Source organism: Bacillus sp. JJ675, from assembly GCF_036963165.1.
Taxonomy (GTDB): Bacteria; Bacillota; Bacilli; order Bacillales; family Bacillaceae; genus Bacillus; species Bacillus glycinifermentans.
In genome coordinates this window covers 1-82,165 of sequence record NZ_JBALMR010000008.1, presented here as the reverse complement: position 1 = coordinate 82,165, position 82,165 = coordinate 1, and the positions used below count along the sequence as shown (strand labels likewise).

The 82,165-nt window shown below is 47.5% G+C and carries 90 protein-coding genes, 1 tRNA gene, 4 pseudogenes, 3 riboswitches and 1 other annotated feature; of the genes and pseudogenes, 62 read left to right on the top strand and 33 right to left on the bottom strand.

Annotated elements, in window-relative coordinates:
• The 3 genes from V7126_RS02080 to V7126_RS02070 all read right to left on the bottom strand — a co-directional run.
• Positions 1 to 832: homocysteine S-methyltransferase family protein (locus tag V7126_RS02080; protein ID WP_335496283.1), on the bottom strand; the 832-nt coding region annotated here is incomplete at its 3' end.
• Entirely contained in the window at positions 816 to 2,654 is a 1,839-nt protein-coding gene (locus tag V7126_RS02075) for a bifunctional homocysteine S-methyltransferase/methylenetetrahydrofolate reductase (protein WP_335496281.1), read from the bottom strand. The genes V7126_RS02080 and V7126_RS02075, both read right to left, overlap by 17 nt.
• Positions 2,655 to 2,728: 74 nt before the next feature.
• Positions 2,729 to 2,842, bottom strand: a riboswitch (SAM riboswitch).
• Positions 2,843 to 2,933: 91 nt separating this feature from the next.
• Entirely contained in the window at positions 2,934 to 3,425 is a 492-nt protein-coding gene (locus tag V7126_RS02070; protein ID WP_046131254.1) for a YajQ family cyclic di-GMP-binding protein, read from the bottom strand.
• A 141-nt stretch (positions 3,426 to 3,566) separates the two neighbouring features.
• Between V7126_RS02070 and V7126_RS02065 the strand changes: the two are divergent.
• Both V7126_RS02065 and V7126_RS02055 read left to right on the top strand, forming a co-directional pair.
• A pseudogene (locus tag V7126_RS02065) lies at positions 3,567 to 4,435 on the top strand (CvfB family protein).
• Positions 4,436 to 4,752: 317 nt separating this feature from the next.
• Positions 4,753 to 4,956, top strand: a complete 204-nt coding sequence (locus V7126_RS02055; RefSeq protein WP_046131251.1) for a spore germination protein — start codon at positions 4,753 to 4,755, stop codon at positions 4,954 to 4,956.
• Between the two features lie 62 nt (positions 4,957 to 5,018).
• Here V7126_RS02055 and V7126_RS02050 read toward each other — a convergent pair whose 3' ends face one another.
• Complete coding sequence (locus V7126_RS02050) at positions 5,019 to 5,879, bottom strand: DegV family protein (RefSeq protein ID WP_046131250.1); 861 nt, start codon at positions 5,877 to 5,879, stop codon at positions 5,019 to 5,021.
• Between the two features lie 175 nt (positions 5,880 to 6,054).
• On the opposite strand from V7126_RS02050, the gene V7126_RS02045 reads away from it, so the two are divergent.
• Complete coding sequence (locus V7126_RS02045) at positions 6,055 to 6,897, top strand: YitT family protein (RefSeq protein ID WP_175076171.1); 843 nt, start codon at positions 6,055 to 6,057, stop codon at positions 6,895 to 6,897.
• A 13-nt stretch (positions 6,898 to 6,910) separates the two neighbouring features.
• Positions 6,911 to 7,363 (top strand): BsuPI-related putative proteinase inhibitor, encoded by a 453-nt coding sequence (locus V7126_RS02040; protein WP_046131248.1) that lies wholly within the window; start codon positions 6,911 to 6,913, stop codon positions 7,361 to 7,363.
• 71 nt (positions 7,364 to 7,434) lie between these two features.
• Here the strand turns inward: V7126_RS02040 and guaC are convergent.
• From guaC to V7126_RS02020, 4 genes and pseudogenes are all read right to left on the bottom strand, one after another.
• Positions 7,435 to 8,381: pseudogene (gene guaC, locus V7126_RS02035) on the bottom strand (GMP reductase).
• Between the two features lie 158 nt (positions 8,382 to 8,539).
• Positions 8,540 to 8,737, bottom strand: coding sequence for a DUF3813 domain-containing protein (locus V7126_RS02030; protein ID WP_175076170.1), 198 nt, complete (start codon positions 8,735 to 8,737; stop codon positions 8,540 to 8,542).
• A 1-nt stretch (position 8,738) separates the two neighbouring features.
• Positions 8,739 to 8,879 (bottom strand): hypothetical protein, encoded by a 141-nt coding sequence (locus V7126_RS02025; protein WP_335496272.1) that lies wholly within the window; start codon positions 8,877 to 8,879, stop codon positions 8,739 to 8,741.
• Between the two features lie 99 nt (positions 8,880 to 8,978).
• Entirely contained in the window at positions 8,979 to 9,791 is an 813-nt protein-coding gene (locus V7126_RS02020) for a Cof-type HAD-IIB family hydrolase (RefSeq protein ID WP_046131245.1), read from the bottom strand.
• 123 nt (positions 9,792 to 9,914) lie between these two features.
• On the opposite strand from V7126_RS02020, the gene V7126_RS02015 reads away from it, so the two are divergent.
• From V7126_RS02015 to V7126_RS01970, 10 genes are all read left to right on the top strand, one after another.
• A complete protein-coding gene (locus tag V7126_RS02015; protein ID WP_046131244.1) occupies positions 9,915 to 10,682 on the top strand; it encodes a prolyl oligopeptidase family serine peptidase in 768 nt (255 codons plus the stop codon).
• 66 nt (positions 10,683 to 10,748) lie between these two features.
• A complete protein-coding gene (locus V7126_RS02010) occupies positions 10,749 to 11,057 on the top strand; it encodes a metal-sulfur cluster assembly factor (RefSeq protein WP_046131243.1) in 309 nt (102 codons plus the stop codon).
• A 528-nt stretch (positions 11,058 to 11,585) separates the two neighbouring features.
• Positions 11,586 to 12,623: an N-acetyl-gamma-glutamyl-phosphate reductase gene (gene argC / locus V7126_RS02005; protein ID WP_335496267.1), complete on the top strand. Its 1,038-nt coding sequence runs from the start codon at positions 11,586 to 11,588 to the stop codon at positions 12,621 to 12,623.
• 18 nt (positions 12,624 to 12,641) lie between these two features.
• The gene (argJ, locus tag V7126_RS02000) at positions 12,642 to 13,862 is read left to right on the top strand and encodes a bifunctional ornithine acetyltransferase/N-acetylglutamate synthase (protein WP_335496264.1); all 1,221 of its coding nucleotides are present in this window, start codon (positions 12,642 to 12,644) and stop codon (positions 13,860 to 13,862) included.
• 11 nt (positions 13,863 to 13,873) lie between these two features.
• Positions 13,874 to 14,647: an acetylglutamate kinase gene (argB, locus tag V7126_RS01995; RefSeq protein WP_335496261.1), complete on the top strand. Its 774-nt coding sequence runs from the start codon at positions 13,874 to 13,876 to the stop codon at positions 14,645 to 14,647.
• The gene (locus tag V7126_RS01990; protein ID WP_335496258.1) at positions 14,648 to 15,805 is read left to right on the top strand and encodes an acetylornithine transaminase; all 1,158 of its coding nucleotides are present in this window, start codon (positions 14,648 to 14,650) and stop codon (positions 15,803 to 15,805) included. It begins immediately after the preceding gene.
• A gap of 68 nt (positions 15,806 to 15,873) precedes the next feature.
• Positions 15,874 to 16,935: a carbamoyl phosphate synthase small subunit gene (locus tag V7126_RS01985; protein ID WP_335496254.1), complete on the top strand. Its 1,062-nt coding sequence runs from the start codon at positions 15,874 to 15,876 to the stop codon at positions 16,933 to 16,935.
• The gene (locus V7126_RS01980) at positions 16,928 to 20,026 is read left to right on the top strand and encodes a carbamoyl phosphate synthase large subunit (protein ID WP_335496251.1); all 3,099 of its coding nucleotides are present in this window, start codon (positions 16,928 to 16,930) and stop codon (positions 20,024 to 20,026) included. The genes V7126_RS01985 and V7126_RS01980 overlap by 8 nt, the downstream gene beginning before the upstream one ends.
• On the top strand, positions 20,014 to 20,952 hold the full coding sequence (argF, locus tag V7126_RS01975) for an ornithine carbamoyltransferase (RefSeq protein ID WP_335496248.1): 939 nt from the start codon (positions 20,014 to 20,016) through the stop codon (positions 20,950 to 20,952). The genes V7126_RS01980 and argF overlap by 13 nt, the downstream gene beginning before the upstream one ends.
• Before the next feature lie 103 nt (positions 20,953 to 21,055).
• Positions 21,056 to 21,235 (top strand): YjzC family protein, encoded by a 180-nt coding sequence (locus V7126_RS01970; protein ID WP_335496245.1) that lies wholly within the window; start codon positions 21,056 to 21,058, stop codon positions 21,233 to 21,235.
• A gap of 33 nt (positions 21,236 to 21,268) precedes the next feature.
• On the opposite strand, the gene V7126_RS01965 is transcribed toward V7126_RS01970, so the two are convergent.
• Positions 21,269 to 21,454 (bottom strand): YjzD family protein, encoded by a 186-nt coding sequence (locus tag V7126_RS01965; RefSeq protein ID WP_046131233.1) that lies wholly within the window; start codon positions 21,452 to 21,454, stop codon positions 21,269 to 21,271.
• Between the two features lie 236 nt (positions 21,455 to 21,690).
• Here V7126_RS01965 and V7126_RS01960 point away from each other — a divergent pair, with 236 nt between their 5' ends.
• From V7126_RS01960 to V7126_RS01945, 4 genes are all read left to right on the top strand, one after another.
• A complete protein-coding gene (locus tag V7126_RS01960) occupies positions 21,691 to 22,425 on the top strand; it encodes a hypothetical protein (RefSeq protein WP_046131232.1) in 735 nt (244 codons plus the stop codon).
• A gap of 93 nt (positions 22,426 to 22,518) precedes the next feature.
• A complete protein-coding gene (locus V7126_RS01955) occupies positions 22,519 to 23,094 on the top strand; it encodes a hypothetical protein (protein WP_335496242.1) in 576 nt (191 codons plus the stop codon).
• 87 nt (positions 23,095 to 23,181) lie between these two features.
• Positions 23,182 to 24,141, top strand: coding sequence for a BMP family ABC transporter substrate-binding protein (locus tag V7126_RS01950; RefSeq protein WP_046131230.1), 960 nt, complete (start codon positions 23,182 to 23,184; stop codon positions 24,139 to 24,141).
• Between the two features lie 5 nt (positions 24,142 to 24,146).
• Positions 24,147 to 24,335 carry a ComZ family protein gene (locus V7126_RS01945; protein ID WP_046131321.1) on the top strand — a complete coding sequence of 63 codons (189 nt, stop codon included), beginning with the start codon at positions 24,147 to 24,149 and terminating at the stop codon, positions 24,333 to 24,335.
• Positions 24,336 to 24,379: 44 nt separating this feature from the next.
• Here the strand turns inward: V7126_RS01945 and V7126_RS01940 are convergent, their stop codons facing one another.
• Positions 24,380 to 24,637 carry a hypothetical protein gene (locus V7126_RS01940; protein ID WP_046131229.1) on the bottom strand — a complete coding sequence of 86 codons (258 nt, stop codon included), beginning with the start codon at positions 24,635 to 24,637 and terminating at the stop codon, positions 24,380 to 24,382.
• A gap of 167 nt (positions 24,638 to 24,804) precedes the next feature.
• On the opposite strand from V7126_RS01940, the gene V7126_RS01935 reads away from it, so the two are divergent.
• From V7126_RS01935 to V7126_RS01895, 9 genes are all read left to right on the top strand, one after another.
• On the top strand, positions 24,805 to 25,743 hold the full coding sequence (locus tag V7126_RS01935) for a beta-ketoacyl-ACP synthase III (protein ID WP_046131228.1): 939 nt from the start codon (positions 24,805 to 24,807) through the stop codon (positions 25,741 to 25,743).
• Positions 25,744 to 25,764: 21 nt separating this feature from the next.
• Positions 25,765 to 27,003 (top strand): beta-ketoacyl-ACP synthase II, encoded by a 1,239-nt coding sequence (fabF, locus tag V7126_RS01930; protein ID WP_046131227.1) that lies wholly within the window; start codon positions 25,765 to 25,767, stop codon positions 27,001 to 27,003.
• An 85-nt stretch (positions 27,004 to 27,088) separates the two neighbouring features.
• Positions 27,089 to 27,877 carry a DUF2268 domain-containing protein gene (locus tag V7126_RS01925; protein ID WP_046131226.1) on the top strand — a complete coding sequence of 263 codons (789 nt, stop codon included), beginning with the start codon at positions 27,089 to 27,091 and terminating at the stop codon, positions 27,875 to 27,877.
• A gap of 180 nt (positions 27,878 to 28,057) precedes the next feature.
• A complete protein-coding gene (locus V7126_RS01920; protein ID WP_046131225.1) occupies positions 28,058 to 29,032 on the top strand; it encodes an ABC transporter ATP-binding protein in 975 nt (324 codons plus the stop codon).
• Positions 29,033 to 29,036: 4 nt separating this feature from the next.
• Positions 29,037 to 30,059 carry an ABC transporter ATP-binding protein gene (locus V7126_RS01915; RefSeq protein ID WP_046131224.1) on the top strand — a complete coding sequence of 341 codons (1,023 nt, stop codon included), beginning with the start codon at positions 29,037 to 29,039 and terminating at the stop codon, positions 30,057 to 30,059.
• Between the two features lie 109 nt (positions 30,060 to 30,168).
• Complete coding sequence (locus tag V7126_RS01910; protein ID WP_046131223.1) at positions 30,169 to 31,815, top strand: peptide-binding protein; 1,647 nt, start codon at positions 30,169 to 30,171, stop codon at positions 31,813 to 31,815.
• An 84-nt stretch (positions 31,816 to 31,899) separates the two neighbouring features.
• Positions 31,900 to 32,850, top strand: coding sequence for an ABC transporter permease (locus V7126_RS01905; RefSeq protein WP_046131222.1), 951 nt, complete (start codon positions 31,900 to 31,902; stop codon positions 32,848 to 32,850).
• An 18-nt stretch (positions 32,851 to 32,868) separates the two neighbouring features.
• Positions 32,869 to 33,783 (top strand): oligopeptide ABC transporter permease, encoded by a 915-nt coding sequence (gene opp4C / locus V7126_RS01900; protein WP_046131221.1) that lies wholly within the window; start codon positions 32,869 to 32,871, stop codon positions 33,781 to 33,783.
• 128 nt (positions 33,784 to 33,911) lie between these two features.
• Entirely contained in the window at positions 33,912 to 34,664 is a 753-nt protein-coding gene (locus V7126_RS01895) for a YjbA family protein (RefSeq protein ID WP_046131220.1), read from the top strand.
• A gap of 133 nt (positions 34,665 to 34,797) precedes the next feature.
• Here the strand turns inward: V7126_RS01895 and trpS are convergent, their stop codons facing one another.
• The gene (gene trpS / locus V7126_RS01890) at positions 34,798 to 35,787 is read right to left on the bottom strand and encodes a tryptophan--tRNA ligase (RefSeq protein ID WP_046131219.1); all 990 of its coding nucleotides are present in this window, start codon (positions 35,785 to 35,787) and stop codon (positions 34,798 to 34,800) included.
• Positions 35,788 to 35,836: 49 nt separating this feature from the next.
• Positions 35,837 to 36,059 (bottom strand) — a binding site (T-box leader).
• 459 nt (positions 36,060 to 36,518) lie between these two features.
• Between trpS and V7126_RS01885 the strand changes: the two genes are divergently transcribed.
• From V7126_RS01885 to spxA, 7 genes are all read left to right on the top strand, one after another.
• Positions 36,519 to 38,147, top strand: coding sequence for a peptide ABC transporter substrate-binding protein (locus V7126_RS01885; RefSeq protein ID WP_046131218.1), 1,629 nt, complete (start codon positions 36,519 to 36,521; stop codon positions 38,145 to 38,147).
• Positions 38,148 to 38,248: 101 nt separating this feature from the next.
• Positions 38,249 to 39,184 carry an ABC transporter permease gene (locus V7126_RS01880; RefSeq protein WP_046131217.1) on the top strand — a complete coding sequence of 312 codons (936 nt, stop codon included), beginning with the start codon at positions 38,249 to 38,251 and terminating at the stop codon, positions 39,182 to 39,184.
• Positions 39,185 to 39,188: 4 nt separating this feature from the next.
• On the top strand, positions 39,189 to 40,106 hold the full coding sequence (locus tag V7126_RS01875) for an ABC transporter permease (protein ID WP_046131216.1): 918 nt from the start codon (positions 39,189 to 39,191) through the stop codon (positions 40,104 to 40,106).
• A 13-nt stretch (positions 40,107 to 40,119) separates the two neighbouring features.
• The gene (locus tag V7126_RS01870; protein ID WP_438823782.1) at positions 40,120 to 41,187 is read left to right on the top strand and encodes an ABC transporter ATP-binding protein; all 1,068 of its coding nucleotides are present in this window, start codon (positions 40,120 to 40,122) and stop codon (positions 41,185 to 41,187) included.
• Between the two features lies 1 nt (position 41,188).
• Positions 41,189 to 42,112 (top strand): ABC transporter ATP-binding protein, encoded by a 924-nt coding sequence (locus tag V7126_RS01865; RefSeq protein WP_335496229.1) that lies wholly within the window; start codon positions 41,189 to 41,191, stop codon positions 42,110 to 42,112.
• A gap of 192 nt (positions 42,113 to 42,304) precedes the next feature.
• Positions 42,305 to 42,883: a GNAT family N-acetyltransferase gene (locus V7126_RS01860; RefSeq protein WP_175076157.1), complete on the top strand. Its 579-nt coding sequence runs from the start codon at positions 42,305 to 42,307 to the stop codon at positions 42,881 to 42,883.
• Positions 42,884 to 43,059: 176 nt separating this feature from the next.
• Positions 43,060 to 43,455 (top strand): transcriptional regulator SpxA, encoded by a 396-nt coding sequence (gene spxA, locus V7126_RS01855; protein WP_046131212.1) that lies wholly within the window; start codon positions 43,060 to 43,062, stop codon positions 43,453 to 43,455.
• Between the two features lie 49 nt (positions 43,456 to 43,504).
• On the opposite strand, the gene V7126_RS01850 is transcribed toward spxA, so the two are convergent.
• Entirely contained in the window at positions 43,505 to 44,167 is a 663-nt protein-coding gene (locus tag V7126_RS01850) for a TerC family protein (protein WP_175076156.1), read from the bottom strand.
• A gap of 151 nt (positions 44,168 to 44,318) precedes the next feature.
• Between V7126_RS01850 and V7126_RS01845 the strand changes: the two are divergent.
• The 4 genes and pseudogenes from V7126_RS01845 (at position 44,319) to pepF (ending at position 48,362) form a co-directional block, all read left to right on the top strand.
• A pseudogene (locus V7126_RS01845) lies at positions 44,319 to 44,444 on the top strand (hypothetical protein).
• Complete coding sequence (gene mecA, locus V7126_RS01840; protein ID WP_175076155.1) at positions 44,426 to 45,064, top strand: adaptor protein MecA; 639 nt, start codon at positions 44,426 to 44,428, stop codon at positions 45,062 to 45,064. Before V7126_RS01845 ends, mecA begins: the two are co-directional and overlap by 19 nt.
• A 119-nt stretch (positions 45,065 to 45,183) precedes the next feature.
• Positions 45,184 to 46,332 carry a competence protein CoiA gene (locus V7126_RS01835; protein WP_175076154.1) on the top strand — a complete coding sequence of 383 codons (1,149 nt, stop codon included), beginning with the start codon at positions 45,184 to 45,186 and terminating at the stop codon, positions 46,330 to 46,332.
• 212 nt (positions 46,333 to 46,544) lie between these two features.
• Positions 46,545 to 48,362: an oligoendopeptidase F gene (gene pepF, locus V7126_RS01830; protein WP_335496332.1), complete on the top strand. Its 1,818-nt coding sequence runs from the start codon at positions 46,545 to 46,547 to the stop codon at positions 48,360 to 48,362.
• 51 nt (positions 48,363 to 48,413) lie between these two features.
• Here the strand turns inward: pepF and V7126_RS01825 are convergent, their stop codons facing one another.
• From V7126_RS01825 to V7126_RS01805, 5 genes are all read right to left on the bottom strand, one after another.
• Positions 48,414 to 48,581 carry a hypothetical protein gene (locus V7126_RS01825; RefSeq protein ID WP_175076152.1) on the bottom strand — a complete coding sequence of 56 codons (168 nt, stop codon included), beginning with the start codon at positions 48,579 to 48,581 and terminating at the stop codon, positions 48,414 to 48,416.
• 407 nt (positions 48,582 to 48,988) lie between these two features.
• Positions 48,989 to 49,822, bottom strand: coding sequence for a ClpXP adapter SpxH family protein (locus V7126_RS01820; RefSeq protein ID WP_373688028.1), 834 nt, complete (start codon positions 49,820 to 49,822; stop codon positions 48,989 to 48,991).
• A gap of 56 nt (positions 49,823 to 49,878) precedes the next feature.
• Positions 49,879 to 50,277 (bottom strand): thiol management oxidoreductase, encoded by a 399-nt coding sequence (locus V7126_RS01815; protein WP_046131205.1) that lies wholly within the window; start codon positions 50,275 to 50,277, stop codon positions 49,879 to 49,881.
• 283 nt (positions 50,278 to 50,560) lie between these two features.
• Positions 50,561 to 51,226, bottom strand: coding sequence for a lytic transglycosylase domain-containing protein (locus V7126_RS01810; RefSeq protein ID WP_335496224.1), 666 nt, complete (start codon positions 51,224 to 51,226; stop codon positions 50,561 to 50,563).
• Positions 51,227 to 51,238: 12 nt separating this feature from the next.
• The gene (locus tag V7126_RS01805; RefSeq protein ID WP_175076194.1) at positions 51,239 to 51,811 is read right to left on the bottom strand and encodes a CYTH domain-containing protein; all 573 of its coding nucleotides are present in this window, start codon (positions 51,809 to 51,811) and stop codon (positions 51,239 to 51,241) included.
• Positions 51,812 to 51,940: 129 nt separating this feature from the next.
• Here V7126_RS01805 and V7126_RS01800 point away from each other — a divergent pair, with 129 nt between their 5' ends.
• From V7126_RS01800 to V7126_RS01785, 4 genes are read left to right on the top strand one after another with little or no spacing between them, the layout of a single operon-like run.
• A complete protein-coding gene (locus tag V7126_RS01800) occupies positions 51,941 to 52,306 on the top strand; it encodes a hypothetical protein (RefSeq protein WP_175076149.1) in 366 nt (121 codons plus the stop codon).
• Between the two features lie 31 nt (positions 52,307 to 52,337).
• On the top strand, positions 52,338 to 52,973 hold the full coding sequence (locus tag V7126_RS01795) for a GTP pyrophosphokinase (RefSeq protein ID WP_175076148.1): 636 nt from the start codon (positions 52,338 to 52,340) through the stop codon (positions 52,971 to 52,973).
• Between the two features lie 17 nt (positions 52,974 to 52,990).
• The gene (locus tag V7126_RS01790; protein ID WP_175076147.1) at positions 52,991 to 53,791 is read left to right on the top strand and encodes an NAD kinase; all 801 of its coding nucleotides are present in this window, start codon (positions 52,991 to 52,993) and stop codon (positions 53,789 to 53,791) included.
• Positions 53,792 to 53,851: 60 nt separating this feature from the next.
• On the top strand, positions 53,852 to 54,694 hold the full coding sequence (locus tag V7126_RS01785) for an RluA family pseudouridine synthase (RefSeq protein WP_438823785.1): 843 nt from the start codon (positions 53,852 to 53,854) through the stop codon (positions 54,692 to 54,694).
• Positions 54,695 to 54,710: 16 nt separating this feature from the next.
• Here V7126_RS01785 and prpE read toward each other — a convergent pair whose 3' ends face one another.
• Entirely contained in the window at positions 54,711 to 55,451 is a 741-nt protein-coding gene (gene prpE / locus V7126_RS01780) for a bis(5'-nucleosyl)-tetraphosphatase PrpE (RefSeq protein ID WP_335496217.1), read from the bottom strand.
• A 298-nt stretch (positions 55,452 to 55,749) separates the two neighbouring features.
• On the opposite strand from prpE, the gene V7126_RS01775 reads away from it, so the two are divergent.
• The 10 genes from V7126_RS01775 to V7126_RS01730 all read left to right on the top strand — a co-directional run bounded on the left by V7126_RS01775 (position 55,750) and on the right by V7126_RS01730 (position 64,575).
• Entirely contained in the window at positions 55,750 to 57,594 is a 1,845-nt protein-coding gene (locus tag V7126_RS01775) for a monovalent cation:proton antiporter family protein (RefSeq protein ID WP_335496214.1), read from the top strand.
• Positions 57,595 to 57,650: 56 nt separating this feature from the next.
• A riboswitch (TPP riboswitch) is annotated at positions 57,651 to 57,759 on the top strand.
• 89 nt (positions 57,760 to 57,848) lie between these two features.
• Positions 57,849 to 58,547 (top strand): thiaminase II, encoded by a 699-nt coding sequence (tenA, locus tag V7126_RS01770; RefSeq protein ID WP_335496212.1) that lies wholly within the window; start codon positions 57,849 to 57,851, stop codon positions 58,545 to 58,547.
• Positions 58,525 to 59,142, top strand: a complete 618-nt coding sequence (tenI, locus tag V7126_RS01765) for a thiazole tautomerase TenI (protein ID WP_335496209.1) — start codon at positions 58,525 to 58,527, stop codon at positions 59,140 to 59,142. Before tenA ends, tenI begins: the two co-directional genes overlap by 23 nt.
• On the top strand, positions 59,126 to 60,238 hold the full coding sequence (gene thiO, locus V7126_RS01760) for a glycine oxidase ThiO (RefSeq protein WP_335496207.1): 1,113 nt from the start codon (positions 59,126 to 59,128) through the stop codon (positions 60,236 to 60,238). The genes tenI and thiO overlap by 17 nt, the downstream gene beginning before the upstream one ends.
• Positions 60,235 to 60,438 (top strand): sulfur carrier protein ThiS, encoded by a 204-nt coding sequence (thiS, locus tag V7126_RS01755; protein ID WP_046131193.1) that lies wholly within the window; start codon positions 60,235 to 60,237, stop codon positions 60,436 to 60,438. Before thiO ends, thiS begins: the two co-directional genes overlap by 4 nt.
• 3 nt (positions 60,439 to 60,441) lie before the next feature.
• A complete protein-coding gene (locus V7126_RS01750) occupies positions 60,442 to 61,209 on the top strand; it encodes a thiazole synthase (RefSeq protein WP_335496202.1) in 768 nt (255 codons plus the stop codon).
• Positions 61,206 to 62,216 (top strand): thiazole biosynthesis adenylyltransferase ThiF, encoded by a 1,011-nt coding sequence (locus tag V7126_RS01745; protein ID WP_335496199.1) that lies wholly within the window; start codon positions 61,206 to 61,208, stop codon positions 62,214 to 62,216. Before V7126_RS01750 ends, V7126_RS01745 begins: the two co-directional genes overlap by 4 nt.
• A 26-nt stretch (positions 62,217 to 62,242) precedes the next feature.
• Positions 62,243 to 63,055: a bifunctional hydroxymethylpyrimidine kinase/phosphomethylpyrimidine kinase gene (gene thiD / locus V7126_RS01740; RefSeq protein WP_335496196.1), complete on the top strand. Its 813-nt coding sequence runs from the start codon at positions 62,243 to 62,245 to the stop codon at positions 63,053 to 63,055.
• A 157-nt stretch (positions 63,056 to 63,212) separates the two neighbouring features.
• Positions 63,213 to 63,989 carry an enoyl-ACP reductase FabI gene (fabI, locus tag V7126_RS01735; RefSeq protein ID WP_175076138.1) on the top strand — a complete coding sequence of 259 codons (777 nt, stop codon included), beginning with the start codon at positions 63,213 to 63,215 and terminating at the stop codon, positions 63,987 to 63,989.
• 106 nt (positions 63,990 to 64,095) lie between these two features.
• Positions 64,096 to 64,575, top strand: coding sequence for a CotO family spore coat protein (locus tag V7126_RS01730; protein WP_335496193.1), 480 nt, complete (start codon positions 64,096 to 64,098; stop codon positions 64,573 to 64,575).
• 32 nt (positions 64,576 to 64,607) lie between these two features.
• On the opposite strand, the gene V7126_RS01725 is transcribed toward V7126_RS01730, so the two are convergent.
• The 5 genes from V7126_RS01725 to V7126_RS01705 all read right to left on the bottom strand — a co-directional run bounded on the left by V7126_RS01725 (position 64,608) and on the right by V7126_RS01705 (position 67,199).
• A complete protein-coding gene (locus V7126_RS01725; protein ID WP_335496190.1) occupies positions 64,608 to 65,060 on the bottom strand; it encodes a CotY/CotZ family spore coat protein in 453 nt (150 codons plus the stop codon).
• Between the two features lie 160 nt (positions 65,061 to 65,220).
• Complete coding sequence (locus tag V7126_RS01720) at positions 65,221 to 65,703, bottom strand: CotY/CotZ family spore coat protein (RefSeq protein ID WP_335496187.1); 483 nt, start codon at positions 65,701 to 65,703, stop codon at positions 65,221 to 65,223.
• A 131-nt stretch (positions 65,704 to 65,834) separates the two neighbouring features.
• Positions 65,835 to 66,341, bottom strand: coding sequence for a spore coat protein (locus V7126_RS01715; RefSeq protein ID WP_335496184.1), 507 nt, complete (start codon positions 66,339 to 66,341; stop codon positions 65,835 to 65,837).
• Between the two features lie 67 nt (positions 66,342 to 66,408).
• Positions 66,409 to 66,765 (bottom strand): spore coat protein, encoded by a 357-nt coding sequence (locus V7126_RS01710; protein ID WP_335496181.1) that lies wholly within the window; start codon positions 66,763 to 66,765, stop codon positions 66,409 to 66,411.
• 47 nt (positions 66,766 to 66,812) lie between these two features.
• Positions 66,813 to 67,199 carry a spore coat protein gene (locus V7126_RS01705; RefSeq protein WP_335496178.1) on the bottom strand — a complete coding sequence of 129 codons (387 nt, stop codon included), beginning with the start codon at positions 67,197 to 67,199 and terminating at the stop codon, positions 66,813 to 66,815.
• Positions 67,200 to 67,373: 174 nt separating this feature from the next.
• On the opposite strand from V7126_RS01705, the gene V7126_RS01700 reads away from it, so the two are divergent.
• From V7126_RS01700 to V7126_RS01685, 4 genes are all read left to right on the top strand, one after another.
• Complete coding sequence (locus tag V7126_RS01700) at positions 67,374 to 67,727, top strand: DUF1360 domain-containing protein (RefSeq protein WP_048355697.1); 354 nt, start codon at positions 67,374 to 67,376, stop codon at positions 67,725 to 67,727.
• A gap of 294 nt (positions 67,728 to 68,021) precedes the next feature.
• On the top strand, positions 68,022 to 68,231 hold the full coding sequence (locus V7126_RS01695) for a hypothetical protein (protein ID WP_438823781.1): 210 nt from the start codon (positions 68,022 to 68,024) through the stop codon (positions 68,229 to 68,231).
• A gap of 82 nt (positions 68,232 to 68,313) precedes the next feature.
• Positions 68,314 to 68,463: a YjcZ family sporulation protein gene (locus tag V7126_RS01690; RefSeq protein ID WP_335496174.1), complete on the top strand. Its 150-nt coding sequence runs from the start codon at positions 68,314 to 68,316 to the stop codon at positions 68,461 to 68,463.
• Positions 68,464 to 68,595: 132 nt separating this feature from the next.
• Positions 68,596 to 68,853: a stage VI sporulation protein F gene (locus V7126_RS01685; protein WP_335496171.1), complete on the top strand. Its 258-nt coding sequence runs from the start codon at positions 68,596 to 68,598 to the stop codon at positions 68,851 to 68,853.
• A 38-nt stretch (positions 68,854 to 68,891) separates the two neighbouring features.
• On the opposite strand, the gene V7126_RS01680 is transcribed toward V7126_RS01685, so the two are convergent.
• A complete protein-coding gene (locus V7126_RS01680) occupies positions 68,892 to 71,171 on the bottom strand; it encodes an ATP-dependent helicase (RefSeq protein ID WP_335496168.1) in 2,280 nt (759 codons plus the stop codon).
• Between the two features lie 117 nt (positions 71,172 to 71,288).
• Between V7126_RS01680 and V7126_RS01675 the strand changes: the two genes are divergently transcribed.
• Positions 71,289 to 71,546, top strand: a complete 258-nt coding sequence (locus tag V7126_RS01675; RefSeq protein ID WP_175076132.1) for a hypothetical protein — start codon at positions 71,289 to 71,291, stop codon at positions 71,544 to 71,546.
• 49 nt (positions 71,547 to 71,595) lie between these two features.
• Here V7126_RS01675 and V7126_RS01670 read toward each other — a convergent pair whose 3' ends face one another.
• The 9 genes from V7126_RS01670 to V7126_RS01630 all read right to left on the bottom strand — a co-directional run bounded on the left by V7126_RS01670 (position 71,596) and on the right by V7126_RS01630 (position 77,510).
• On the bottom strand, positions 71,596 to 72,183 hold the full coding sequence (locus V7126_RS01670; protein WP_175076131.1) for a DedA family protein: 588 nt from the start codon (positions 72,181 to 72,183) through the stop codon (positions 71,596 to 71,598).
• Positions 72,184 to 72,277: 94 nt separating this feature from the next.
• A complete protein-coding gene (gene galE, locus V7126_RS01665) occupies positions 72,278 to 73,264 on the bottom strand; it encodes a UDP-glucose 4-epimerase GalE (protein WP_175076130.1) in 987 nt (328 codons plus the stop codon).
• The gene (gene galU / locus V7126_RS01660; RefSeq protein WP_175076193.1) at positions 73,261 to 74,157 is read right to left on the bottom strand and encodes a UTP--glucose-1-phosphate uridylyltransferase GalU; all 897 of its coding nucleotides are present in this window, start codon (positions 74,155 to 74,157) and stop codon (positions 73,261 to 73,263) included. Before galU ends, galE begins: the two co-directional genes overlap by 4 nt.
• A gap of 22 nt (positions 74,158 to 74,179) precedes the next feature.
• Positions 74,180 to 74,572 carry a GtrA family protein gene (locus V7126_RS01655; RefSeq protein WP_335496165.1) on the bottom strand — a complete coding sequence of 131 codons (393 nt, stop codon included), beginning with the start codon at positions 74,570 to 74,572 and terminating at the stop codon, positions 74,180 to 74,182.
• Between the two features lie 200 nt (positions 74,573 to 74,772).
• On the bottom strand, positions 74,773 to 75,201 hold the full coding sequence (locus tag V7126_RS01650) for a GNAT family N-acetyltransferase (protein WP_175076128.1): 429 nt from the start codon (positions 75,199 to 75,201) through the stop codon (positions 74,773 to 74,775).
• A gap of 9 nt (positions 75,202 to 75,210) precedes the next feature.
• Positions 75,211 to 75,720: a YjcG family protein gene (locus V7126_RS01645; RefSeq protein ID WP_046131173.1), complete on the bottom strand. Its 510-nt coding sequence runs from the start codon at positions 75,718 to 75,720 to the stop codon at positions 75,211 to 75,213.
• Between the two features lie 65 nt (positions 75,721 to 75,785).
• Positions 75,786 to 76,508, bottom strand: a complete 723-nt coding sequence (locus tag V7126_RS01640; RefSeq protein ID WP_175076127.1) for an esterase family protein — start codon at positions 76,506 to 76,508, stop codon at positions 75,786 to 75,788.
• A gap of 104 nt (positions 76,509 to 76,612) precedes the next feature.
• Positions 76,613 to 77,065, bottom strand: a complete 453-nt coding sequence (locus V7126_RS01635; protein ID WP_175076126.1) for a helix-hairpin-helix domain-containing protein — start codon at positions 77,063 to 77,065, stop codon at positions 76,613 to 76,615.
• Between the two features lie 13 nt (positions 77,066 to 77,078).
• The gene (locus V7126_RS01630) at positions 77,079 to 77,510 is read right to left on the bottom strand and encodes a hypothetical protein (protein WP_175076125.1); all 432 of its coding nucleotides are present in this window, start codon (positions 77,508 to 77,510) and stop codon (positions 77,079 to 77,081) included.
• 163 nt (positions 77,511 to 77,673) lie between these two features.
• Positions 77,674 to 77,791, top strand: a riboswitch (SAM riboswitch).
• A gap of 64 nt (positions 77,792 to 77,855) precedes the next feature.
• Here V7126_RS01630 and V7126_RS01625 point away from each other — a divergent pair.
• The 5 genes and pseudogenes from V7126_RS01625 (at position 77,856) to V7126_RS01595 (ending at position 81,931) form a co-directional block, all read left to right on the top strand.
• Complete coding sequence (locus V7126_RS01625; RefSeq protein ID WP_175076124.1) at positions 77,856 to 78,974, top strand: methionine biosynthesis PLP-dependent protein; 1,119 nt, start codon at positions 77,856 to 77,858, stop codon at positions 78,972 to 78,974.
• The gene (gene metC / locus V7126_RS01620; protein WP_175076123.1) at positions 78,971 to 80,149 is read left to right on the top strand and encodes a cystathionine beta-lyase; all 1,179 of its coding nucleotides are present in this window, start codon (positions 78,971 to 78,973) and stop codon (positions 80,147 to 80,149) included. Before V7126_RS01625 ends, metC begins: the two co-directional genes overlap by 4 nt.
• Positions 80,150 to 80,582: 433 nt before the next feature.
• Positions 80,583 to 80,655: transfer RNA gene (locus V7126_RS01610), tRNA-Val, on the top strand.
• Between the two features lie 339 nt (positions 80,656 to 80,994).
• The gene (locus tag V7126_RS01600) at positions 80,995 to 81,345 is read left to right on the top strand and encodes a DUF3888 domain-containing protein (RefSeq protein WP_046131168.1); all 351 of its coding nucleotides are present in this window, start codon (positions 80,995 to 80,997) and stop codon (positions 81,343 to 81,345) included.
• A gap of 275 nt (positions 81,346 to 81,620) precedes the next feature.
• A pseudogene (locus tag V7126_RS01595) lies at positions 81,621 to 81,931 on the top strand (putative quinol monooxygenase).
• Positions 81,932 to 82,165 lie beyond the last annotated feature (234 nt).

The window sequence follows — 82,165 nt, the reverse complement described above, 5'->3', positions numbered from 1 at the left end:
CTGCGAAAGCCCTGATTTTTTTCGCCAGTGACTGCGGTGATTCATGATACTGCCCTTCTTCATCGGGCAGGCCGGCATTTGGATAGCAGCTGACTGCCGTCCCGGCAAGGGAGGAGAGGGTCCGGATATGGTCTGTCATAAATTCGGGCCCTGTCGCGCAGTTTAAGCCGACGCTGATCGGCTTCATGTGTTCCAGGGAGATATAAAATGATTCGATATCCTGACCGGCGAGCGTCGTGCCCATCGGCTCGATCGTTCCCGATACCATGAGGGGAAGGGTTTTTTTTGTCTTTTCAAACGCTTGCCTGATGCCGATGAACCCGGCTTTTACGTTCAGCATATCCTGACTCGTTTCAAGGAGCAGAAGGTCGGCGCCGCCCGTGATCAGCGCTCCCGCCTGTTCCTCATAATTGGCGACAAGCTCATCGAACGTCGTGCCGCCGGTAACGGACAGGGTTTTCGTCGTCGGACCCATTGCCCCGGCGACAAACCTTGGCCATTCAGGCGTTGTATATTTTTGAACGGCCGCTTTTGCGAGCCTGACGGACGCCGCATTGATATCAAAAGCGAGATGTCCAAGGCCGTATTCATCAAGAACGAGCCTTGTCGCACCGAATGTATTCGTCTCAATGATATCGGCTTTAGCCGCCAAATAAGCTTCATGAATTCCTTGGATGATGTGCGGCGCTGTCACACTCAAATATTCATTGCATCCTTCATAGGCTTCACCGCCGAAATCGGCGGGTGATAAGTTTGCATTTTGAATCATCGTTCCCATCGCACCGTCAAGAACGAGGATTTTTTTCTTCAGCTGGTCAGTGATGATAGACATTTGTCGTCTCCTTTTCTTTCTGGTGAATGTACGCCGTAAGCTCTGCGGTTAAATCGGACCTCAAGAACGGCGTGATCAGATAAATGCCGTTGAACAAATCAGATGCGGCGTCAAGCAGCGAGCGGGCGATGGCGAGCCCTTCCTCAGCCTGTTTTTGTTTGTCGCTGCCGGCAAGCGCCATCTTTTCGCGGATCGCATCCGACAGTTTGATGCCTGGAATTTCGTTGTGAATAAACTCGGCATTCCGGCTGCTTGTCAGCGGCATGATCCCGATGTAAATCGGGGTTTTGAGATGCTTTGTTTCCTCATGGATCTTGATGAGCTGTTCTTCGGAATAGACGGGTTGGGAAATAAAATAGTCCGCGCCGCAGTCGATCTTTTTCTCAATCCGTCTGACCGCTTTGTCAATATGTCTCACGTTCGGGTTGAAGGCGGCCGCGACGGAGAAGTTTGTTTTCTTGCCGAGCGGCTTTCCCGAGTAGGACAAGCCTTCATTAAATTGTTTGATCAGGCTGATCAAGTCGAATGACGTCAGATCGTAAACAGAAGTCGCTCCAGGGAAATCGCCGATTTTCGAAGGGTCTCCGGTAATCGCCAAAACGTCGGAAAGCCCGAGCGTATCAAGCCCCATTAAATGGGACTGCAGGCCGATCAGGTTGCGGTCCCTGCATGTAATATGGACGAGCGGCCTCATGTCAAGCCTCTCTTTTAAAAGCGCGCCGCAGGCCACATTGCTGATTCTCGGCGTGGCGAGCGAGTTGTCCGCTAACGTGAGTGCATCGATTCCGGCTGACTTTAACTCTTTTGCTGCCCGCAAAAACTTTTCAAAGTTTAATTGTTTAGGAGGGTCCAATTCGACGATAATGGAGCGCTTCTCTTTCGCAAGCTCGTCTAAAGCGGGCTCCGTTCTTTCGTGCTGAACTGCTGCCGCTGCTTTCTCCCTGACTTTGACCCGTTTTTCGGTGACGGGCGGGAGGCCTTTGACAGCTTCAGCCATCGCTCTGATGTGGTTCGGCGTCGTTCCGCAGCAGCCGCCGATGATGCGCGCGCCCTGATTGCGAAACTCAACCGCGCTGTTTCTGAAATATTCATCATCCGTTTCATAGACGAGACGCCCTTCAACAAGAGATGGAAGGCTGCTGTTCGGATAGACGGAAAGGTAAGCGTCCTTCAAGAGAGGCACCTCCTCGAGCGCTTTGATCATGTGATAGGGGCCGAGGCGGCAATTGATGCCGACCACATCGGCTCCGAGTCCCGCAAGAAGCGTCAAGCCCTCTGAAAGCGGGGTCCCGTCCTGAAGAACGCCTTCTTCATGCATCGATACGTTTACGATGATCGGAAGGTTCGTTTCTTTTCTGGCAATCTTCAATACTTCGCGTGCTTCCTCTAAGTCGTAATACGTTTCCAGAAGGAGTCCGTCCGGTTCCTCATTCAACAGAAGGTAAAGATGTTCGCGAAAGCTTCTTTTGATGTCATCGAGCGAATACGCGCTTTTATTGAACGTCCGGATGCCGCCGAGCGTTGCGAGAACATAGGCGGAGCCGGCCGCTGAACGGGCGAGGCGGACGGCTTTTTCGTTGATTTGCTTCGTCTCGTCTTCAAGGCCGTATCTGGACAGCTTGATGAAATTTGCACCGTAGGTGTTTGTTTGAATGATGTCGGCGCCTGCCTTGACATATGCTTCATGAATGCGTCTCACTTCATCCGGCTTTGAGACGTTCAGCTCTTCGAAGCAGCGGTCGATCCCGTATGAATAAAGAAGCGTTCCCATTGCGCCGTCGGCTATTAACGTTCTGCTTTTTATATCCTCCAATAAACCCATCGTTTTCCCCCTTGAAATAGTAATAAATAAAAAAAGCCTTCCAAGAAGAAGACTTTTCGTATGCATTCACCTTCTTCTTATCTTCCAAGCAGTCTGCTTGCTGGATTTAGCACCTTGGTCATGAAACAATCATTACACCGGTTGCTGAGGCTTCATCGGGCCAGTCCCTCTGCCTCTCTTGATAAGAACAGCTATTCAATTGTCGGCTGATGCCGCCAAAAAGCGGCTTTTACTCAATTTACCGAAAATCGGGGGAATAATCAACAGTAAATTGAGAATTTATCGAAAATTTATAAATTGAACATCAATCGGAAGATCCGCTTCCCTTACCAAGGCGATGATTTGCTGGAGATCGTCTTTGTTTTTCCCGGTCACCCTGATTTGGTCATCCTGCACTTGCGATTTGACTTTAAGGCCCGATTTTTTGATCAGGGTATTGATTTTCTTTGCGTTTTCTTTGTCGATGCCCTGAACGAGCTTGCCGCGCTGTCTGACCGTTCCGCCTGACGCGTTTTCCAGCTTGGAATACTCGATGTTTTTCGTTGGGACGTTCCGCTTGATCAGCTTGCTGACGAGAACGTCTTTCAGCTGGTTCATTTTGAATTCGTCGTCTGACACGAGCACAAGCTCTTCCCCGTCGAGCGTGATGCTACTTTTCGAACCTTTGAAATCATAGCGGTTGCCGATCTCTTTCAAAGCGGTTTGGATTGCGTTTTGAACTTCGGGAAGTTCCACCTTTGAAACGATGTCAAATGAGCTTTCTTTAGCCATAAGAAAAAAACCTCCATCCATTTTACTTATGAGTCAATTATAGTAGAATAAGGTGAAACTTCCAATATCGAACGGTTTCGTCTGGCCGTTATCTGGCAATAATTTGAACATTGGAGGAATACGAAAAAGCGAAACAGGCGAGTGAGAAAGGAAGAGCAAGTATGAAACCGGGACAGCAATTAACGTTGAAAATAGATCACAAAGCAGATTACGGATATTTTTTGACCGATGGAGAAACGGTCATCCTTTTGCACAACAGTGAAATCACCGAAGATATTGAAGAGAGGGAAGAGGTCGATGTCTTCATATATGTCGACCATGAAGGCCGTCCGGCGGCTACGATGAGAAAGCCGCTGATCAGCGCTGATCAATACGGCTGGGTCGAAGTCGTTGATGCGGTCGATGACATGGGGGTTTTCGTCGATGTCGGGCTGACGAAGGATGCACTGGTGGCAACCGAACATCTGCCGCCTTATTCATCCGTCTGGCCGCAGAAAGGAGACAGGCTCTATTGTATGCTGAAAATCACGAGCCACGGGAGAATGTTTGCCAAACCGGCTCCGGAAGACAGGATGAGCGAGCTGTTTACCGAGGCGTCCCAGGGCCTGATGAATAAAGAGCTGACAGGGACGATCTACCGCTTGATCGCTTCAGGCTCGTTTATGATTTCCGACGGCGGCATCAGAGGCTTCATTCACTCCTCCGAGAGAAAACAAGAGCCGCGGCTGGGAGAAAGGCTCACGGCAAGGGTGATTAAAGTCAAGGATGACGGCTCTGTCAATTTGTCGCTTTTGCCGAGAAAGCAGGATGCCATGTCCGTTGACGCCGAAGAAATTTTGACGTATATGAGGTCGAGAAACGGGGCGATGCCGTTTTGGGATAAAAGCGACCCGGAAGATATTAAAGAACGGTTTAACATGAGTAAAGCAGCGTTTAAAAGAGCGCTCGGCCATCTGATGAAACAGGATAAAATCTATCAGGAAGACGGCTGGACATACGAAAAAAAATAGCAGCTGCAGGCGGCGATTCTTTAGGAAACGCCGCCTGCTCTTTATAAATGATTCGGTTTTTTTGATCCCTGATGTTTTCCGGCTTGCCTGTTCTTTCGGCGAGCCGGTTTTTTTGCTGGTTGCCGGCGTTGTGATCAACCGGTTTTTTGTCATCATCTTTTGTCACGTGCAGCACCTCCCGTCATTAGATTGCTCACTGAAATGTAAACTATGTGCGCTATTTTTTCTATGTTTTTGCCGGAGAGTTTATACCTTGAGGAAAAAACGGCATACATATATGAATAATAGAAAAATGCAATAGGAAAGGGAGAAGTGGTATGGGGTTCCCCATTGCAGTTTTTATTCAAAGTGTTTCAGGCGGGGTTGTGAATTTTGGCGGGGCGATTAAAATCAGCCCGATCAATACGTCAAAAACCGTTCAAGGGGCTGGAAGCGGGAATACCGGGCTTACGGCTTCGAACACAGGAGTTTCAGGTGCGGACTCCTTTGATGAAGATGTGCTTGATCAAAATATCGTATAAGGCAGCGGATGGCTCCTTGTCAAAGACAGGAGCCATCGGCCTGTGTCCAAATTCCTGAACATTCACCTTTTTTCTTTTCCCGAAAAAAAGACCGCCACTGTGCCAGGGCCCGCATGCGCGCCGATGGCCGATCCGATCATATGAACTACGATGTCTTTCGGGTGAAACTCGGCTTCGATGAGCCGCTTGATTTCGCCGGCCGTTTCTTCGGCATCCCCGTGGCTGATCCCGATCGTCTGGCTGCTTAGATCACGTCCTCTTTCTTTCATAAGCTCGATCATCCGTTTCAAAAGCTTCTTTTTACCCCTGATTTTTTCTAAAGGGACAAGCTTTCCTCCTTCGACATCAAGCAGCGGTTTGATATTGAGCAATCCCCCGACGAACGCGGATGCTTTGCTGATTCTGCCGCCCCTTGCCAAATAGGTCAAATCGTCGACGGTAAAAATATGTTCAAGATGGTCGCAAAAGTCCTTTACAGACGTTTCGATTTCTTGTATTGTATTGCCGTTAGTTGCGAGTTCAAGCGCATGTTTTACGGCGAGGCCATAGCCCAATGAAGCGCATTTTGAATCGATGATCCGCAAATCAAAATCAGGAAATTCCTCCTTGACCTCGTTTGCTGCCATTACGGCAGTCTGGTATGTGCCGGAAAGCTCAGAGGAAAAAGCGATATATAAAGCGGGCTGATTCTTTTTCGCAAGATTTGTGAACGCGTCTTTCATAAGCTGGAAAGACGGCTGGGAGGTTTTAGGCGCTTTCCCATTGCGCATCGCCTCATATACAACAAGAGGCTGAATCGTTACGAGATCGTCATACTCTTTGTCGTCAAGAAGCACGCGCAAAGGAATGAAAGTGACGCCGTTGTCATCGTAAAAAGATTTCGGCAAATCCGCCGCACTGTCGGCTATCAGATGGACGGTCATATATAACCCCTTCTTTCATCGTAATGGTTTTTAGGTTAACAAGGCGCACGTCGCCGCCGCGGAAGCTGATCCGCTTTTCCAAAATCAACTATATCATATAATTTCATTTTGGCGTTTTCAAAATATGGATTTAAGGGTAAACCAATTATATAGAATTAGCGGAGGAACTGAAAAAATGGTAATAGCTGAAGCAAAGAAATTGTTCATTGTCATCATAGGCGCCTTACTAAACGCGATCGGCCTGAATTTATTTTTAATTCCCGCCGATGTGTACGCAAGCGGTTTTACGGGTGTTGCGCAGCTTTTATCAAGCGCGCTTGACCAGTACAGCCCCATCTATTTTTCAACCGGAACGCTCTTGTTTATTTTAAATATCCCCGTCGGTATATTAGGATGGATGAAAGTCGGGCGTTCATTCACGATTTACAGCGTATTAAGCGTGGCGCTGACGACGGTTTTTCTCGGGATGCTGCCTGATGAGGGCCTGTCAAACGATATTTTGCTGAACGCTGTTTTCGGCGGGGTGATCTCAGCGGTCGGAATCGGCCTGACGCTGAAATACGGAGCTTCAACGGGCGGTCTTGATATCATCGCGATGGTTCTGGCGAAATGGAAAGATAAGCCTGTCGGCACATATTTCTTTATTTTAAACGGGGCCATCATTTTGACGGCAGGATTATTGCAGGGTTGGGAGAAAGCTTTATATACGCTCGTTACGCTTTATGTAACGACGCGGGTGATCGATGCGATTCACACACGACATGCCAAACTTACCGTCATGATCGTCACGAAGAAAGCGGAAGAGATCAAAGAAGCCATCTACGGAAAAATGGTGCGCGGGATTACGACCGTTCCGGCCAAAGGCGCTTTTACGAATGAACAAAAAGAGATGATGATCATCGTCATTACCAGGTATGAATTATACGACTTGGAAAAAATCATCAAAGAAGTGGATCCAAAGGCTTTTGCAAATGTTGTGCAAACAACCTCTGTTTTAGGGTTTTTCCGAAAAGATTAGAAAGGGTGAATGAATGCGGGTTGTATTGTTGACTGTGCTATTACTCATCGTCGGAGGATGCGGGCAAAACGCGGGGAGCGGCCCCGCCAAGGAGGTATCAGGGGAAATGAGCAACGGAAGTGTTGTACTGACGGTTGAACCTGTGCAAAAACAGGACGGAATCGAATTTCGCATGTCGGTTGTAAACCATTCGGATGAAGCGGTAGCATTTGAATTTAGCAGCGGACAGAAGTTTGAGCTTATCGTAAGCGACAAGGAAGGAAATGAACGATACCGCTATTCAAAAGGAAAAATGTTCACCCAGGCTTTCCAAACGATGACATTGAACCCGAAAGAGACGTACGATTTCACGGATGTTTGGAAGGAAGTACCCGAGCCTGGCGTATACGATGTGAATGTCACGTTTTTGGGGAGAGCGGAACAGCTTGCCGTGCTGAGGGCAGGCACATCGTTTGAAGTAAAGTAAGAATCCAGGCTTACGAGCATTGTGCTGCTACGAATAAAAACAGAGGCATCCGAAGATGGATGCCTCTGTTTTTAATATTTATCGCCATTAAAAATGGAATTTTTGACGATGACATAGTCGACATTGCGGATTGCATCAAGCTTGTTTCCTCCGGCATAAGAAATGGAGGATTGAAGGTCCTGTTCCATTTCGGTCAGCGTATCCTTGATGGAGCCTTTATGCTCCACATACATTTTCTTGCCTTCTACGTTTTTTCGTTCGCCTTTTTGATATTCTGAAGCTGATCCAAAGTACTCTTTGTAGAGCTTTCCGTCTTTTTCAACCGTTGCTCCAGGAGATTCCTCGTGTCCGGTAAATCTGATTGATTTCGCAATATCCCCGTGAGTGCGGATTCCGCCGTCGGCGATGATCGGCTTGCTTGCAGCTTTGGCGCACCACGCAATGCGGCCAATTGCCATCCGCCCGTTCCAAATCCGGTTTTGATTTTTGTAATGCAGACTTTTCCGGGGCCGATGCCGACTTTTGTAGCGTCAGCTCCGGCGTTTTCCAGTTCCCTTACCGCCTCAGGCGTTCCGACGTTTCCGGCGATGACGAAACTTTTCGGCAAATGCGTTTTAATATGCTGAATCATGCTGATGACGGCGTTGGAATGTCCGTGTGCGATGTCGATTGTGATGTATTCAGGTTCTGCCTGTTCCTTGGACAGCTTTTGTACAAATTCGTATTCTTCCTCCTTGACCCCCACGCTGATGGAAGCAAATAAACCGCGGGACTTCATGTCTTTTATAAAGTTGAAACGTTTTTCGGGCTCGAAACGGTGCATCACATAAAAGTAACCGTTTTCAGCCAGCCAAATCGCCAGCTCCTCATCGATAATCGTCTGCATGTTGGCAGGTACCGCAGGCAGTTTAAACGTCCTTCCGCCCAACTGAACGGTTGTATCGCATTCAGAACGGCTATTGACGATGCATTTTGCAGGAATTAATTGAATATCTTCGTAATCAAACACGTTATCCATGATATACACTCCTAAAAACGAATATTTATTTATTAATAACATTAAATGTTCGCCTTTAATAATGTACTCCCTTTTGTTTCGAATGTCAAACGTTTTATGTAGAGTTTTTACAAATGACAAAAGGAGCCGTGTCGATGAGACAGGCTCCTTGTTGATGATTAGGACAATCGGTCAAGCCGATCCTGAAGGTCGTGAAGTTGGCTGCGCTCAGCGTCGGTTGAGTTGGCATATGCGGAGGAAATCGCGTTTTTCGCCCTTTCAACCGCCCTTGTCCGCTCGCCCGATTCAGCGCCGTATGCTGCTGTTTCGGCTTCATGGACGGCATGCTTTGCCATTTGAAACAATTCGTTTCTCATTTTACAGCCCTCCGCATTCTGCCGGGCCGTTGCGCTTTTCCGCCTCTTCAAATGTGGATCGGTAAGGGAACCTCGCCGCATGCTGCTTAATCGCGTCTTTGCCTTGCTGAATAAACCGTTTCGATTTGCTACGTTTACCCATCCTGACTGCCCCCTTGAAACGAGTTGGACGGTCTCTTTAGACCGCCTTCCCATAGTATTGCCGAGGGAAAACTGCGTTTATGAATGGCAAATAATAAAATTATAAAGAGAAATAATCCTTTAAAAAGACCGCGATTCCGTCTTCTTCATTCGATTTGGCGACATGGTCGGCAACGCTTTTGACGCCTGCGATTCCGTTGCCCATCGCGACGCCGCAGCCCGCAAATTCGAGCATTTCCAAATCGTTGTCTTCATCTCCGAAAGCGATGACCCGCTCCTGCGGAATGCCGTAGTATTCCGTTATCTTTTGCAGGCCGACCGCTTTGTTGATGCCGCTTTTGATTAATTCGATCACATGCCACGGGGCGGCCCACCTTCTATGGTCGACCATTTCGGCATGAACATCGGATAAATAGGAGCGGATCGCAGGTACATCCTCTTCCTTGGCGTGGATCAAGACGCTTGTAACGTCCGCGCCGAGATTTTTTCTTAAATCGCCGACCGTAATATTCGGGTTGCCCATTGTGAATACGTCGATCAGTTTCTCATCATGGTAATGAAAATAAACATCGTCCATGATTTCGGCGAGGATATTGTGGACGTTGTAAGATTCGCTGACCTCGATGATCTGTTTGACAACATCTAGATCAAGCGACGTATGGAATCTTCCCCAGCTTTCATCCTTCGGGTGATGGACAAACGCGCCGTTGAAGTTCACGATCGGCGTATCGAGTCCAAGCTCCTCATAGTAGATCGCGCTTGCCCTGAACGGCCTCCCTGTCGAAATGCATACGTAATGCCCGTCCTCCCGGAGCTTGCGGATGACGCTGCTCGAGCTTTCAGAGATGGTCTTGTCGTCTTTTAATAATGTTCCGTCTAAGTCCAATGCAATTAAATATGGTTTCGTTTCCATAAATGCTCCTTTTAAGCGTAAATTTAAAAGTTCTGACTTATTTATAGTGTATCTTTTTACCTTCTTTATTGTCTACATGTTAAACTGATGATGATGGATATCCTAAAGGAGGAAGAAACAGTCGTGATTATTGTCGATAAACGGAATATTTCAGGAATCCCTTTTTTGCATATTGTAAAAGAGGAGAATAAGGATAAAGCTCTTCCTCTGGTTTTTTTTATACACGGTTTTACAAGCGCAAAGGAACATAATCTGCACTTCGCATATCTTCTTGCCGAAAAGGGGATTCGGGCTGTATTGCCTGAAGCTGCATATCATGGGGACAGGGAAAAAGAGCTCTCCCGGGAGGAGCTGTCCGCGCGATTTTGGGCCATTGTCACCAATGAAATTAAAGAACTCGATATCCTGAAAGAGCATTTTCATCAGGAAAACCTGATTGACAGCGGGCGGATAGGCGTGGCTGGAACGTCAATGGGCGGCATCGTGACGCTGGGAGCCCTTACCCAATACGACTGGATAACCGCCGCCGTCAGTCTGATGGGCTGTCCCTCATATGTTGAGCTTTTTGACGAACAGCTCGCATTGATAAAGAAAAAGCAGCTTGAAGTTCCTGTCACAGAAGAGCAGATCGCACAGCAGCGAGAGGAATTGAAACAGTTTGATCTCTCGCTGCAGCCGGAAAAGCTGAACACAAGACCGCTTCTCTTTTGGCACGGCAAGCTGGACAGCGTTGTGCCGTTTGCACCGGCCCGCCGGTTTTACGAATCGGTCATGCCTCAGTATGAAAAACGGCCGGATCTGCTTCAGTTCATTGCGGACGAACGCGCCGGCCACAAAGTTTCACGGGAAGGTCTTTTGAGGACGGTTGAATGGTTTGATACCCATCTTTAAAAAAGCACTTTCGTTTCAGAAAATACAAAAAGTGCAATATACTGATGAAAAAAGGAGTGAAGTAGTGTGGATGAAGCATTGAAAGAAAACATCATGGGCGCTCTTGAGCAGGTGGTTGACCCGGAGCTTGGCATTGATATCGTTAATCTCGGCCTTGTCTATGATGTTGAGATGGATGAAAACGGAAAAACAGACATTACGATGACACTGACTTCCATGGGCTGCCCGCTTGCCCCGATTATCGTCGATCAGGTCAAAACAGCGCTGGCCGATATCCCGGAAGTGAAGGAAGTAGACGTCAACATCGTCTGGAATCCGCCATGGACGCGGGACAAAATGTCAAGATACGCGAAAATCGCGCTCGGAATACAGTAAGGACGAAAAGGGCCTGTTCATTTATGAGCAGGCTCTTTTTTAAAAAAGGAGAGCTGATTCTTGCTGTCAAAAGTTGCGCCTTTTTTGATGTTCCAGGAAAATGCGGAAGAAGCGAGAAACCGTGGAATCGTGCTATGGAGCGAATGAACCGGGTGAAAAGCGTCATTTCAGTAAAAGGGAAGGAGTTCATATGCATGGACAGCAATGTTAAACACGATTTTGCGTCTTCCCATTCGCTCTCAATATTGATACAGAGGAAGGAACCTGTCAGAGATTAGCAAAAAGGCTGACATCCGCTTGCGGTTTCAGCAAAAAAATTTGGCTTGATCACCCAACGGTTCGGCGTTTCATGAAAGCTGAACCTCCCGTTTTAAGATATACCTGAAAGCCCGCATCCACTGCGGGCTTTTTTGTATGAAAAAATCGATGCGCCAAATTGTGAAAAAATATTAAATATACAATTGAATTAATTTTTATTCATGTTATAATGTTAAATAATTTCACAAAGACCAAGAAGGTGAATATGTTTTGAAAATAGGAATTATAGGTGCTACGGGCTATGGTGGAGCCGAGATTACACGAATCCTCAGGTCTCACCCTTATACAGATGAATGCATACTTTATTCATCGAGCGATGAAGGAACGCCGTACCATCAGTCGTATCCGCACCTTGTCAAGCTGGCCGATCAGACGCTTAAACCGATCGATATTGAACAGATTGCAAGCGAGACAGATTTTTTATTTATGGCGGCGCCTCCGGGAGTTTCCAGCCGGCTGACGCCTCAGCTTGACGCGTACGATTTGCCGGTAATCGATCTTTCGGGCGATCTCAGGCTCAAACATCAGGCTGTTTATGAAAGCTGGTATAAAAGGGATGCCGCTCCCGGGCATATTCTCGAAAAGGCGGTATACGGGCTGAGTGAGCTTAACCGGGAGAAGATCAAAACGGCAAAGCACATTGCCAATCCCGGCTGCTTCCCGACCGCGGTTCTTCTAGGCTTGGCCCCGCTTATCAAAAACGGGCTTGTGAACGAATCGTTCGTCATTGCCGATGCAAAGACCGGCGTTTCCGGAGCCGGCAGAAAAGCTTCCATGGGGACGCATTTTTCAGAGATCAATGACAATTTTAAAATATACAAGGTGAATGAACATCAGCATACACCGGAAATCGAGCAGGCCGTCAGGGAATGGGACCCCGCTTTTCAGCCGATCACGTTCAGCACGCATTTAGTGCCGATGACAAGGGGAATCATGGCGACCATCTATTTAGAGCTGAAGGAAAGCATGACAGGTCAACAGCTGCAGCAGGTTTTTTCTGATTTTTACCAAGATTCTTATTTTGTAAGAGTGAGAGAATCAGGTGAATTTCCGGCGACAAAAGAAGTGTACGGTAGCAATTTCTGCGATATCGGTGTCGCCGCTGACGAACGGACGGACAGGGTGACGATCGTATCGGTGATCGATAATTTAATGAAGGGGGCCGCTGGGCAGGCCGTGCAAAACTTTAACATCATGAACGGCTGGAGCGAGAAGGCTGGACTTGATTTTACGCCAATTTATCCATAAGACAGGAGAGAATGAACCATGATTCAGGTGAGTGAAGACAGCATCAAAAAAATAGACGGAAGCATCGATTCGCCGAAGGGCTATCAGGCAAAAGGCATTCACTGCGGACTCCGCTATTCCAAAAAGGATTTGGGGATGATCATCAGCGCAGTGCCGGCGGTGAGCGCCGCCGTTTATACACAAAGCCGTTTTCAGGCCGCGCCGATCAAGGTGACGCAGGACAGTCTCAAAAACGGGGCAACGCTGCAAGCGGTGATCGTCAACAGCGCAAATGCCAATGCGTGCACAGGGGAGCAGGGGCTTTTGGATGCCTATGAGATGCGCCAAAAGTGCGCGGACATCCTCGGCATCGAGCCGGAACTTGTCGCCGTTTCGTCTACAGGCGTCATCGGCGAGGCTCTCGATATGAAAAAGATTCGCGAAGGCATCAGCCTCCTTGATCAAACAACACCTTCGGAAGGCGATTTCGAGGAAGCGATTTTGACGACCGATACCGTTACAAAACAAACGTGCTATGAACTGATGATCGGGGATCAAAAAATCATGATCGGCGGCGCGGCCAAAGGGTCCGGGATGATCCACCCGAATATGGCGACGATGCTCGGCTTCGTCACGACGGATGCGCGCGTTGAGGAGGGCGCGCTTCAAAAAGCTTTAAGAGACATTACGGATGTATCATTCAACCAAATTACGGTCGACGGCGATACATCGACAAACGACATGGTTCTCGTCATGGCGAACGGCTGTGCAGGAAACGAATGCCTTCATGAAGGGCATAAGGAATGGCCGGTTTTTAAAAAGGGCTTGGAGTCCGTATGCAGAGATCTCGCCAAACAGATCGCAAAGGACGGGGAAGGGGCGACAAAATTAATCGAAGTCCAGGTAAAGGGAGCGAAAAGCAATCGCGATGCACAGATCATCGCAAAAAAAATCGTCGGGTCCAACCTTGTCAAAACGGCGGTGTACGGTACGGATGCCAACTGGGGCAGAATCATCGCCGCTATCGGAGACAGCGCGGCATCTGTCACACCGGAAAAGGTCGAAATCCATCTTGGCGGCCAGTGCCTTTTTAAAAACAATGAACCGCAGCCGTTTTCCGAAGCGCTTGCCAAAGAATACCTGCAGAAAAGCGAAGTGCAAATCGATGTTCAAATGAATCAAGGAATAGGCACGGGAACGGCCTGGGGATGCGACTTGACTTATGAATACGTCAAAATCAATGCGAGCTATCGTACGTAAAGGGGAAAGCAATGAACAAAACAATCGTTTTTAAATGCGGCGGAAGCGTCATCCGCGAACTGTCCGATGAATTTTTTCAGAATGTAAAAAAGCTGGTCGAAGAGGGCTGGAAAATCGCCGTCGTCCACGGCGGGGGACCTGAGATTACGAATATGCTGAAGAAATTGAAGATCGAAACAGAGTTTGTGAACGGACAGCGGAAAACGACAAAACAGGTTTTGGAAATCGCAGAGATGGTGCTCTCAGGCTCGATCAACAAGTTTTTTGTGTCAGAGCTTGCAAGGCACGGTCTGCCAGCCGTCGGCGTTTCAGGAAAAGACGGAGGCTTGCTCCTGGCCGATTATATAAATGAAAAAGAATACGGTCAGGTCGGCTGCATTAAAAAGGTAAACGGCCGGATCGTCGAAGCGCTCATGGAAAAAGGATTCATTCCGGTGATCGCGCCGCTGTCGATGACGGAAAACTGCGAGACGCTGAACGTAAACGCCGATTTGGCTGCATCGGCTGTCGCGGGGGCTCTGCGCGCCGATAAATTGATGTTTGTCACAGATGTCAAAGGGATTATGAAAGACGGCAGCATGCTTTCATCCGTCACGCCGGAGGAGGTCGAGCGCTTCATTGCCGTCGGCGTGATTTCCGGTGGGATGATCCCGAAGGTGAACTCCGCTGTAGCGGCACTCACGGATGCGGTGGATGAGGTCATGATCGTCAGCGGAAAGGGTTCTTTTCTTACAAAAGATGCATTCGTCGGTACAAAAATCATAAAGGAGAAGGAGGCCGTATAAGTGAGCCATTTATTCCAAACGTACAGCCGCTGGAATATTCATATCAAAAAAGCGAAAGGCACGCTTGCCGTAGATGAAAGCGGCAAAACCTATCTCGATTTCGTCCAGGGAATCGCCGTCTGCAATCTCGGACACTGTCCGGATCAGGTGACGGCTGCTGTAAAAAAACAACTCGATAACCTGTGGCATGTTTCGAATTTGTTCCAAAACGGGCTTCAGGAAAAAGTCGCCGAAAAGCTCGCGGCAAACAGCACAGGCGATCTCGTGTTTTTCTGCAACAGCGGGGCGGAAGCAAACGAAGCAGCGATCAAACTGGCCCGCAAACATACGCAAAAAACGAAAATCATCACGTTTCAGCACTCGTTTCACGGCAGGACGTTCGCCGGAATGGCGGCGACCGGACAAGAAAAGATTAAGCAAGGTTTCGGTCCGATGCTGTCCGGTTTTTACTATCTTCCGTATAATGCCCCGGACGCCTTGAAAACGATGGAAGACGAAGAAGGCATCGCAGCGGTCATGCTTGAGACGGTCCAGGGCGAGGGCGGCGTCATTCCTGGAAGCAGCGAATTTTTACAGGAAGTGCAGGCTTTCTGCCGGAAAAAACAGGCTCTTCTCATCGTTGACGAGGTTCAGACAGGGATCGGCCGGACGGGAAAAGCTTTCGGCTATGAGCATGAAGGGCTCACAGCGGATATCATCACCGTTGCAAAAGGTCTCGGCAGCGGCTTTCCGGCCGGGGCGGTCATAGGGAAAAAAGAGCTTTCCTCAGCATTTTCGCCGGGTTCTCACGGCTCGACGTTCGGCGGAAACATGCTGGCCATGGCCGCCGCAAATGCAACCTTGGACATTATTTTTGAGAAAAGCTTTCTTGATGAAGTCAGCGAAAAGGGCGAATATTTGCAGAAAGAATTGGAAAGCTTGCTTCAATTCCCGCTGGTAAAAGAAATCAGGGGAAAAGGGCTGATCGCAGGCATTGAATTGAAAGACCCTGTTCAGCCGCTGATTGAAGATCTTCAAAAGGAAGGATTGCTCGTCCTTCCGGCAGGTCCGAACGTCATCAGGCTGCTTCCGCCGTTAACGGTCACAGTACAAGAAATCACAGAGGCGGTGCAGAAACTGAACAATGTCTTGGCACGGCATACAGCGGTAGCGCAATAAATTTTTTTCGCTATGTAAGTATAAAAATTCATATAAATTATTATTTATTCATCAAAGGTGGGCAGAAGATGGAAGGATATTTAGTTCTTGAAGATGGAACCTCTTTCAGCGGAGATTTAGACGGCCCTTGCGGCATGAGCGGCGAAGTCGTGTTTTTCACGGGAATGACCGGCTACCAGGAGGTGCTGACAGATCCTTCGTACAAAGGGCAGATCATTGTCTTTACGTATCCGCTGATCGGCAACTACGGCATTAATGAGAGCGACTTTGAAAGCAAAAAGCCGCAAGTGCGGGGTGTTGTCGTCTATGAAGCGTGCGAGCATTTTTCTCACCATCAGGCGACGAAAAGCCTGCGCGATTATTTGAAAAAATGGGACGTCCCGCTGTTCTCTCATGTCGATACGAGAGCGCTCGTCAAACATATCAGGGCAAAAGGCACGCTGAATGCGACACTGACCGTTCAAAAAGACAGCCTGCCGGCTGCGGGCGAGGAAAATGTCGCCGCACAGGTCGCCGGACAAAATGAAACAGGCACATTCGGAGACGGTTCGACCCATATCGCGCTGATCGATTTCGGCTATAAAAAATCGATCGCACTGTCGCTTATAAAACGGGGCTGCAAAGTCACGCTCGTTCCGTATCAGGAGATGGATCAAATCTTTAAGCTGAACCCGGATGGAATCGTCCTGTCAAACGGACCCGGTGATCCGAAAGCGATCGCTCCGTACATGGATGCGCTTCGGGACATCATCAAAGCCTATCCGACACTCGGCATATGCCTTGGACACCAGCTGATCGCCCTCGCATTTGGAAGCGACACCTACAAGCTTCCGTTCGGCCACAGGGGAGCCAATCATCCGGTCGCCGACAGGAAAACCGGCCGCGTCTTCATGACGAGTCAGAATCACAGTTATGTCGTTGATGAAGCAACGATCAACACAAAGGAATGCTCGGTCAGGTTTTATCACGTAAACGACGGTTCTGTCGAAGGGATCGTGCACAATACACTGCCCGTCATGTCTGTTCAGTTTCATCCGGAAGCCCATCCCGGCCCGGCTGAAAGCGAGTGGATTTTCAACGAATATATAGAGAATTTGAACAAAGCAAGGAGAGAGTTCGCCCATGCCTAAAGATCACAGCATAAAAAGCATACTCGTTATCGGGTCGGGGCCAATCATCATCGGCCAGGCCGCAGAGTTTGACTACTCAGGAACACAAGGCTGCATGGCGCTGAAAAGCGAGGGGTTCCGCGTCATCCTCGTCAACAACAACCCGGCGACGATCATGACGGATGAATCATTCGCAGATGAAATTTATTTTGAACCGCTGACTGTCGAAAGCCTGACCCAGATTATCAAACGCGAACAACCGGACGGACTGCTTGCGAACCTGGGCGGACAGACGGCATTAAACTTAGCGGTCGAGCTTGAAAAAGCCGGCATCCTCAAAAAATATAAGGTGAAGCTGCTCGGAACATCCGTGGAAACGATCGAAAAAGGCGAAGACAGGGAAAAGTTCCGCGCGCTCATGAAAGAGCTCAATGAACCGGTTCCGGATTCCGAGATCGTCGACAACAAAGGCGACGCACTTCGCTTTGCACAGTCCATCGGCTTTCCGATCATCGTTCGTCCGGCTTATACGCTGGGCGGCAAAGGAGGGGGGATCGCAAAGACAGAGGAGGAATTCATGCCTTTGATCGAAAGCGCCCTTCTCGCAAGTCCGATTCATCAATGTCTTGTCGAAAAAAGCATTGCCGGTTTTAAAGAAATCGAATACGAAGTGATGCGCGACAAGAGCAATACATGCATTACCGTCTGCAACATGGAAAACATCGACCCTGTCGGCATTCATACCGGGGATTCGATCGTTGTCGCCCCGTCGCAGACATTAACGGACGCGGATTACCAAATGCTGCGCTCTGCGAGCTTAAAGATCATTTCCGCGCTTGATGTCGTCGGAGGCTGCAACATTCAATTCGCCTTGGACCCGAACAGCAAAAACTATTACGTCATCGAAGTCAACCCGAGGGTCAGCCGTTCTTCCGCCCTTGCTTCAAAAGCGACGGGCTACCCGATCGCAAAAATGGCCGCTAAACTCGCTGTCGGCTATACGCTTGACGAGCTGAAAAATCCGCTGACAGATTCGACATATGCGAGCTTTGAACCGGCGCTTGACTATGTCGTCGTGAAGTTCCCGCGCTGGCCGTTTGACAAATTTAAAAACGCCGACCGCAAGCTCGGTACGAAAATGAAGGCGACTGGGGAAGTCATGGCGATCGACCGCAACCTTGAAGCGGCTCTGCAAAAAGCCGTCGCTTCCCTCGAACTGAAAACAAAAGGAACCCATTTGCCAGAGCTCGGGGCGTTTTCTTCAGACGCTTTGCGCGAACTTTTGGAGACACCTGATGACAGGCGGTTTTTCGCAGTCATGGAGCTTTTGGGAAGAGGGATTTCAATCGAAGAAATCCATGAGAGAACAAAAATCGACTGCTTTTTCCTCCATGTATTTGCAAACATCATTCAGCTTGAAAACGAGCTCATGAAGGAGGGGGATTCGCTCTCTTCCGACCTTTTGAAAAAGGCTAAAGAGAAGGGGTTTACCGACTGTACGATCGCTTCTTTGACAGGGAAAACCGAAGAGGAAATCCGGGCCCTCCGCAAAGAAAAAGGCATTACAGCATCATTTAAAATCGTCGATACATGCGCCGCCGAATTTGATGCAAAAACGAACTACTTTTACTCGACATATTACGGAGAAAGCGACGGGAACTTCTCCGAAAAAACGAAAAAACGGGCGCTTATCATCGGATCAGGACCGATCAGGATCGGACAGGGGGTCGAATTTGACTACAGCGCCGTGCACGGCGTCATGACGCTGAAAAGCCTCGGCTTTGAGACGATTATGCTCAACAACAACCCGGAAACCGTCAGCACGGATTACGAAACGGCGGACCGGCTCTATTTTGAACCGATTACCCCTGAACATATTCTAAATGTAGCGGAAGCTGAGGACATCGATTTTGCGATCGTCCAATTCGGCGGGCAATCGGCCATTAATGTGGCGGAAGCGATCGAAAAAGCGGGTGTCGTCCTTTTGGGAACGTCATCGGAAACGCTTGATGTACTGGAGGACCGCGACCAATTTTATCAGCTCCTTGACGAACTCGGCATCCAGCATGCCAAAGGGGAAACGGCCTCGTCAAAGTCGGAGGCTGTGCAAAAAGCAAGTGCCATCGGTTATCCGGTTCTGATCAGACCGTCTTATGTGATCGGCGGCATGGGAATGATGATCGTCCATTCAAAGCGTGAACTGTCAGATCTGCTTGAGGGCGCATCTGCAATGCCGTACCCGATTTTGATCGATCAATATATTCCGGGAAAAGAATTTGAAGTTGACCTTGTAAGCGACGGACAGGACATTTATATCCCGTCCTATATCGAGCACATCGAAAAAGCCGGCGTTCATTCGGGCGACAGCTATGCGATTTTGCCCGGCCCTTCCGTTACCTCGCGTATGAAGCGCGCCGCACGGGAAGCGGCAGGGAAAATCGTCCGCAGGCTCGGCTTTAAAGGGATTATGAATATTCAATTTATCGCTGATCCGGGTGCCCCGGATGAATTGCTTATCCTTGAAGTCAACCCTAGGGCGAGCCGAACCGTCCCTGTCGTCAGCAAAGTGATGGGCGTGCCGCTGATACCCCTTGCTGCAAAGCTCATTGCCGGGGCGAGCTTAAAGGAGCTCGCTCCCGTCAAGCAAAACCATCACGGCGTCGCCGTGAAATTTCCGGTCTTTTCGTCGCATGCCATCCAGGATGTCGATCTGAAGCTCGGGCCTGAAATGAAATCGACGGGCGAAGGCATGTATGTCGGATATAATCCGGAAAGCGCGATGAAGAAAATTTTTGCCGGCGTCTGGAAAGAAAAAGGCTCCATCTATCTAAAAGCGGGCGATGAGCTGAAAACCGCTGCCGAACAAGCGGGCTTCACCGTACAGACAGATGGCTTCCAAGACTGGATCAAGCGGTCGGACAAAGCGCTTCACATCAATTTGACGGATTCAAAAGAAGCAAAACGCGAGCGGATGGAAGCCATCACACACGGCGTTTTTGTCATGACGGAAGAAGAGACGGTGCGCGCCTTTTTAGGAAGCGGATCAGGGACGGCTTCACCCGTCTCGCTTAAGGACTTATACAAAAAGGAAGTGGAATCATGTCTACTGTAACGAGCAACATCAATTTGTCCGGCAAGGACTTTTTAAGCCTGAAAGACTTCTCAAAGGAAGAGATTTTGTATCTCCTTCAGGAAGCGGCCGACATGAAAAACAACAAAATCCAGCACATCTTTCAAGGGAAAACATTGGCGATGATCTTTGAGAAATCGTCGACGAGAACGCGGGTTTCTTTTGAAGCGGGCATGGCGCAGCTCGGCGGAAACGCCTTGTTTTTAAGCAGCAAAGACATGCAGCTCGGCCGGGGGGAGACGATCGCCGACACGGCGAAAGTGCTCTCGAGATATGTGGACGCGATCATGATCCGCACCTTTAAACACAAAACAGTTGAGGAGCTTGCCGAACATGCGGATATTCCGGTCATCAACGGTTTGACCGACCTGTTCCATCCATGCCAGGCCCTTGCCGATCTTCTGACGATTCAGGAAGTCAAAGGCACGTTTAAAGGGCTGAAAGCCGCCTATATCGGGGACGGAAACAATGTCGCACATTCCCTGTTAATCGGCTGTGCCAAGGTCGGCTGCGACATTACGGTCGCATCCCCTGAAGGATATGAGCCGAATCAGGAGGTTGTCGCGCTGGCCAAGGCATTTGCCGAAGAGTCGGGCGCTGACGTAACGATTACAAATGACGCGGCTTTAGCCGTTCAGGATGCGGATGTCGTTTATTCAGACGTGTTTACAAGCATGGGCCAGGAAGCGGAAACGAAAGAACGCCTGAGTATCTTTTCCCCGTACCAAGTGAACAGCCGGCTCGTCTCCCGCGCCAAAGCCGACTACATCTTTCTGCACTGCCTTCCTGCGCACCGCGGCGAAGAAGTCGCAGCAGAGGTCATCGACGGACCGAATTCAGCCGTCTTCGACCAGGCAGAAAACCGTCTTCATGTACAAAAAGCGCTGCTAAAGGCACTCTTGTCCTGAACAAAAAACTGCTGATCTCACATGAGATCAGCAGTTTTTTTGACCAGGCGGATGTAAAGGCGAAAACCGGGCAGACTATATTTCTAAAAAGGGGTGAAGCAATATGGGACAGCAGCATCAATTTCGCCCGGGTCACAAAGCGCCCAACAACGGCGTTTACGTGGAGATTGGCGAGACCGGCAGCATGGTCAAAAATCCGCAGCAGATCAAGCTGAAAGTCGGTGAATTTTTTCCTGAAACATCCAACCACAACCGCCTTTGGACATATAAAAGAAAGCCGTAAAAAACGCAAAAACCCTGCCTTGAAGGCGGGGTTTTAATGTTGACCTGCATCCTTTTCAACAGGCATAATTTCTCCAAGTATAATGACGATAACGGTGATGATGACACCCATCGTCGAGCTTAGCTTAAAGTCGTATGCAGCACCGCTCATGGCTCCGACAATATAACAAGCCATTTGTGTCAAAAGGAACGTCCAAAAAAAAGCTGCGATAAATCTCACGTTTCCACCTCGTCCTTCTCAATCGATTCTAAAGCATATCATACCACACATAAAGTAAACGAGAAAGGGCATTTTAGTGAACAGGGCAGAGTAAGACATCACTTTTCAGAAATATTAGACACTCCGTTGCGAAATCTATTTTTCATCATTTAGACTGGGGCTTTTCCTTATACGTTTGCTGCATGCTCCACATAAAATAATGGAGCAGATTACGGCAGGAAGGAGGCAGGCAAGTGATGAAAATAACGGAACGTTTTTTCAAACTCGATACAGAATGGAACGTGATTCATCTTCCTTACAGGCCAAACGGTTTCGCGGTCTTTATTTTCGGCGACCGGAACCATTTCGTCACGGAAGAATCGAGCTTCTGGCTCCAGCATTACGGCAGAAACCAGCTTCTTACGAGTTTGCGAAACAAGGGGTACACCCTTGTGAACAGCAATCTGTTCGGCAGGCACTGGGGATCGGAAAAAGCCGTTGCATACGCAAAGCAGCTGATTCACTATGTATTCAAACAGGAAATTTTAAACGAAAAAATTCATCTGCTTGCAGAAGGAACAGGCGCGCTGGTGGCTGACGAACTCCTCCGCTCGATTCCGGGGCAAATCCGCTCTGCTGCGATGCTGAATCCTTGCCTTGATCTTCAGGCTCATAATAAAAGGGAAAAGGAAAATAAATTTTTTTACAAGCAGTTTATTAAAGAAGTTGCAGACAGTTACGGCATATCAGAAAGGGAAGCTGCAGATTACCCGTTTAAAACGATTTCACCTTATCACAATCTTGTGCCTGTTCACATTTGGCAAAAGCTGAACGGTTCTTCATACCCGTACATGCTGCACGCCAAAACGTTTGAGGAGCGTCAGATGGAAGGCGTGCACCGCGTAGGGCTGACCCTGCATTTGTTCGATCATCCCTACCGCATTTATTCAGCGATCGCGAACTTTTTCAAAACGCATGAAAAAGTTTTATAGAGAATAGAATAGTAGCAGCCCGATGTCTTCAGGGCTGTTTTTCGCTGTTTTCAAAACGGCGGGAGAAGCTGAATCGAAAGGTGGTCTTTCAGGATGAAATCAGCACTGGTGATTGGAGCAGACGAATTCTTCGGCCTTTCATTTTGCGAACGACTCATGGAGGAAGGCATCAGCATTGACGTCAAATTGCAAGAAGCAAGTGACGAAAAAAAGCGGTTATACCTTGAAGAACGGCTGATGTGGCTGGTGAGAAATCAGCATTTCTGCGTGATTGAACAAGGCGCGGGCAGCGGCTATGACAAGATTTTTATTCAATATCCTGAGAAGATGCCGGAAAGAGCGCGGGATGAGCTGCCAGAAGACACGCCTGTTTTTCTATTGCTGTACGAACATCAAGAAGATGAGGCCGTCAAGAAAGAGGCTGAAGAGAAGGGCGTTCAAACGATCGTTCTCCCGGACATGTACGGCCCGTGGAACGCCGGGGAAGAGGACGAAGAAAGCAGAGAGTCCGGCTTTTTCGTCGATGATGTTGCATCACAGCTTGCCGTGTACATGATGGAAAAAGACCCTTCACCGCTGCAATTTAAACGGCAGATCACGGAAGAAGAAGCAGCCTCCAAAATCGAGGAATGGAAAAGACAAATGACTACAATTTTCGACAAAAAATAAGAAAGATCTTCCTTAGTTGTACGTGAAAGGATACAATAAAGTTAGATTTGAATTGCTGGTTTTTTTTGAAAGGGAGTTGAACAGGGCATGGTATACAGGCTTGTCGTGATTTTTTTGATGCTCCTTGCGATGTGCGGCTGCGGACAAGCATCGCTGAACGGGAAGATTGAAAAGGTCGGGTTGCTTGTCCCTGATACAATAAGCGATCAAGTATGGGGAACCAAAGGATATAAAGGACTATTAAGAATACAGTCTGTCTACGGTGTCGATGTCTATTATAAAGAAGGAATCGATAATGAAGCGGCTATCAAAATGGCCGTAGACGATTTTCAGAAAAAAGGCGTCAATTTAATTTTCGGGCATGGAAGCGAATATGAAAAAGTGTTTAATCGTATAAGCGGAGACTATCCCGGCATTCATTTCGTCTTGGTTAACAGCAAAGCCGAGCATAAAAATGTGACCAGCATCGACTTTGACGGAAGGGCGATGGGCTTTTTCGGCGGCATGACCGCCGCACACCAATCAAAGTCAGGAAAACTCGGCATACTTGCAACGCATAGCTGGCAGCCTGAAGTCAAAGGGTTTATCGAAGGCGCCAAATATGTGAATCCAGACATTTCGGTCATGACAGAGTATGTGGGACAGTGGGATGACTCCGAAAAGGCCGTTCAAAAGTACGAAAAAATGAAAAAAGCGGGCGCCGATGTTGTATATCCGGCGGGAGATGGGTATAATGTCCCTGTCATTGAACAAATCAAAAAAGACGGACTATACGCCATAGGCTATGTAAGCGACCAGTCGGAGCTGGGGGAGAACGTCGTCCTGACGAGCACCATCCAGCATGTTGACGAAGCTTATGAACTGATCGCCGGCGAATTCAATAAAGGAACGCTCAAGGGAGGCCGGCGGGTCTTTGACATTCAGGACGGCGTCATCGAAATGGGCGAATTCAGCCCGGTTGTCGATCAAGCCTTCCAGAAAAAAATCAAAGGACTTATTGAACAATATAAAAAAACGGGAAAACTGCCGGATGAAAACGTGAGGTGATCTACGTGCAGCACGAAAAATCGATGGAATTTCTGCAAATTGCCATGAAATACGTACCGGAAGCAAAAGAAGAGATGGAGAAAGCGGGAATCGAGCTTTCGCCAGAGATGCTTCAGCCGTTTATGACATTGTTTACAAAGGTCATGGCAGAAGCATACGAGCTCGGCAAAGCGGATGCAGGGTCAGACGAGTAGTCTACATGAGATGACCGAAAAAGCCACTTATATCGAGTGGCTTTTTACTTGGAAATCTTATTTTTCAAGGCGCTTACCATCGACCCGATTTCTTTAAAGGCAGGCTTCAGCTCGTCAATGGAATCCATGATCTGGCCAATCTGATTCATTATGTGCATGTAATCAGGTTCGGTCATTTCCGCCGCTTCCGTCGTCCCGTCAGGCCCGTCTTCTCCGTCTTCATGTTTTTCAGACTGTTCTTCACGTTTGCCCGGCGGATGTGAGCCAAACATCATTTTCGTGAAAAAATCGTCATCCGCCATCTGTTACGCCCCCTTTCTTTCTATATTTTTACTATATGAAGGGAACGGCCTGATAGATTAGACGAATATATTGCCAACTAAAAAAAAATAGGGTAGGATTAGTACCAGATACTAATAATTGCTCATAACATTAGTTGGAAAAAATCATGAATAAAGGAGTCTTTCCTATGAAAGCTGGAATTATTGGAATTGGCCGGTATATCCCTGAAAAGGTGCTGACGAATTCCGACTTGGAAAAAATGGTTGAAACATCTGACGAGTGGATTCGTACAAGAACTGGAATAGAAGAAAGAAGAATCGCAGCCGAAGACGAGATGACGTCAGACATGGCTGTCGCCGCCGCAGAGAAAGCGATGGAGGATGCAAATATAAAGGCGGAAGACCTTGATATGATTCTCGTCGCTACCGTTACTCCTGATCAGGCATTTCCGACGGTGTCCTGCATGATTCAAGAAAAACTCGGCGCTTTCAACGCGTGTGCGATGGATATCAGCGCCGCATGCTCCGGATTCATGTACGGTCTTGTCACAGCCAAACAGTTTATTGAAGCGGAAACGTATAAACACGTTCTGGTCATCGGCGCCGAAAAACTTTCCGGCATCACCGACTGGGATGACCGCAACACATGCGTTTTATTCGGAGACGGAGCAGGCGCTGCAGTCGTCGGACCTGTCAGCGATGACAGAGGCATTCTGTCGTTTGAGCTCGGCGCTGACGGAAGAGGCGGGAAGCACTTGTACCTGGACGAGAAAGATCATACAATCATGAATGGCAGAGAAGTGTTCAAATTCGCCGTCCGCCAAATGGGAGAATCGAGCGTAAACGTCATTGAAAAAGCCGGATTAACAAAAGAGGATGTCGACTTTCTTGTCCCGCATCAGGCGAACATCAGGATTATGGAAGCCGCTCGGGAACGCCTGGAGCTTCCGGTTGAAAAAATGTCCAAAACGGTTCATAAATACGGAAACACGTCAGCTGCCTCGATTCCGATTTCTCTTGTGGAAGAACTTGAAGCTGGTAAAATAAAAGACGGAGACGTCATTGTAATGGTCGGTTTTGGCGGAGGGTTAACATGGGGAGCCATCGCCATGCGCTGGGGCCGCTAGAAGAAAGGTGAGGTGCAACTTATGAATAGGAAAAGAGTAGTCATTACCGGATTAGGAGCTTTATCACCTCTTGGTAATGACGTCAAAACGAGCTGGAACAACGCGGTTAACGGGGTTTCCGGAGTCGGCCCGATCACGCGGGTTGACGCGGATGAGTACCCTGCAAAAGTAGCCGCAGAGCTGAAAGATTTTAATATAGAAGATTATATGGATAAAAAAGAAGCAAGAAAAATGGACCGGTTCACGCAATATGCCGTTGTTGCTTCAAAAATGGCGGTCGAAGACGCCAAGCTTGATATTAATGACAAAAATGCTGCGAGAATCGGCGTCTGGATCGGTTCCGGCATCGGCGGACTTGAAACGCTTGAACAGCAGTTTGAAACGTTTTTGACAAAAGGGCCGAGACGGGTCAGTCCGTTTTTCGTACCGATGATGATCCCGGATATGGCGACAGGCCAGGTTTCCATCGCGCTCGGCGCAAAAGGTGTCAATTCGTGTACGGTTACGGCGTGCGCGACAGGGACGAACTCGATCGGTGATGCATTTAAAGTCATCCAGCGCGGTGACGCGGATGTCATGATCACCGGGGGAACGGAAGCGCCGCTTACAAGAATGTCCTTCGCGGGCTTTTCCGCAAACAAAGCGCTTTCCACGAATCCGGATCCGAAAACGGCAAGCCGTCCGTTCGACAAAAACAGAGACGGTTTCGTCATGGGAGAAGGAGCGGGAATCGTCGTTCTCGAAGAGCTTGAGCATGCATTAAGCAGGGGAGCGGACATTTACGCCGAAGTCGTCGGCTACGGTTCAACAGGGGACGCGTACCACATCACTGCTCCTGCGCCAAACGGAGAAGGCGGCGTCAGAGCGATGAAAGAAGCGATCAAAGACGCCGGCATGTCGCCTGAACAGATTGACTACATCAATGCACACGGAACAAGCACGCCGTACAATGACAAGTTTGAAACGATCGCGATCAAAGAAGTTTTCGGAGAGCATGCGTACAAGCTTGCTGTCAGCTCAACGAAATCGATGACAGGGCACCTGCTCGGCGCTGCCGGAGGAATCGAAGCGATTTTCTCAGTGCTTGCGATTAAAGACGGAATCATCCCTCCGACAATCAATATCGAAACGCCTGATGAAGACTGCGATCTGGACTATGTTCCGGACAAAGCGCGCCGCCAGAACGTGGATGTCGTGCTCAGCAATTCGCTCGGCTTCGGCGGACATAACGCGACGCTTATCTTTAAAAAATATGAATAACAACCGTATCAAAAACGGCTGCCATGTCAAATGGTAGCCGTTTTTTTTTCGCCTGCATACCATACAGGTGAAAGGAGTGATCCGGATGAGTGTCGAACAAACTTATGAATGGTATGAAAAAGCTTCATCCATGCGGGAACTGTCTCTTTGTCTTCTTCCGTATTTCAAAGGGGCGAAATCGAACCAAAGCATGTCCTTGATCAGCCACCTTCAATCCCATGGCATGCTCCGCTATTGGTCAGACGGGCAGAAGACGATGAAGGGGCTCAGGGAAAAAGGCGTATTCCAGCATGTGAAAAAGGAGGAGCGGCTGTTAAAGAAACGCTGGAACGGCCCGGACGTTCCGATCATCATCCTCCCTGTCGACGAAAGAAACCGGAAAATCAGGGCCGAATTCGGCTCCAAATCCGGGCTTGCTTTTCGCGATAAATTATTTTTGTTTCTTTCGACGCATATTTCTTCTTCCTCCATATCAGCGGTCATGACTCACGAATACAATCACGTTTGCCGGTTAGAAAATATGCCGAAAGAGGAAAAAGATGTGACGCTTCTTGATACAATCGTTCTTGAAGGATTGGCGGAAAACGCTGTTTATGAAAGATTTGGAGAGTCGGAGATAGCCGGGTGGACGTCGTTTTATTCGGAAAAACAGCTCGAACATTTTCAAAATCGACTGATTCGGCCTTATTTCGGGCTGCGCCGGCAAGATGGCCGGTTGTTCCCCAACATTTTATTTGGAAAAGGTTATTATCCTGATATGCTTGGATATGCCGTCGGCTACAATATCGTAAAAAAATATTTATCCAGCAAAAAATTAAAGGTTGCCGATGTGCTATCCCTGCCGGCCGAAGACTTTATAGTTCCAATGCTTTAATACATTAAAAAATTGACAATAAATTAATATTATGACAAAACATCTAAAAATTCCTTGATTTTGTAATGATTATGTAATAATATACAACTATAAAATTTTAAGATAATTCAGTCTTATCGAAAGGAATTTATATTAGTTTTCAATCATATTTAACTTCTGGTCTATGGAAGGGGAATCCGGATGAGCGCATTGCTGGAAGTCAGTGACTTAAAAACTTACTTTTTCAGAAAAAAACAGCCCATACCTGCGGTTGACGGAGTTGATTTTTCGATCGAAAAAGGGGAGACCGTTGCACTGGTCGGAGAATCTGGATCAGGAAAAAGCATCACTTCTTTATCGATCATGGGACTTGTCGGGAGCTCCGGCGGAAAGATCATGAACGGTTCCATCAAGCTGGAAGGCCGGGATCTCGTTACATACAAAGAACATGAGTTATGCAAGATTCGCGGAAACGATATCTCCATGATTTTTCAGGAGCCGATGACATCCCTGAACCCTGTGCTGACGATCGGCGAGCAGATCACGGAGGTCCTCATCTATCATAAAAAACTATCAAAAAAGGAAGCTGACAAAAAGGCGGTGGAACTGCTGAAGCTGGTCGGATTTTCGAGAGCCGAACAGCTGATGAAGGACTATCCGCACCGTTTGTCAGGAGGGATGCGGCAGCGGGTGATGATCGCGATCGCCCTCAGCTGCAATCCGAAGCTGCTCATCGCCGATGAACCGACGACCGCGCTCGATGTCACGATCCAGGCTCAGGTGCTCGAGCTGATGAAAGATTTGTGCGACAAATTCGGCACTTCGATTCTGCTTATTACCCATGATCTCGGCGTCGTTTCTGAAATCGCCGACCGCGTGATCGTCATGTATTGCGGACAAGTCGTAGAAAACGCCGCGGTTGACGAACTTTTTGACAACCCTCTCCATCCGTATACACAGGGGCTCCTGCATTCGATCCCGGTCATTGACGGCTCCATCGAAAAGCTGACGGCCATCGAGGGGAATGTGCCGACGCCCGACAACCTCCCGGCAGGCTGCCGCTTTGCTCCGAGGTGTCCAAATGCAATGGATAAATGCTGGAGCTTGCAGCCGGATCTGAAAACCCGGCCCGACGGACGGGCCGTCAGATGTTTCTTATACGAGGAGGGGAAATGAGGAGATGACTGCAACAGCGGAAAACCTGCAGCAGGCGAGGGATGTGGAACATGATGAATCCCTTTTAGAGCTCATAGACGTCAAAAAATACTTTCCGATCCGCTCGGGGATATTCCAGAAAAAGATCGGCGATGTCAAAGCGGTTGACGGGCTCAGCTTTTCGCTGAAGCGCGGCGAAACGCTCGGGATCGTCGGAGAATCGGGATGCGGGAAATCGACAGCCGGCCGGACGATGATCCGCCTCTATAAACCGACAGCAGGGCAAATCCTTTACAAAGGCCGGGATATTTCAAATTTGTCAGAAGAAAGTTTAAGAAAAAGCATCCGCAAAAATATTCAAATGGTGTTTCAGGACCCGTTTGCTTCACTGAATCCGAGAAAGACATTGCGATCCATCATCAAAGAGCCTTTTAACACACATCGTATGTACAACTTCAAAGAACGCAACGAAAGAGTCGAAGAACTTTTGGAAAAAGTCGGGCTGCACCCGTCTTTTGCAAACCGCTATCCGCACGAGTTTTCCGGCGGGCAGCGCCAGAGAATCGGCATCGCGCGGGCCCTTGCGCTCAATCCGGAGCTCATCATCGCGGATGAACCGGTTTCGGCTTTGGACGTGTCGATCCAGGCCCAGGTCATTAACCTGATGGAAGAGCTTCAGGAAGAATTTAATCTGACCTATCTGTTTATCTCACATGATTTGAGCGTCGTCCGCCACATCAGCGACAGAGTCGGCGTGATGTACCTCGGCAAAATGATGGAGCTGGCAGATAAGCACGAGCTGTATGACAATCCGCTTCATCCTTACACACAGGCGCTGCTCTCCGCCGTTCCGGTTACGCGAAAGAAAGGGCGCGCAAAGCGGGAGCGGATCGTTTTGAAAGGGGAGCTTCCGAACCCGGCCAATCCGCCGCGCGGCTGCGTCTTTCATACGAGATGCCCGGCTGCAAAACCGGAGTGCGCGGAAAAGGTGCCCGCTTTCAAGGAAGTCAAAACAAACCATTTCGTGGCATGCCACCTTTACGAATAAAGGGGACGGCCGTTACATATTTAATCCTTGAGAGGGGGAATGCCTTCTTCAAAAACGGGGCCCGTTCGGCTCGGAAAAAACAACAGTTTAAAAAGGGGGAATTCGTAAAATGAAGATACGCAAAAAAACCGGATTTTCGATTTTAAGCCTGCTGCTGATCTTGTCGGTCTTTCTTTCGGCCTGCAACAGCGGCGAAGTCGGAGGGGAGCAGAAGGAAGGCAAATCTGACGGCAAACCGCAGCAGGGCGGAGACCTGATCGCCGGATCAACGGGGGAGCCGACGCTGTTTAACTCGCTGTATTCAACAGATACGGCCAGCTCTGATATTGAAAGGCTTCTCTATAATACTTTATTGGATGTCAATGAAAAGCTGGAAGTCGAGAAACAGCTTGCCGAGGATGTGAAGGAGTCCGAGGACGGCCTGACGTTTGACGTCAAGCTCAAAAAAGGCGTCAAGTTCCATGACGGCAAGGAAATGACCGCCGATGACGTTGTATTTACGTACAGCATTCCGATGAGCAAAGACTATGTCGGGGAGCGCGGCTCAAACTTTGAAGTGCTCAAATCCGTCACGAAAAAAGGAAAATATGAAGTCGAGTTTAAGCTGAAGCATCCGGACCCTTATTTTTACAATGTGACGATGACGAGCTACGGCATCCTGCCGAAGCATATCTTGAAGGACGTCCCGATCAGCGAGCTCGGCGAGCATGAATTCAACCGGAAAAAGCCGATCGGAACCGGACCGTTTAAATTCAAAGAATGGAAACAGGGGCAATATGTCAAAGTTGAAGCATTTGACGATTATTTCGCGGGACGTGCGCATTTAGACTCGATCACGTATAAAATCATCCCGGATTCCAATGCGGCGCTGTCTCAGCTTCAAGCCGGAGATATCGATTATTTAGTCATTACGCCGGGACCTGACTATAAAACCGCGGAAAAATTTAATAATGTAAAAATCGACACAGATTTGGGCTTGAACTATACGTACATCGGCTGGAATGAAAAGAACGAGCTCTTTAAAGACAAGAAGGTCCGCCAGGCGCTGACATATGCCCTCGACCGCCAGGCGATGGTCGACCAGGTTCTTGACGGAGACGGAAAAATCGCCAACATTCCTGAAAGCCCGCTGTCATGGAATTATCCGGACAATGAAGCAGGGATTAAAACGTTTAACCACGACCCTGAAAAAGCGAAGAAAATGCTGAAGGAAGCCGGCTGGTCTGATACGGACGGCGACGGCATTTTAGACAAAGACGGCAAAAAATTCTCCTTCGTCCTCAAAACAAACCAGGGCAATAAGACGAGGGAAGACCTCGTGGTTGTCGTTCAGCAGCAATTGAAGGAAATCGGCATTGAGGCAAAGCCGCAAATCGTCGAGTGGAGCGCGTTGATCGAACAGATGAATCCGCCGAATTGGGATTTTGACGCGATGATCATGGGCTGGAGCTTAGCCACATTCCCTGACCAAAGCAATATTTTCCATTCGAAAGAAGCGGAAAAAGGGCTGAACTATGTGTGGTATCAAAATAAAGAGCTTGATAAGCTGCTCGACAAGGCCAAAACGCTGAAAGACCGTGAAGATTATAAAAAGGCGTATGAAGACATCTACAAAATATTGGCGGAAGATCAGCCGTACACGTTCCTGTACTACACGAATTACCACAGAGCGATGCCGGCCAACATGAAAGGCTTTGTTTTCCATCCGAAGGAAGATTTCTATAAAGCCGAAAACTGGTGGCTGGATCAAAAATAAAGGAAATTCCCTTAAGGGGAGGGAGGTTTTCAAGATGCTTCCTTCCCCTTCATTTTAAGAAATTAATCAAAAAGGGGATCAAAAATGGTTACATATATCATTCGCAGGACGCTCATGTCGATTCCGATCTTGCTTGGGATTACCATTTTGTCATTCGCCATTATGAAAGCCGCCCCGGGGGATCCGATGGCATTAATGATGGACCCGACGATCAGTGCGGCAGACCGGGAAAAATTCATCGAGAAATACGGCTTGAACGAGCCTGAGCACATTCAATATTTGAAGTGGCTCGGAAACATGGTTCAGGGGGATTTCGGCACCTCAATCGTCAGAAAAGGGATGCCTGTTACCGAACTGATACTTGCAAGGCTTCCGAACACGCTTTTATTGATGCTTGTTTCGACCATTCTCGCGCTTCTCATCTCGATTCCGTTCGGGGTGCTTTCAGCGAGGCGGCCGTACTCAAAGCTTGATTACGGGATTACATTTACATCGTTTATCGGACTTGCCGTCCCGAATTTTTGGCTTGGATTAATCCTGATTATGTTTCTTGCCGTCAATTTAGGCTGGTTTCCGACAGGCGGCGTCATGACGATCAATTCAGATTTCAGCTTGTGGGACCGCATTCATCACTTGATTCTGCCCGCTTTCGTACTCGCAACCGCTGATATGGCGGGACTCACGCGCTATACGAGGTCAAGCATGCTCGATGTGCTCAGGCAGGACTACATGCGGACGGCCAGAGCGAAAGGGTTTAAAGAAAACCGGGTCGTGTACAAGCACGGACTCCGAAACGGACTGCTGCCGGTGATCACGATTTTTGGACTGATGATTCCTTCCTTTATCGGCGGAGCCGTCGTAACCGAACAGATTTTCAGCTGGCCGGGCCTCGGAAAGCTGTTTGTCGATTCCGCTTTCCAAAGAGATTATCCGGTCATCATGGCCATGACCGTCATATCTGCCGTGCTGGTCGTCATCGGAAATTTAATTGCCGATATTTTGTACGCAATCGTCGATCCGCGAATTGAGTATTAAAGGAGGGGGACTAAGGTCATGACACAGCCAAACTCACCGGCGCCTTCACCGGAGATCAGGCTTCAGGAAAATGTCGCGCCGAAGCCGGAAACGATGACAAAAATCTTCTTTGAAAAGTTTTTCAAAAACAAGCTGGCGGTGATCAGCGGAATTATATTATCCATCATAATCTTGTCGGCTCTGTTTGCGCCGCTGATCGCTCCGTATCCGCCGGAGCAGCAGAATCTGCTGAACAAGCTGAAACCTCCGAGCGCTGAACATCTGATGGGAACGGACAAGTTCGGACGCGACATTTTCAGCCGTTTGCTGTACGGCGCCCAAGTATCGCTTCTCGTCGGCTTCGCTTCTGTGCTCGGTTCCATTACCATCGGCACCGTGGTCGGCGCCGTAGCCGGCTATTTCGGCGGAATCATTGATGCCATCATGATGCGGCTCGTCGACATCATTTTGTCGATACCCGACATCTTCCTCTTGATTACGCTGGTGACGATTTTTCAGCCGGGCATTGACAAGCTGATTTTAATCTTCGCCTTGACGAGGTGGACGACGACGGCGCGGCTCGTCCGCGGTGAATTTTTATCCTTGAGGTCGAGGGAATTCGTTCTCGCTGCAAAAACGATCGGAACAAGGAGCCACAAGATCATTTTCTCCCATATCTTGCCGAATGCGATGGGACCGATTATCGTTGCTGCCACATTATCCGTCGGAACGGTCATTCTTTCGGAGTCGGCGCTCAGCTACCTCGGCTTCGGTGTTCAGCCGCCGATGGCGAGCTGGGGAAACATGCTCCAGGATGCGCAAAATTTCACGATTATGATTCAGGCGTGGTGGTATCCGCTGTTCCCGGGACTCATGATTTTACTCACTGTATTATGCTTTAACTTTGTCGGCGACGGACTGCGCGATGCGCTTGATCCGAAGAATATCAAATGAACGAAGCCGGGGATTTTACCCCGGTTTTTTGCTGATTCGTTCTGCCATAATCTTTGCCTGATGGAATAAATTCTCTTCTCCTTGCCTATACTGTGGACAACAGTTTTTATAAAAGTGAGGGGTTAGAAATGTTATTTCTTCATGATGTGTGGGTGAATTGGTTTGAGGGAGAAGAAAACGGCTACAATGTCTGCCACTTTCACGAATGGCGGAAGGAAGACAGTGTTGAACTGCTTGACCAGGTGCCTTTGTTAAGGGTTTCGTCCGTTCTGTTTCACTACATAGAAAATGACCTGTCAGAGCTTCCGGCGGAATTGTTAAACGATGTCCATCAAAAAGCGTATATCCGCAAAAATCACGAACGGACACAGCTTGACCACTGCTTCGTTGTAACGGACGGCATCGGAATTCTCGCGGTTGATACGGCCGGCTATTCAATACCGGTCAGAAAAAGCCGCCTCATTCCAAGGCAAGAGCAGCTTGTGTACGAAATGGTAAAGGACGTCGAGGCGAAGGAATACGAATTTTCGCAGGAAAAGCTGCAATCTTCCAAAGAATACCACATTCTATCATTATCACCGGAGCATGTCAGAGGACTAACAAGAAAGGAACGCCAGCTCAAGCAGCTTTTGTTCATGGCGCTTGATCAGCTGAAAGGCCTCAAAAACCGCGCTGAGATTGCCTACTGGTACACGGAATGGAATCCGTATATGTATGAGCAGATTAAACGGATGACATTTGAAGAAATCTGGGACATGCTTTTCAATGAAACGATCGACGGCTGGTCTGATAAACACCGGGACTTTTGCGAGAATTTGATAAAAGGGCAGCCGTTTTTTGAAAAACTGTGGGAAATTGAAAATGAGTCTAAAGTCAACTAAATCATAAGCAGAGAGGCTGTCGAGCGTGCCGATGGCCTTTTTCGTTTGTTTTTAGCGACATTTTATTAGAAAAGAAAAAGCTTTTGAATAAACGAGAAACCACTTTCCATGGCAAGGGAAAGTGGTTTTGTTGTTAGCGTTTTTTGCGGCCGAGGCCCATCGCGTTCTCCATTTTTTTCAGCATTTTGTTTGCCGCTTTGTTTGCGCGCTCTGCGCCTTCGTCGAGAATCCGGTCCAATTCCTCTGATTCGATCAGTTCGTAGTACCGGTCCTGAATCGGTGACAGCGCATTGACCACGACTTCGGCAAGATCGGTTTTAAATTCGCCGTAGCCTTTGCCGTCGTACTTTGCTTCGAGCTCTTCGATGGAGACTTGTCCAAGGATCGAATAGATCGTCAGCAGGTTGGACACTCCCGGCTTGTTTTCCTTATCGTATTTGACGATTCCGTCTGAATCGGTGACGGCGCTTTTGATTTTTTTCTCCAGCTGTTTTGGCTCGTCAAGCAATGTGATGAACGCCTTTTGATTCGGATCAGACTTGCTCATTTTTTTGAGCGGATCGGCCAGCGACATAATGCGGGCGCCGACCTTCGGAATTTTTACTTCAGGCACCGTAAAGATGTCATTGTATTTTTTGTTGAAGCGCTCAGCCAGATTCCGCGTCAGTTCAAGATGCTGCTTTTGGTCTTCGCCGACAGGGACGACGTCTGTTCCGTACAGCAGGATATCGGCCGCCATTAAAGGGGGATATGTCAACAGCCCAGCAACGACGGCTTCTTTGCCCGCCGATTTGTCTTTAAACTGGGTCATGCGCTCGAGTTCGCCGATATAGGCGACGCACTGCAGCATCCAGCCGGCCTGTGCGTGCGCAGGCACCTCAGACTGTATAAACAGCGTCGCCTTTTCTGGATCAAGGCCGATGGCCAAGTAAAGAGCGGCCAGGTTGCGGATGTTTTTTCTCAGCTTGAGGCGGTCCTGCGGAACTGTGATCGCATGCTGGTCAACGATGCAGAAATAGCAGTTGTAGTCATCCTGCAGCTCGACGAATTGTTTCATCGCTCCGATGTAGTTGCCAAGCGTAACGGAGCCGCTCGGCTGAATTCCGGAAAATATCGTTTTCATGTGAATCCCTCTTTTCGTTTCAAAATAAAAAGGCCCACTCTTCCCTAAAAAAAGGGACGAATGAACCGCGGTGCCACCCTGATTATTTCATTATGGACAAAATGAAATCACTTTAGACGTTGTTAACGAAGCCTTCTCCGTCTGAGCCTACTTGAAAACCGTTCGGTCAGCTGCTCCAAAGCCCATTCCACATTCGCCATTATCCGCTCCCAGCAACGCGGACTCTCTTTAAATGGGGAGAAATGTGTACTCTTCTTTTTCAAAGCATTTAATTCATAATTTTATTATATATAAATTTGAAATAAAAGTCACCAGTGTTAAATAAAGAATCTTATGAAAGCGATGAAAAACGTTTGCTTAATGGCCGGACGTTATTTATTGTGTGTGGAGATTGTTATATGTAAAAAACGATTCTGTCAGGATTAAGCAGCTTTTGATTTTAACGATGTTATGCTTTAAAACAGAGAAGTGTCTTAAGAACTTTGGCAGAAAAGCTGACAAACGCGAATTGTTTGAATAAAAAAATAATTGAAAATTAATATTGCAATAAATTATTCTATTAATTATAATGAATTTGTTCACTTCGGTGTTACAGGTTCTTTACATAATAAATATTCAGAAAAGACGAAACAGAAGAAAAAGTATGGCAAGTGGGCCTATTACTTTTTTATGATAAATCTGAATGTTAAGGAGTAAGGAACTAAAAAAATATCAACATAGGGGGGTTTCTCTTGAAGAAGCGTTTATCATTTATCAGTTTACTGCTTATGTTCACCCTCGTTTTGAGCGCTTGCGGTTTCAGCTCAAGCTCTGGAGACGGCGGCAAGAAAGACAGCAAAGGAAAAGATACATTGAATGTCAATATAAAAACTGAACCGTTTTCATTGAATCCGGGCCTTGCAAACGATTCGGTTTCTGGAAACGTGCTTCGCCAGACGTTCGAAGGGTTGACAACGATTGGCAAGGACGGAAAGCCGGTCAATGCGGCAGCAGAAAAGATCGAAGTCAGCAAAGACCAGAAAACATATACGTTTACAATCCGGAAAGATGCGAAATGGTCAAACGGAGATCCTGTAACAGCCGAGGACTTTGAGTATGCCTGGAAGTGGGCGCTTAACCCGAAAAACGAATCGCAATACTCCTACCAGCTTTACTACTTAAAAGGCGGTGAAGCGGCTAACACAGGCAAAGGAAAGATTGATGACGTCGGCGTTAAAGCGGTGAATGACAAGACGTTGAAAGTCGAGCTTGAAAAACCGACACCGTATTTCACGGAACTTACCGCGTTTTACACTTACATGCCGGTCAATAAAAAAGTCGCCGAGAAACATCCGAAGTGGTATACAAAAGCTGATGAAAATTATGTATCCAACGGACCTTTCAAAATGACGGAATGGAAGCACAGCGGGAACATCGTACTGGAGAAAAACGACCAGTACTGGGATAAAGATTCCGTAAAACTGAAAAAGATTAACATGGCGATGGTCAACGACCCTAACACAGGCCTGAACATGTATAAAAAAGGCGAGATTGACTTCGTAGGACAGCCTCTTGACGAGATTCCGACGGATGCGATCCCAAGCCTTAAAAAAGAAGGCTTAAACATTGATCCGTTCGCAGCGGTGTACATTTATAAATTCAACACAGAAGCAGCGCCGCTGAACAATGCCAATATCCGCAAAGCTCTGACATATGCGATCAACCGCGAAGCGATCGTCAAAAACATCACACAGGCTGAGCAGATTCCGGCGACCGGATTCGTACCTCCGGCAGTCACAGGATTTGAGTCAAACAAACCATACTACAAAGACCATGATGTTGCAAAAGCAAAAGAATATCTGAAAAAAGGCTTAAAAGAGCTGGGCCTTAAAAAGGCGTCAGATCTACCGAAAATCACGCTTTCTTACAACACGGATGAAGCCCATCAAAAAATCGCTCAAGCCGTTCAGGAAATGTGGAACAAGGATTTAGGCGTTAAAGTTGAATTGGGCAATGAAGAGTGGAACGTTTATATCGATAAGCTTCATACAGGCAACTATCAAATCGGCCGAATGGGCTGGATCGCCGACTTTAACGACGGCATGAACTTCCTTGAAACATACCGGGATAAAGAAGGCGGAAACAACGATACAAACTGGGAAAACGCCCAATATAAAGAGCTTCTCTCAAAAGCTTCAACCGAAACGGATGAGCAAAAGCGCATCGAGCTGATGAAACAAGCCGAAGGCATCCTGATGGATGAAATGCCGATCGCTCCGATCTACTTCTACACGATGCCTTACATGCACGATAAAAGCTTAAAAGGCTTTGTTTTGACAGGGACAGGAGAACTCTATTTCAAAACTGCGCATTTTGAATAAAACTGCATCAAAAAGTATATGGGGGCTCTAAAGGATTTTCCCCCATATACTTTTATTTATGATAAGAGTTTAATAGACTGAAAATTCGGAGGTGTGTAAACATGATTAAATTTTTAGGCCGTCGTCTCGTTTATATGCTGATTTCTCTATGGGTGATTGTCACTGCTACCTTCTTCCTGATGAGATCCATACCTGGCGGGCCATTTTCAGGCGAGAAGAAGCTTCCTCCTGCAATCGAAGCCAGCCTCAATTCATACTATGGTTTAGACCAGCCCCTCTTTAAACAATATCTCGACTATTTGGTGTCAGTGATGAAGTGGGATTTCGGGCCATCATTTAAATACAAAGGACAAACCGTGAACGAACTGATCAACTCCGGTTTTCCGATTTCTTTTACACTGGGAATGGAAGCGATTTGTCTCGCGCTTGCTTTCGGCGTGTTATTTGGCGTTATTGCAGCGCTGAAGCGGAATAAGTGGCAGGATTATACAGCGATGATTATCGCTGTCATCGGCATCTCTGTGCCGAACTTTATCATGGCCGCGCTTCTGCAGTATGTACTGGCGATGAAGCTTGGCGTGTTCCCTGTCGCACAATGGGAATCATGGGGCCACACCGTTCTGCCGGCGATCGCCGTATCTTCAATGCCGATGGCGTTTATCGCCCGGCTGACGCGTTCAAGCATGCTCGAAGTACTTAGCAGCGATTACATACGTACGGCGAAGGCGAAAGGTCTAAGCACTGCAGCCATTACCGTCAAGCATGCGATACGGAACGCGATCATGCCGGTTGTTACATATATGGGACCGATGGCAGCATCTATTTTGACCGGGACGTTTGTCGTTGAAAAAATCTTCGGCATACCGGGACTCGGCATGCACTTCGTCACAAGCATCACGAACCGCGATTATACGGTTATCATGGGCGTCACTGTGTTTTTCGGCGCGATCTTACTGCTTTGCGTCCTCATTGTTGATATTTTATACGGCTTAATCGATCCGCGCATCAAACTGTTTGGCGCTAAGAAAGGGGAGTAAAAGGATGCAGCAAATACCTAAAGACATGTTTGAACCTGCAGCTGTCGACCATAGCGAAGCGGAGAAAATCTCCAAGAAAAACCTTTCTTTTTGGACGGACGTGTTTTTGAGATTTAAAGAAAACAAGCTTGCGATGTGCGGCCTTATCGTTCTCATTCTCATCGCGCTGATGGCCATCTTTGCGCCGGTGTTTTCAAGCTTTCATTATGATGAAACGAATTTGACCAATGCGAACAAACCGCCGAGCGGAGAGCACTGGTTTGGCACCGATGACCTCGGCAGGGACGTGTTTGTCCGCACATGGGTCGGAGCCCGCATCTCGCTGACAATCGGTCTTGCCGCCGCGCTGATCGACGTTTTGATCGGCGTCATCTGGGGTGCGATTTCAGGCATCAGAGGCGGACGCACTGACGAAATCATGATGAGAATCGCGGACATCTTATGGGCGATTCCTTCCTTATTGATGACGATCCTTCTTCTCGTCGTCATGGGAAAAGGGTTAATCACGATGATCCTCGCAATGGTCATTACAGGATGGATCAATATGGCGAGAATCGTGCGCGGACAGGTGCTCCAGCTTAAAAATCAGGAATTCGTTCTCGCTTCAAGAACATTGGGTGCGAAAAACTCGCGCATCATCAGAAAACACCTGCTTCCAAACATTATGAGCCCGATTTTGGTGACGATGACATTGACCGTCCCTACTGCGATTTTCTATGAAGCGTTCTTAAGCTATCTTGGCCTCGGCGTCCCGCAGCCGCTGGCAAGCTGGGGGACGATGGCGACAGACGGCGTGCAGGGCCTGGAATATTATCCTTGGCGTTTGTTCTTCCCGGCTACATTTATCTGCCTGACCATGTTTGCATTCAACGTTATCGGCGACGGATTGCGCGACGCTTTAGATCCGAAGCTGCGTAAATAAAGGAGTGAGAAAGATGAAACACTTACTTGAGGTGAAAGATTTAGCCATTTCTTTTAAAACATACGCCGGAGAAGTCCAGGCCATCCGCGGTGTCAACTTTCACGTTGACAAAGGGGAGACGCTTGCGATCGTCGGGGAATCCGGATCTGGAAAAAGCGTCACTTCACAGGCGATCATGAAGCTGATACCGATGCCTCCGGGCTATTTTAAGAGCGGACAGATTTTATTTGACGGACAGGATTTGGTGCCGAAATCGGAAAAAGAGATGCAGTCGATCCGCGGCAAAGAGATCGGCATGATCTTTCAAGACCCGATGACATCGTTGAATCCGACGATGAAAGTCGGCCGCCAGATAACAGAGGTTTTGTTTAAACACGAGAATATTTCCAAGGAAGATGCGAATAAACGTGCGGTAGAACTGCTCAGCCTTGTCGGAATTCCGATGCCTGAACGCCGCGTAAATCAATATCCGCACGAATTCAGCGGGGGAATGAGGCAGCGGGTCGTCATTGCGATGGCGCTTGCCGCCAACCCGAAGCTGTTGATCGCGGACGAACCGACGACGGCCCTTGATGTGACGATTCAGGCGCAAATTTTGGAACTGATGAAAGAATTGCAGAAAAAGATCGAAACATCGATCATTTTTATCACGCACGATCTCGGAGTTGTCGCCAACGTAGCCGACCGGGTAGCCGTTATGTATGCCGGACAGATTGTAGAGATTGGAACGGTTGACGAAATTTTCTACAATCCGAAGCATCCTTACACATGGGGGCTTTTAGCTTCAATGCCGAGCCTTGACAATGACGGGGATGAAGAATTGATGGCAATACCGGGCTCTCCGCCTGATCTGACGAATCCGCCGAAAGGCGACGCGTTTGCATTAAGAAGTCCCTATGCAATGAAAATCGATTTTGAACAGGAACCGCCGATGTTTAAAGTATCTGATACGCATTATGTGAAATCGTGGCTACTGCATCCGGATGCGCCAAAGGTTGAACCGCCTGCGGCTGTCAAAAGCAAAATGCGGGAGTTTAAAAATCAATACGAAAAACCGGTTCAAGTGAAAGAAGGTGAATGATATGGCAGAAAAACTGCTCGAAATCAAGAACTTAAAACAGCACTTCTCAACGCCTAAAGGAACGGTAAAGGCTGTAGACGGAATCACGTTTGACATCTACAAAGGAGAAACGCTCGGCCTTGTCGGAGAATCTGGCTGCGGAAAGTCGACGACAGGACGGACGATCATCAGGTTATATGAAGCGACTTCGGGTGAGGTGCTGTTTAAAGGAAAGAATGTGCACGGCAAAAAGTCCGCCAAAGATCTTCTCGAGTTCAACCGGAAAATGCAAATGATCTTTCAGGACCCGTACGCTTCATTAAATCCGAGGATGACGGTGGCCGATATCGTCGCCGAAGGGATCGACATTCACGGCTTGGCAAAAACGAAGCAGGAGCGCCTTGCAAGGGTTCACGAGCTTTTGAAGCTGGTCGGCTTGAATGAAGAGCACGCCAACCGCTATCCGCACGAATTTTCCGGCGGCCAGCGACAGCGGATCGGCATCGCAAGAGCGCTTGCTGTTGAACCTGAATTCATCATTGCCGATGAGCCGATCTCCGCGCTTGACGTGTCCATCCAGGCTCAGGTCGTCAACTTGATGAAGGATCTGCAAAAGGAGAGAGGATTGACATATTTATTCATCGCCCACGATTTATCGATGGTGAAATACATCAGCGACCGGATCGGCGTCATGTATTTCGGGAAGCTCGTTGAACTTGCGCCAGCCGAGGAATTATACGAAAATCCGCTTCATCCTTATACACAGTCGCTGCTTTCTGCGATTCCTCTTCCGGATCCGGATTATGAGCGCACACGGGTGAGAAAAACGTACGATCCGTCGGTTCACAAGCTGAGAGACGGTGAACAGATGGAGCTTCGCGAAGTGAAGCCCGGGCATTTTGTAATGTGTTCAGAGGAAGAATTTGCAGCGTATCAGTCCAAATAAAAGCTTATGAGACAGCCGAGGCAGGCTGTCTTCTTTTTTGCGAAAAAAAACTGAAACTTTCGGGCCGAACATCCGTCTTAGTATATGTAAGCGCAACATGCTGCTTTGCTCCAGAAGGTTTGTTTAATTTTATGAGAAAGCGGGTATATCTAAGGTGTGAATCATAAAAGAACAGCCATAAGGAGTAAATGAATGAACTGGTATGAGAAGCTCAGCGAGTATTTTCCCGTTGAAGAAATGAAGTCGAAAGAGCATATGGAAGCATTATTAAAGGAACGAGACGACATATACCATAAAGAAGAAGGCAGGCATCACGTCTTGATGTATGCCGAGTTTGATTCCTTTATTTTCATTGACTATTTATTCGTTTCAAAGGATGCAAGGGGCCAGGGGCTCGGTTCAAAACTGATAGAGGATCTTAAAAAGAAAAACAAACCGATCCTCCTTGAGGTCGAACCTGTTGATGAAGATGATGCTGATACGGCGAAGCGGCTCAAATTTTATCAAAAGGAAAACTTTAAACACGCTGAGTCAATCGGCTACCGGCGCCGGTCCTTGGCTACCGGCAAAGTAAACAAAATGGAGATCCTCTACTGGTCTCCGAAATCGAACACAGAAGAAGAAGTATTTGAAGCCATGAAAAAAACGTACGAAAAGATCCATACATACAAAGACGAAAAATGGTATGGAGAATCGTTCGAACACGTGGATGATGTCCTGAAGATCATTGACGAGGAAAAGCAGAAAAACATTTTCGATGAATTAAACTAAATGAGAATGAAATCCGGCTAAAAAAAGAAATGTCGCAGGATTGTCAAAAAATTTCTATTGCATACTGTTCACACTTACTTTTTTATAGTATAATACTCTATAAAGATTACTTCTTTAGAGTTATTTCAATTTAAGAATAAGCTGATTTCATTCTACTTTCCAAGGAGTGAAGAATTATGGTTACATTATATACATCACCAAGCTGTACGTCTTGCAGAAAGGCGCGCGCATGGCTGGAAGAGCACGATATTCCGTTTCAAGAAAGAAATATTTTTTCAGAACCATTATCAATTGATGAAATAAAAGAAATTTTGCGGATGACGGAAGACGGAACAGATGAGATCATTTCAACCCGTTCCAAAGTATTCCAAAAGCTGAACGTCAACCTTGAAACGATGCCGCTTCAAGAGCTGTATCAGCTGATCAATGAACATCCCGGACTCTTGCGCCGTCCGATTATCATCGACGAAAAACGCTTGCAAGTCGGATACAACGAAGATGAAATCCGCCGTTTCCTTCCGCGCAAAGTCCGTACATTCCAATTAAGAGAAGCGCAGCGTCTGGCAAACTAAGGCCGGCCTAAGGTGAAATGAAAGAAGGCTGAATCATTCAGCCTTCTTTTTAATGCTTTTCAATCGTCTGTTCGTAATAAATGCTGGCCAAAATGACAAAAATAACCGCAAGGACGGGGAACAGCATTTCAAGCGTGCTGTGTCTGGCCATAAAGGATGACAGTTCCTGCTCCCTGACGATCATTTCACCGCCAGTGTATGCAAGGAGTCCGCTCCCTGCGTAAATGAGAAGCGGAAATTTGGAAAGGGCGGCCTGGATGAGCCTGCTGCCCCAAATGATGACCGGCACCGAAACCGCCAGGCCGATGACGACGAGCGGCAGGCGGCCCTGTGATGCACCTGCAACTGCAATCACATTATCAAGCGACATGAATAAATCGGCGATCACAATTATCCGAATCGCCTTCCACAAAGATGTCCCGCCTTTGACATGCTGGGCTTCCTTTTTTTCGATCAGAAGCTGATATCCTAAATACAGAAGGAAGAGTCCTCCGATAAATTGCAGGTAAGGAACCGCAAGAAGATAAACCGCCAGAGTGGTCAGCATGATCCTCATCAAAATGGCGATGCCCGTGCCGATGATGATTGCTTTTTGCCTTTGCCGGGGAGGCAAATTCCGGCTCGCCATTGCAATGACGACCGCATTGTCGCCGCCGAGAATAAGGTCGATTCCGATGATGACAATAAACGGCATCAGTAATTCTTGTTCCATCAACTGGCACCTCGCTTTTTGCACCTCGCGTCATTTGCTGCTTGTACAGCTAATATATGAGGCTGATTCAAAATTATGTTAAGCCCGGCAGCAAAGCGTTTTTATTTCTTTTGCATCTTTTTTATCATAAAATAGAAATGAAAGATTGATCCTGCATAAGGTTAAGAAGTGGACGTAATGGGTAAAGTGTAGTAAAGTACAATTAATTGGGAGCTTAGTTATCCCTTCAACATCTTACAAAGAAGGGAAGGTTGGCAAATGGAAATCGAAAGAATAAATGAACATACGGTTAAGTTTTATATTTCCTACGGTGATATAGAAGACCGGGGGTTTGACAGAGAAGAAATCTGGTACAATCGCGAACGCAGTGAAGAGCTGTTTTGGGAAATGATGGACGAAGTGCACGAAGAAGAAGAATTTGCCGTTGAAGGCCCCCTTTGGATTCAAGTGCAGGCCCTTGACAAGGGATTGGAAATCATTGTGACGAAAGCTCAGCTTTCCAAAGACGGCCAAAAGCTTGAACTGCCGATTCCTGAAGATAAAAAGCATGACCCAGCAGAGGAAACGCTCGACGCATTGCTGGAAGATTTTCATAAAGAAGAACAAACCGAGGAGCAGAAGCTCCAGTTTGTGTTAAGGTTTAACGATTTTGAGGATGTCATCTCATTATCAAAAGTGACCATCAGCGGCTGTCAAACGTCTTTATATACTCACGAAAACCGCTATTATTTATTCGTGGATTTCAACGAAATGCCTGATGAAGAGATTGAAAATCAGCTGAGCATTTTGCTTGAATACGCATCTGAATCAAAGATGACGATTCACATGCTTAAGGAGTACGGAACGCTGATTGCAGCGGATCATGCTCTTGATACGATAAACAAATACTTTTCATAAAAAAGCCGATTTCTTTTCGAAATCGGTTTTTTTGTTTTATAAAATCCTTTCTTGTCAAGTGGAAAAGGAGACGGTGCAAATTCGTGGAATAGTTACGGGACAGAAAGGAGAGAGACAATGTGTTCAGCGCGATGATTGAAGGAGGCCGCCGGATTTGCTTGGCGGATGGATACAAAGCTGACGAACTCAAACGATTAAGAAAGGAACATGTATTTTATTGCCCGGCCTGCTGTCAGCAGCTTGACCTCAAAGTCGGCGATATCAGGCTCCATCATTTTGCACATAAGCCGGATTCGGTGTGCCCCGTCCCGCATGAACCGGAAAGCCGTTATCATTTAAAAGGAAAACGGCTTCTATACGAATGGTTTAAGAAGGAGGGGCTAAGACCGGTTGTCGAACCGTATTTGAAGCGGATCAGACAGAGGCCTGATTTGCTCGCGGACGAAGGAGAGCGTAAAATTGCCGTGGAATTTCAGTGCGCCAATCTTAATCATACAGAGTATCGGCAACGATCGGCCGGCTTTCTGTCAATTGGGATTGACCCGTTTTGGATTATCGGCGGGAATCGTTTAAAGCGATTATCAAACGGTTTTTTTCAGCTATCCGGTTTCCATTGGCAGTTCAGCAAAGGAGATGTGATGCCTCCAAGACTCGTATTTTTTTGCCCCGATCAAGAAGCATTTCTCATCCTCGAGCATTTAGTTCCGTTTCTGACAAATAAGACGTCTGCCACGTCCCGCATGCTTCCCCTTCGCGAAACGCGATTCCGCGCTTTAAGAGCTTCTTACCCGCGTTCTCAGAAGCAGCTTGAAGGCTGGAAAAGAAATGTTCAGCGCTTCCGGATGACGCCGCCGCGTTTTTTGTCAAAAGAAGCAAAACAGATAGCGGAGCTGTTTTATGAGAGATTTCAAATCCCGCTCCCGTTTTTCCCGTCAGAAGTATTTCTCCCCGTATCTTCAGGCTATATGTTTGCCCAGCCGGTTTATGTGTGGCAAGGCTATTTATACGCGTTTTTTATGAAGCGCCCTTCCTTTCGCATCCAATCCGCCGTGATGTATACGAATCAGCTCATCCGGAGCAATCGCCTGAAGCTGAGATGGAATAAGAGTGAGAAGGCGGCGGACGCCGTCAGTGAATATGTCCGGTTTTTGCATGAAAAAGGTTTTTTCATTAAAGAAAAAGACTTGTTTTTTCCGAGCAGGCCGGCGCCTGCTGAGCCGCGGCTTGAGGAGCTGCTGAAGAGGGATGCCCGCTATTTTTCCGAATGATCATCAAGCCTTTCGTTCAATCTAAAGAAAGGAAGGTGGTGGCCGGTCTGTTTCGGATCAAAAGATTTGCGTTTTGTTTTTTGTTTGCGGCATCCAGCACGTTTTTTTTCGCAAATGATTTGACAAAAGGCGGTGAAAAAACAGAAGATAAACACAACACAAGTTTATTGTACACCAATGGACTTGAAGCAAAGAAAGCGAGGGGATTTACAGTGGCTGAAGAAAATCAAACGAAAAAACTGCCTGCAAGAGATGAGGTGAAGCAAGAAGACACGTGGAGACTTGAGGATATCTTTCCATCTGATGAAGCTTGGAACGAGGAATTTCAAGCAGTTAAAGAGCTGCTGCCTAAGCTTTCCGAATTCAAGGGAAAGCTCGGTCATTCCGCCGACGATCTATATGAAGCATTGACATATCAGGATAAGGTCATGGAAAGGCTCGGCAAGCTGTATACTTACGCCCATATGCGCTATGATCAGGACACGGGCAATTCATTTTATCAAGGGTTAAATGACAAAGCGTCCAACCTTTATACACAGGCTGCCAGTGCGACAGCCTACATTGTGCCGGAAATTTTATCGATACAGGAGGATAAGCTCCAGCAGTTCCTTTTGGAAAAAGAGGAACTGAAGCTCTACTCGCACGCGCTTGAAGAAATCAACAAAGAACGGCCTCATGTGCTGAGCGAAGAGGAAGAAGGACTGCTTGCCGAGGCATCGGATGTTCTGTCATCACCGTCCACAACATTCGGCATGCTCAATAACGCCGATATGGAATTTCCGGAAATTACCGATGAAAACGGAGAAAAGCGTCAGCTGACTCACGGGAACTACATTACCTTTTTGGAAAGCGAGAACCGCGACGTCCGCCGCGAAGCTTTCAAGGCGGTATATGATACGTACGGCCGTTTTAAAAACACGCTTGCATCGACCCTCAGCGGCGCTGTCAAAAAAGACAATTTTTATGCGAAAGTAAAGCACTATAAATCGGCGAGAGAAGCCGCGCTGTCTCGCAACAGCATTCCGGAAGAGGTCTATGATAATCTCGTCGAAACGATTAATAAATACTTGCCGCTTCTTCACCGCTATGTGGAGCTCAGAAAAAAAGCGCTCGAACTGGATGAAGTTCACATGTATGACCTGTACACGCCGCTTGTGAAAGATGCCGGCATGAAAGTGACGTATGACCAAGCGAAAGATTACATGCTGAAAGGGCTCGCTCCTTTAGGGGAGGAATACTCGTCCATCTTGAAGGAAGGCTTGAACAACCGCTGGGTCGATGTTTACGAAAACAAAGGAAAACGGAGCGGAGCTTACTCATCAGGAACATACGGAACAAATCCGTACATTTTGATGAACTGGCAGGACAACGTCAACAACCTGTTTACGCTTGTCCATGAATTCGGCCATTCCGTCCACAGTTATTACACAAGGAAGCATCAGCCGTATCCGTACGGGAACTACAGCATTTTCGTCGCTGAAGTCGCATCAACGACAAATGAAGCCCTTTTAGGGGACTACCTGCTGAACACAGTCGACGACGAAAAGCAGCGGCTATATATTTTAAACCATATGCTTGAAGGCTTTAAAGGAACGGTTTTCAGACAGACGATGTTCGCCGAATTCGAACATGCGATTCATGTCAAAGCCCAGGAAGGCGAGCCGCTGACTCCTGAGCTGCTGACAAGCATCTATTACGATTTGAACAAAAAGTACTTCGGAGAAAACATTGAAATCGATAAAGAAATCGGTCTTGAATGGGCAAGGATTCCTCATTTCTACTACAATTATTACGTATATCAATATGCGACAGGCTACAGTGCCGCACAGGCTCTGAGCCAGCAGATTTTAAAAGAAGGGAAGCCGGCTGTTGACCGCTATATCGAATTTTTAAAAGCCGGAAGCTCCGATTATCCGATTGAAGTACTGAAAAAAGCGGGCGTCGACATGACATCCTCAGAACCGATTGAAGCTGCATGCAAGAAGTTTGAAGAGCAGCTGAATGAAATGGAAGAGCTTCTGTTGAAATAACGAATACATTAAGGCTGCCGCCAAAACCGGCGGCCTTTTTCCAAAAGGCGTCTAAAACCCTTTAAACGTTTTGCGGTGATTGAAGCGGCTGATCGTGTATAGGATCGATATAAACAGCAGCGGAGACGTAATGTAGAGAGGGAGCATCTGCATCAAGCCTAAAATATTCAATAAGAAAAAAATAAAAGTCAATATTACACCTATCACGATATGAAGCATAAAAACCCTCCTATAGACTGATAAATTTTTGAGAAACAGAAAAACGCAAAAAGCAGTTCGAAACATCGTGAAAACCCGCATTCTGACGCCATTTTTCACATATGGACGGTCCCGTTTTCATCATATGATGGACATCTACTTTTTATGTTTTGTGACAAAAATGTGAAAAGTAATAAAATCAGTTGTCAAAAGTCGACATGATTTGATATTATAAAGATGTGAAATTGATCACAAACAAACATTTACCCCTTTGTTTGACCGTGAAAAATTTCTCCCATCCCCTTTGTTGTCGTTAAGACATAATAGAAACCGCGCTTATCCCGGCGCGGTTTCTTACTGCCTTTTGAAAGAACGTATGTTTGTGTTTTGGCCATAAAATAAACACGGGCAAGCCCGTGCTATTTTTATTATTTACAGATCGGCCCGGCCCCGGCGTCTCCGTTTACAAAACGCCAAAACATGCCGTGCTTTGCCTCAACCCTTTTGACCTTTCCGGCGAAGGCGAGTTTTTTCATTTCACGTTCCACTTGTTCGAGCGTCCAATCGTAAACCACGGCGATTTCTTTGTCGGCGACAAATTGAAAGTATTCGACAAATAATTCAAGCGGCGGGGTTTGTGACGGCTTCGGCTCATCTCCAAGCATTTCAAAAAGTACTTCTTCGTAAATGTCATATGAATAATGTCCGGTTACTTTCAAGCCTTCCCCTTCGCGAAGGCTGTTGAAAAAGGTGAGCGTCGGAACCGATGTGACTTCCATTTCAGCGGCGATTTTCATATCGCATTGCAAGGCTTTCACCGCGCTTTGGGAATGAAGATCTTTTTTAAATTCCTCTGCATCGAGCTGCGTGCTTTCGGCGATATTGAACAGCACCTCTTCATCGGTAATATCCTGTTTGCTGAGGAATAGGCGCTCCTGCATGCTTCTTAAAAACTGCAATCCGGCTTTTCTTCCCTGAAGCTCCGCCGCTTTCAGCGCCAATGACGCCAGATATGGGGCGGAAAGGGGGTTTTCAAGCCAGAGGGTTCCGTCACAGGACATGCCCGACTTGCTTGCGATCTTTTCCCATGCTTCTGCGAGAAGGTGCTTTTTGCGTTTCTGAACATTTAACGCCGTAATGCTGCAAACTGCGATGATGCGCAATGTAAAAAAACGTCCGTAGCGGATTTTTAATTTTTTGATAGCAGGCTCCAGAGCCCAGCACTCCGGGGATAAAGGATCGACAAACATATAGATTTCCATCGGCTTTTGCGGATGTCCATGGCAATGGGAGAAAAATTGGTCACGTTGATTAAGTGTCAATGCGAACCATCCTCCATTTTAGGCTGGTTTACCATATGCCTGGCTGTCAACGTCAATCTCTCGAAAAGAAAGTCCCTGATATCGCCCTGCAAACCGACATGATCCATTGCCTCTTTCATACACGACAGCCAGGCATCCGCCCGTTCCGGAGTGATTGGAAACGGAAGGTGCCGGGCTCTCAGCATCGGATGTCCGTGCTCTTCCGTATAAAGCGGCGGACCGCCCAAATATTGCGTTAAAAATTGTTTTTGTTTTCTCGCCGTTTCCGTTAAATCGTCCGGAAATATGGGGTGTAACAGCGGATGCCGTCTCACGCGCTCATAAAAAGTATCAACAAGTTGCGATAGAAGTTCTTCTCCAATCGCTTCATAAGGTGCGTTAAACGATTGTCCCATGTTGACTACTCCTTTTAATATGGCTAATAGGAAAAAAGACGGTTCCTATTGCAAAAAAATATTTATGTTGTGCATCATTTATTATTTCACGATTGTATATACTTATTTTAGCAACCCTCAGCCCATTCTACAAACAAACCGACTCAGGATGCATGAGGGAACCATAGTTTTTGTACCAAATATCATATCATATCCGCTTGTTAAATGTGTATTTTTTAAACAGGGAGGATAAATTTGAAAGTTTTAAGAAGATATAAAAAACCGGAAAGGAATCCTTTCCGGCTTATGCGTAGTAATTTGCAGTGATGTTTTTTACATAATTTTGCGTTTCTTTGAATGGAGGAATGCCGCCGTACTTTTGGACGTTTCCGGGACCGGCGTTGTACGCCGCCAGTGCGAGAGAAACGTTTCCGCTGTAGCGGTCAAGCATTTGCTTTAAATATTTTGTTCCGGCTTCAACATTTTGTACGGGATCCAAGGCGTTTGTAACCCCGAGCGATTTTGCGGTTGAAGGCATCAGCTGCATCAATCCCATGGCGCCGGCCGGACTGACGGCCTTCTGCTGATAGCCGGATTCCTGTTTAATGACCGAGTGAATCAGCTTTTCATCTACGCCGTATTTTTCAGCGGCTTTTTTGATGATGTCATCGATATTTTTGCCTTGTCCGCCGAAAGACACCGAACTTGTGCTTGCTGATGGCGAAGGTTCGCTTCCGGTATTGTCCGACGGCAAAGCCCGGGAAGTCCCGATTTGAGCTGCAGGAATCGATTCCGTCTGTACGGCCGGAACCGTTCCCGTCCCTGTCTGCAAAGTTCCGGCATTCGTTAAGTATTGGTTTAAAATCGAACCGAAATCAAAGCCTGTATCTTCTGAACCGCTGTCAGACGCTTGATAAAACGACCGTAATGCCTGAAGTTCCAAAAGGGCGGTCAAATTGTTGATGTTCATTATGTTCCCACCTTAATTATTTTTCACTTTTTGCTCATAAAAACGGACGATTTTGTTTTTCGTATCGCGTGTCGGGATGCCGAATGTTTTCAAAAGTTTTGCGAAATCAAGCTTTCCCTGTTCATAGTCTGCGACTTCGAATTCAATTTCGTAGTCCTCTACTTGTAAGTATCGGCTGTGATCTAAAACAATTAAGCCCTCAGGCAGTTTTTTTTCTGCGCGGTCTGTCGCAAGCGTCCCGAAATATTCCAGATCTCCCGGTTCGATGCCGAGGTCTTGGAGGCGGTCCCATACATGTCCTTTCGGAATGTGAAAATGCTCAAAGTCCGGTTTTGATGGCAACGTCTGGTGGGTTTCCGTCAATCCAACAGGCGCCGGCTCTTTCAGCGTTAACACGTGCCGGCCTTGCTTTTCGCGGATTCTTAAAGCGGCTCCCTTTTCCTTCAGCGAAAAAGCCGCTGTATCATAATAATGATTGTGCTGTGCGACAAATTGATCCTGTGTGAATTGATAATATGATTTTAATTGCTCGAATTCTTCTTTTGTCAGCATGTTTTTAAATTCTATTTCAAGTTCCTGGCTCATCTTTTCGTTTTTCATCCTCTCAGCCGCTAAAAAATCATTTTTCTTATTATCTCTTGGGCGTGAACGTTTATCAATATTGAACTTGATATGATAAAATAAATCTGTACTTTTATCGCAAAGGAGAACATTATGCAGAACAGAATTGAGATAACAGAAGCAAATCTCTTGGATGACCGGCTCGTATTGACCAGCGGAGTCAAGGATGAAGAGAAGCGGAAACCGGCCGGACGCATGCTTGCGGACTCTGATCATTTTGCATTTGTATACATACTGGAACAAGGCGATTCTTTTCAATACGCCATTTTAAATGAAAGCATATGGCCCGACATGAAATCGGCCCTTGATCGACATATTCCCGTGTTTTTGAATATCGGAAAGGAAGAGCTGGAGCTTGAGGGGTTTCATACAGAGCTTCAGTATCTGATCGATAATATTAAAGATAATGCAAATTATGGCGAAGAAATGGAAGAGAGAGTGAAGCGGGCATTCCTCTAGAAAAAAAGGCGATGAAATTGGGGGAAGGTTTATGGATGAAAAACAATGGGAGCGTTTTTTAGCGCCGTACAGGCAGGCTGTTGAAGAGCTTAAAGTAAAGCTGAAAGGGATCAGGGCGCTTTACGAATACGAAGAAGAGCATTCGCCCATAGAGTTTGTGACGGGAAGGGTGAAGCCTGTTCCGAGTATTTTGGAAAAGGCGAAACGGAAAAACATTCCGCTCGATGATATCGAAAGCATGCAGGATATTGCGGGACTCAGGATTATGTGTCAATTCTTTGAGGATATCCACATCGTCAAGCAGATGCTTCTGGCGAGAAAGGATTTCACGGTCGTGGATACGCGCGATTATATTGCGGAACATAAAGAGAGCGGCTACCGTTCCTACCATCTCGTGATTTTATATCCTCTGCAGACGATAAACGGGGAAAAGCAGATTTTGGTTGAAATTCAAATCAGAACGCTGGCCATGAATTTTTGGGCTACGATTGAGCATTCTTTAAATTATAAATACAGCGGCAACATCCCGGAAAAAGTGAAATTAAGGCTCCAAAGGGCATCTGAGGCAGCTTCAAGGCTCGATGAGGAGATGTCTGAGATCAGGGGTGAAATCCAGGAAGCCCAGGCGGCTTTCTCGCGAAAGAAAAAGGACGAGGATGACGGCTAGGGGAAAGGAGAAAAAAGATGAAATTTGCGGTATCGTCAAAAGGAAATCCGGTCTCTGATACATTGAAAAGCAGAATTCAAACGTACCTGCTCGACTTCGGCCTTGAGTGCGACGAAGAAGAGCCCGATATCGTCATTTCCGTCGGAGGGGACGGAACGCTTTTATACGCGTTTCACAAGTACAGCAGCCGTCTCGATAAAACGGCATTTGTCGGGGTTCATACCGGCCACCTCGGCTTTTATGCAGACTGGGTTCCGGATGAGATTGAAAAACTGGTGATCGCGATTGCGAAAACGCCGTTTCAGATTGTTGAATATCCGATCCTGGAAGTGATCGTCCGCTACAATAACGGCGGAAAGGAAGCAAGGTACCTGGCGCTGAATGAATGCACGATTAAAAGCATCGAAGGTACGCTCGTCACAGACGTCGAGATAAAAGGGGAGCTGTTTGAAACGTTTCGCGGCGACGGGCTCTGCCTGTCGACGCCTTCAGGCAGCACGGCGTATAACAAGGCCCTCGGCGGGGCTATCATCCACCCGTCGATCAGGGCGGTCCAGCTAGCTGAAATGGCGTCTATCAACAACCGCGTGTTTCGGACGGTCGGCTCGCCGCTCATTTTGCCTGAGCATCATACGTGCGTAATCAAACCCCTTAACGATGTGACCTTCCAGGTTGCGGTTGATCACTTAACATTGCTGCATAAAGACGTCAAATCGATTCAATGCCGCGTCGCAAGCGAGAATGTCAGGTTTGCGAGGTTCCGTCCGTTTCCGTTTTGGAAAAGGGTGCAGGAATCCTTTATCGGAAAGGGAGAATAGGAAGGTTTGGCCGTGAGCGATTTTTCTTTGAGACAAACGATAACAGCAAAAGAAGACGGTATGCTGTTGAAAGAGTATGTGCAGCGTATGGGCATTTCAAAGAGGATGCTTGCAGATATCAAATTCGGCGGCGGGGACCTTCTCATTAATGGGGAGCATGTCACGGTCAGGTATATCCTTCAGGAAGGGGACGAGCTCGCAATTTTGTTCCCGCCGGAGAAGGTTAGCGAATCTCTGCGGCCGGAAGCGATCCCGCTTGACATCTTGTTTGAAGACGACCATGTCCTCGTGCTTAATAAACAGCCTTACCTGTCGTCGATTCCTTCGCGGGAACATCCGACAGGAAGCCTTGCGAACGGGCTTATTAATTATTATCAGCAGACGGGCTGTGAAGCGACCGTTCATCTTGTGAGCAGGCTAGATCGTGACACATCAGGGGTCATGCTCGTCGCCAAGCATCGTTTTGCACATTCCCTTTTATCACATTTGCAAAAAGAGGGGCGTGTCAAACGGCAGTACCGCGCCGTTGTTCACGGCGAAATCAGGGAAGACTGCGGAACGGTCGACGCCCCGATCGGCAGAAAAGCGACAAGCATTATTGAGCGGGCTGTTGTCCCAGATGGCCAAACAGCGGTCACCCACTTTAAAGTGAACATGCGAATCGGACAGATAACAGACGTTTCGCTGAGCCTTGAAACGGGAAGAACCCATCAAATCCGCGTTCACATGAGCCATATCGGACACCCGCTGTGCGGTGACACGCTTTACGGGGGCACGCGCGATCTCATCAATCGGCAGGCGCTTCACAGCGAGAGGCTGACGTTTATTCATCCGCTGACAAGGGAGGAGCTGGCGTTTTACGCGCCGCTTCCGCGTGATATCCGGAAGTTATTGGAGAGCTGAAAACAGCTCTCTTTTTTTATGGCTCTGTTCGAAATCTCGTTTCATCGAAAGGCATTGAGGAAGGGACAGATTCTGTTGTGAGTTCCGGAAACCTGAAGGCGGTCAGCCGATTGCCGAATACGCATCCCGTATCGATGTTAATCGTATGATGAACCATCCGCGGAGCCCTGACAGGAGTGTGGCCGTACACGACCCATGCCTCGCCTTTATAATGCGCGGCCCAGTCCCGCCTGACAGGTCTTCCGTCAGGAAGCGTCTCCCCCGTAATATCCCCATACAAAACAAATTGCTTTACCTTGCCAACGGGCTTCTTTCCGATATATTCGGCTTTTATCCCGGCATGGGCGACGACGAGCTCGCCGTTATGCAGGATCTCATAAATCGGGGCACGTTCATACAGGCGCATAAACAGCTCTCTGATATGGTCTTGTGTTTGCTTAGGGAGCTGTCTGTACTCGGCGGCTGTCGTTTCAAGGCCGTGCATGAGCTTGACCGGGTTTCCTTTGAAAAAGCGGTACAGCTTGTTGCAATGATTGCCCGGGACGTAGCGTGCTGCGCCTTTTTCAACGGCATTCGCCACAAATTCAACCACCGCGAGAGATTTCGGCCCCCGGTCTGTCAAGTCTCCGAGAAAGACGGGGGTTCTCTTTTCGGGGTGGACGGGCAGCCCTGTATCGAGAGAATAGCCGAGCTTTTCAAGCAATGCGGTCATTTCATCATAACATCCGTGAATATCTCCGATCACATCGTATTTCATGTCTTTCATCTCCTAAACGTTAAGAAACGGCAATTATATTTATGATAACCTTCACCGGCTTTGTTTATTGGATATCATACCTTGTTTATGTTCTATTTTCACCTTCAAACATTTCCTGCGGAGAAAATCAGGCATATCACTTTTCTTTCTCGGCGAGCATTGTTAAAATCGACTTTTACACTTGGGAGAAAAGGAGAAACATCTGCCTTTTCTTTCGTTGAATTGTAATTATGGTCCTTTTTGACTGTGGAAGGGGACACTATATACTAAGGAAACCGGTTTTTAGGAGGTAACATCTATGGAGCATACATCTGTTTCATCTTTAGTCGTCGTACTCATTGTCGCATTTTTAACCCCCATCCTGCTGAACCGCTTAAGGCTTGTCATACCTGTCGTTGTGGCGGAAATCATCATGGGTCTTGTTATCGGAAAAAGCGGTTTTAATCTTGTTGAAGTGCATGATGCGTGGCTTGAGACGCTATCAATGCTCGGGTTTATCTTTTTAATGTTTTTGAGCGGACTGGAGATCGATTTTTCCGCGTTTGAAAGAGGAAAGAAAAAGCAGCTGCTCCCACACGGAAAAACTGCGCCAAACACGTTTAAAACGGCTGCCATTATATTTACCGCGATTTTCATTTTGTCGCTCGGGCTTTCTTACAGCTTTGTCCTGGCCGGGTTTATCGACAACGCCTTCTTAATGACGCTGATCATTTCGACGATTTCACTCGGGGTGGTTGTTCCGACGCTGAAAGAAGAGCGCCTGATGAAGACGAACATCGGACAGATTATTTTGCTTGTGGCGGTGATCGCCGACCTTGTGACGATGATTCTGCTCGCTGTCTTCGCCTCGATTTATGGAGACGAAAGCAGCAATATGTGGCTGTTGATCATCCTGTTTGCCGCAGGCGTCGTCCTTTATCTCTTCGGAAGGGTGTTTAAAAACCGCTCTTATATTGAAGTGATGTCAAAAGGAACGATTCAAATCGGCACAAGGGCGATTTTCACCTTGATCATCGTGCTTGTCGCGCTTTCGGAATCGCTTGGGGCGGAAAACATACTCGGCGCATTTTTAGCCGGGGTTCTCGTGTCGCTGCTTTCTCCGAATAAAGAGCTGGTCCAGCAGCTTGATTCTTTCGGCTATGGATTTTTGATTCCGATCTTTTTTGTGATGACGGGAGTCAAGCTTGATATATGGTCCTTGTTTGAAGACCCGAAAATTTTAATGATGATCCCGCTGCTGTTTGTGGCGCTTTTAATCAGCAAGGCCGTTCCTGCGCTGATGCTGAAAAAGTGGTATGGTGCGAAAACGGTGCTGGCTTCAGGGCTTTTATTGACGTCGACATTGTCGCTCGTCATTGCCGCCACAACGATCGGCGAACGGATCGGCGTCATCGATGCGAAAATGTCCGGCGCGCTCATTCTTGTCGCTGTCATCACGTGCATTATTACGCCGACAGGTTTCAAAAAGTTAATGCCGAAAGCACAGAGCGAAACGGAACAAAAAACGATCACCTTTATCGGCGCCAATCAAATGACACTGCCCGTTACGCTTGAGCTGCCTTCTGAGGAATACCGAGTCAGGGTTCTGCATGTGCATCAGGAAAAGAAAGAAGAAAACCTGTCAGAGCCGGTTTTTGACGTGGAAGTGCTGCCAGATTATGAATTCGGGACACTCGAATCATTCGGCGTTTTTGAGACAGATATTCTTGTCGTAGCGACCGGGAATGAAGAGCGGAATACCGGAATTGCCCTATTTGCAAAAGATAAACAAGTCGATAGGATTATCGCAAGCGCAGATTCGCCGCAAGCGGAAGCCAAATTGAAAGAAAACGGCGTCGATACGATTTCAGTCCTGCTGTCGACAAAAACGCTGCTTCGCGCGCTGATCGAAGCTCCGGGCGTCATGAAGCTTTTGACGAATCAGGATGCATCATTATACGAAATCAACATGGGCAACGAGCGCTATGACGGCGTGCTGTTAAGGGAATTTCCGTTTATGGGGGACGTTATCTTTGTGAGGATTTTCAGAGGCGTCGACAGCCTTGTGCCCCACGGGGATACAAGGCTGCAACTGGGCGACAGGCTGATCGCCACCGGCTCGCGCGAATATATCGCCGAATTGAAAAAAACGCTGGAAGACTGATGCTTGACCATTTTAAATTTCGTGTTAAGATAAAAATATAACTGAATGAATGAAATGTTTTCCACTAGGGGAGTCCTTCATAAGGGCTGAGATAAAAGTGTGACTTTTAGACCCTCATAACCTGAACAGGTTCAGACCTGCGTAGGGAAGTGGCAAGGTATTTGACTATGTATGGTGATATGCAAATTCCAAACCACTTTTCCTGCGGGGAAAGTGGTTTTTTCATTTTCTAACATTAAAGGAGGGCTACTTAGATGAAGTTTTCGGAAGAGTGCCGGAAGAGCGCCGCAGAATGGTGGGAGGGCAGTTTTGTGCACCCGTTTATTAAAGGAATCGGTGACGGATCTTTGCCGATTGACTGCTTTACATATTATGTGCTTCAGGACTCCTATTATTTGAGCCATTTTGCCAAGGTTCAGTCCTTTGCCGCGGCATATGCGGCAGATTTATACACAACGAGCCGGATGGCTGAGCATGCAAAGGGAACGTATGAAGCAGAGCTGGCTCTGCACCGGAAGTTTTCCGAGCTGCTCGGCATTACCGAGGAAGAAAAAAGAGCGTTCAAGCCGTCACCGACCGCGTATGCCTATACGTCCCACATGTACCGGTCCGTTATGAGCGGCAATTTTGCAGAAATTCTTGCCGCTTTGCTCCCTTGTTATTGGCTTTACTACGAGGTCGGGGAAACGTTGAAAGCGTGCAAGCCTGAGAACGGCATTTATCAGGAATGGATTGCGACATATGGAGGAGACTGGTTTAAAGAACTCGTGACCGAACAGGTCGACCGTTTTGACGAGCTGGCCGAAAAAAGCGCCGCTGAAGTCAGAGCGAATATGAAAGAAAACTTCGTCATTTCCAGCTTCTACGAATATCAATTTTGGAATATGGCGCACAAGAAGGAAAGCTGGTCCGAGGAGCGGGGTGAACAGCTTGAAGCTTCATGCGATCACTGATGACCGGCACTCCGTTGACGAGCTGGCCGCCAAAATCGTATCGATCAAGGATGCAGCGGATTTTATCCATATCAGGGAGAGGTCAAAAACGGTATGCGAGATTTCCGAATTAATCGAACGCCTGCTGGCAGCCGGCGTCGATAAAAGGAAGCTCATCATCAATGACAGGGTGGATGTCGCCTTGTTCCACAATATACACCGTGTTCAGCTGCCTTCCCACGGCTTTTCTGTCAAATGTGTAAGATGCCGTTTTCCGCATTTGAAAATCGGAAAGTCTGTCCACTCCGCTGAAGAAGCGGTTCAAGCTGCAAAAGAAGGAGCGGATTACGTGCTGTTCGGCCACATTTTTGAAACAGACAGCAAAAAAGGGCTGACAGGAAGGGGGACGGAAAGCCTGTGGAAGGTGAAACAGGCCGTCGATATTCCCGTTATTGCCATCGGAGGGATTACCGAAAAGCGGCTGCCTGAGGTAAAGCTGGCCGCCCCTGACGGCATCGCGGTGATGTCGGGGATTTTTTCTGAAGACAGGTCTGCCGAAGCTTGCAAACGGCTTCTGCGCCTGGTGAAAGGAGATCTGTATGAAAAAGCGCTATGAAACGATCGTGATCGGCGGAGGTATCATCGGTGTCTCGATTGCCTATCATCTCGCAAAAGCGGGAAAACAAACGGCGGTTTTTGAAAGCGGCGGGATCGGGAAGAAAGCGACCCGTGCGGCCGCCGGTATGCTCGGCGCTCATGCCGAATGCGATAAACCGGGAACATTTTTTGAATTTGCGAGGGCAAGCCAGACTGCATATAAGCGGCTGACCGATGAACTAAAAAGCGTAAGCGGCATTGATATCAGGCGGCATGACGGCGGGATTTTAAAACTCGCATTTACCGAAAGCGACCGGGCTCGCCTTATGGAAATGGCCGTGCTCGATTCTGCCGAATGGCTGACGCCTCAAGAGGTGTATGAAAAAGAGCCGCATGCAGCGAAAGGGATACTCGGTGCGAATTTTATCCGGGATGACGTCCATGTCGAACCGATCTCTGTTTGCAGAGCTTTTGCCAAAGGAGCAAAACTGTTTGGTGCAGACATCTTTGAGTATGCGCCTGTTTTCTCAATAGAAGCGGCGGCAGGGGGCGGCGTCCGGATTCAGACGGCATCAGGCGCCGTAGAAGCGGATCATGCCGTGATCGCGAGCGGTGTCTGGAGCGGCGTTTTCTTTCAACAGCTCGGTTTAAACAAGCGATTTTATCCGGTGAAAGGGGAGTGTCTGTCCGTGTGGAATGACACCATTCCTTTAACGAGAACGCTGTATCACGATCATTGCTATATTGTTCCGCGCCACAGCGGAAAGCTTGTCATCGGCGCGACGATGAAAGCCGGAGACTGGAATGAGCAGCCCGATTTGGACGGCATCGAAGCCGTCATGAAAAAGGCGAAAACGATGCTTCCGAAAATCGGCGGATTGAAAATCGACAGATGCTGGGCCGGATTAAGACCGGAAACAGAGGACGGCAATCCGTATATCGGCAGACATCCTGAAAACGACAGCATCTTGTTTGCGGCCGGCCATTTCAGAAACGGCATCCTTCTCGCGCCGGCGACGGGGGAGATGATCACAAATATGATTCTCAGCCGGCCGGTCGAGCCTGCCTGGGAGGAAGCGTTTAAGATTGACCGGAAGGAGGCTGTTCACAAATGATGATTCAGCTGAACGGGCGAAAGATAGACTGGAAGAATGACGGAGGAACGATTTATGACCTGCTTGCATCCTATCAGCTGGAAAACCGTGTTGTCATCGTTGAAAGAAACAGAGAGATTATCGGAAAAGAGAATTATCAAGAAGTGAAACTTGAAGAAAACGATGTTATCGAAATCGTTCATTTTGTCGGAGGAGGATAAAACATGCTAAAAATCGCTGATCAGCAGTTTTCATCAAGACTATTGCTCGGAACCGGGAAGTATCCGTCATTTGAGATTCAAAAAGAGGCCGTGCGCGCATCAGAGTCGGAGATTCTGACCTTTGCCGTCAGGCGGATGAATATTTTTGAAGAATCACAGCCCAATTTTCTCGAACAGCTTGATCTGAGCCGATATACGCTTTTGCCGAATACAGCAGGGGCAAAAACGGCGGAGGAAGCGGTGCGCATTGCAAAGCTTGCCAAAGCGTCCGGCCTTTGCGACATGATTAAAGTCGAAGTGATCGGCTGCGACCGCTCGCTTCTGCCTGATCCTGTCGAAACATTAAAAGCATCCGAAGCCCTGCTTAAGGAAGGCTTTATCGTCCTTCCATACACATCGGATGACGTCGTGCTGGCGAAAAAACTTCAGGAGCTCGGCGTGCATGCGATTATGCCGGGCGCCTCGCCGATCGGCTCAGGACAGGGGATTATCAATCCTCTCAATCTTTCATTTATCATTGAACAGGCTGAAGTTCCGGTGATCGTGGACGCCGGAATCGGTTCTCCTAAAGACGCGGCATACGCAATGGAGCTGGGGGCTGACGGCGTTTTGCTGAACACGGCCGTTGCCGGTGCAAAGGATCCGGTCAAAATGGCGCTCGCCATGAAACTTGCCGTCGAATCAGGAAGGCTCGGATACCTCGCGGGAAGAATTCCTGAAAAAGACTACGGCATCGCTTCCAGCCCCGAAGAAGGGATGCTGACGACTTGAACGGCAGATATTCGAGACAGGAGCTGTTTTCGCCGATCGGTCACGGCGGCCAGAAAAAGATAGAGCGCGCGCATGTGCTGATCATCGGAGCCGGAGCTCTCGGATCGGCGAGCGCTGAAATGCTTGTAAGAGCGGGAGTCGGTTCGCTTACGATCGTTGACAGGGATTATGTCGAATGGAGCAATCTCCAGCGTCAGCAGCTATACACGGAACAAGATGCAAAAGACAAGATGCCGAAGGCGGCGGCTGCCGAAAACAGGCTCCGCCTGATCAACGGCTCTGTCCGGGTTAACGGAATCGTCGCCGATGTCACGGCGGAAAAAGCGCTCAGTCTTGCAGAAGGCGCATCCTTGATCATTGATGCCACAGATAACTTTGAGACCCGGCTCGTTGTAAACGATGCGGCCGTCAAATCGGGGATCCCTTTTTTGTATGGGGCGTGTGTAGCAAGCTACGGGATTACCTATACGGTCATTCCTGGTAAGACGCCGTGTCTTCATTGTCTTTTGGGACACCTGCCGGCGAACACGATGACGTGCGACACATCCGGCGTCATCAGCCCGGTCGTTCAGCAGGTTGCCGCTTATCAAGTGACAGATGCCCTTAAGCTGCTGACTGGGCATGAAACCTCCGGAACGCTCCGCTCATTTGATATATGGACAAATGAAAGGTCCGAGGTTCGCGCGGCCGTTCTTAAAGATCAAGCATGCCCGACGTGCGGCACCCGTGAATTTCCGTTTCTTTCTCCGGAAAACGAAACAAAAGCGGCCGTTCTTTGCGGGCGGCAAACGGTCCAAATCAGACCCGCCGGCAAACAGCCGCCAAAACTTGAGGAGCTGGCCGTCCGCTTCAAAGAAGCGGGCTTGGATGTGACGGGGAATCCGCACTTGGTGTCATGCAAATCCGAAGACTTCAGATTTGTCATCTTTCGGGACGGCCGGGCTTTCATTCATGGGACAAATGACGTAAAACGGGCAAAAACGATATACCACAGATGGATTGGCTAAAGGCTGAAAAAAGGAGTGCAGACAACATGAGTATACGAAAAGCATTGACGATCGCCGGGTCCGATTCAGGCGGAGGTGCGGGCATCCAGGCTGATATTAAGACGTTTCAGGAGCTTGGCGTGTTCGGCATGTCAGCTTTGACGGCGGTAACCGCGCAAAATACGCAAGGCGTACACGGCGTTTTTCCGATGTCTGTGGAAGCGCTCGGCAAACAGATCGAATCGGTAGCCCTTGATTTAAGGCCTGACGCGATTAAAACGGGGATGCTTTGGAGCGCTGAAATGGTCGAAGAAATCGTTCAGCAGCTTGAGAAGCACGATCTCAAGGCTGTGATTGTCGATCCCGTCATGATTGCCAAAGGCGGGGCATCGCTGTTGAATGATGAGGCCGTGGAAACGCTGAAACGGCGGCTGTTGCCTCGGGCTTTTGCGGCGACGCCGAATATTCCAGAGGCAGAGGTGCTGACTGGAAGAAGGATTCAGACGATGGATGACCGCAAAAAAGCGGCTGAGGATTTGCACAAATTGGGCGTCCGCTATCCGATCATTAAAGGAGGCCACCTGCCTGAAAAGAAAACAGTGACAGACCTGCTCTTTGACGGCGAAACATTTGTCGAAATCACCAATCCTTTTATCAAAACGAAGCACACTCATGGCACAGGCTGTACGTTTTCAGCCGCTTTGACGGCGCAAATCGCCAAAGGAAGCGATATCCACGAGGCTTTCGAAATTGCCGAATCATTTGTGCACATGGCGGTGGCAAACGGTTTGAATATCGGCTCCGGACAAGGGCCGACGAATCATTTTGCGTATAAACAGCACTCTAAGCGGGAGTGCTGATCCCTTTGCACACCGTGCGTTAGCAAAGCGGCGGCGTCCATCCCAGGAACGCCGCCGCTTTTTTTAGACTGAAAATTGTCAGCCTGGCGCAAATTGTGATACTATATATTATGATCAGGTACTAATAAAATGTTAATCATTAGGAGGATTTATACATATGAATGTATCACTTGAAGGCCGCAATATAGTCGTCATGGGTGTTGCGAATAAACGAAGCATCGCGTGGGGAATCGCCCGTTCTCTTCACAATGCCGGTGCAAGGCTGATTTTTACATACGCCGGAGAGCGGCTTGAAAAATCGGTCAAGGAATTGGCTGATTCTTTGGAACGGAACGACTCAATCGTTCTGCCTTGCGATGTCACAAACGATCAGGAAATCGAAGAGTGTTTTGCCAAAATCAAAGACGAAGTCCAAGTGATTCATGGAATTGCACACTGCATCGCATTTGCGAACAAAGAAGAGCTTACGGGAGAATATTTGAACACAAACCGTGAAGGCTTCCTTCTCGCTCACAATATCAGCTCATATTCGCTGACAGCGGTTGCCAAAGCTGCGCGCGGAATTATGACCGAAGGCGGAAGCATCGTCACGCTTACGTACCTTGGCGGAGAGCGCGTCGTTTCAAATTACAACGTCATGGGCGTCGCAAAAGCTTCCCTTGATGCGAGCGTGAAATACTTGGCAAGCGATCTGGGAAAAGAAGGAATCCGCGTCAACAGCATTTCTGCTGGACCGATCCGGACGCTTTCTGCAAAAGGAATCAGCGATTTCAATTCGATCCTGAAAGAAATCGAGGAGCGCGCTCCGCTTCGCCGCACGACTACTCCGGAGGAAGTCGGCGACACAGCTTTATTCCTATTCAGCGACCTTTCCCGCGGGATGACAGGCGAGAATCTGCATGTTGATTCCGGCTACCATATTATCGCCCGATAAAAAACGAATGAAAAAGCGATCCGTTTTAAGGATTGCTTTTTCTTTTCTTCTGATTTTCCCTCCTCTGTCATATAGATATACCATGAACGGATCGGAGGGATAAAAGATGCCTAATAAGAAAAACGATGCGGAGCAAAAGCCGCTCATGTATATTGTACAGCCCGATTATGCTGCGGCCGAAGCAAACATGCAGGACATTCTCATTAAAAGAAAAAAACCGCTAAAACAACGCGCTTCTGAAGATAAGGCGAAGCAAATGGAAGAACAGCCGGAAGCCCAGAGCCAGCAGGAAAAAGAGATTCCTGAAGCGGTTCGTAACAAGGAAGCGGACAGACCGTCCAAAGGAATAAAGCCGATTAAGAAGCCGCTCAGTAAGATGACGATTATCGAAAAAATCAATTTTTTAACAAGTCTCCCGGGAAATATGCCGAAAACCCTGTGCCTTATTGAAGCAAACGGAAAAACGTACAGAGGAACACTCGTCGCAAAAAAAGGCGAGTCCGTCTTCGTCCGGACTTCAAGCAAGGGCGAGCCGGCTGAACTTGCGATCGACAGCATCACTTCGCTGCATCCGCTCGGCTTTTAATGCCGACAAAAAAAGTCCCGTTTTAGGGACTTTTATTTTGTGCGGTTGATTAATTTCGGATTTAAACATTCGATTGCACAGAAGCATTCCAGATCTACTTCAATACAGAAGTTTGTTTTTTCCAAACGGAACACATCGCATATTTTGTCTTTATCATCCGTGAAATCGAGGATCCGCCGATTTTCGTCAAAGGCGATCAACAGCCTTAGCGTCGCACAGCCGTCATGAACGTTTTCAACTCTGAAAAAAATGGTGCTGAAGCAGGGGCCTGCTTGGAGTTCCCCGATGTTTCCAAAAGCGACGAACGGCTTTGACTTAGACGTAAATATAATAAACGGAATGGTGTCGCCGAGATTGCGCGTAGGAGAAAGCAGATTGCCGAAACAGCTTGTCGCGCAGCCTCCTTCCTCTTCAATGGCGTTCTGCAGCTCATGAATGCTTTCAACTGCTTCCAATACGCAATTTTCGCCTGAAATGATCGTCATGTTTAAGATCCCTCCTATATCAGGAATTTTCATTTCGTCTTAAAACGGCCGGACTCTTCTATTGGTAAAAGGAGCTGCCGAGAGCCGGCAGCTTTCGTGAAAGGGGTTTGCACCAAGCCGCTTTCCGGTCATGCGGCTTTCGGTGCACTTCTTGCAATGTTTATCCGTGATTGTTTTTTTGGTCTGCTGCGCGATCTACTAGATCAGGTGACAGACACTGAATCGCGCAGAAACAAGTCAAGTCAACTTCGATGCAAAAGTCCGTTTTTTCAAGCCCGAAAAAGTCAGGATCACAAGGGTGGCAAACGCTTAACGTGTCGCCGTTTATGTCCACAGGCCTCAGGATTGAAAGAGTTGCACAGCAATCTTTTAAACTTTCTGCCCGGAAGAAAATAGATTCAAAGCACTGCATATCATCTGAAAATCCCCCGACATTTCCAAAGGTCGAAAACAGCCCGCCCTTTTTGTCATAAAGAAGGAACGGAATCGTGTCTTTTCCGGAAACAGTCGGATTCAGCAGGTTGCCGAAGCAGCTTGTCGAGCATGCCGCTGTTTCTTCGACTGCTTCCTGCTCTTCAATAATCTGCTCAACCGCTTCACAAACACAATTTTCATGCCGGCCATGGTTTTTTCCGCAGCTCATGGATTTCAGCTCCTTTATATTAGGATATTTGACTTTAGTCTTTAACAAGATATGTACCCGTACCCTTGTTGGTGTGGGTAATCGTCTATAAAAATGAAGAAAAGCAGAGCGGGTTGGCTCTGCTTTTTATATTAGAGAATGCCGACAATAAGCGTTGCGATGATAACTGTAAGTGTTTGAACTGCTGTGGTGACCAGCGTTGCAACGTCTGTATCCTCTGTCGATACGACAACGTCGCGGGAATTATCGATAACCAATTTTTGGCGATTCGTTTGTTTGTTTGCCGATACTTGAAGCAGATCCTGAGATACCAGCTCCGCCAGTTCAAAGTCATCGATGATGGCGAGAACGACTGTGACGATCGCTGTCTGAATCGATGTCAGCACAGATGTGACGACCTGAGTGTCCTCTGAGGATACTCTGATGTTGCAAGAGTCTTTAATAATGATGGTTTCATCTGAAAGCTGCTTGTTCAGGTTAACCTGCTCCAATTCCTGCTGAATGAATTCTTCTTCTCTTCTGCATTTGCAGTCATAGTCATCACAAAGCTGTTTCTTAGGGAATCTCGGATAATACTCGGATCCCGGATGCTCGCATTCAGGATCAAGCGCTACCCAAGAATATGGTCTGGTTTCCATTTGTTTTCCTCCTTCCATTTACTATTATTAAATGTTTGAAGCTTCGAACTTGTATATGGCAAATACCCTACTCCAAATCCCCATTTTTTTCTTCATTTTCAGCTTGATTTCCCTGCTGTCTTCTTTGTTTCAGTTTTTCTCTTAATTTATTTTTATTTGAACGGTTTCTTTTTCGGGTTGTTTTGTCTGCGGAAGATGATGCGCCGTCCTGTTTGTTCTTTTCCTGTTCCTTCTTTTTTTGCTGCTCGATGACTGCTTGGGATTGTGCTTTCAAATCCTCTAGCATTTTTAAAATGTTGTTTTTCTCATCCTCAGACAGCGTTCGGACATTATCTTTTGAGACCCCGTGTTTTCTAAGGATATTTGTCACAAGCGTGCTCATTAACGGGTTGATGTCTGCTTTTAGTTTTTCTTGATCTGACAATTCATTCTCACCTCAATTTCTAAAAAATATTAGAAAGAAAGAAGGGGTTAAAGTATGTCAAGTTCTGTTAACAGAGCGATCAGGACGTCGGTCAAGATTTGGATAGAAACTGCGATTTCCACTGAAGAAAGTGTAATGACGACATCGCGGCTGCCGATTACGTGAATGACTGTTTTTTTTCTGTTTTGCAATCTGTTTACGGCGAGAATTTGTTCTGTTATGAGATCGGCTGTTTCCGAATCTTCTATTACCAGCTGCACCGCCATGATGATGATTGTAATCACAATTGCTTGCAGAGAGAGAGAGGCTGTTATGTTTGTCGTGTTTACCGTAACATGTTCCGAATCTACGATTTCAATGAGCTGTTCATAATCCCTGGAAATTTCCTCGAATGTTTCCGTATATAGCGCTTCGGCTTTTTCATGAAACGACATAACTTTCACTCCTTTCTTATCTACACTTTATTAAATGCAAATTGGTTCCATAGCGGAATGAGGAAAACATACAAATCCGCACCCAAATTTGCACAGCGGGACGTTCTGTGATTCATGTTCGCCTCAGGAAGCGCATATATTAGAAATCAGACGATTTTTAAGAGGGGGAGCCCTGTGATACAAAGCTGGTTTTTATTCGTTCTATTTTCACTTGCGGTGTTTCGGCTGACGCGTCTCATCGTTTTTGACACGATCATGGCTCCATTGCGCGGCTTTTTTCACGATGAGGTTGAAGAAAAAGACGAAAAAACGGGGCAGATAGAAACGTACATTGTCGTGAAAGGAGAAGGCTTTAGAGCCTGGATCGGCGAGCTGTTAAGCTGCTATTGGTGCACGGGGGTGTGGTGCACGGCGTTTTTGCTTATTCTGTATGCACTCATCCCGACCGTAGCCGAATGGCTGATCCTGCTCCTTGCCATCGCAGGTTTTGCCGGGGTGCTTGAAACGCTCGTGTCGAAGTGGCTTTAGCTGATTGGGGGTTTATCACAGCAACTTATAAAAAGAAGAGTCATACAATAGGGATATACGAATGAGAAAGGAAGGAATGGACATGAGACAAGTGAAAAGGCGGCAGCAAGGCCGGACAACGAGTGCTTCCAAAAACAATCAATCTTTCTCAAAAAAAGTGAAGAAAAAAGGCTGCGGATGCGGCAAAAAGAGAAGTGCCCAATAATTTTTTCAAAAAAAGCCGGAAAAGATCCGGTTTTTTTGTTTCCGATTTTCCTCTTTTCGCATACATAATCATGAGGAGGGAAATCCCGAGTGAATATGTTTGAACAGCTGATGGAATCGATACACCGCAAGCATGATCAACATCAGGCGGAACATGATCAGATCATGAAGAAGCAGCAGAAAGAATTGAATCGTTTTGACCACAACGCAGAACAGTTTGGAGAACAAATCGAACAGTTCGCGGAACATACAGAAACATGGCTGGAAGAGGACGGGGGTTTACCGGGCGTTTTTAAATAATCCACACAAGCCCTATGCATTTATCCAAGCGAAACCTTATCAGCTAACATATGGTGTAGGGAAGAAAAAGGAGGTGCTTTTGATGGGCTTTTCTTGTGGAAGCTGCTTCGGATTTAGAAGTTGCTATGGCGGTTATGGTTATGGCGGCTATGGCGGTTACGGCTCGACCTTTGTCTTAATCGTCGTTTTATTCATTCTTCTCATCATTGTCGGGGCTTCTTTTAGGTACTAATTTTTGTAAAAGAAGGGAGCGAAGGGTCATCCGCCCCGCGGCTCTCTTCTTTCAAAAGAAATGAATGGATAGGCACAGAGCGTTTCCGAAGGACATATGATAGCGTATGACTCCACAAAAGGAGGAAGGAATATGGACAATCAATTTTTCAAAAACATTGAAAAGAAAACGGGCGTCAAAATGGCGGACGTGATGCAGCTGGCAAACTCTTTGCAAAACGCCAACTTCAAGGACGAAAAAACGGTTCGCGGCGTCATTAAACGCGTCGCCCAATTAGCCAACAAACGGGTTCCAAAAGAAATGGAAGATAAAATTGTCAAGTCGATTGTCAGCGGAAAAGAAAAATTGGATTTCAATACGATCACTAAAATGATGAACAATAAAAAATGAACACCGCGCCTTCCAATCAAGGAGGGCACGGTGTTTTTTTATCGAGAGATTACGGCTTTCGGCTGCTGTTTTTTCAGAATCGGCTGCAAAAACCTTGAGCGGTATGCGGTTCTGCCTCTTCTGACCGAGGGAACGCTGATGTACAGGTTTTCTTCCGCCCTGGTCATCGCGACATAAAGAAGCCTTCTTTCTTCTTCCAAAGCGGATTCGTCTCCTTTTCTCGCCGTTTCCAATGCGAAATCATGGGGAATCGAACCGTCGGCCGCTCCTAAAAGGTAGACGGTATTGAATTCAAGGCCTTTTGCGCGGTGGATCGTCAAAAGCTGAACTCCGCTTCCGTCAGGCTTGTTTTTTTCAGCCGCTCTCATATGGTCAACATGTGTGAGAAACTCCGGGATCGTCTTGAACCGCTTTGCCGCAGTTTTTAAATCGCGCAGGTCATCTGAGCCTTTTTCAAGCTTGTTCCCCTCGTTGCCGCGTTTTTTCAGATATTCGGAAAAACCCATCTTTTCCTCGGCAAACGTGATCGCTTCAACGGGTTTCATCGTTTTTAAGCCGTGGAAAAAGGGGACGATTTTTTTGATTTTTTCGAGCTGGAATGATTTGATGCCGGTCAATTTTACGAGCGCCTGAACCATCGTACAGTCCTCTGTGATCGAGAGCGCCTTAAGCGTATTTAAGGCGGACTGCTTTAAAAAGAGAACGGGCAAAAGCTGTTTGACCGCTTCCGGATCGTCTTCATTCTGGCTTAAGTACAAAAAGCTGAGGATCTGTCTGACGACTCTCCTGCTGTAGAATGACTGAACGCCCTGTTCCGCCGTATAGGGAATCGCCGACTGGTGAAGGCGTTCATAGATGGCGCGGCCGCCGCTGTTTGTCCGATACAGCACCGCGAAATCCTCCGGCTTTGCGCCCATCTTGATTTTCTCCTGGATGTCGGAGACGACCATGATCGCTTCCTCTTCTTCATCATATGGATAAAATAAGACCGGTTTTTTGGCGTTATCCTTTACGGCTTCCAACCTTTTGGGCCGGCGTTGTTTGTTTCTTTCGACGACTGCCTCGGCGCTTGCGACAATCGGGTGGCTCGACCTGTAGTTCGTCGTCAGGTGAACCGTTTTGGCGTCCGGAAAATCCTTTTCAAAATCGAGAATAAATGACGGACTGCTGCCCCTGAACGCATAAATCGACTGATCATCATCACCGACGCAGGTGATGTTGTTCTCCGGACTGGCAAGCAGCTTGATGATCTCGTATTGGACAGGATTGATATCCTGAAACTCATCGATTAAAATCGCGTGAAACCGCGCTTGATACATTTGCAGCACATCAGGTCGTTCCTTGAACAGCTCATAGCACGCTGATGCCATATCGTCAAAGTCGAATTGGCTGCGGGATTTCTTTTGCTGTTCATAGTGCATGTAAAGCCGGTGAACGCGCTTTTCCCATTCGTCATCAAGCGGAATGCGCTCTCCGGGGAGATAGGCGTTTTTCCAGTAGCCGATCTGCTGGAGCGCCTGATCGATTGGAAAATCCTTTTCATCCAGACCTTCTTCGGCAAGCGCCATTTTGAGGTACTGCTCTTTTTGCCAGTCCCATTTCAGCAGGTGTTCCCCGTTCCATTTTGCAGGGTTGTGATGATAAAGAATTTTATAAAAAAGACTGTGGAATGTCCCGGTTACCAGGCGGCTTACGGTCTGCCGCGCCAAGCCGTATTGCGAGGCCATCCGCTCCTTCATTTCCTTCACCGCTTTTGTGGTAAACGTGACGAGCAGGATAGCTGACGGCGGTACGTCGAAATATGACATCATATAAGCGGCCCTTGCCGTTAATACGCGTGTCTTCCCGCTTCCTGCGCCGGCCAGCACGAGAAGGGGGCCTTCTTGTATGGAAACGGCCTCAGACTGTTTTTCGTTTAAAGGGACATTCGGAAAAATCGGCTCAGGTTCGGTTTCCGTTTGCGGAGAAAAGCGCTTGTGAACCGCCGCTTCCTGCGGAGGCATCCAAGCATCGGCCGTTTCCCGTACTTTCCCGGCAATCGATTTTCCTTTCGGCAGGCGGAACACGCCGCTTTCTGTGTAGTCCGCTTCTTGTTTCGGCTGCTCCTCACCGCACGCCGCTTCGCATTTGGAAAAGTCTCCGCTGTCCCTGTGAAAAAAATGCGGCTCTTCATGGATCGCCAATTTCAAGCGCACCGGCAGACCGCAATATTTACATGTGATCTGATCTTTTTTTGCCTCTTCAAAAAGGAATTGAAGATGTTCTCTCGAATATGTATGTATATGAATGTCTTTGTTATTCAATCGGGCGCATTTCAAAAAGAAGTCCCTCCGGTAATAGGTAGTTGTCTTCTTGTGAGACAACGTCTATCATATCAAATGAAAACCATTTAAAACAGTAGATTTTTGGGAATCGGAGCGCAGGGAGGAGATAAGATGGGTTATCTGCCGCCGGTTTATCATGATCAGTATACACAGTACGCCAATCGCAGCGTCAGCCGGAAAGCCGACTACGCATATATTCAAAAAACGGCTCGGGTGCCGAGCGAGAGGGCTTACCGCGAAGTGGAAAAAAGAGTCGAAAACGAGGCCTCTGCAGAAAGAAGCGTCCAGGAAAAGAAACGGAAAAAGGGGCTGAACCGCCGAATCGCGGCCAAGAAAAAGAGAGGCCGTTATGTAAATGAATCGGTTTGATGTATGTTCGATTTAAAGCTGAAAACCCCGGCCGCCGCCGGGGTTTTCATTATTTTTTTCGCAGCTTTTTGAATCCGAAATATACGATGATTAATGCCGCTGCGCCAAACATGATCGGCGTCGTATACGTTTTGGCCACATTTTCGACATGATCCCAGCGGCTTCCAAGCTGTATCCCGAGATAAACAAACAAAATCGACCACGGGATGATCGCGAGTACGGTCAAGCCGACGAATTTCAAAAGCGGCATTTTGGCGATGCCCGCCGGAATGGAGATGGCATGGCGGACCACCGGGATAAAGCGGGCAGAAAACACAACTCCGGCTCCGTATTTCTCAAACCACTTTTCCGCCGTTTCGATGTGATGTTTTTGGATCAATAAGTATTTTCCGTATTTATATAAAAACGGCCGGCCGCCGTAATAACCGATCCAGTACAGAAACATCTGGGCGATCGTTCCGCCGATGACGCCTGCGATGATGGCTCCGGTAAATGTGATGGAGCCGTTTGATACCATATAGCCCCCGTATGCCAGCACGATTTCGCTCGGGATGATTTCAATCATTAAACCGATCGCTATCCCGAGGTAGCCGAGATCGGTCAGCCACATTAAAATGTCGTTCACTATGCTTCCCATTTTCGTTTTTTCACCCTGCCTTTACGATTCATCAGCCGAACTTTTGAAATAACAGCAGGGACTCCTGCCGTTTGCGACGGGAAACAAGCGAATGTCAAAACCCGGTTGGATGCGTTTTATGCCACTCCCACGCGCTTTGAATAATAGTTTGTAAATCGCTGTATTTCGGCTTCCATCCGGTATGCTCCTGAAGCGCCCGGCTGTCGGCCACAAGCACCGGCGGATCGCCCGCTCTTCGCTTGTCCGTTTGCTTTGGTATGTTTCGTTCCGTGATCGTTTCAGATGTTTTAATCATTTCTTTCACGGAATGTCCGGCCCCTGTCCCTACATTATAAACATTTTGCACCAGTCTGTCTTCATACAGGGCGTTTAAGGCCGACAAATGAGCCGCGGCAAGATCAAGGACATGTATATAGTCCCTGATGCATGTTCCGTCAGGCGTCGGGTAATCGTCTCCAAAGATTGAGATCTTTTTCCTCTGACCTAATGCCGTCTGCAGGATGAGAGGAATGAGGTGGCTTTCTGGATCGTGGTCTTCGCCGATGATTCCGTCCAGAGCCGCGCCGGCTGCATTGAAATAGCGGAGAGCTGCCCACCTGACATTATGCCTTTTTCCGACCCAGTGCAAATATTTTTCGATCATCAGCTTCGACTCGCCGTAAGGGTTAACCGGTTCAAGCGGGGCGGTTTCCCGAATCGGCTTGTCCCCTGTGATGCCATAGACGGCTGCGGTCGATGAAAACACGATGTGTTTAACGCCTTCCTGTATAATCGTTTCAAAGAATGAACAGGATTTGATCGTGTTTTCCCTGAAGTAGAGTTCGGGTTTTTCGATCGATTCAGATACGAGGCTTTTCGCCGCAAAATGGATAACGGCGTCGATGCTGTGCTTTCGGATGATCGATTTGACCAGGCCGCAGTCGCTGATATCTCCCTCGTAAAAGTGAGGAGTATGGACGGCTTCCCGGTGCCCCGTGGACAGGTTATCGAGCACGACAGCCGTGATGTTGCGGTTTTTCAATTCAAGGACGGTATGGCTTCCGATATATCCGGCTCCTCCGGTCACAAGCACTGATTTCATTGTAAAGCTCCTTTCTGCGTTTCTTTCATTAGGACATTCTCGAGGTAAGTTAGCAGCTTTTGCCGCAGCTCGTCCCGCATGAGCCCGATTTCCATGCTTGCTTTAAAACATCCGAGTTTGTCGCCGATATCGAATCTGCTGCCTTCCAATTGACGGGCATAAATGCTCCGCTCCCGGCAAATCGTCCGTAATGCGTCTGTCAGCTGTATTTCATTTCCCGCGCCTTTTGGGGTCCGTTCCAAAACCCTGAAGATGGAAGGCTCCAAAACATAGCGGCCCATGACAGCGATATTCGAAGGCGCCTGCCGGACATCCGGTTTTTCCACCAAATCTTCAATGTCAAATACTTTATTTTTTTGCGTGGATGTCTGAATGATCCCGTATTTCGAGACATCGGCAGGGTCGACAGTCTGAACGCCGATGACCGATGTTTTGTATGTCTGATAGACGTCGATCAGCTGCTGCAATGCCGGTTTTTCCGATACCATGATGTCGTCGCCGAGCAGGACGGCAAACGGCTCATCACCGATGAAATGCCGTGCCGACAGCACCGCGTGTCCGAGTCCGAGGGGCTCTTTTTGACGGATATAATGGATGTTGGCCATATCCGCAATCGTCTGAATTTCTTTCAGCAGATCGTATTTTCCCTTGTTTTGCAGATTTTGTTCAAGCTCGACAGACCGGTCAAAATGGTCTTCGATCGAGCGTTTGTTTCTCCCTGTAATAATCAAAATATCCTCTATGCCGGACTGGACAGCTTCCTCCACAATGTATTGGATGGCCGGTTTATCGACAATCGGCAGCATTTCCTTAGGCTGCGCTTTTGTCGCCGGCAAAAATCTCGTGCCTAATCCAGCAGCAGGAATGACGGCTTTTCTTATTTTCATCATTATTCACTCCTATACATTTGTATTCTTATGAATCAATTTCCGGTTTCTGAAACACCCAAAGGCGGTTCCCGATAAAATTGATCACCGTTCCTCCGACCGTTGCGGTCACTTTGCTGGAAACGAGGGACAGGCCCGCTTTTTGAAGGCCGTACAGCAGCAGAAAGGTGATTCCTGAAGCTGCCAGGTTGATGATGAGGAAGCGGATGATCTCCTGCCCGCGGACTTTTTCTTTTACCCGAAATGTCCACTTCCGATTCCAGATATAGCTGTTTAAGATGCCGGCCGTATATGAACAAAACTGTGCAAGCAGGTAGGGGACGTTCAGCGCCGTAAGCAGGAAAAATACTCCGAAATCTATGAGCGTGTTTCCGGCTCCGACGGTGCCGAAGCGCAGCAACGTGGCGAGTTTCTTTTTCATAACGGCATTCGATGTTTACCTCCCAACCGAAGAAACGGTCTGTTTTTAGGCCGTTTCTAAAACTTACAAATAACCTTACATGATAATGTTGAATAAACGTGAAACAAAAGATGAACAAACTATGAAAAATGGGGAGAGGGGAAAAGAAAAAACCGCTCCATCTCGGATGGAACGGTTCTGTGATATCGCGTGTCCGGCGCTTACAGAGGCTGGCTTTTAACCATTTTGACGTGCGGAATATTCGCGTCTAAAAATTCTCCCGAAACGACACGGTAGCCGTGTTTTTCGTAAAAAGGAACAGCCTGTGTCTGGGCGTTCAGCATAAATTGGGAGGCGCCGAGCTTTTTCGCTTCGTTTTCGAGCGCCTCCATAATCAGGTTGCCGACGCCCGAAGAGCGGTAGTTTTGCAAGACGCAGATTCTCTCAAGTTTTCCATAGCCGTCGACGATGCGAAGGCGGCCGGCACCGATCGGCGCTTTTCCGTCATAGATGACGAGATGTGAAGATTCCTGATCAAGATGATCCATTTCTTCTTCAGGTGATACGTTTTGTTCTTTGATAAATACTTCCGTTCTTACGAAAAAAGCGTCTTTTAGCTGCTGATCATTCTTGACGATGACAGGTTCCAATTGTTTTCTTCACACTCCTAAAATAAATGTTTCATAGACGGTCCAAGAGCCGTTATCCAGCTGATAAAGCAGGTGAAAACGGTCGATGACTTCTTCGTGGGTCGCGTCTTGCATCTTAAGCGTTCCAAGCACATCGGAATGCTCGTCATCGGAAAGGTTTTGGGCAATCGTCACATGGGGAACAAACGCATACTCCGGCTTGCCTTCCAAAACGCCGCTGTACATTTTTTCGTGCAGCTCGGTTAATTCCCGTGTCGGTTCCGCTTTCATATAAATCACATTATTAACCGGGGCAAAAGAGCTGAACTTTGTAATTTTCAGCGTGACCGGCGCCATCTCTTTTGAAAGCTCCCTCAGGTGTGCAACGACTTTGCCGATGTCTTCTTCGGACGATTCAAATGGCGCTCTTAATGTGAGATGAGGCGGGATTAAGGCGTAATTCGGATCATAGCGTTTCCGGTAGGAATTTGCAATGTCCTGAAGTTTTTTTGATGGAAATAACACAATACCGTATTTCATTTTGTTCCCTCCTTAGACAATTTGTATGGTCTTAGTATAACAAAGAAAGGCTTTTATTCGGAGAGCTAGAGCATTTTTTTTAAAGCGGGCGTGATTAACGGCTGCCAGTATGTCCATTTATGGTCACCGTCGAATGTTTCAAAATGATAGTTCGTGTTCTTTTTTTGAAGCAGTTCTTTCAGCTGTTCATTAGGACCTGTGAAATCGAGTATCTGGTCGTCCGTCGTTTTGACCTCGGTCTCTTTTGTGCCGATTTGATGATAGATCGAAATGAGCTGCAGGGAATCGGCATCCGCAACTTTTTCGAGCACATGACTGTCGACGTAAGGTGACTGCATGATGACGTTTCCAAACATATTCGGATACTCGAGAGCTGTCATGAGGGAGACCGTCGCCCCGAGGGAATCGCCGATCAGCGTCCTGCCCGATCCGACTTGATATGTCGGATACTCGCGGTCTGTGAAAGGAACCAGTTCATGAGCCAAAAAGCGTTTATAAGCTTCAAATTTCGTTCCCTCCGGATGGTATGTACGCCTTCTTTCCTGCACGTTTTTGTAAGGGACGCCGATCACGATGCACCGTTCGATTTCGCCGTTTTTTATCAGCTCTTCGATCTGCCGGCTGATGCGCCCCAGGCGGAAATAGTCGTGACCATCCTGGGCGATGATAATGTGATATTTGTAGAGCGGGGAATAGCTGGCTGGCAAATAAACCAAAAGCTCCATTTCTTCGCCAAGCTCTTCCGAAAAAAGCGTTTTTTCCTGAATGACTCCTGTTTTTATGGCCAAGATGAACTCCTCCAGAAAGTAGGTTGTTAACGTTTCCATACATTGTATCACGAATGGCGCGAAAATTCTCTTTTTAAGTGTCATTTTCACCGGGTTCCATAGGTTCAGCTTTTCTTCTCATACCAGGGGGTGGAAGGTCTTTCCGCAGGATAGCCGTATTGTTCACGGTATCTTTTTCTGTCAGCAGTGAAGTCCCACCAGTTTTTGACGCTGCCACGATGATTGGCGTGATGGACGATGCATCGCAAGGAATCCTCTACACAAGGGTCTTCCCAGCAGCCTTTAAGTTCTTCCAAACGGTTTAGCAAATCAGCGCCTGTTTCATTCTTTATGTCATCAAGAGAATAAAAGCCGAGATCAACGGCACATTGGGCCATCTTCGGCCCAATTGAAGGAACCGTTTGAAACTGGGCGAGCGCTTTTATGTATTCCGCCCGATCTAGAGGGGAGCCGAGCGTCTTGGCAAGGTCTGCAATCTCCATCTCTGCCGTATCTTTTAATTTTATCTTGGCGGCCCTTAAGTTGGCCCGTTCATGATTTGTCAAAGGGAGTTTCATATATTCACCTCTTTTACATTCCTAACACGGATATAAACTGAGTTGAATCGCTTTTTTCCTCTATCCACGTTTGAAATTCGGAGATCATTGAGATCAGCTGTTTGATGTTTGCTTGATGGTTTTCCAAAAACTCTTCCTCCGAGTAAACGAACGGAAACCCTAAAACATCTTTCAATGAATGCGGGTCGGGATCATTGATTAAATATTGCTTCATTACTTCAAATTCCTTCATAATCAACTTCCAAGTATCTGTATCCATTTCATTGAAAGCAAAATAATCGAATGGTTTATAGCACTTTTCAAAGGCTGGCATCATATAGCCGAAGTTGTCTTCTGTAAAGTAAATCGAAGACGTGTTCCAACACTTGCCCCGGTATTTATCCGGAAGAATCTCTATGTAACAAGAGCCTTCGAGGGCATCCGTACCATAAATGATTTCTATCATTTTATCACCTCTTTATTTAAATGTATCATAAGCTAAGCTGTATCTTGTACTTAAACTTATGGGGAAAGGGACGCCAAAACTGCCTGCATAAAGATTGAAAAAAGACTCTTGAAAATTCTCCTGAATTGGGGTAAAGTAAAGAACAATCAGAAAATTAAACACTTTCTTATCACGAGAGGTGGAGGGACTGGCCCTTTGAAACCTCAGCAACCTGTTGCACTTGACGATGTCAGTGCACCAAGGTGCTAAATCCAGCAAGCGTTATGCTTGGAAGATAAGAAGAAGCGAATAATACCCCTTCTTCTTATGAAGAAGGGGTTTTTACTTTTTAAAGGATGGTGTCATATGACTGAACATGTACAAACAACACTGGCGCAAATCGGAAACCGCAGTGATGAAATAACAGGAACCGTCAATCCCCCGGTTTATTTCTCCTCCGCTTACAGGCACAGAGGAATCGGAGAATCCACGGGGTTTGACTATATTCGTACAAAAAATCCGACAAGACAGCTTGTCGAAGACGCGATCGCAAAGCTTGAGGGAGGGACGCGCGGCTTTGCGTTCAGCTCCGGCATGGCCGCCATTCAAACGATTATGGCGCTGTTTCAAAGCGGAGACGAACTGATCGTTTCCTCGGATTTGTACGGAGGGACGTACCGCCTGTTTGAAAACGAATGGAAAAAATACGGGCTGCGCTTTTTGTACGACGATTTTTCAGACGAAGACTGTATCAAGTCAAAAATTACGGAAAACACAAAGGCCCTTTTTGTAGAAACTCCGACAAATCCGTTAATGAAGGAAACCGATATCAAAAAAGTCGCGAAAATCGCCAAGGAGCACGACTTGCTGATGATTGTCGACAATACGTTTTACACTCCGGTACTGCAGCGGCCGATTGAACTTGGCGCCGATCTTGTCATTCACAGTGCAACAAAGTACCTCGGCGGACACAACGACCTATTGGCAGGGCTCGTCGTCGCGAAAGGAGAAGAGCTGTCAGAGGAAATGTTTCAGCATCAAAACGCGATCGGCGCGGTTTTGTCCCCGTTTGATTCGTGGCTCTTGATGAGAGGGATGAAAACGCTCGCCCTCAGAATGAAGCAGCACGAGGAAAACGCCCGGGAGCTCGCCTCATTTTTAGAGGAGCAGGAAGAAGTTGCAGACGTTCTTTACCCGGGAAGGGGCGGCATGCTGTCATTCCGCATTCAAAAGGAAGAATGGGTCAACCCGTTTTTGAAAAGCTTGCAAACGATTTGCTTTGCCGAAAGCCTCGGCGGGGTGGAAAGCTTTATCACGTATCCGGCGACGCAGACCCATATGGATATCCCTGAGGACATCCGGATCGCCGGCGGCGTCTGCAACAGGCTGCTGCGCTTTTCCGTCGGAATCGAACACGTATCCGACTTGAAGCATGACCTGAAGCAGGCATTGCAAAAAGTAAAAGAGGAGGCAGTGCAGGCATGACGAAGGGTAACTGGACGCTCGAAACAAAACTCGTACACAACCAGGCGAAAACGGATGCGGCGACCGGAGCAGTCAGTGTGCCGATCCAGCATGCATCGACCTTTCACCAGGCGTCTTTTGACCAGTTTGGCGAATACGATTACAGCCGTTCCGGCACCCCGACGAGAAAAGCGCTTGAAGACGCGATCGCAGAGCTTGAAGGCGGGACGCGCGGCTTTGCTTTTTCTTCGGGAATGGCCGCCATCTCCACCGCCTTTTTGCTTTTGTCAAAAGGGGATCACGTTCTTGTCACCAAAGATGTGTACGGGGGCACATACCGGATGATTACGGAGGTGCTGAGCCGCTTCGGCATTGAGCATACATTCGTCGATATGACCGATCTGAATGAAATTGCCTTAAACATCAAGGAAAACACAAAAGTCATCTACCTTGAAACGCCTTCAAACCCGACGCTCGGGATTACGGATATCAGAGGCGTCGTCAAGCTTGCCAAAGCGCACGGCTGTCTGACATTCCTTGACAACACGTTCATGACTCCGGCGCTTCAGCGGCCGCTTGAGCTCGGGGTTGATGTCGTGCTGCACAGTGCGACAAAATTTTTAAGCGGGCACAGCGACGTCTTATCAGGGCTTGCCGTCGTCAAGGACAAAAAACTCGGCGAAGCGCTTTATAAACTGCAAAATTCGTTCGGAGCTGTTCTCGGCGTCCAGGACTGCTGGCTCGTGCTCAGGGGATTAAAAACGCTCCAGGTCCGCCTTGAAAAAGCAAGCAGAACGGCCCGGCAGCTCGCCGAATTTTTTGAAAAACATCCGGCTGTCAAGCGGGTGTATTATCCAGGACTTTCTTCACATCCGGGCGCCTGTGTGCATAAGCACCAGTCAAACGGCGCCGGGGCGGTGCTCTCATTTGAACTCGAGAATGCCGCAGCCGTCAAAACGCTCGTCGAACATGTCACGCTCCCGGTCTTCGCCGTCAGCTTAGGCGCAGTCGAGTCGATTCTTTCATATCCGGCGAAAATGTCGCATGCCGCAATGCCGAAAGAAGAGCGGGAAAAACGGGGGATTACCGACGGTCTTTTAAGGCTCAGCGTCGGCGTGGAACATGCAGACGACTTACAGGCGGATTTTGCCCACGCCTTGCAAGCCGCATCAGGCACGCTCGCCCATTCGTCATAGCTTTACAGAAAGCCGGGGAAAAACCCCGGCTTCTTTGCCGTTTTCAGAGGCCGGAAAATCAGTTTCCGATCAAGGTCCCGACATATTGCCGATGAGATAGCCGAACACCCCGATGAGCAGGATCGGGGCGACAGCCTTTGGCGATTTCCATCACCGCCGCTGTCGTCAGATCTCCGCCTGATGCGTTGCAGGCTAACAGGATTTCTTCGAGCAGAAAACGGAGCACCTTGCCCGCGGCCAATGAAACGAGTGAGATTCGTCATCACAACGACAAAAACAACCCCCAAAAGAAGCGGGCATTCATTAGAATGATCTGAAGACGGCGGCTGATCCATACAAAATAAACATTTTGAAAAAAAGTAGTTGACGAAACGATATAAACTGCATATAATAGAACTTGTCAGTAAGACAAATACCCAGTGAAACACATCATGATTCCGTAGCTCAGCTGGGAGAGCGCTACCTTGACAGGGTAGAGGTCGCTGGTTCGAGCCCAGTCGGAATCATACGAAAACCCTTGCGCAGCAAGGGTTATTTTTTTCTATTTCTGATAACCTTTTTCAGGTTAATATGTTAAAAGCCCTGAAGAGTATAAAAAAAGAAAATAAACAATACAACAAATGTTACGGCAATGACAACTTCTTTAGTATAGTTTTTGTCATCTTCCTGCTCTTGTCTCCGTTTTCTCACCCTCCATCCTATACTTTTTTTATACCTCTTTTTTCTTTTCATCTTTTGTCACGATTAATCCCTAAATTCACTTTTTTACTCAATTTCCCTTCTGAATAACTGAATTAGAAATGGAAAAGTTATTTTTGTTCATATTCATTCGGGAGGTCGGACTATTGAGAAAAACTTTTTTTGTTGCTTGTATTTGCATCGTGCTCTCATTTCTGAATTCTGTTCATCTGGAAGCTCAGAATATTAACAACAAAGATATGTATGATGCATTTCTCACCTTATTATATCCTTATGCAAGCAAAGTCATTAAACAAAGCTATGGGTTATATGATGCAAAAATAATATCCATTGAACGTGTGAACATGGGGAGAACAGAAGATGAGAAAAGAATAAATGATGGTTCATTCGATTTTATAGTAAAGGTTCAATACAGAACTTTCACTGGTCCTCATCACCCACCTGAAACAATTGAGGAGCTGACCTTTAGAATTAAACCAGATGGTGTGAAATATTGACAAGCAGAGCGGTTTATATAGCGAGGGAGATGCGACGGTTACTTCATTCTGTATGACAACTGTCAGGAAGCGGAACGTATATCGTCCAGGTGTTCTGTTTTAAGAATTCAAAAAAGAAAATCGATTGGAAGCTTTAATTCTGAAAAGGTTCGGATAAAAGAGGGCTTCTCTTGAGATGAAGCCCTCTTTTAAGGCTCTCTAGTACTTGGATACCTCATAGGTCAGACCATTAGACAAGTTCCGTCGTTGTTTTCATTTTTCGAGAAGATGTTATAATGAAAAGCCATGAATTGATTTGAAGAGGGGAGTTTCGATGCATTGCATAACTGCATGCTTAAAAATCAAAAACCTGGGTGAAATAATGAAGGAATTCAAAAAACTTGAGGAAGAAACTAACAAAGAAGAAGGATGTATTAAATTCCATGCTTATCCGCTTGAACCATCAGAACGCAAAATAATGCTTTGGGAGATTTGGGAAAACGAAGAAGCTGTTAAAGCCCATTTCACAAAAAAACACACAAAAAACGTTCAAAAACAAAAAATAACGGAAGTAGAATGGTTAATGAAAAGCAATGTAAATGATTAAAAGGCTCCTTAACATGCGACATTCAATGACTAGAATCAACCACTTGTAGTTAATTGGTAAATTGTTGTCCAACTCTGCCAACAATCAGACATCATCAGATGTCCAACAAAAGGCTCTGAAATAAAAGAGCTGATCAGAATCGAATATACTCGTTCAGAAGGCGACAGGAGAGAGGCCTCTGGCTCTTAGCACGGTCAGTAAAAAGCCATTCTTGAGATTGATCTGCACCCTGTC

Excerpts from the sequence above, each read along its gene's own strand:
- V7126_RS02075 (WP_335496281.1), bottom strand. The coding sequence starts at position 2,654 with ATGGGTTTATTGGAGGATATAAAAAGCAGAACGTTAATAGCCGACGGC.
- V7126_RS02070 (WP_046131254.1), bottom strand. The coding sequence starts at position 3,425 with ATGGCTAAAGAAAGCTCATTTGACATCGTTTCAAAGGTGGAACTTCCC.
- V7126_RS02055 (WP_046131251.1), top strand. The coding sequence starts at position 4,753 with ATGGGGTTCCCCATTGCAGTTTTTATTCAAAGTGTTTCAGGCGGGGTT.
- V7126_RS02050 (WP_046131250.1), bottom strand. The coding sequence starts at position 5,879 with ATGACCGTCCATCTGATAGCCGACAGTGCGGCGGATTTGCCGAAATCT.
- V7126_RS02045 (WP_175076171.1), top strand. The coding sequence starts at position 6,055 with ATGGTAATAGCTGAAGCAAAGAAATTGTTCATTGTCATCATAGGCGCC.
- V7126_RS02040 (WP_046131248.1), top strand. The coding sequence starts at position 6,911 with ATGCGGGTTGTATTGTTGACTGTGCTATTACTCATCGTCGGAGGATGC.
- V7126_RS02030 (WP_175076170.1), bottom strand. The coding sequence starts at position 8,737 with ATGAGAAACGAATTGTTTCAAATGGCAAAGCATGCCGTCCATGAAGCC.
- V7126_RS02025 (WP_335496272.1), bottom strand. The coding sequence starts at position 8,879 with ATGGGTAAACGTAGCAAATCGAAACGGTTTATTCAGCAAGGCAAAGAC.
- V7126_RS02020 (WP_046131245.1), bottom strand. The coding sequence starts at position 9,791 with ATGGAAACGAAACCATATTTAATTGCATTGGACTTAGACGGAACATTA.
- argJ (WP_335496264.1), top strand. The coding sequence starts at position 12,642 with ATGATTCAGGTGAGTGAAGACAGCATCAAAAAAATAGACGGAAGCATC.
- argB (WP_335496261.1), top strand. The coding sequence starts at position 13,874 with ATGAACAAAACAATCGTTTTTAAATGCGGCGGAAGCGTCATCCGCGAA.
- V7126_RS01985 (WP_335496254.1), top strand. The coding sequence starts at position 15,874 with ATGGAAGGATATTTAGTTCTTGAAGATGGAACCTCTTTCAGCGGAGAT.
- V7126_RS01980 (WP_335496251.1), top strand. The coding sequence starts at position 16,928 with ATGCCTAAAGATCACAGCATAAAAAGCATACTCGTTATCGGGTCGGGG.
- argF (WP_335496248.1), top strand. The coding sequence starts at position 20,014 with ATGTCTACTGTAACGAGCAACATCAATTTGTCCGGCAAGGACTTTTTA.
- V7126_RS01970 (WP_335496245.1), top strand. The coding sequence starts at position 21,056 with ATGGGACAGCAGCATCAATTTCGCCCGGGTCACAAAGCGCCCAACAAC.
- V7126_RS01960 (WP_046131232.1), top strand. The coding sequence starts at position 21,691 with ATGAAAATAACGGAACGTTTTTTCAAACTCGATACAGAATGGAACGTG.
- V7126_RS01955 (WP_335496242.1), top strand. The coding sequence starts at position 22,519 with ATGAAATCAGCACTGGTGATTGGAGCAGACGAATTCTTCGGCCTTTCA.
- V7126_RS01950 (WP_046131230.1), top strand. The coding sequence starts at position 23,182 with ATGGTATACAGGCTTGTCGTGATTTTTTTGATGCTCCTTGCGATGTGC.
- V7126_RS01940 (WP_046131229.1), bottom strand. The coding sequence starts at position 24,637 with ATGGCGGATGACGATTTTTTCACGAAAATGATGTTTGGCTCACATCCG.
- V7126_RS01935 (WP_046131228.1), top strand. The coding sequence starts at position 24,805 with ATGAAAGCTGGAATTATTGGAATTGGCCGGTATATCCCTGAAAAGGTG.
- fabF (WP_046131227.1), top strand. The coding sequence starts at position 25,765 with ATGAATAGGAAAAGAGTAGTCATTACCGGATTAGGAGCTTTATCACCT.
- V7126_RS01925 (WP_046131226.1), top strand. The coding sequence starts at position 27,089 with ATGAGTGTCGAACAAACTTATGAATGGTATGAAAAAGCTTCATCCATG.
- V7126_RS01920 (WP_046131225.1), top strand. The coding sequence starts at position 28,058 with ATGAGCGCATTGCTGGAAGTCAGTGACTTAAAAACTTACTTTTTCAGA.
- V7126_RS01915 (WP_046131224.1), top strand. The coding sequence starts at position 29,037 with ATGACTGCAACAGCGGAAAACCTGCAGCAGGCGAGGGATGTGGAACAT.
- V7126_RS01910 (WP_046131223.1), top strand. The coding sequence starts at position 30,169 with ATGAAGATACGCAAAAAAACCGGATTTTCGATTTTAAGCCTGCTGCTG.
- V7126_RS01905 (WP_046131222.1), top strand. The coding sequence starts at position 31,900 with ATGGTTACATATATCATTCGCAGGACGCTCATGTCGATTCCGATCTTG.
- opp4C (WP_046131221.1), top strand. The coding sequence starts at position 32,869 with ATGACACAGCCAAACTCACCGGCGCCTTCACCGGAGATCAGGCTTCAG.
- V7126_RS01895 (WP_046131220.1), top strand. The coding sequence starts at position 33,912 with ATGTTATTTCTTCATGATGTGTGGGTGAATTGGTTTGAGGGAGAAGAA.
- trpS (WP_046131219.1), bottom strand. The coding sequence starts at position 35,787 with ATGAAAACGATATTTTCCGGAATTCAGCCGAGCGGCTCCGTTACGCTT.
- V7126_RS01880 (WP_046131217.1), top strand. The coding sequence starts at position 38,249 with ATGATTAAATTTTTAGGCCGTCGTCTCGTTTATATGCTGATTTCTCTA.
- V7126_RS01875 (WP_046131216.1), top strand. The coding sequence starts at position 39,189 with ATGCAGCAAATACCTAAAGACATGTTTGAACCTGCAGCTGTCGACCAT.
- V7126_RS01870 (WP_438823782.1), top strand. The coding sequence starts at position 40,120 with ATGAAACACTTACTTGAGGTGAAAGATTTAGCCATTTCTTTTAAAACA.
- V7126_RS01865 (WP_335496229.1), top strand. The coding sequence starts at position 41,189 with ATGGCAGAAAAACTGCTCGAAATCAAGAACTTAAAACAGCACTTCTCA.
- V7126_RS01860 (WP_175076157.1), top strand. The coding sequence starts at position 42,305 with ATGAACTGGTATGAGAAGCTCAGCGAGTATTTTCCCGTTGAAGAAATG.
- spxA (WP_046131212.1), top strand. The coding sequence starts at position 43,060 with ATGGTTACATTATATACATCACCAAGCTGTACGTCTTGCAGAAAGGCG.
- V7126_RS01850 (WP_175076156.1), bottom strand. The coding sequence starts at position 44,167 with ATGGAACAAGAATTACTGATGCCGTTTATTGTCATCATCGGAATCGAC.
- mecA (WP_175076155.1), top strand. The coding sequence starts at position 44,426 with ATGGAAATCGAAAGAATAAATGAACATACGGTTAAGTTTTATATTTCC.
- V7126_RS01825 (WP_175076152.1), bottom strand. The coding sequence starts at position 48,581 with ATGCTTCATATCGTGATAGGTGTAATATTGACTTTTATTTTTTTCTTA.
- V7126_RS01820 (WP_373688028.1), bottom strand. The coding sequence starts at position 49,822 with ATGGAAATCTATATGTTTGTCGATCCTTTATCCCCGGAGTGCTGGGCT.
- V7126_RS01815 (WP_046131205.1), bottom strand. The coding sequence starts at position 50,277 with ATGGGACAATCGTTTAACGCACCTTATGAAGCGATTGGAGAAGAACTT.
- V7126_RS01810 (WP_335496224.1), bottom strand. The coding sequence starts at position 51,226 with ATGAACATCAACAATTTGACCGCCCTTTTGGAACTTCAGGCATTACGG.
- V7126_RS01805 (WP_175076194.1), bottom strand. The coding sequence starts at position 51,811 with ATGAGCCAGGAACTTGAAATAGAATTTAAAAACATGCTGACAAAAGAA.
- V7126_RS01800 (WP_175076149.1), top strand. The coding sequence starts at position 51,941 with ATGCAGAACAGAATTGAGATAACAGAAGCAAATCTCTTGGATGACCGG.
- V7126_RS01795 (WP_175076148.1), top strand. The coding sequence starts at position 52,338 with ATGGATGAAAAACAATGGGAGCGTTTTTTAGCGCCGTACAGGCAGGCT.
- V7126_RS01790 (WP_175076147.1), top strand. The coding sequence starts at position 52,991 with ATGAAATTTGCGGTATCGTCAAAAGGAAATCCGGTCTCTGATACATTG.
- V7126_RS01785 (WP_438823785.1), top strand. The coding sequence starts at position 53,852 with ATGCTGTTGAAAGAGTATGTGCAGCGTATGGGCATTTCAAAGAGGATG.
- prpE (WP_335496217.1), bottom strand. The coding sequence starts at position 55,451 with ATGAAATACGATGTGATCGGAGATATTCACGGATGTTATGATGAAATG.
- V7126_RS01775 (WP_335496214.1), top strand. The coding sequence starts at position 55,750 with ATGGAGCATACATCTGTTTCATCTTTAGTCGTCGTACTCATTGTCGCA.
- tenA (WP_335496212.1), top strand. The coding sequence starts at position 57,849 with ATGAAGTTTTCGGAAGAGTGCCGGAAGAGCGCCGCAGAATGGTGGGAG.
- thiO (WP_335496207.1), top strand. The coding sequence starts at position 59,126 with ATGAAAAAGCGCTATGAAACGATCGTGATCGGCGGAGGTATCATCGGT.
- thiS (WP_046131193.1), top strand. The coding sequence starts at position 60,235 with ATGATGATTCAGCTGAACGGGCGAAAGATAGACTGGAAGAATGACGGA.
- V7126_RS01750 (WP_335496202.1), top strand. The coding sequence starts at position 60,442 with ATGCTAAAAATCGCTGATCAGCAGTTTTCATCAAGACTATTGCTCGGA.
- thiD (WP_335496196.1), top strand. The coding sequence starts at position 62,243 with ATGAGTATACGAAAAGCATTGACGATCGCCGGGTCCGATTCAGGCGGA.
- fabI (WP_175076138.1), top strand. The coding sequence starts at position 63,213 with ATGAATGTATCACTTGAAGGCCGCAATATAGTCGTCATGGGTGTTGCG.
- V7126_RS01730 (WP_335496193.1), top strand. The coding sequence starts at position 64,096 with ATGCCTAATAAGAAAAACGATGCGGAGCAAAAGCCGCTCATGTATATT.
- V7126_RS01725 (WP_335496190.1), bottom strand. The coding sequence starts at position 65,060 with ATGACGATCATTTCAGGCGAAAATTGCGTATTGGAAGCAGTTGAAAGC.
- V7126_RS01720 (WP_335496187.1), bottom strand. The coding sequence starts at position 65,703 with ATGAGCTGCGGAAAAAACCATGGCCGGCATGAAAATTGTGTTTGTGAA.
- V7126_RS01715 (WP_335496184.1), bottom strand. The coding sequence starts at position 66,341 with ATGGAAACCAGACCATATTCTTGGGTAGCGCTTGATCCTGAATGCGAG.
- V7126_RS01705 (WP_335496178.1), bottom strand. The coding sequence starts at position 67,199 with ATGTCGTTTCATGAAAAAGCCGAAGCGCTATATACGGAAACATTCGAG.
- V7126_RS01690 (WP_335496174.1), top strand. The coding sequence starts at position 68,314 with ATGGGCTTTTCTTGTGGAAGCTGCTTCGGATTTAGAAGTTGCTATGGC.
- V7126_RS01685 (WP_335496171.1), top strand. The coding sequence starts at position 68,596 with ATGGACAATCAATTTTTCAAAAACATTGAAAAGAAAACGGGCGTCAAA.
- V7126_RS01675 (WP_175076132.1), top strand. The coding sequence starts at position 71,289 with ATGGGTTATCTGCCGCCGGTTTATCATGATCAGTATACACAGTACGCC.
- V7126_RS01670 (WP_175076131.1), bottom strand. The coding sequence starts at position 72,183 with ATGGGAAGCATAGTGAACGACATTTTAATGTGGCTGACCGATCTCGGC.
- galE (WP_175076130.1), bottom strand. The coding sequence starts at position 73,264 with ATGAAATCAGTGCTTGTGACCGGAGGAGCCGGATATATCGGAAGCCAT.
- V7126_RS01655 (WP_335496165.1), bottom strand. The coding sequence starts at position 74,572 with ATGAAAAAGAAACTCGCCACGTTGCTGCGCTTCGGCACCGTCGGAGCC.
- V7126_RS01645 (WP_046131173.1), bottom strand. The coding sequence starts at position 75,720 with ATGAAATACGGTATTGTGTTATTTCCATCAAAAAAACTTCAGGACATT.
- V7126_RS01635 (WP_175076126.1), bottom strand. The coding sequence starts at position 77,065 with ATGAAACTCCCTTTGACAAATCATGAACGGGCCAACTTAAGGGCCGCC.
- V7126_RS01630 (WP_175076125.1), bottom strand. The coding sequence starts at position 77,510 with ATGATAGAAATCATTTATGGTACGGATGCCCTCGAAGGCTCTTGTTAC.
- V7126_RS01625 (WP_175076124.1), top strand. The coding sequence starts at position 77,856 with ATGACTGAACATGTACAAACAACACTGGCGCAAATCGGAAACCGCAGT.
- metC (WP_175076123.1), top strand. The coding sequence starts at position 78,971 with ATGACGAAGGGTAACTGGACGCTCGAAACAAAACTCGTACACAACCAG.